The sequence below is a fragment of the Pedobacter montanisoli genome (assembly GCF_022809115.1).
In the GTDB taxonomy this organism is placed as follows: Bacteria; Bacteroidota; Bacteroidia; order Sphingobacteriales; family Sphingobacteriaceae; genus Pedobacter; species Pedobacter montanisoli.
This window is the reverse complement of sequence record NZ_JALGBH010000001.1, coordinates 1-115,343: the sequence shown is the minus strand read 5'-3', so window position 1 is coordinate 115,343 and position 115,343 is coordinate 1. Positions and strand designations below refer to the sequence as shown.

Annotated in this window: 106 protein-coding genes (1 of these 106 running past the window's edge); 47 read left to right on the top strand and 59 right to left on the bottom strand. The window is 37.5% G+C overall.

The genetic code is table 11. The features are described from left to right. From MMF97_RS00525 to MMF97_RS00485, 9 genes are all read right to left on the bottom strand, one after another. A protein-coding gene (locus MMF97_RS00525) for a sugar phosphate isomerase/epimerase family protein (RefSeq protein ID WP_243357536.1) crosses the window boundary here: on the bottom strand, positions 1-613 show its 5' portion. 269 nt of this gene lie to the left of the window's left edge; only the first 613 of its 882 coding nucleotides appear in the window; it begins with the start codon at positions 611-613; its stop codon lies beyond the left edge, outside the window. Between the two features lie 16 nt (positions 614-629). Beyond that, entirely contained in the window at positions 630-1,862 is a 1,233-nt protein-coding gene (locus MMF97_RS00520; protein WP_243357535.1) for a nucleoside permease, read from the bottom strand. Positions 1,863-1,921: 59 nt separating this feature from the next. Next, a complete protein-coding gene (locus MMF97_RS00515) occupies positions 1,922-2,611 on the bottom strand; it encodes a 3-keto-disaccharide hydrolase (protein WP_243357534.1) in 690 nt (229 codons plus the stop codon). A gap of 15 nt (positions 2,612-2,626) precedes the next feature. After that, positions 2,627-4,087, bottom strand: coding sequence for a Gfo/Idh/MocA family protein (locus MMF97_RS00510; RefSeq protein WP_243357533.1), 1,461 nt, complete (start codon positions 4,085-4,087; stop codon positions 2,627-2,629). 28 nt (positions 4,088-4,115) lie between these two features. After that, positions 4,116-4,499, bottom strand: coding sequence for a c-type cytochrome (locus MMF97_RS00505; RefSeq protein ID WP_243357532.1), 384 nt, complete (start codon positions 4,497-4,499; stop codon positions 4,116-4,118). A 43-nt stretch (positions 4,500-4,542) separates the two neighbouring features. Continuing rightward, positions 4,543-5,598, bottom strand: coding sequence for a sugar phosphate isomerase/epimerase family protein (locus MMF97_RS00500; protein ID WP_243357531.1), 1,056 nt, complete (start codon positions 5,596-5,598; stop codon positions 4,543-4,545). Between the two features lie 3 nt (positions 5,599-5,601). After that, on the bottom strand, positions 5,602-6,756 hold the full coding sequence (locus MMF97_RS00495; RefSeq protein ID WP_243357530.1) for a Gfo/Idh/MocA family protein: 1,155 nt from the start codon (positions 6,754-6,756) through the stop codon (positions 5,602-5,604). Between the two features lie 72 nt (positions 6,757-6,828). Further along, a complete protein-coding gene (locus tag MMF97_RS00490) occupies positions 6,829-8,529 on the bottom strand; it encodes a GMC oxidoreductase (RefSeq protein WP_243357529.1) in 1,701 nt (566 codons plus the stop codon). A 27-nt stretch (positions 8,530-8,556) separates the two neighbouring features. Then, entirely contained in the window at positions 8,557-9,141 is a 585-nt protein-coding gene (locus MMF97_RS00485) for a gluconate 2-dehydrogenase subunit 3 family protein (protein WP_243357528.1), read from the bottom strand. A 292-nt stretch (positions 9,142-9,433) separates the two neighbouring features. On the opposite strand from MMF97_RS00485, the gene MMF97_RS00480 reads away from it, so the two are divergent. Continuing rightward, entirely contained in the window at positions 9,434-10,378 is a 945-nt protein-coding gene (locus MMF97_RS00480) for an NAD-dependent epimerase/dehydratase family protein (protein ID WP_243357527.1), read from the top strand. Between the two features lie 57 nt (positions 10,379-10,435). Beyond that, positions 10,436-11,164, top strand: coding sequence for a YebC/PmpR family DNA-binding transcriptional regulator (locus MMF97_RS00475; RefSeq protein ID WP_243357526.1), 729 nt, complete (start codon positions 10,436-10,438; stop codon positions 11,162-11,164). A 134-nt stretch (positions 11,165-11,298) separates the two neighbouring features. On the opposite strand, the gene MMF97_RS00470 is transcribed toward MMF97_RS00475, so the two are convergent. The 4 genes from MMF97_RS00470 to MMF97_RS00455 all read right to left on the bottom strand — a co-directional run bounded on the left by MMF97_RS00470 (position 11,299) and on the right by MMF97_RS00455 (position 15,819). Next, positions 11,299-11,757, bottom strand: a complete 459-nt coding sequence (locus MMF97_RS00470; RefSeq protein ID WP_243357525.1) for a DUF1569 domain-containing protein — start codon at positions 11,755-11,757, stop codon at positions 11,299-11,301. A gap of 86 nt (positions 11,758-11,843) precedes the next feature. Next, positions 11,844-12,215, bottom strand: coding sequence for a DMT family protein (locus tag MMF97_RS00465; RefSeq protein ID WP_262916079.1), 372 nt, complete (start codon positions 12,213-12,215; stop codon positions 11,844-11,846). Continuing rightward, positions 12,216-13,145 (bottom strand): oxygen-dependent tRNA uridine(34) hydroxylase TrhO, encoded by a 930-nt coding sequence (gene trhO, locus MMF97_RS00460; RefSeq protein WP_243357523.1) that lies wholly within the window; start codon positions 13,143-13,145, stop codon positions 12,216-12,218. It lies immediately after the preceding gene. Between the two features lie 217 nt (positions 13,146-13,362). Then, entirely contained in the window at positions 13,363-15,819 is a 2,457-nt protein-coding gene (locus MMF97_RS00455) for a DUF5686 and carboxypeptidase regulatory-like domain-containing protein (RefSeq protein ID WP_243357522.1), read from the bottom strand. Positions 15,820-15,935: 116 nt separating this feature from the next. Between MMF97_RS00455 and kbl the strand changes: the two genes are divergently transcribed. The 4 genes from kbl to MMF97_RS00435 all read left to right on the top strand — a co-directional run bounded on the left by kbl (position 15,936) and on the right by MMF97_RS00435 (position 19,460). Next, positions 15,936-17,126 (top strand): glycine C-acetyltransferase, encoded by a 1,191-nt coding sequence (gene kbl, locus MMF97_RS00450; protein WP_243357521.1) that lies wholly within the window; start codon positions 15,936-15,938, stop codon positions 17,124-17,126. A gap of 312 nt (positions 17,127-17,438) precedes the next feature. Next, a complete protein-coding gene (pheS, locus tag MMF97_RS00445) occupies positions 17,439-18,479 on the top strand; it encodes a phenylalanine--tRNA ligase subunit alpha (RefSeq protein ID WP_243357520.1) in 1,041 nt (346 codons plus the stop codon). A 1-nt stretch (position 18,480) separates the two neighbouring features. Further along, the gene (locus MMF97_RS00440; RefSeq protein ID WP_243357519.1) at positions 18,481-18,885 is read left to right on the top strand and encodes a Rieske (2Fe-2S) protein; all 405 of its coding nucleotides are present in this window, start codon (positions 18,481-18,483) and stop codon (positions 18,883-18,885) included. Continuing rightward, on the top strand, positions 18,885-19,460 hold the full coding sequence (locus MMF97_RS00435; RefSeq protein WP_243357518.1) for a TetR/AcrR family transcriptional regulator: 576 nt from the start codon (positions 18,885-18,887) through the stop codon (positions 19,458-19,460). Before MMF97_RS00440 ends, MMF97_RS00435 begins: the two co-directional genes overlap by 1 nt. A gap of 32 nt (positions 19,461-19,492) precedes the next feature. Here the strand turns inward: MMF97_RS00435 and MMF97_RS00430 are convergent, their stop codons facing one another. Together MMF97_RS00430 and MMF97_RS00425 are read right to left on the bottom strand one after the other, a co-directional pair. After that, a complete protein-coding gene (locus tag MMF97_RS00430; protein WP_243357517.1) occupies positions 19,493-19,870 on the bottom strand; it encodes a DUF423 domain-containing protein in 378 nt (125 codons plus the stop codon). Positions 19,871-19,932: 62 nt separating this feature from the next. Continuing rightward, complete coding sequence (locus MMF97_RS00425) at positions 19,933-20,550, bottom strand: porin family protein (RefSeq protein ID WP_243357516.1); 618 nt, start codon at positions 20,548-20,550, stop codon at positions 19,933-19,935. A 193-nt stretch (positions 20,551-20,743) separates the two neighbouring features. On the opposite strand from MMF97_RS00425, the gene MMF97_RS00420 reads away from it, so the two are divergent. The 8 genes from MMF97_RS00420 to MMF97_RS00385 all read left to right on the top strand — a co-directional run bounded on the left by MMF97_RS00420 (position 20,744) and on the right by MMF97_RS00385 (position 32,355). Beyond that, the gene (locus MMF97_RS00420; RefSeq protein WP_243357515.1) at positions 20,744-22,702 is read left to right on the top strand and encodes a beta-N-acetylhexosaminidase; all 1,959 of its coding nucleotides are present in this window, start codon (positions 20,744-20,746) and stop codon (positions 22,700-22,702) included. Between the two features lie 61 nt (positions 22,703-22,763). Then, complete coding sequence (locus MMF97_RS00415; protein ID WP_243357514.1) at positions 22,764-24,281, top strand: glycosyltransferase family 39 protein; 1,518 nt, start codon at positions 22,764-22,766, stop codon at positions 24,279-24,281. A gap of 122 nt (positions 24,282-24,403) precedes the next feature. After that, positions 24,404-26,107 carry a M28 family peptidase gene (locus MMF97_RS00410; protein WP_243357513.1) on the top strand — a complete coding sequence of 568 codons (1,704 nt, stop codon included), beginning with the start codon at positions 24,404-24,406 and terminating at the stop codon, positions 26,105-26,107. A gap of 155 nt (positions 26,108-26,262) precedes the next feature. Beyond that, a complete protein-coding gene (locus MMF97_RS00405; RefSeq protein ID WP_243357512.1) occupies positions 26,263-26,898 on the top strand; it encodes a TetR/AcrR family transcriptional regulator in 636 nt (211 codons plus the stop codon). Next, a complete protein-coding gene (locus MMF97_RS00400; protein ID WP_243357511.1) occupies positions 26,885-28,201 on the top strand; it encodes a TolC family protein in 1,317 nt (438 codons plus the stop codon). Before MMF97_RS00405 ends, MMF97_RS00400 begins: the two co-directional genes overlap by 14 nt. Before the next feature lie 18 nt (positions 28,202-28,219). Further along, a complete protein-coding gene (locus MMF97_RS00395) occupies positions 28,220-29,257 on the top strand; it encodes an HlyD family secretion protein (RefSeq protein ID WP_243357510.1) in 1,038 nt (345 codons plus the stop codon). Positions 29,258-29,267: 10 nt separating this feature from the next. After that, positions 29,268-30,815: a DHA2 family efflux MFS transporter permease subunit gene (locus MMF97_RS00390; RefSeq protein WP_243357509.1), complete on the top strand. Its 1,548-nt coding sequence runs from the start codon at positions 29,268-29,270 to the stop codon at positions 30,813-30,815. 553 nt (positions 30,816-31,368) lie between these two features. Continuing rightward, the gene (locus MMF97_RS00385) at positions 31,369-32,355 is read left to right on the top strand and encodes a metallophosphoesterase family protein (protein ID WP_243357508.1); all 987 of its coding nucleotides are present in this window, start codon (positions 31,369-31,371) and stop codon (positions 32,353-32,355) included. Between the two features lie 2 nt (positions 32,356-32,357). Here the strand turns inward: MMF97_RS00385 and MMF97_RS00380 are convergent, their stop codons facing one another. The 6 genes from MMF97_RS00380 to MMF97_RS00355 are packed head-to-tail and all read right to left on the bottom strand — an operon-like array spanning position 32,358 to position 36,813. Beyond that, positions 32,358-32,858 carry a shikimate kinase gene (locus MMF97_RS00380; protein ID WP_243357507.1) on the bottom strand — a complete coding sequence of 167 codons (501 nt, stop codon included), beginning with the start codon at positions 32,856-32,858 and terminating at the stop codon, positions 32,358-32,360. Then, on the bottom strand, positions 32,855-33,298 hold the full coding sequence (locus tag MMF97_RS00375) for a DinB family protein (RefSeq protein ID WP_243357506.1): 444 nt from the start codon (positions 33,296-33,298) through the stop codon (positions 32,855-32,857). Before MMF97_RS00375 ends, MMF97_RS00380 begins: the two co-directional genes overlap by 4 nt. A 12-nt stretch (positions 33,299-33,310) precedes the next feature. Then, positions 33,311-34,366: an ABC transporter permease gene (locus tag MMF97_RS00370; protein ID WP_243357505.1), complete on the bottom strand. Its 1,056-nt coding sequence runs from the start codon at positions 34,364-34,366 to the stop codon at positions 33,311-33,313. After that, positions 34,367-35,518, bottom strand: coding sequence for a BT_3928 family protein (locus tag MMF97_RS00365; RefSeq protein ID WP_243357504.1), 1,152 nt, complete (start codon positions 35,516-35,518; stop codon positions 34,367-34,369). A 14-nt stretch (positions 35,519-35,532) separates the two neighbouring features. Continuing rightward, the gene (locus MMF97_RS00360) at positions 35,533-36,255 is read right to left on the bottom strand and encodes a phytanoyl-CoA dioxygenase family protein (protein WP_243357503.1); all 723 of its coding nucleotides are present in this window, start codon (positions 36,253-36,255) and stop codon (positions 35,533-35,535) included. 12 nt (positions 36,256-36,267) lie between these two features. Beyond that, positions 36,268-36,813 carry a DUF1599 domain-containing protein gene (locus tag MMF97_RS00355; RefSeq protein ID WP_243357502.1) on the bottom strand — a complete coding sequence of 182 codons (546 nt, stop codon included), beginning with the start codon at positions 36,811-36,813 and terminating at the stop codon, positions 36,268-36,270. Between the two features lie 46 nt (positions 36,814-36,859). Here MMF97_RS00355 and folP point away from each other — a divergent pair, with 46 nt between their 5' ends. The 7 genes from folP (at position 36,860) to MMF97_RS00320 (ending at position 41,567) form a co-directional block, all read left to right on the top strand. After that, complete coding sequence (gene folP, locus MMF97_RS00350) at positions 36,860-37,714, top strand: dihydropteroate synthase (protein ID WP_317228588.1); 855 nt, start codon at positions 36,860-36,862, stop codon at positions 37,712-37,714. Positions 37,715-37,924: 210 nt separating this feature from the next. Continuing rightward, positions 37,925-38,716 (top strand): diadenylate cyclase CdaA, encoded by a 792-nt coding sequence (cdaA, locus tag MMF97_RS00345; RefSeq protein WP_243357501.1) that lies wholly within the window; start codon positions 37,925-37,927, stop codon positions 38,714-38,716. 15 nt (positions 38,717-38,731) lie between these two features. Continuing rightward, on the top strand, positions 38,732-39,280 hold the full coding sequence (locus MMF97_RS00340) for a GNAT family N-acetyltransferase (RefSeq protein WP_243357500.1): 549 nt from the start codon (positions 38,732-38,734) through the stop codon (positions 39,278-39,280). Between the two features lie 82 nt (positions 39,281-39,362). Next, on the top strand, positions 39,363-39,734 hold the full coding sequence (locus MMF97_RS00335) for a DUF1801 domain-containing protein (protein ID WP_243357499.1): 372 nt from the start codon (positions 39,363-39,365) through the stop codon (positions 39,732-39,734). A 90-nt stretch (positions 39,735-39,824) separates the two neighbouring features. Then, positions 39,825-40,178, top strand: coding sequence for an ArsR/SmtB family transcription factor (locus MMF97_RS00330; protein WP_243357498.1), 354 nt, complete (start codon positions 39,825-39,827; stop codon positions 40,176-40,178). Between the two features lie 17 nt (positions 40,179-40,195). Then, complete coding sequence (locus tag MMF97_RS00325; protein WP_243357497.1) at positions 40,196-40,678, top strand: SRPBCC family protein; 483 nt, start codon at positions 40,196-40,198, stop codon at positions 40,676-40,678. Between the two features lie 10 nt (positions 40,679-40,688). Beyond that, positions 40,689-41,567 (top strand): alpha/beta fold hydrolase, encoded by an 879-nt coding sequence (locus MMF97_RS00320; RefSeq protein ID WP_243357496.1) that lies wholly within the window; start codon positions 40,689-40,691, stop codon positions 41,565-41,567. Between the two features lie 33 nt (positions 41,568-41,600). On the opposite strand, the gene MMF97_RS00315 is transcribed toward MMF97_RS00320, so the two are convergent. Then, the gene (locus MMF97_RS00315; RefSeq protein ID WP_243357495.1) at positions 41,601-42,119 is read right to left on the bottom strand and encodes a GNAT family N-acetyltransferase; all 519 of its coding nucleotides are present in this window, start codon (positions 42,117-42,119) and stop codon (positions 41,601-41,603) included. Positions 42,120-42,322: 203 nt separating this feature from the next. On the opposite strand from MMF97_RS00315, the gene MMF97_RS00310 reads away from it, so the two are divergent. Then, positions 42,323-43,300: a hypothetical protein gene (locus MMF97_RS00310; protein WP_243357494.1), complete on the top strand. Its 978-nt coding sequence runs from the start codon at positions 42,323-42,325 to the stop codon at positions 43,298-43,300. Between the two features lie 57 nt (positions 43,301-43,357). Here MMF97_RS00310 and MMF97_RS00305 read toward each other — a convergent pair whose 3' ends face one another. The 3 genes from MMF97_RS00305 to MMF97_RS00295 form a co-directional block, all read right to left on the bottom strand. Beyond that, positions 43,358-43,768 carry a BrxA/BrxB family bacilliredoxin gene (locus MMF97_RS00305; RefSeq protein ID WP_243357493.1) on the bottom strand — a complete coding sequence of 137 codons (411 nt, stop codon included), beginning with the start codon at positions 43,766-43,768 and terminating at the stop codon, positions 43,358-43,360. Positions 43,769-43,872: 104 nt separating this feature from the next. Continuing rightward, positions 43,873-44,316, bottom strand: a complete 444-nt coding sequence (locus tag MMF97_RS00300) for a CCC motif membrane protein (protein ID WP_243357492.1) — start codon at positions 44,314-44,316, stop codon at positions 43,873-43,875. 5 nt (positions 44,317-44,321) lie between these two features. Then, complete coding sequence (locus MMF97_RS00295; protein ID WP_243357491.1) at positions 44,322-44,648, bottom strand: DUF2752 domain-containing protein; 327 nt, start codon at positions 44,646-44,648, stop codon at positions 44,322-44,324. Positions 44,649-44,793: 145 nt separating this feature from the next. Between MMF97_RS00295 and MMF97_RS00290 the strand changes: the two genes are divergently transcribed. From MMF97_RS00290 to MMF97_RS00275, 4 genes are all read left to right on the top strand, one after another. Beyond that, positions 44,794-45,522 carry a 3-keto-disaccharide hydrolase gene (locus tag MMF97_RS00290; RefSeq protein WP_243357490.1) on the top strand — a complete coding sequence of 243 codons (729 nt, stop codon included), beginning with the start codon at positions 44,794-44,796 and terminating at the stop codon, positions 45,520-45,522. Between the two features lie 252 nt (positions 45,523-45,774). Continuing rightward, positions 45,775-47,409 (top strand): ABC-F family ATP-binding cassette domain-containing protein, encoded by a 1,635-nt coding sequence (locus tag MMF97_RS00285; RefSeq protein ID WP_243357489.1) that lies wholly within the window; start codon positions 45,775-45,777, stop codon positions 47,407-47,409. A gap of 169 nt (positions 47,410-47,578) precedes the next feature. Then, positions 47,579-48,895: an adenosylhomocysteinase gene (gene ahcY, locus MMF97_RS00280; protein WP_243357488.1), complete on the top strand. Its 1,317-nt coding sequence runs from the start codon at positions 47,579-47,581 to the stop codon at positions 48,893-48,895. A 119-nt stretch (positions 48,896-49,014) separates the two neighbouring features. Then, a complete protein-coding gene (locus tag MMF97_RS00275; RefSeq protein ID WP_243357487.1) occupies positions 49,015-49,350 on the top strand; it encodes a DUF6370 family protein in 336 nt (111 codons plus the stop codon). Between the two features lie 209 nt (positions 49,351-49,559). On the opposite strand, the gene MMF97_RS00270 is transcribed toward MMF97_RS00275, so the two are convergent. Then, positions 49,560-50,453 carry a polysaccharide deacetylase family protein gene (locus tag MMF97_RS00270; RefSeq protein WP_243357486.1) on the bottom strand — a complete coding sequence of 298 codons (894 nt, stop codon included), beginning with the start codon at positions 50,451-50,453 and terminating at the stop codon, positions 49,560-49,562. 213 nt (positions 50,454-50,666) lie between these two features. Between MMF97_RS00270 and MMF97_RS00265 the strand changes: the two genes are divergently transcribed. From MMF97_RS00265 to MMF97_RS00255, 3 genes are read left to right on the top strand one after another with little or no spacing between them, the layout of a single operon-like run. Further along, a complete protein-coding gene (locus tag MMF97_RS00265) occupies positions 50,667-51,383 on the top strand; it encodes a pyridoxine 5'-phosphate synthase (RefSeq protein ID WP_243357485.1) in 717 nt (238 codons plus the stop codon). 1 nt (position 51,384) lies between these two features. Beyond that, the gene (locus tag MMF97_RS00260; RefSeq protein WP_243357484.1) at positions 51,385-52,299 is read left to right on the top strand and encodes an EamA family transporter; all 915 of its coding nucleotides are present in this window, start codon (positions 51,385-51,387) and stop codon (positions 52,297-52,299) included. Then, complete coding sequence (locus MMF97_RS00255) at positions 52,296-52,853, top strand: hypothetical protein (RefSeq protein WP_243357483.1); 558 nt, start codon at positions 52,296-52,298, stop codon at positions 52,851-52,853. Before MMF97_RS00260 ends, MMF97_RS00255 begins: the two co-directional genes overlap by 4 nt. Positions 52,854-52,982: 129 nt before the next feature. On the opposite strand, the gene MMF97_RS00250 is transcribed toward MMF97_RS00255, so the two are convergent. Further along, the gene (locus MMF97_RS00250) at positions 52,983-53,552 is read right to left on the bottom strand and encodes a thioredoxin family protein (RefSeq protein ID WP_243357482.1); all 570 of its coding nucleotides are present in this window, start codon (positions 53,550-53,552) and stop codon (positions 52,983-52,985) included. Positions 53,553-53,781: 229 nt separating this feature from the next. Between MMF97_RS00250 and gcvP the strand changes: the two genes are divergently transcribed. Further along, positions 53,782-56,658: an aminomethyl-transferring glycine dehydrogenase gene (gene gcvP / locus MMF97_RS00245; protein ID WP_243357481.1), complete on the top strand. Its 2,877-nt coding sequence runs from the start codon at positions 53,782-53,784 to the stop codon at positions 56,656-56,658. Positions 56,659-57,141: 483 nt separating this feature from the next. Continuing rightward, on the top strand, positions 57,142-57,882 hold the full coding sequence (locus MMF97_RS00240) for a tetratricopeptide repeat protein (protein ID WP_243357480.1): 741 nt from the start codon (positions 57,142-57,144) through the stop codon (positions 57,880-57,882). Here MMF97_RS00240 and MMF97_RS00235 read toward each other — a convergent pair. The 3 genes from MMF97_RS00235 to MMF97_RS00225 form a co-directional block, all read right to left on the bottom strand. Next, the gene (locus tag MMF97_RS00235) at positions 57,871-60,534 is read right to left on the bottom strand and encodes a CHAT domain-containing protein (RefSeq protein ID WP_243357479.1); all 2,664 of its coding nucleotides are present in this window, start codon (positions 60,532-60,534) and stop codon (positions 57,871-57,873) included. The two genes, MMF97_RS00240 and MMF97_RS00235, sit on opposite strands and share 12 nt — an antisense overlap. Before the next feature lie 41 nt (positions 60,535-60,575). Continuing rightward, on the bottom strand, positions 60,576-62,576 hold the full coding sequence (locus MMF97_RS00230; protein ID WP_243357478.1) for a PKD domain-containing protein: 2,001 nt from the start codon (positions 62,574-62,576) through the stop codon (positions 60,576-60,578). Positions 62,577-62,694: 118 nt separating this feature from the next. Beyond that, positions 62,695-63,666 carry a hypothetical protein gene (locus MMF97_RS00225; protein ID WP_243357477.1) on the bottom strand — a complete coding sequence of 324 codons (972 nt, stop codon included), beginning with the start codon at positions 63,664-63,666 and terminating at the stop codon, positions 62,695-62,697. A gap of 168 nt (positions 63,667-63,834) precedes the next feature. On the opposite strand from MMF97_RS00225, the gene MMF97_RS00220 reads away from it, so the two are divergent. From MMF97_RS00220 to MMF97_RS00210, 3 genes are all read left to right on the top strand, one after another. Then, entirely contained in the window at positions 63,835-64,398 is a 564-nt protein-coding gene (locus MMF97_RS00220; RefSeq protein ID WP_243357476.1) for an RNA polymerase sigma factor, read from the top strand. Beyond that, the gene (locus tag MMF97_RS00215; protein WP_243357475.1) at positions 64,391-65,119 is read left to right on the top strand and encodes a hypothetical protein; all 729 of its coding nucleotides are present in this window, start codon (positions 64,391-64,393) and stop codon (positions 65,117-65,119) included. The genes MMF97_RS00220 and MMF97_RS00215 overlap by 8 nt, the downstream gene beginning before the upstream one ends. Before the next feature lie 103 nt (positions 65,120-65,222). Then, a complete protein-coding gene (locus tag MMF97_RS00210; RefSeq protein ID WP_243357474.1) occupies positions 65,223-67,667 on the top strand; it encodes a bifunctional YncE family protein/alkaline phosphatase family protein in 2,445 nt (814 codons plus the stop codon). Between the two features lie 112 nt (positions 67,668-67,779). Here the strand turns inward: MMF97_RS00210 and MMF97_RS00205 are convergent, their stop codons facing one another. The 10 genes from MMF97_RS00205 to MMF97_RS00160 all read right to left on the bottom strand — a co-directional run bounded on the left by MMF97_RS00205 (position 67,780) and on the right by MMF97_RS00160 (position 81,943). Further along, positions 67,780-68,922, bottom strand: coding sequence for a thioredoxin family protein (locus MMF97_RS00205; protein WP_243357473.1), 1,143 nt, complete (start codon positions 68,920-68,922; stop codon positions 67,780-67,782). A gap of 4 nt (positions 68,923-68,926) precedes the next feature. Beyond that, positions 68,927-70,096 (bottom strand): retropepsin-like aspartic protease, encoded by a 1,170-nt coding sequence (locus tag MMF97_RS00200; RefSeq protein ID WP_243357472.1) that lies wholly within the window; start codon positions 70,094-70,096, stop codon positions 68,927-68,929. A gap of 10 nt (positions 70,097-70,106) precedes the next feature. Further along, complete coding sequence (locus MMF97_RS00195) at positions 70,107-71,294, bottom strand: TlpA family protein disulfide reductase (protein WP_243357471.1); 1,188 nt, start codon at positions 71,292-71,294, stop codon at positions 70,107-70,109. Positions 71,295-71,357: 63 nt separating this feature from the next. After that, positions 71,358-72,740 carry a TlpA family protein disulfide reductase gene (locus MMF97_RS00190; RefSeq protein ID WP_243357470.1) on the bottom strand — a complete coding sequence of 461 codons (1,383 nt, stop codon included), beginning with the start codon at positions 72,738-72,740 and terminating at the stop codon, positions 71,358-71,360. A gap of 81 nt (positions 72,741-72,821) precedes the next feature. Then, complete coding sequence (locus MMF97_RS00185; protein ID WP_243357469.1) at positions 72,822-74,372, bottom strand: PKD-like family lipoprotein; 1,551 nt, start codon at positions 74,370-74,372, stop codon at positions 72,822-72,824. A gap of 17 nt (positions 74,373-74,389) precedes the next feature. After that, complete coding sequence (locus MMF97_RS00180; RefSeq protein ID WP_243357468.1) at positions 74,390-75,163, bottom strand: DUF4843 domain-containing protein; 774 nt, start codon at positions 75,161-75,163, stop codon at positions 74,390-74,392. Between the two features lie 17 nt (positions 75,164-75,180). Next, entirely contained in the window at positions 75,181-76,632 is a 1,452-nt protein-coding gene (locus MMF97_RS00175; protein WP_243357467.1) for a RagB/SusD family nutrient uptake outer membrane protein, read from the bottom strand. Between the two features lie 10 nt (positions 76,633-76,642). Beyond that, positions 76,643-80,026: a SusC/RagA family TonB-linked outer membrane protein gene (locus tag MMF97_RS00170; RefSeq protein WP_243357466.1), complete on the bottom strand. Its 3,384-nt coding sequence runs from the start codon at positions 80,024-80,026 to the stop codon at positions 76,643-76,645. Positions 80,027-80,162: 136 nt separating this feature from the next. Further along, positions 80,163-81,302 (bottom strand): FecR family protein, encoded by a 1,140-nt coding sequence (locus MMF97_RS00165; RefSeq protein ID WP_243357465.1) that lies wholly within the window; start codon positions 81,300-81,302, stop codon positions 80,163-80,165. 74 nt (positions 81,303-81,376) lie between these two features. Further along, positions 81,377-81,943 carry an RNA polymerase sigma-70 factor gene (locus MMF97_RS00160; protein WP_243357464.1) on the bottom strand — a complete coding sequence of 189 codons (567 nt, stop codon included), beginning with the start codon at positions 81,941-81,943 and terminating at the stop codon, positions 81,377-81,379. A gap of 231 nt (positions 81,944-82,174) precedes the next feature. Here MMF97_RS00160 and MMF97_RS00155 point away from each other — a divergent pair, with 231 nt between their 5' ends. After that, positions 82,175-84,553, top strand: a complete 2,379-nt coding sequence (locus tag MMF97_RS00155; protein WP_243357463.1) for a sensor histidine kinase — start codon at positions 82,175-82,177, stop codon at positions 84,551-84,553. A 263-nt stretch (positions 84,554-84,816) separates the two neighbouring features. Here MMF97_RS00155 and gap read toward each other — a convergent pair whose 3' ends face one another. From gap to pfkA, 3 genes are read right to left on the bottom strand one after another with little or no spacing between them, the layout of a single operon-like run. Continuing rightward, positions 84,817-85,818, bottom strand: coding sequence for a type I glyceraldehyde-3-phosphate dehydrogenase (gene gap / locus MMF97_RS00150; protein WP_243357462.1), 1,002 nt, complete (start codon positions 85,816-85,818; stop codon positions 84,817-84,819). A 6-nt stretch (positions 85,819-85,824) separates the two neighbouring features. Beyond that, the gene (locus MMF97_RS00145; protein ID WP_243357461.1) at positions 85,825-86,667 is read right to left on the bottom strand and encodes a hypothetical protein; all 843 of its coding nucleotides are present in this window, start codon (positions 86,665-86,667) and stop codon (positions 85,825-85,827) included. Positions 86,668-86,675: 8 nt separating this feature from the next. Further along, positions 86,676-87,662 (bottom strand): 6-phosphofructokinase, encoded by a 987-nt coding sequence (pfkA, locus tag MMF97_RS00140; RefSeq protein ID WP_243357460.1) that lies wholly within the window; start codon positions 87,660-87,662, stop codon positions 86,676-86,678. A 138-nt stretch (positions 87,663-87,800) separates the two neighbouring features. Between pfkA and MMF97_RS00135 the strand changes: the two genes are divergently transcribed. Further along, the gene (locus MMF97_RS00135) at positions 87,801-88,490 is read left to right on the top strand and encodes an NUDIX hydrolase (protein WP_243357459.1); all 690 of its coding nucleotides are present in this window, start codon (positions 87,801-87,803) and stop codon (positions 88,488-88,490) included. A gap of 69 nt (positions 88,491-88,559) precedes the next feature. On the opposite strand, the gene MMF97_RS00130 is transcribed toward MMF97_RS00135, so the two are convergent. Continuing rightward, entirely contained in the window at positions 88,560-89,408 is an 849-nt protein-coding gene (locus MMF97_RS00130; RefSeq protein ID WP_243357458.1) for an N-acetylglucosamine kinase, read from the bottom strand. 282 nt (positions 89,409-89,690) lie between these two features. Between MMF97_RS00130 and MMF97_RS00125 the strand changes: the two genes are divergently transcribed. From MMF97_RS00125 to MMF97_RS00110, 4 genes are all read left to right on the top strand, one after another. Continuing rightward, the gene (locus MMF97_RS00125; protein ID WP_243357457.1) at positions 89,691-90,719 is read left to right on the top strand and encodes a threonine aldolase family protein; all 1,029 of its coding nucleotides are present in this window, start codon (positions 89,691-89,693) and stop codon (positions 90,717-90,719) included. Between the two features lie 339 nt (positions 90,720-91,058). After that, entirely contained in the window at positions 91,059-92,543 is a 1,485-nt protein-coding gene (accC, locus tag MMF97_RS00120; RefSeq protein WP_243357456.1) for an acetyl-CoA carboxylase biotin carboxylase subunit, read from the top strand. Beyond that, positions 92,543-93,127 (top strand): riboflavin synthase, encoded by a 585-nt coding sequence (locus MMF97_RS00115; RefSeq protein ID WP_243357455.1) that lies wholly within the window; start codon positions 92,543-92,545, stop codon positions 93,125-93,127. Before accC ends, MMF97_RS00115 begins: the two co-directional genes overlap by 1 nt. Before the next feature lie 24 nt (positions 93,128-93,151). Further along, positions 93,152-93,616: a DUF4268 domain-containing protein gene (locus MMF97_RS00110; RefSeq protein ID WP_243357454.1), complete on the top strand. Its 465-nt coding sequence runs from the start codon at positions 93,152-93,154 to the stop codon at positions 93,614-93,616. A 6-nt stretch (positions 93,617-93,622) separates the two neighbouring features. On the opposite strand, the gene MMF97_RS00105 is transcribed toward MMF97_RS00110, so the two are convergent. Further along, positions 93,623-94,771 carry a tetratricopeptide repeat protein gene (locus tag MMF97_RS00105; protein WP_243357453.1) on the bottom strand — a complete coding sequence of 383 codons (1,149 nt, stop codon included), beginning with the start codon at positions 94,769-94,771 and terminating at the stop codon, positions 93,623-93,625. A 139-nt stretch (positions 94,772-94,910) separates the two neighbouring features. Here MMF97_RS00105 and MMF97_RS00100 point away from each other — a divergent pair, with 139 nt between their 5' ends. Both MMF97_RS00100 and MMF97_RS00095 read left to right on the top strand, forming a co-directional pair. After that, entirely contained in the window at positions 94,911-95,210 is a 300-nt protein-coding gene (locus tag MMF97_RS00100; protein ID WP_243357452.1) for a hypothetical protein, read from the top strand. A 415-nt stretch (positions 95,211-95,625) separates the two neighbouring features. Next, positions 95,626-95,904, top strand: coding sequence for a hypothetical protein (locus MMF97_RS00095; RefSeq protein WP_243357451.1), 279 nt, complete (start codon positions 95,626-95,628; stop codon positions 95,902-95,904). On the opposite strand, the gene MMF97_RS00090 is transcribed toward MMF97_RS00095, so the two are convergent. From MMF97_RS00090 to MMF97_RS00080, 3 genes are all read right to left on the bottom strand, one after another. Then, positions 95,901-96,830, bottom strand: a complete 930-nt coding sequence (locus tag MMF97_RS00090; protein ID WP_243357450.1) for a YihY/virulence factor BrkB family protein — start codon at positions 96,828-96,830, stop codon at positions 95,901-95,903. The genes MMF97_RS00095 and MMF97_RS00090 overlap by 4 nt on opposite strands. Positions 96,831-97,117: 287 nt before the next feature. After that, entirely contained in the window at positions 97,118-98,245 is a 1,128-nt protein-coding gene (hppD, locus tag MMF97_RS00085; protein WP_243357449.1) for a 4-hydroxyphenylpyruvate dioxygenase, read from the bottom strand. Between the two features lie 25 nt (positions 98,246-98,270). Next, the gene (locus tag MMF97_RS00080; protein WP_243357448.1) at positions 98,271-99,437 is read right to left on the bottom strand and encodes a homogentisate 1,2-dioxygenase; all 1,167 of its coding nucleotides are present in this window, start codon (positions 99,435-99,437) and stop codon (positions 98,271-98,273) included. Positions 99,438-99,751: 314 nt separating this feature from the next. Between MMF97_RS00080 and MMF97_RS00075 the strand changes: the two genes are divergently transcribed. Together MMF97_RS00075 and MMF97_RS00070 are read left to right on the top strand one after the other, a co-directional pair. Further along, positions 99,752-100,750 (top strand): fumarylacetoacetate hydrolase family protein, encoded by a 999-nt coding sequence (locus MMF97_RS00075; RefSeq protein WP_243357447.1) that lies wholly within the window; start codon positions 99,752-99,754, stop codon positions 100,748-100,750. 1 nt (position 100,751) lies between these two features. After that, a complete protein-coding gene (locus MMF97_RS00070; protein WP_243357446.1) occupies positions 100,752-101,639 on the top strand; it encodes a flavin reductase family protein in 888 nt (295 codons plus the stop codon). A gap of 78 nt (positions 101,640-101,717) precedes the next feature. Here the strand turns inward: MMF97_RS00070 and MMF97_RS00065 are convergent, their stop codons facing one another. Together MMF97_RS00065 and MMF97_RS00060 are read right to left on the bottom strand one after the other, a co-directional pair. Next, positions 101,718-102,284, bottom strand: coding sequence for a C40 family peptidase (locus MMF97_RS00065; RefSeq protein WP_243357445.1), 567 nt, complete (start codon positions 102,282-102,284; stop codon positions 101,718-101,720). 79 nt (positions 102,285-102,363) lie between these two features. Continuing rightward, positions 102,364-103,065, bottom strand: a complete 702-nt coding sequence (locus MMF97_RS00060; RefSeq protein WP_243357444.1) for an SDR family oxidoreductase — start codon at positions 103,063-103,065, stop codon at positions 102,364-102,366. Between the two features lie 166 nt (positions 103,066-103,231). On the opposite strand from MMF97_RS00060, the gene MMF97_RS00055 reads away from it, so the two are divergent. Further along, positions 103,232-103,786, top strand: coding sequence for a PhnA domain-containing protein (locus tag MMF97_RS00055; RefSeq protein WP_243357443.1), 555 nt, complete (start codon positions 103,232-103,234; stop codon positions 103,784-103,786). Positions 103,787-103,892: 106 nt separating this feature from the next. Here the strand turns inward: MMF97_RS00055 and MMF97_RS00050 are convergent, their stop codons facing one another. The 8 genes from MMF97_RS00050 to MMF97_RS00020 all read right to left on the bottom strand — a co-directional run bounded on the left by MMF97_RS00050 (position 103,893) and on the right by MMF97_RS00020 (position 110,002). After that, positions 103,893-105,677 (bottom strand): aromatic amino acid hydroxylase, encoded by a 1,785-nt coding sequence (locus MMF97_RS00050; protein WP_243357442.1) that lies wholly within the window; start codon positions 105,675-105,677, stop codon positions 103,893-103,895. Between the two features lie 188 nt (positions 105,678-105,865). Beyond that, entirely contained in the window at positions 105,866-106,246 is a 381-nt protein-coding gene (locus MMF97_RS00045; protein ID WP_243357441.1) for a nuclear transport factor 2 family protein, read from the bottom strand. Between the two features lie 188 nt (positions 106,247-106,434). Further along, complete coding sequence (locus tag MMF97_RS14650) at positions 106,435-106,506, bottom strand: helix-turn-helix domain-containing protein (RefSeq protein ID WP_394801156.1); 72 nt, start codon at positions 106,504-106,506, stop codon at positions 106,435-106,437. Between the two features lie 49 nt (positions 106,507-106,555). Next, entirely contained in the window at positions 106,556-107,365 is an 810-nt protein-coding gene (metQ, locus tag MMF97_RS00040) for a methionine ABC transporter substrate-binding lipoprotein MetQ (RefSeq protein ID WP_243357440.1), read from the bottom strand. A 15-nt stretch (positions 107,366-107,380) separates the two neighbouring features. After that, positions 107,381-108,037, bottom strand: coding sequence for a methionine ABC transporter permease MetI (gene metI / locus MMF97_RS00035; protein WP_243357439.1), 657 nt, complete (start codon positions 108,035-108,037; stop codon positions 107,381-107,383). Beyond that, complete coding sequence (locus MMF97_RS00030) at positions 108,030-109,058, bottom strand: methionine ABC transporter ATP-binding protein (RefSeq protein ID WP_243357438.1); 1,029 nt, start codon at positions 109,056-109,058, stop codon at positions 108,030-108,032. Before MMF97_RS00030 ends, metI begins: the two co-directional genes overlap by 8 nt. A gap of 264 nt (positions 109,059-109,322) precedes the next feature. Beyond that, complete coding sequence (locus tag MMF97_RS00025) at positions 109,323-109,472, bottom strand: hypothetical protein (RefSeq protein ID WP_243357437.1); 150 nt, start codon at positions 109,470-109,472, stop codon at positions 109,323-109,325. A gap of 59 nt (positions 109,473-109,531) precedes the next feature. Next, positions 109,532-110,002: a GNAT family N-acetyltransferase gene (locus MMF97_RS00020; protein ID WP_243357436.1), complete on the bottom strand. Its 471-nt coding sequence runs from the start codon at positions 110,000-110,002 to the stop codon at positions 109,532-109,534. A gap of 105 nt (positions 110,003-110,107) precedes the next feature. Between MMF97_RS00020 and MMF97_RS00015 the strand changes: the two genes are divergently transcribed. Next, the gene (locus tag MMF97_RS00015; protein WP_243357435.1) at positions 110,108-112,744 is read left to right on the top strand and encodes a valine--tRNA ligase; all 2,637 of its coding nucleotides are present in this window, start codon (positions 110,108-110,110) and stop codon (positions 112,742-112,744) included. 125 nt (positions 112,745-112,869) lie between these two features. Continuing rightward, on the top strand, positions 112,870-113,421 hold the full coding sequence (locus MMF97_RS00010; protein ID WP_243357434.1) for a hypothetical protein: 552 nt from the start codon (positions 112,870-112,872) through the stop codon (positions 113,419-113,421). Here MMF97_RS00010 and MMF97_RS00005 read toward each other — a convergent pair whose 3' ends face one another. Then, entirely contained in the window at positions 113,422-114,801 is a 1,380-nt protein-coding gene (locus tag MMF97_RS00005; protein ID WP_243357433.1) for an exonuclease domain-containing protein, read from the bottom strand. It abuts the gene before it with no gap. Between the last annotated feature and the right edge of the window lie 542 nt (positions 114,802-115,343).

Below are 115,343 nucleotides of genomic sequence, written 5' to 3'. Positions count from 1 at the left end.
AGTACAAATCCAGTTCAAAACTCACCAGTTTAGGGTCGGTCTGGTTCAGTAAAAGCTCCAGTCCTGTTTTACCATCAAAGGTTTTAAATTCAAAATCGTGGTTATGGTAAGCAATGGCCAATCCCGATTTTTTGGCCAGCTCGCCTGCAGTGTTTAATTTTTCTGCAATCGCTTTATAATCATCTGCATTTTTGCGCAATTTGGTTGCCAGCCAAGGCGCTGTAATGTATTTACTATCTAAAGTTTTGGCTACGTCAATGTAAGCCTTAATTGAATCGAGATTCCCTGTTTCAATGTAGTTTTCAAAATCATAGTGCCCACTTGGAGCTTTTAATCCATGTTGATCCAGTAAAGCTTTAAACTCTACAGGTGTAAGCCCCCAGAATTTACCTTTAGGTACATAACCATAAGATTCTACCTCACCATAACCGGCTTTTGCTACATTTTCAATAACTTCTTTAACGTTATTGTTGATTACATCTTTTAAGGTATATAATTGGATACCCACAGCTTTGCCTTTTTTTTCGGTAGCGTTTAGCCATTGTGGTAATACAGCCATGCCTGCAGCAGCAAATATGGCGTTTTTTAAAAAGTCTCTGCGAGAATTTGTCATACTTCTACAATATAAATCAGCTTTGCTGAGATGAAGTGCTGTTTTTATCTTTAAATAAGAGGATAAATAACAAGGCTACAAATGCAGCAATAACAGCCGGAATTGTCCATATCATTTTCCAGTCTTCAAGACCATTGGTCTTATAAGTTTCGGTTATTTGTCCAGCAACAATAAAGCCAATTAGCATACCTACGCCATAAGTTGCCAGGGTAATAAGTCCCTGAGCTGAACTTTTAAATTTCTCGCCTGCTTTAGAGTTGGTATAAATTTGTCCTGATACAAAGAAGAAATCATAGCATATGCCATGAAGAGCAATACCCAAAATAAGCATAAAGCTCAGCTCTCCGGCATTACCAAAAGCAAATAACAGGTATCTTACTGTCCATGCCAGCATACCTACTAAGATTGTTTTTTTGAAACCAAATTTTTTAAAGAACACCGGAATTGCCAATAAGAATAACACTTCTGAAGCTTGACCGATGGTCATTTTTCCTGTTGGATTATCTACACCTATCTTAGAAAGAAATAAATTGGCATTTTGGTAATAAAAAGCTAAAGGAATACAGATTAATACTGATGAGATAAAGAAGATCAAAAAGTTCTTGTCTTTGAGTAGTTTTAATGCATCTAAACCTAAAATTTCAGACACCTTTACTTTTTCTGTAGATTGGTTTTTAGGTGGCGTTTTTGGTAAAACAAAACTAAATAAGCCTAAGACAAGTGAAGCTATTGCTGACAATAAGAAAGTGTTTTTTAATGCGCCGTTTGCAGTTGATGCTTGTGAGTCCCAGTGAAAAAAGTAGCTGATAAGCACACCTGCGAAAATCCAACCAAGAGTTCCCCAAATTCTGATACTTGAAAACTCTTTTTCGGGATCGCCCATCTGGTTAAAAGAAACCGAGTTTACCAATGCTAAAGTAGGCATATACAGTACCATATAGCCAAATACATAAGGGTAAAACACCGAAATATTGGTTGCGTTGTACATCTGGTACATTAATATGGCACCTATGATATGTAAAATACCTAATATTCTTTCGGCATTAAAATACCTATCGGCTATTAAACCGATAATGAACGGAGCAATAATTGCACCCCATGACTGGGTAGAAAATACGGCACCGATCTCAGGCCCTGAAGCCGTAAGATTTTTATCCAGAAATGTACCAAGGGTTACAAACCATCCTCCCCAAATAAAAAATTCGAGGAACATCATAAATGACAGTTTAAAGCGTATAGTAGTATTCATGTTCGTTTAGGTTTTTAGTAAAAAAGTGTAAGGCTTTTGAGCAATACACTTTTAGGTTTTTATAGTTTTTTAATTCTGATGTTGCGGTACCATACCTCATCGCCGTGGTCCTGTAAAGCGATTTTTCCGGTTTTATAGGTTCCAAAACCTTCCCATTTTGCAAATTTGCTGCCAGCGATCAGATTTTTCCAGTTATCATCCCATAAAGTTGTTTTTACTACGGCAACGCCATTTAGGATCAAAGTAAGGTTTCCTTTGTCTGAAATAATCTCTGCCTCGTTCCATTCGCCAACAGGTTTTACGGGCTCGCTACTGCTTTTTACCATGTCATACAAATCGCCTGCACGGTGTTTGGTTATTTTACCATCAGGATGGCCTTCATTGTCCAAAACCTGCATTTCAGGCCCTGTAAGATAAGTTTGCTTGTATTTTGCAGGGTCTTCATGTACATAAAAAATGATACCGCTGTTTGATTTAGGAGCTACTTTCCATTCTAATTTTAAATGGAAATTGCTGTATTCATTGTCTGTAACCAGGTCGCCGCCATCGTTATTTTTGGCTTTAGGATCAAAGTGAATGGCACCGTCTTCTACGGTCCAGCCTTTGCCTGCAAAATCTTTTCCGTAAGTATGCCAGCCTTTTGTGGTTTTGCCATCAAAAATGGCTTTAAATCCTTTTTCAGCTTTTTGTGCAAATGTTGCTGAGCCTAAGGCTGTAAAAAGTATAAAAGTTGTGATATATTTTTTCATCTGTTTAATTTGATATTATTTTTCTCCTAAAGACCAGCCGTTTCTGTATTGTCTTTTTACAAACTGGTTTACATCGTCAAAGTTGGTTACCTTCATTTGGTTGTTATCCCATAATAATTTTTTATAACGACCAGGATAACTCACTTTACCTTTTGCATCAAGGTTTTGTATATCGGCAGCACGAATAGCTAAATTGGCCATCAGTAAACATTCTGTTAATGGACCGGCAATTTCAAATGGTGAGCTCAGTTCTTTTTTACCATAACCGGCAATACATCCTTCAACCCATTGTCCATAATGGCCTGAAGCCTGATTAGGTACACGGGCAAATTTTTGCGGAACATTCAGGTTTTCGTTTCTCGATAAAGGCAACAAACGGGCTTTGTCACCGTAAGTGTTGCTCATCATTTTTCCTTTTGTACCGATAAATAAGGTGCCATTACCACCATCTCCAAACATTTCGTCAGCACCTAATTCTTCAGGACGTGTAGGTTGTATTCCGCCGTCCATCCAGTGTACGGTCACATCTCCGGCTGTTTTATCTGTTTTAGGGAATTTTAAGGTAACATGGCTTGATGGCGGGCAGCTTTCAGGGAAATAACCGCGTTTAAATTCATCTACATATACTGAACCCACACTGGCTTCAACTTCTGTAGCATATTTAAGGTTAAGCACACTAAAAGGTGTTTCTAACAAATGGCAGCCCATATCGCCCAAGGCTCCAGTACCATAATCCCACCAGCCTCTCCAGTTAAAAGGTACTAATTTTTCAACGTAATCTTTGTAAGGCGCTGTACCCAGCCATAAGTCCCAGTCTAATTCTTTTGGTACTTCGGCACTGGTTTTAGACCATGCTATTCCTTGTGGCCAAACTGGGCGGTCTGTCCATGCGTAAACGGTATGTACATCACCAATTAAGCCAGCATCATACCATTCTCTCAATAAACGAGGACCATCATTACTAGCACCTTGATTACCCATTTGGGTTACTACCTTGTATTTTTTTGCAGCAGCCGTTAAAATACGGGCTTCGTAAATATCATGTGTAAGTGGTTTTTGCACGTACACGTGTTTACGGAGTTGCATAGCAGCAAGCGCCTGTATAGCGTGGTTATGATCTGGAGTTGAAACTGTAACGGCATCAAAGTTTTTATGTTCTTTGTCGAACATTTCACGCCAGTCTTTATAGAACTTGGCTTTAGGGAAACGTTTAACGCTGTTTGCGGCTCTTCGGGTATCTACATCACATAAATACGCAATGTCGGCTTTTCCGCTTTCACTGATCATGCGCAGATCAGAGTCGCCTTTTCCACCTACGCCAATCCCGGCAACAATAAGTCTGTCGCTTGGTGCTAAAAAGCCTTTACCTCCCAGAACGTGTCTTGGAACAATCATGAAAGCAGCTCCGGCAATGGCGCTGTTTTTCAAAAAACTTCTTCTGCTTTGAGCCAATTTTTGGTCAGTTTCTGTGCTCATACTTTAAATAGGTTTTGGTTGATTATGTTTATTTTTTTAATGACAAAATATATTTTGCCATCAGTTTTGCATCTGCATTAGTAATTTTTGCGTGAGGGGTCATCGGTATTTTTCCCCAAACACCTGAACCGCCTTTAATGATTTTATCGGCCAGATAACTGATGTTCTTTTCGTTGTTAGCATATTTTTTTGCCACATCGGTATAAGAAGGTCCAATTAGTTTATTTGTTTTATGGTGACAGCCAATGCAATCTGCTTTTGCAATTAGCAATTCTCCTCCTGTCATTTGTACTGGAGTAATATTAATAGCCGGGTTTGGGCTATCTGGTTCAGTTTTAGCCTTACTATCTGCTTTGGTAAAGGATACGGCAAATAAAACTACGGTTCCTACTATTAAAAATCTCTTTTTCATGTGTGTTAGTTTTGTTAGTTAAATATAGGAGCAAAAAATTAATTTATAATAAGCCTAATACTTTTTTGTTAAGGTTATCGTCGGCATTGGTTGCAGCAAAATCATCAAATGCTTTATGTGTTACATTGATGATATGCTTTTTAATAAACTCGGCACCTTCTCTGGCTCCGTCTTCCTGATTTTTAAGGCAACATTCCCATTCCATTACAGCCCAACCTTCAAAATCATATTGAGTTAGTTTGCTGAAAATGGTTTTGAAATCTACCTGTCCGTCGCCTGGTGAGCGGTACCTGCCCGCTCTGTTCAGCCAGCTTTGATAGCCCCCAAACGTACCTTGTTTACCTGTTGGATTAAATTCAGCATCTTTAACGTGGAAGGCTTTAATGCGTTCATGATAAAAATCGATGTATTGAATATAGTCTAACTGTTGAAGTACAAAATGAGAGGGATCATATAACAAGCAGGCACGAGGGTGCTGGTTCACTTTTTCTAAGAACATTTCATAAGTAATGCCATCAAAAAGATCTTCGCCAGGGTGGATTTCATAGCATACATCTACGCCACATTCATCAAACTCGTTCAATACTGGAAGCCAGCGTTTGGCCAGTTCAGTAAAAGCTTCGTCAACCAAACCTTCAGGGCGCTGCGGCCAAGGATGAAAAAACTGCCACAATAAAGAACCACTAAAAGTAGCATGTGCTTTTAACCCTAAATTTTGAGAAGCTTTAGCTGCATATTTAAGTTGTTGCACAGCCCACTCGGTGCGTGCTTTAGGATTATTTTTTACTTCTGGTGCAGCAAATGCATCAAAAAGCTCGTTGTAAGCTGGATGTACAGCAATAAGCTGTCCTTGTAAATGCGTAGATAACTCGGATATTTTTAATCCGTGAGCAGCAACCTTCCCGGTTAACTCATCAGCATAGGTTTTGCTTTCGGCTGCCAGTTTCAGATCTATAAAGCGCGGATCTAAAGTAGGCATCTGAATACCTTTAAAACCTAAATCGGCCGCCCACTTACAAATAGAGTCTAATGAATTAAAAGGAGCTTCGTCGCTAATGAACTGGGCTAAAAATACTGCGGGTCCTTGTATGGTTTTCATGTCTTATATCTCAAAATTGTGCCATTTTAAATCTGATTTGCCTGAAGCAACCACATTTTCAATAAAGGCCATTCCTCTTACGCCATCTTCTATATCTGGAAAATCTAAATGTTGAGGCAGAGGCTTTTCTTGGTTTTGTAAGGCGTTTAAGGTTAAAGCAAAGTTTTTATAAATGTTGGCGAAGGCTTCTAGGTAGCCTTCGGGATGGCCGGATGGTGTACGTGTGTTTTGCTTTGCGATATCCAATAGGTAGGCATTTCCTGTTCTATAGATTTGCATAGGTTGATCTAACCAACGTACCATTAAATTGTTAGGGTCCATCTGATGCCATTCTAAGCTTCCTTTTTCGCCATACACCGAAATTTTCAGCGCATTTTCTTCTCCGGCGGCAATTTGCGAAGCCATTAATATGCCGTTGGCACCATTGTCAAATTTTAGCAGGATGTTACCGTCGTCGTCTAACTTTCTTCCTTCAACTACAATGTTCAGGTCTGCACAGAGTTTGGTGATTTTTAAGCCAGATATGTATTCTGCTAAATGGGCAGCATGCGTACCTATATCGCCCATACAACCACTGATTCCACTTTTTGAAGGATCGGTGCGCCAGGCGGCTTGTTTGTTGTGATCATCTGTGCTTTCGCTTAACCAGCCCTGCGGATACAATACGCAGATTTTTCTGATTTTACCAAAATCGCCATTGGCTACCATCTGCTTTGCCTGTTTTACCATGGGGTAACCCGAGTAAGTGTGGGTAAGGCAGAGCTGTAAACCTGTTTCCTTCACTTTTTGCTGTAAAGCTTTTGCTTCTGCAAGGCTGAAGGCAACGGGTTTATCGATCAATACATGAAAGCCGTTTGATAAAGCCAGCATAGCTGGTTCAAAGTGTTTGTGGTTAGGGGTAACAATACTCACAAACTGCATTCTTTCATGTTCAGGCAGGTTACGTTCTTTTTCTATCATTTCTTCGTAACTGCCATATATCCTGTTTTCGGGAAGAAATAACGCTCTTCCCGATATTTTTGCGTTTTCAGGGTTAGAACTTAAAGCCCCGCAACATAATTCTATTAATCCATCTAAGTTAGCAGCCATGCGGTGAACAGCGCCTATAAAAGCATTTCTGCCACCACCAATCATGCCCATTCTTATTTTTTGTCTCATATTTAGCTTAAAGTCTAAAACGAAAAGCTTAAAGCCGGATAATACCCGCTTTAAGCCCTCTGCTTTTAGCTTTTACAGGTTACCTTTTTTAAGTTCTTTAACTGCATAGTCTGCAGCACGGGCAGTTAATGCCATAAATGTTAATGATGGGTTTTGACAACCAATAGAAGGCATACATGAGCCATCGGTAACAAATACGTTCTTAACCTCGTGCATTTGGTTCCATTCGTTAAGAACAGACTCTTTAGGATCTTTACCCATTCTTGCGGTACCCATTTCGTGGATAGCCATACCAGGATAACAACCATTATCATAGGTTTTGATATTTTTGATACCGGCTGCTTCAAGCATTTCGGCAGCATCGTTCATCATATCAATACGCATTTTCTTTTCGTTCTCTTTGTATTCGCAATCTATGGCCAATACCGGCTGACCCCATTTGTCTTTTTTAGAATGGTCAATATAAACCCTGTTCTCGTAATAAGGAAGCATTTCGCCAAATCCGCCTAAGCCCATGGTCCATTTGCCTGGTTTGGTCATTTTTTCTTTTAAGCCTGCGCCAAATGATAATTCGGCTACATCACGCTGCCAGTTTTGGCGGCTAGCGCCTCCCTGGTAACCAAATCCTCTTAAATAATCGCGTTTATCGTTTCCAAAATTCTGGTAACGCGGAACATAAATACCGTTTGCCCTGCGGCCATAGGTATATTTGTTGTCAAAGCCTTCGGCCTCGCCACTGGCACCACAACGGAAATGGTGATCCATTAAATTGTGGCCTAATTGACCGCTTGCATTACCCAAACCATTTGGATGCGCATCTGAAGTAGAGTTAAGCAAGATAAATGTAGTACCCAAAGTTGAGCCGTTTACAAAAACCAGTTTGGCATAGAATTCCATGCTTTTATTGGTTTCGGCATCAATAACCATTACACCTTTAGCTTTTTTAGTGTCTTTGTCGTAAATGATATGATTTACAATAGAGTAAGGTCTTAAAGTTAATCTGCCTGTATCCATTGCGGCTGGCAGTGTAGAAGACTGCGTACTAAAATAAGCACCAAACGGACAACCTCTACTGCATAGATTTCGGTATTGGCAGCTGCCTCTTCCTTTATGCGGAACCGTAAGGTTGGCCACACGACCAATGGTCATTATTCTTTGCTTGTTATAACGTTCTTCTATACGTGCTTTAACACTTTTTTCTACACAGTTTAACTGCATTGGAGGGAGAAACTGCCCATCGGGAAGGAGAGGCCAGTTTTCTGCCTGACCGCTAATGCCTGCAAAACGCTCGGCATAATCGTACCATTTTGCCAGGTCTTTATAGCGGATAGGCCAGTCTATTCCGTGACCATCTCTTGCATTATCTTCAAAATTATGATCACTCAAACGGTAACTCTGCCTGCCCCACATCAATGATTTACCACCAACGTGAAAACCGCGGTACCAATCAAATCTTTTTACTTCTGTATAAGGACATTCCAAATCGTTAACCCACCATTTTTCGGTAGCTTCATTATAAGGATAATCCCTCATTTGTACCGGGTGCGTACTTTTCATCTCTTCGGTAAGACGACCGGCATGTTTAATATCCCAAGGGTTTTTCATTGCAGCATCGTAATCTTTTACGTGCTCGATATTCATTCCCCTTTCTAAGAGTAATACTTTTAATCCCTTTTCTGTAAGTTCTTTTGCTGCCCAACCACCACTTATCCCTGAGCCTACAACAATGGCATCGTAAGTGTTTTCTGCTTTAAGGTTTGTATTTATGTTCATGTTGTTTTAGTCTGAGGTTTATGATGATTAAGTAGCCCACGATTTTTGTCCGGGTTTTAATGGCACATTGCCATCATAACGCCCGGGAATTGGTAAATAAGCCCTAGCCTGCGTGCAACCGATCTCTGAAGCGAAATAACCTAAAAGGGTAAGATCGCGGGTAATGGTAAAGAAGTAAGAAATATCGGCAGTTGCCGCATCTTTACTTTCTTTTTGGGCAATGGCTCCCAATCGAAGATCAATCAGCATTTTAGTACGCTCGGTATTGTTAAGCGCTAAGAAGTTTTTACCAAATTCGGTTTGGGCTCTTTCTTCAAATTCGCTCAATCCTTTTGCAAAACGTTGTTGTTGTTTGGCCGGATAACAATCGTTAACCATCATCGGGATAAACTTGCCTACTCCGGCAGCTTTGGCGCCCGGAGACGATTTGGTTGTAGGCATAATGATCTCTGCCATTTCCGTCAGAATTTTCTTTTGATCATCGGTAAATGCAACAGCATTTTTTTCATTTTCGGGAAGCGTGAAACTCTCAAAGAGTATGGTTGTGGTACTTGCCGAAATGGTGGTTCCTAATAAAATAGCAACATTTTTCAGTGCTTCTCTTCTGTTCATTTTTTTTAGGTTTATAGCGGTGTGTTTATAACACTATGTAATATTACTAAATTTTATTTCAAGCCGCACATAAATAATGGCAATTTCTTTTTATGTGTATTCCTATTAAAGACTGATGTAAATAAAAGCTGAATTTGTTTTATTTTGTATTTCACTTTGTTTCGTATTGTGGTTTTTGGTATTGAAGCGTAATAATAAGAAATTAAGTTGTTAAAAATATTAAGTTGATAATTTATTTTGATTAAGTGCATTAGGTGCATTTTTTTACCTTTGTGAAAAATCATTGCAATAAATGAAAGAAACGATTTTAGTGTTAGGTTCAAACGGACAGATTGGCACTGAGCTGGTAACGGCTTTGAGAGAAGCATATGGCAGTAATCAAGTGGTTGCGTGCGATATAAGAAGACCAGATTATGAAATAAAAAATGCCGGGCCTTTTGAATTTGTTAACGTTTTAGATAAAGATATCTTAAAAGCCACTTTTGAAAAATATAAACCTACACAGGTTTACTTATTGGCTGCATTACTATCGGCAACGGGCGAGCAAAACCCTAAATTGGCCTGGGACCTGAATATGAACGGTCTTTTGAACGTACTGGATTTTGCATTAGCTTACAGAACGGCTAAGGTTTACTGGCCAAGTTCTATTGCTGCATTTGGGCCAAATTCTCCAAAAAACAATACGCCTCAGTTCTGTACCATGGATCCTAATACGGTTTATGGAATTAGTAAACTGGCTGGCGAGCGCTGGTGTGAATATTATCACCAGAAATACAATTTGGATGTGCGCAGTATCCGTTATCCGGGATTGATCAGCTGGAAAGCCGCTCCGGGTGGGGGAACAACTGATTATGCAGTACATATTTTTCATGATGCATTGATGAAAAACAGTTACAATTCGTTTTTATCTGCAGAAACCGAATTGCCTATGTTGTATATGGATGATGCCATTAAGGGAACCATAGAATTAATGGATGCTCCTGCCGAAAATATCACGATCAGATCGAGCTATAACCTGGCAGGTGTAAGTTTTACGCCTGAACAGTTAGGTGCAGAGATACGTAAACATTTACCTGATTTTAAATTGGGTTATGTAGAGAATGATCCAAGACAAGCCATTGCCAATAGCTGGCCAGGTTCTATAGATGATTCTTATGCGGTAAAAGACTGGAACTGGAAGCCCCAGTTTGACTTGGCCAAAATGACCACTGAAATGCTGAATAATTTAAAAAAGTAAAAAACTAAATATAAAAACAGGTGTGATTTTTTGCACTCAGAATAAAATATAAACACAATGGGAAGAGCTTTTGAATTTAGAAAAGAAAGAAAATTTAAACGTTGGGCAAAAATGGCCGTTCAGTTTACCCGTATAGGTAAAGATATTGTAATTGCTGTTAAAGAAGGTGGCCCACATCCCGAAACCAATTCGCGCTTACGTACCGCCATACAGAATGCCAAAGCCGTAAACATGCCTAAAGATAGGGTAGATGCGGCAATTAAAAGAGCATCTGATAAATCGATGGCCAACTATGAGGAGATTGTTTATGAAGGATATGCACCACATGGTGTAGCTGTGTTGATAGAAACTGCTACTGATAATACCAACCGTACGGTTGCCAATGTGCGTAGTTATTTTAACAAAACCGGAGGTGCTTTAGGTAAAACGGGCTCTTTGGATTTTGTGTTTAACCGTAAATCTATTTTCAGATTTGCACCTACTGATGAGCTTGATCTAGAAGAATTAGAATTTGAACTGATTGATGCAGGTTTGGAAGAACTTTATGTTGAAGCTGATGAAGAGGGTAATGATATTGTAGTAGCGCAAGGTGCTTTTGAGAGTTTTGGTTCTTTACAAAAGGCACTTGAAGAAAAAGGTATCGAATTAAAAAGTTCTAAATTAGAGCGTATTGCTTTATCTCATCATCCGGTTTCTGAAGAGCAGGCTGCTGATGTATTGAAACTGATAGATAAGCTTGAAGAGGATGATGACGTTCAGGCTGTTTACCATAATATGGCCGAATAAGCTCCGATCATTAAAAATATTTGAGGCTGTTTGAAAAGCTGCTTATTCGTCATCCTGAACTCGTTTCAGGATCTGATTCACAAGATTCCGTATCAAGCACGGAATGACGATTACCTTCTCAAGCAGCCTCTTTTTTATGCTCCAAACTGATTAAGGTGGTGGTCTAAATGTTTGTAGAACATATTGTTCCATTCATTGGCATCCAGTTCTCCGAAAGAATGAGAAAGCTTACCATCAAAAGCATATTCACCTAATATTTGGGTTTGGCGGATATACTCAATCAAACGGTGTTTTTCACCTTCAAATTCTCTTTCATCACTGATGATAAAAACAGGAGCTGTTTTAGCGTTTTTTGGAAAGGGCTTATCGCTTACCACATATTTTTTAGCAAACTTCTTTAACATAAAGCCCATTAAAAAATTGGGTTTTGGATGTTTGTCTGTATAGATCATTTCATAAGTTACGCAGCAATGTGCCAGCATCTGCGCTACGTTCATTTTGCCCCATAAAGGTTGCGAACTGTTTTGCAACTGGTTTATACGATTGATAACTTGTTCTGATACCTCTTTGGTAAAAATATTAGGTAAATCCATAAAATAGTTTTTTAGCTAAGCTAAGCTATTTTTTGTGCGCAGACAATGGATTAAATGTTAATTTTTGTAAACTGCTTGGAAGAAGGTTACTTTTTGATGAAAGCAAAGAAAACAGCCAGGATGATGAGGCAAAATGCTACATAATGGTTCCAGGCTATTTTCTCTGTTTTAAATAGTAAAATAGAAAAGATGAGGAAAACACTTATTGAGATCGCTTCCTGCAATACCTTTAATTGCATTAAACTAAAAGGTCCTCCGTTCTCTTTAAAGCCATATTTGTTTGCGGGTACCTGAAAAATGTACTCGAACAGCGCGATACCCCAGCTTATTGCAATAATGCTGAGAAGACCTAAATTTTTACTCCATTCCATATCCTTGAACCGCAAATGACCATACCATGCCAGTGTCATGAAGGTATTTGAGATCATTAGGAAAACAATAGTAAAAATGGCCCGCATTTATTTGCTTGCTAAAGGTTGTGGTACTTTTACGTAATATCCGGTACCATCATATGGTCGGCGACGAGGATGTTCCATACAGGCAGCAGAACAACAACCCTGCATTTTTTCGCCACATTCATCGCATTGTGTAAAGTGCTCATTGCACTCAGGATTGGCGCAATTGATCATTTTTGGCGTAGTAATGCCGCAATTCAAACATTTACTGATTACCTGTGGGTTTACCGAGTTTACATCTACGGCAATACGGTTATCAAATACATAACATTTGCCTTCAAAATCTTTACCACCAGCTTCTTTACCATATTTGATGATACCGCCATGTAACTGGTAAACATCTGTAAAACCATGATGTAAAAGTAAGGCCGATGCTTTTTCACATTTGATACCACCTGTACAGTAGGTTAAAACCTTTTTGTCTTTATATTGAGCTAAAGCTTCAATCTGATCAGGAAAATCCCTGAAATTATCTATATCTAAGGTAACTGCGTTTTTAAATTTGCCTAAGTTATGTTCGTAATTAGATCTTACATCTAAAACAACCACATCTTCATCATGCATCATCTCGCTAAACTCTTTGGGCTCTAAATGCTTGCCGGTTTGTTTATTCGGATCGATAATAGAAGTGTCTCTTAAGCCTGAGTGTACAATTTCTTGCTTATAACGGCAGTGCATTTTAATGAACGAAGGTTCTTCAACCTCATCTATCTTAAATTCTGTTTTGGCAAAGCGTTCATCGGCATGTATATGTTCCATATAAGCTTTACAAGCTTCTGCTGTGCCCGAAACGGTACCGTTCAATCCTTCGTCTGCCACGATGATACGGCCAACTAAATTTAATGATTTACAAAATTTTAAATGATCTGCTGCAAATTGTTCAGCATCTGCTATAGGCGAATAGCAGTAATAAAGTAAGGTGTTATATTTCATAGCTTCATTGATACCGCTGTAAACGGCGTTTAATGTGCTGCAAAGATAAATAAAATGAATTAAAGTAAATACAATGTGATGCCAATCATTTTTAGAGGTTATTTAATTTTTCTTGCGATTTTATGCCGTTACCCTGAACTGGTTTCAGGGTCTACTGTAATAGATGCTGAAATAAATTCAGCAAGACGTACATTTTAAATAAAAATCTGAACAGTTTTTAAAACCCATAAGCTATACGGAAACCTTGCTGAACTTTCTTATTACCATCGTAAGCGTAGCCATAACTCACGCTAAATAATAAACGTTGCAGACCAAAGAAAAACTCGGTATAATTTCGCTTGTCGGGTTGGGTTAAAAAGTTTACACCAACATATTCTTCGAGCTTAAGCTTACGTAACAAAGGAATTTTATTGGTAATAAAACCAGCAAAATTATGTTCGTAATGCGCTTCAAAATAATGCTTAGACGTACTATATAGATAAAAATCAAGATACCTGAACTTTCTGAGGTTAGGAGGGAATACCAATGATTTGTTGCCTCTGAAATGTTTGAAATCAGGATAAAATACACTGTTGTTGTTTAAAAACGTACCTCCACCTATGGCAAATGAAGAATAGCCCCAAAGCCCCGAGCTGATATTATCTTTAGAAATCTCTGCCGAAATAAAATCATAATCTACATCACTGTTGAAAAGGTTTTTAATACCTTTTCGGTATTCTACAGTTATTCTTGGGTACTTAGATTCGGTATAAAACTTACCATCAGGACGGGTAATGTATTTTTGGCCAAAAGTATAACTTAACTGAGCTGTAATCTTTGCCGATCTGTAATCAGGAAACAGGTAAGTTTCTGTATCAGGTGTAAAAGGATTGTTAGAAGTATATTCCTTATCTGCTATATCCCTGATCTTTGTATTAGAATGGTTAATCAACGCATGATTATTGGCAAACGATAAACTTAAATAAGCTTGCAAACCATTGGCCAGCTCGCGAGTTGCATACACATCGCCAAATTCTTTCTTGTAAAATTTAGAAAGATTGGTTTCAAAAACCAAAGAGTTGATACTGTTTGATAAAAGATCCATGCTTCCATAATTGTTCAGGTCGCTAATGGATGAACCAAAACTTCCACCTATCTGAGCTCTTTTTACCGGATCATAATAAAAATTACCACTTAAACTGGCTGTAAAAGTTTTATTAGCAAAGCCATACCTTACATCAGGACGTATTGAATAATATTTCCTATCTTCCAGTCGTTTGGTAAAAGTTACGCCGTATTTTAGCGCAAATCCTTCTACGGTATTAAAAAGCACAGAACGTATAAGCGGATCAAAATCATAACGCGTTTTCTCATACCGGTTATTGTGACTGTAACTGGTAATCAGTATTTTGCCTAAGGTAAAGTTGTTATTGGCCTTTTCAACAGAATCCAGATAATGTTTCGATTCCTTTAAAACTGCAATACTGTCTTTTTTCTTATAGTCCAGTTTTTCCTCCTGTGTTAAAGGTATGGGACGGTTTTCTGCCCAATACAAAGAATCTTTCTTGTTAACGGCTTTGGTAATCTTTAAAATCTCTGAGCTAAAGAAATCTTTAGGAAATTTTTGGTTTACGGTATAATTGCTGAACATCCCTACATAATAGCCTTTAAATTTAAAGCCTAAAACATTGCCGTTAAAGCCAAATTGTATGGTAGAAGGCATATAGAATTGATCAACTTTTACAAATTGCTGGGTAATATTTAACGTATCGAGCAAGTTAATGCCCGCATCAGAAGTTAGGTTTACATTTACGCCTGTTAAACGCCACAGCTCATCGGCAATATATACGATTCCCCTAAAAGCAGGGTCATTCTTACGCTTAGGTTCAACCGCTATTTTATGAATGATTACATTGTTTTCATTACTGCTGCCCAATAACTTATAATTATAGTAGAACAAGGCATTATCAGCAATAGGTGATACAAAGCTTCTTGAGCTCAGTCCCGAACTTTCTAACAGAAGATTATCATAGAAATTAATTTGCAGATCTGAGGCTTTGTTGTAACTGAAAGCATTATTTCTGCCCGATACCTTAGAAGAAAACATCTCTTCCTTTATCTTATTGGGTTTTTCAAAATAATAATGCGATTGCGATTCTGAAAGATATAAAATACCACTGCGATTGGTATCTAAACTGAGCATTTTTTGAATATCTCTACCAAAGAATTTTTTAGGCGCACCAACCAGTTTTTGTAAGCCTTTAATATAAACATCTCTGCTGTATGAGTTTACCTCGTTCAGGTGATACTTGCGTTTTTTTATGGTCTCACGTATAATCCTGTAAGCAGGGTCTTCGCCTCCGGCTTTAATGGTAACACTGTTCAAAGTGTATTGCTCAGCTTCCAATACACAGTTAAGAGTTGTGGGTGCTGAGGTAAGCTGTAGCTGTTTTTCGTTGTTTTTATATCCAATGGCCTTAAATACCAATGTAATTTCGGTATGATCGGTTTTAATGCTGTAAATACCCTGCTCATTTGCCGAAACACCTTTGCTGGTATTTTTGATAATGACAGAGGCAAAGGGAATGGCAAGACCTTCTTTATCGGTAATTTTTCCTGTAATACTAAACTGTTGTGCAATACATAAATTAGCCCAAAAAAGAAGCGCAGCAAATAGCTTTAAGGTCTTTGTCATAAATAGTTTTATGAAACTAAATTAGGTAAAAGATCATAGAAACTGGTTGTTAAAGTTTGTTAATTGGCAAAATACTATATTTGTGCTGTGCCCTAAAGGCTAAAAATAAAAACATCATGTACAAAACATTACAACCCGTATTACAAAAAGAGCTCGAAGAAATTGAAAAGGCCGGGCTATACAAAAAAGAGAGAATAATCGTAACTCCGCAAGGTGCCGATATTAAAGTGAGCACAGGTGCAGAAGTCGTTAATTTTTGTGCCAATAATTACTTAGGCCTTTCATCGCATCCCAAAGTTTTGCAGGCTGCCAAAGAAGCGCTGGATAAACATGGCTATGGGATGTCTTCGGTACGTTTTATTTGTGGTACGCAGGATGTGCATAAAGAACTTGAAGCCAAGATTGCTGAATTTTTAGGTACAGAAGATACGATTTTATATGCGGCTGCTTTTGATGCCAATGGGGGTGTTTTTGAACCACTTTTAGGTGCGGAAGATGCCATTATCTCAGATGAACTGAACCACGCTTCTATTATAGACGGGGTGCGTTTATGTAAAGCGCAACGTTTTCGTTATAAAAACTGCGATATGGCAGATTTGGAGCAACAATTGATTGCGGCTAAGAACTGTCGCCATAGATTAATTGTTACTGATGGTGCTTTTTCTATGGATGGTGCCGTAGCTCCTTTAGATAAGATTTGTGATCTAGCAGATAAATATGAAGCATTGGTAATGATCGATGAATCGCACTGTTCTGGTTTTATTGGTAAAACCGGAAGAGGTACGCACGAGCATTTTAATGTAATGGGCCGCATAGATATCATTACAGGTACATTGGGTAAAGCGTTGGGCGGTGCTTCAGGTGGGTTTACTTCTGGTCGTAAAGAAATTATTGAGATGTTGCGTCAACGTTCACGTCCGTATCTATTTTCAAATACTTTAGCTCCGGCAATTGCAGGTGCTTCTGTTGCTGTTTTAGATATGCTGAGCGAAACCACTGAACTGAGAGATAAATTAGAATATAACACAAAATATTTCCGTGAAAAAATGACCGAAGCTGGTTTTGATATTAAATCTGGCTTTCACCCCATTGTTCCGGTAATGTTGTATGATGCCAAAGTAGCGCAGGAATTTGCAGCAAGAATGTTGGATGAGGGTATTTATGTAATCGGGTTCTTTTATCCGGTGGTGCCACAAGGTAAAGCCCGTATCAGGGTGCAACTTTCTGCTGCGCATGAGCAACATCATCTAGATAAAGCGATTGCTGCCTTTACCAAAGTGGGCAAAGAATTAGGTGTAATCAAATAATCCGGTATTTCAGATTCCGTAAGAGGGCATCTAAAGTTAGTCCCGTCATCCTGAATTTATTTCAGGATCTTAGAGAAAGGTTCCATCAGGTATGGAACGACGTAACGCTTTTTAGATGCCCTTTTTATTTCTTCTACACAAAGAACTCTCTTTGCCAATATATTTTTCTGATAAATAACGTTGAAAAACGATAATTACAAAAGCTATTTTTTATAACAGGTGGGTATGTTTTATTTGTTTAACTGGCTAATATGTAAGTTTTTGAACTCGGGCTGACAAAATAAAAAGATAAAATGATGTATATTTGGCCATATGTTACAACATAAAATAGACCAATATACTGCAGAAATAAACGCTTTTAATACTGATAAGGCCGACGAACTGGAGAAATTCCGTATTCGTTTTTTAGGAACCAAAGGTATTATCAAGGATGTTTTTGATGAATTTAAAGCTGTTTCTCCCGAAGAGAAAAGAACTTTGGGGAAAGTATTGAACCAATTCAAACAGCTTGCTGAGCAAAAATACCAGAGCCTTGCCGAAGTAACACAGGCATCTGCAGAAAAAAGTAACGCAGACCAGTTAGACCTGACCCTTCCGGGCGAAGGTTTTGAAATAGGAACAAGACATCCTTTGGCTCTGGTAAGAAGAGAAATCATTGAGATTTTTAATAAACTGGGTTTTAGCGTAGCCGAGGGTCCTGAAATTGAAGATGATTGGCACAATTTCTCTGCACTTAATTTTCCTGAAGAGCATCCGGCACGTGATATGCAGGATACTTTTTTCATTAAAAAAGGTGGAGAAAAAGGAGATATTGCCTTACGTACACATACTTCATCGGTTCAGGTGCGCATGATGGAGGCTGGTCAGCCGCCTTTTAGGGCTTTAATGCCTGGTCGTGTGTACCGTAATGAAGCCATTTCTGCAAGGGCACATTGCTTTTTCCATCAGGTAGAAGGTCTTTATGTTGATGAAAATGTATCATTTGCCGATTTAAAGCAGACTTTATATTATTTTGTACAGGAGTTGTACGGTGAAGGTACAAAAGTACGTTTCCGTCCTTCATATTTCCCGTTCACAGAACCATCTGCAGAGATGGATGTTTCATGTTCAATTTGTAAAGGAGCAGGTTGCCAAATGTGTAAGTACAGCGGATGGGTAGAAATTTTGGGCTGTGGTATGGTTGATCCTAATGTATTGGAGAACTGCGGTATAGACAGTAAGAAATACAGCGGTTTCGCATTTGGAATGGGGATAGAACGTATTGCAAATTTAAAATATGAGATCAAAGATCTGAGGTTGTTCTCAGAGAATGATGTACGTTTCTTGAAGCAATATAAATCTGCAATAATATAAAATGAAGAGGGTTTTAGGCATAATAATCATATTTTTCCTCTTCGCATCTTGCGGAAAAGAAGAGAATTTCGTGCCTGATTATCCAGTAAGATATGATGTAACATTACAAGAATTTGGAATTTATGCCAAAAACAATGTGTTATTGGTGCCAAACTATGGTGTTGCAGGTTTAATGATTGTTAGAACGCCTACAGGTGCTTATGTAGCATTTGATCGTTGCAGTACAGTAAATCCAGAAAAGGCTTGTGCCGTTATACCAGATGATAGTGGCATTACGGCTACAGATCCATGCTCTGACGGTAAATTTTTATTACTTGATGGTAGCCCTCAAAAATGGCCAGCAGAAAGGTCTTTAAAAAAGTATTCGGTTGTTATTGCAGGCGGTAACCTCTCAGTAAGAAATTAATGGAACCAGAAAAAATTAAAGAAAGTATTGTAAGATCGGCCAAAGAGCTATTCAGAAAATACGGTTACCATAAAACCAGTGTTAATGAAATTGCTAAAAAAGCAAGAGTAGCCAAAGCTACCATTTACAAATATTTTGAAAGTAAGGAACAGATTTTAGATGCCATCTTAATGGATTATCTAAATGTTAACCTTCGCGAAATTCTAAACAATAAAGCGCAGCACAGCAACGAGGTAGAACATCTTAAGGTACTTGTAATGAAAACTTGTAGATTAACGTTTACAGTTTGTAATGAGTTTATAGGGTGGGATTTTGTTCGCGAAAATGCAAACTCACAAGAATTTCTAAAACACTTATCAGATCAGTTGGAGGCTTTATTGCTTTCGGCGTATTTGGAATTGGATCATTTTAAAAATAACCCTTCACGCAGAGATGGACTGGCTTTCCTGTTAAAGGCAAGTAAGAGTATTGTTTTCTCTTTTGCATTCACATCTGTTAGTGATTCTGATGTAAGAAAGAACTTTGTAGCTTTTCAGAATGAGATTTTACCGTACTTGGTAAAAGCAGCTATTTAAATTTTTAAAAATCAATAAGTTATTTTTCCAGATTAATTAATCGCTGAAACAATCAAACAGACCCACCCGGCAATCATCATTAAACCACCTAAAGGCGTAACAGGACCTAAAAATCTCATATTGGTTTTGAGCGGCTGCGCCAATGATAACAGGTAAATGCTAACAGAAAATAGCAATGTACCTGTGCTTACCAGATAAAAGCTCCATTGTACAGCTTTAAGGCTAAAATCTGCATTAAAGCCTATAATCAGTAAAAACAAGGCGTTGTATAGCTGATATTTTACCCCTGTTTCAAAAGAAGCTAATTTATCTTCTGTTAACACTTTCTTTAAAGCATGTGCGCCAAATGCACCTAAAATTATAGCTAAAGCACCAAAAGCGGCCCCGGTTAAAATTGCCCAATTGTTCATGTCAACAAAATTAAAATAAAACCGCTTAAGGTTAAAAGTACTGTATCCTGTTAAAGTAAAAATTAGAAAGTATAGGCCAGCATAAAAGAAAAACCATGGTTTTTTGCGTTGGAAGAAGCAGCTTTTTCTAATTTGGTAAAATCATTAGAATATCTAGCTTCTAAGCTGATTTTATGGTTATTTGGTTGAGGGAAATCCCATCCAATTCCGTAAACTCCTGAAAAAGTATAACTATTCATCTGATCCTTTACATCATAAGTATGAGTTTCAAAATCTTTAGGTGTAGATCTATGTTTAGCGCTTAATAAGAAACCATTCTGGGGTCCCGCAAAAACATTAAGTGTTGTAGTAGGAATTTGGTATTTTATTAATATAGGGATGTTCAAATAATTAAAGCGATAAGAGTCTTCAAATTCAACATTTGCTATGTCGCCCATAAAACCAAGGTAATTATAGCGGCTGCCCTGCATCTGAAAATTTACTTCTGGTTGTATTACAAAAGATTTGGCTATAGAAACCTGCGCATGCACACCCCCGGTAAAACCTGCTAATGCATTATCGGCTATAAAATCTTTTACTTTGTAAACGCTTATACCTGCGTGTACACCATAAGAAACCTGGCTAAATGCATTTAAAACAAAAAGGATTGCGAAAGAAAGAGTAAGGAAAGTTTTTTTCATAATTACATTATCTAAAAGTAGTTTCAACAAAAAAACGCAATTAAATGAGCCCGAGCTAAAAAAGACTGTAAATTTTTTGTTTTTAAACGAATAAAGAGCCTTTCTGTAACGATTGTAGTATTTAAATCGGGAAATATTAATATTTTAGCCTTATTTAACAACAACCGATCACACGCCATAAAAGAACCCTGAAATGAAATTTATTTTGCCTTTCGTATTCTTAACACTTACCACATCAGCTTTTGCGCAAACAAAAGACGGAGAAAGAGAAAGCGTTAATGCAGCAGCTTCACACCTCAATACAGAAATAGCTATTATACCAGAACCGGTATCTATAGATAAAAAGGGAGGTCATTTTACACTACCCGAAAATGTGTTGATTTATGCAAATAAGCCTTTGGAGGTTAAGCAAAGTACCACATTTTTACAGGAGCGTATTGCCACGGCAACAGGATATTATGTAGGTACAACAACCGTATCTGCCCATAATGGCACAACCATTAAACTTTTACTAACAGAGAAAACAGATGCCCTTATTGGCAGTGAAGGTTATCGTTTATCAGTTACACCTTACCAGATCATTATTACGGCCAACCAACCTGCAGGTATTTTTTATGGTGTGCAAAGTTTATTGCAGTTATTGCCCAAAGAAATAGAAAGTAAAGAAACGGTAAAAGACATCAGTTGGAAAATACCTTGTGCAGATATTACAGATTATCCACGTTTAAAGTGGAGAGGAATGATGTTTGATGTGGTACGCCATTTCTTTACCAAAGACGAAGTGAAACAGTTTATCGATAACATGGTACGTTATAAATACAATTTGCTTCATTTCCACCTTACTGATGATGAAGGCTGGCGCATCGAGATAAAAGGCTATCCTAAATTAACAGAAGTGGGTGCCTGGAATGTAAAGAGAACAGGGTCGTTCGGTGCTTTTATTCCACCAAAACCAGACGAAGCCCGTGATTACGGAGGTTTTTATACACAGGAAGATATTAAAGAACTGATTGCGTATGCTAAAGAACGCTTTGTGGATATCATGCCTGAGGTGGATGTACCAGGGCATAGTCTGGCAGCGATTGCATCATATCCTGAGCTTTCATGTACGCCAGATGCGGTTAATTACAAAGTACGGAGTGGCGAACGTATAATGGACTGGAGCCGTGGCGCACCACCCATTGCATTGGTAGATAATACGCTGTGTCCGGCAAATGAAAAGGTTTATGTGTTCTTAGATACTGTAGTTTCGCAACTGGCACAATTATTTCCTTTCCAGTATATCCACATGGGAGGCGATGAAGCACCGCATAATTTCTGGGAAAAAAATCCGGCAATAACCGATTTGATGAAGCGTGAAGGACTGAAAACCATGCCCGAAGTACAAGGTTATTTTGAACGACGTTTAGAGAAAATCGTAAATAAATACGGCAAGAAAATGATGGCATGGGATGAGGTGTTGGAAGGCAAAATAGAGCAAAGTACAGCTATCATGAACTGGCGTAGCACCAAATATGGTAAACAAGCTGCTCAAACTAAGCACGAGGTGGTAATGTCGCCGGCAGAATTTGTATATCTAGATTATATGCAGGGCGATGCCATATCAGAGCCTAAAGTATATGCATCTTTACGTTTGAGCAAAGTGTATGAATTTGAGCCAGTACCCGAAGGCGTGGACCCTAAATACATTTTAGGTGGACAGGGAAACCTATGGACAGAGCAGATCTACAACATCAGGCAGGTAGAATATATGGTATGGCCACGAGCTTTTGCTATAGCAGAATCGGTATGGTCGCCAAAAGAGAAGAAAAATTGGAATAATTTTATAGCCCGTACAGAGCAGCACTTTAAACGTTTAGATGAAGCAGATACCAAATACTCTAAAGCAGTTTACGACCCTATTTTTAACGTAAGAAGATCTGGAGATAAGAACTTGTTGGTTACACTGAATACAGAGATTGAAGGTTTGGATATTTACTACAGTTTTGACAATTCTGAGCCTGACCGTTTCTATCCTAAATATAAAGAGCCCTTGGTTGTTCCAATTGATGCAAGTCTTTTAAAAGTGATCACTTACCGAGGAAAAGAGCCTGTAGGACGTATGCTGACTATGCCTGTTGACGAATTGAACAAAAGGGCTGGAAAGAAATAAACCGGAGCTTGTAACAATAAATACAGTAGGTTATCTTAAAAGAAAACCTATTTAACTATAGATGAAGAAAATCTACTGGTTATTATTTGTATTTCTGCTGATAAAAGTTGTCTTGCAATTTTTGGTGGTTAACCCTGTATATGAATTGCACCGTGATGAGTTTTTACATTTAGATCAGGCTAAACACCTAGCTTGGGGTTTTCATTCTGTTCCACCATTTACCTCTTGGGTGTCGTGGATCATTTTGCAATTAGGCAACAGCTTTTTCTGGATAAGGTTTTTTCCTGCGCTGTTTGGCGCATTAACCATATTTATAGTTTGGAAAACCATTGAAAGTCTTAAAGGCGGTACATATGCTTATATATTGGCAAGTACAGCCTTGTTGTTATCGGTTTTGCTGAGGATTAATATTTTATATCAACCCAATGCCTTTGATATACTTGCATGGACATTGATTTATTTTTGTGTAATCAGGTACGTTCAAACCGAAAAGAATAAATGGCTGTATTTTCTGGCTTTTAGTTTTGCTTTAGGATTTCTAAATAAATACAATATTGTTTTTTGTTTGGCAGGATTGCTGCCTGCAATTTTATTGAGCAAACATCGCAGGGTGTTCCTTAATAAGCATCTGTATTATGCCATTATGCTAGCCTTGGTATTGATCAGCCCAAATTTACTATGGCAATACCAAAATGATTTTCCGGTAATTAAACATATGAAAGAACTGGCAGATACACAATTGGTTCATGTTCAGCGAAGCACTTTTGTTAAAGAACAGATTTTGTATTTTATTGGGTCTATATTTATCATTATTGCAGCTTTTATTTCGTTTTTGAAATTCGAAACTTTTAAACCATATAGATTTTTGTTATTTACTTTTGTTCTAACAATTACCATATTCTTAGCTTTAAAAGCCAAGCCCTATTATGCCCTAGGTCTATATCCCATATTTTTTGCATTTGGTGCGGTTTACTTTAGCAAGATTTTAAATAGTGGGTGGAAATACTATGTTAGGTATGTAGCTTTTATCCCCATATTATTTTTTGGATATGCTTTGGTAGAAACTTCATTACCTATTTACACACCTGTGCAGTATGAAGAACTTGCACAACAAAAGAAACCATTTACTGAACATACTTGGGAGGATGGGAAAAAACATCCTATTTCACAAGATTTTGCTGATATGATAGGTTGGAAAGAATTAACGCATAAAGTTGATTCAGTATATAATCTGATACCGAATAAGAAGACCATTTTTATTCTTTGTGATAATTATGGACAGGCAGGAGCCATAAACTATTATACCCAACAAAAAGGGCTGGTAGCTAATGCATTTAACACAGACTATGATAAATGGCTTGACTTGGACCGAAAAATAGAAACTGTAATCAGGATTAAAAACGTAAATAATGTTGATTTTACGAGAGACCGTAGCCTGTTTCAGAATGTAGATGTTTTAACAAGATTAGAAACGCCATTGGCCAGAGAAAAGGGTACGCAGGTTATTCTTTTAAGCAAACCCGAAATTGATATTGCTGCACTTCTACGTAAAGAAAGAGCAGAAGGAAAACTAGATTAATTAACGTAAAAATTAAGTGTAAAAAGAAAATTAATCATATTAACTTCTAAATTAGCTACCACATTACAAGAACAAACGAACTGCTTCTTTACCTATATAAGCTTATAACCAAAATTACATTGATGAAAAAAATATTTTTAATGCTGTTAACTGCCTTGCCCGCTACATTATTTGCGCAAAGTCAGGTAGATAATTATTTTAAACTTACTAGAGAAGGGTTTAACGAAAAGAATGCTTTTCAAACTACAGCCTTTGTAGAGAAATATTTTCGTGTACCAGGTAATACAGGCTTTAATGCAAGTATTCATTATGTGGAAGATATTTTAAAGAAAGCTGGTTTTGTTGAAGAAAAGAGCAATGAATTTGAGGCTCCTTTAACCTATCGCATAGAGAAACGCCCCATGAAACGCAGTACCTGGGAACCTGTTGATGCGAGCGTTACCATAGTGGGAGAAAATGCACCACTTATCGCTTTCAAAACCAACCGTAACATGATTCCTATCAATTGTCCTTCTACGCCAGAAGGCGGAGTAACCGCCGAGGTGGTATTTGTAGGAAAAGGTACTCCAGACGATCTGAAAGATAAAGATTTGAAAGGTAAGATTGTATTTGGAGATGTTTCTGCTTCACGCTTAGCGAACATGGCGGCTAAAGCAGGTGCTATTGGCGTAATGGGTTACAGTATGCCAGCCTATACGCAGCCAGAAAAACACCAGACCTCTATCCAGTTTGGCAGCATAGCACCTAATTCGCCAATATGGGCACTTTTATTATCTTATGGCGTAAAAGAAAAACTAAAAGCAGCTTGCCTTAAAGGAGCGGTTTCATTAAAAGTAAACATCCAAACCAAAATATATCAGGCAGATGAGCTTACCATTGTAGCCAATGCCAAAGGCAGTGTTTTACCACAAGAACGTTTTGTGTTTAGTGCGCACGTTCAAGAACCTGGAGCAAATGACAATGCTTCTGGAGTAGGTACCCTTGCTGAAATGGCCCGTTTAACGGCTAACTTAATTAAACAAGGCAAATTTAAACCTCAGCGTACTTTAACATTTTTATGGGGCGATGAGATTGTATCTACCAGAAGATATATTGTTGAAGATAGCCTGCGTGCCAAAGGTATAAAATGGGGAATGAGCTTAGATATGGTAGGCGAAGATACCCAGAAAACCGGCGGAAGCTTTTTAATTGAGAAAATGCCCGATCCTTCGGCCATATGGACCCGTGGAAACGATAAGCACAGCGAATGGGGAGCAGGAGATGTGAAAGAGAAAGATTTATTCCCTCATTATTACAATGATTTTATTTTCGATATCTGTAAGGCACAGGGCAAACATGCCAACTGGGTGGTAAACTTTAACCCATTTGAAGGCGGAAGCGACCATACACCATTTTTACAAAATAAGATACCGGGATTATTGATGTGGCATTTTACCGATGTATTTTACCATACCGATAACGATAGGATTGATAAAGTTTCGCCAACAACTTTAAAAAATGTAGGTATAAGTGCCTTAACAGCTGCCTATACTTTGGTTACGGCCAATGAAAACACAGCCTTGACTACGGTATCTCAGGTAAAAAATGATGCTTTGGCACGTTTAAAAACAGAATTCGATCTGAGTAAAAAAGCTATTGCCGATGGTAAAGCAATTGCTGATGAAAAGCATATTATTGAAGTGTGGAGCAAATGGTACACTGATGCCTTAACTACCATCAACACAATGGCGGTTAAACCGCAAACCACCAGAATAGGCTCTGCAATTAAAGTTGCCGTTCTCGAAATAGAAAAGCAAAAAGAGACTTATCTTAAAAACTTAAACTAAAATTCATCAAAACTTCATATAAAAAAGGTCGCTTTGCAATAGGTGACCTTTTTTATTTTCTATGAAAACTAAAATATCATTCAATTGTAAAACCATAAAAATTTGTCTTGCAATTTAATCAATCGATTGATTAAATTTGTGCCCGCAAAAAAGATATGGAAAAAGCAGATAAACGAGCCGATATTTTAAAAGCTGCCGAACAGCTTTTTGCAGAATTTGGATATGAGGCCACATCTACCCGCCAAATAGCTAAAGAATCTGGAGCCAATATGGCTATGATCAATTATTATTTTGGGGGTAAAATGGGGGTTTTCGTAGAAATTATGGAAGAACGGGTATCCAGTTTTAAAACCCAGCTTAACCTTATACATGATGGTCAGGTATCGGCATTAGATAAACTGATGAAAGTTATTGAACAGTATGCCGATAGGATTGTTGGTAGTTATAGTTTTCATAGAATGATGCATAGAGAATTGTCATTCTCTTCGTTAAGACCAGAAATATTTGAAAAAATTAAGGAAGCTATGCGCCAAAATTTGTTAGTGATAGAGCGCATTATAGAACAAGGAATTAATGAAGGTGTTTTTAGGGAGGTAGATATCAGGATGACGATCATTACCATTATGGGAACCATTTCAATGGTAACCAATTCGCCCGGTAAAATTGCCCCGGATAATGATATTGATCTAAGCAAGAAACAGCACCGCGAAATTATAAAAAAGAGAGTAATTACGCATCTAAAAGATTTGATGCTTACCTATTTAATAAAACCAAAAAATGATACAATTTAAAATGAAAAGCTTTTTAGTAGCGATACTCTTTCCTGTACTGGGCTATGCGCAACAGGTAAAGAATTTAAGCCTTCAAGAAGCCATTGACCTAGGAATTACCAATAGCAAAAATTTAAAACTGTCTCAGCAAAAAATAGATGAGGCCGTTGCAAAGATTGCGGTAACTAAAGACAATGTACTGCCTGAAGCTTCGGTTGGATTTATGTATAACCATGCAGAAATACCAACCAATACCTTAAAAATAGGTAGTGGTAATCCTATACACCTGCCTAACCGTGCCGATGCATTTGTAGGAACTGCTTCTGTTCAGGAGTTGGTTTACGGAGGTGGTAAATTAAAATACGCACAAGAATCTACTAAACTGCTTAAAGAGATTGCACAATTAGATGCTTCAAAAAATAAAGAAGAAGTAACCTATGCAGTTATCAATGCTTACGTTTCTCTATACAAACTCAATCAAAGCAAAAGTGTGGTAGAGCAAAACTTAGCTGCAGTTGCCAGTCAGTTAAAACAGGCACAACGCTTTTTTGAACAAGGGCTGGTTACCAAAAATGATGTGTTGAGGTTTCAATTACAACAAGCAAACGTGTCTTTAACAGATTTAGAGATTGATAACAACAGAAAAATCATTAACTATAATCTGGATGTTTTATTAGGCCTGCCTGAAGATACTCAGATTAAGATTGCAGATGCAGATGTGCCATTAAATGCTGTTGAGCCCTTAAGTACTTATTTGAGTTTGGCAGCTGGTAACAGACAAGAATTGCAACAGGCAGATTTGCACCAGAAAGTGGCCGATTTTAATATCAGAACGATAAAAGCCAATACCAGACCTACATTGGGCGTAGGTGCAAATCTGTACTATATCAATCCAAGCGGTTCATTTATTCCACCAAGCCAGCAGTTTATTGTACCGGTAACTTTAGGTGCAAATCTATCATGGAACATTGGTAGCCTATGGAGCAATAAAAACAAGGTAGCCGAAGCTAAAATCCAACAACAGGAAATAGCCACGCAAAAAGATATTCTAAACGATCAGATCAAAACAGAGATCAATAAGAATTACCAGAATTATAAGCTGACTATGCAAAAGATCAATGTATTGCAAACAGCAGTGGAGCAGGCTGTAGAAAACGACAGATTGCTAGAATCGAAATACAAAAACAATATCGCCTCTGCAACAGACAGAATTGATGCAGAAACGCTTTTATACCAAGCTAAAATTAACCTTGAGTTGGCCAAAGCCGATGCAAGATTAGCTTATTATACTTTATTAAAATCAACAGGAAAAATTTCAAACTAAAAAATAACAATACGCTATATGACAAAGCCAGCAAAAAAGAAAAATAAACTTATTCCAATTATACTTGGTGTACTTCTCCTTATAGGCGCCATATTTGGTTTTACAGAATACAGCTATTACAGCAAGCACGTTGATACAGACGATGCGCAGATAGATGGCGATATCAGTCCGGTAATAGCCCGCGTGAGTGGTTATGTAAAAGGAATTAATTTTGAGGAGAATACCAGAGTTAAGGAAGGCGATGTTCTGGTAACTTTAGATGATGCAGATTATAAGATCAAGTTAGAGCAAGCTCAGGCCGGTCAGGTAGCTGCAAATGCAGGGGTAGGTGTATCGCAAGCGCAAATTGTGGCAACTTCTGCCAATACCAGCACTGCTAAAGCTAATATAGAAGCTGCTAAAGTTAAATTAGAGCTTGCACAGAAAGATTATGACCGTTATGCCAATCTGATCAAAGACGGCTCAATAACCAAACAAGCATTTGACCAAGCTAAAGCCCAAAAGGAAACTGCTGAGGCTGCTTATCAGGCTGCTTTAGATCAGTATCAGGCTGCGGTAAAACAAGTAGGTACCACTCAATCGCAATTAGGTGTAAGTACTTCAGGCGTAACACAACGTCAGGCTGATGTTGACTTTGCTAAACTTCAGTTATCTTATACAGAAATTAAAGCACCTGCAACAGGTATTGTTTCTAAGAAAAATGTACAAAAAGGTCAGTTGATCCAAGCAGGTCAGTCCCTGTTCTCTATCGTTAACGAGAACAGCATTTATGTAACTGCTAACTTCAAAGAAACCCAGCTTGAAAAAATAAAAACAGGCCAGAAAGTTAAAATAGATGTAGATGCTTTTCCTAATGAAAGTGTTGAAGGAGAAGTGTACAATTTTGCACCGATTACCGGAGCGAAAGGTGCTTTATTACCTCCTGATAATGCTACAGGTAACTTTGTTAAAGTTGTACAACGTGTACCTGTTAAGATCAGAATATCGAGCAAAGACAAAGCATTATTAGAGAAATTACGTCCAGGCATGAGCGTAAAAGTATCTGTATCTATTTAAAAAAATTAAAATGGCCGAAGTAGGTTTAAAAAAATGGGTAATTACATTTACGGTGATCACGGCATCATTACTTGAGCTGATTGATACCACCATTGTAAATGTTGCATTACCACAGATACAAGGTAACCTTGGCGCCACTTTAGAAGATGTGGCCTGGTTATCTACCGGCTACGCAGTAGCCAACGTTATTATATTGCCCATGTCGGGCTGGTTAGGGAGTAGGTTTGGCCGTAAAAACTACTTTTTAACATCAATCATTGTTTTTACCATTGCCTCATTTTTATGTGGTAATGCTACATCATTATGGGAACTGGTGGGTTTTCGTATTTTACAGGGTATTGCAGGTGGGGGATTGATTTCTACCGCACAGGCTATTCTGATAGAAACCTGGCCACGTGAAGATGTGGGGATCGCTACGGCATTATTTGGTTTAGGGGCTGTAGTTGGTCCTACTGTGGGTCCAACAATAGGGGGTTATATTTTAGAGATTGCCAACTGGCCGTGGATTTTCTACGTGAATATTCCGGTAGGTATTCTGGCGGCCTATTGTACGTATATGTTCGTCAAGGAAACGCCAAAAGATGGTAAAGGACGACCCATTGACTGGTGGGGGATTGGTTTGCTGGCTGTTGCGGTGGGTAGTTTGCAAACCTTATTGGAGAAAGGCGAGAGCGAAGACTGGTTTGCTACCGGTTATATTATCGTTTTAGCTGTGGCATCAGTATTGGGAACATTGCTCTTTATATGGCGAGAACTCAGTACAGATCACCCTATTGTGAATTTTAAAATCATGCGACACCGCAGTTTCTCTATAGGGATGTTTACTTCGTTTGTACTGGGTTTTGGTTTATATGGTTCGGTTTTCGTATTCCCTATATTCTGTCAGAACCTGTTAGGCTTTACACCGCTGCAAACGGGTGAGCTATTTATTGCCGGTGGTTTGTGTACCATTGCCATGATGCCTTTTATAGGTATTATGCTTAAAAAAGGCGTGCCGGCACAATTTATGGCAACAGGAGGGATGTTGATGTTCTTCATCTTCTGTAGCATGTTGAGCAAATCAACACTTTCATCGGGCCCGGATCAGTTTTTCTGGCCTTTGGTTATACGAGGTTTTGGTATGTCGTTGTTATTTGTACCTTTAACTACACTAGCTATACAGGATTTAAAAGGCCCCGAAATTGGACAGGGTTCAGGACTGAACAACATGAGCCGTCAGTTAGGAGGTTCTTTTGGGATAGCGGCCCTTACTACTTTAATTCACGTACGCCAGGGTGTGCATCGTAGCAATCTGATTACCAACATTAATGAATATAATCCTGCATTTACCGAGCGTTTAAATGCATACATACATGGTTTTATGGCTAAAGGCGCTTCTTATTTAGATGCAAAATTAATGGCTATGAAAGCAATAGAAGGAAGCCTGATTAAACAAACATTGTTACTTACTTATAGCGATGCCTATTGGGTAGCAGGTTTAATTATGTTATGTTCTATACCATTGTTGTATTTACAGAAATTTAAAAAGAATACCAATGTGCCTGTAGATGCACATTAATAAATACCTGTATGATTAAAACCGGCCTCGTGCCGGTTTTTTTATTTCCTTTATGTTATCCTGAACTTGTTTCAGAGCCTATCTTTCAGCTTGAATTTCCTCCTAAAGATGCTGAAACGAGTTCAGCATGACGGTTATGGTGATGTGCTGTTTCTATTGAATGTTATCCTTAACTCGTTTTGGGGCTATTATCTTAAGGATAGTAATGTCAGGCTGAGCCCGTCGAGGCCTATTCCTTTTTTGTATTATTTCTCGTCACCCTAAACTCATTTCAGGGTCTACTGTTCTTTTCTAAAGATGCTGAACTAAAATTCAGCATGACGGTTATGGGTGATATAGTGCTGTTCCTATTTGAATGTTATCCTTAACTCGTTTTGGGGTTATTATCTTAAGGATAGTAATGTCAGGCTGAGCCCGTCAAAGCCTATATCCCTTTTTTGTATTATTCTCTCGTCATCCTGAACTTGTTTCAGGATCTATATTTAGTATTCATGACACACATTTTTTACTGCAGTCTTTAATAAAAAAGTATCTTAGCCTAAACTTACATGATATGAAATCAAAGATTTTATTTCTGCTATTGCTTACAGGTTCGGTAATTCTTCTTTCTTTTATCCGTGAGGGCAAAACATTGCCTGTCTTATCTAAAAAAGATTTTAATATAGCCGTAATCAGCGATCTCAACTCAGGATATGGTTCAATACTTTATCACGATGATGTATATGTAGCTTTAAAAGAACTGAAAACCCTTAAACCTGATATGATCTTGTGTGGCGGAGATATGGTTGCCGGACAGAAGGCCTCTTTAACAGAAGAAAACCTACAGGCTATGTGGAACAGCTTTGATGTTAATGTATTTGCTAAAATCAAAGCCATGAAAGTTCCTTTTGCTTTTACGGTAGGAAACCACGATGCATCACCAAATTTTACCAAAGACCGTGAGGCGGCAAGTCGTTACTGGCTGAGCAAAAAAGATAGCCTGGGCTTAGATTTTATAAGTGATGAAAATTATCCTTTCTATTTTAGCTATACCAATAACAAGGTGTTTTTTATCAGCTGGGATGCTTCAGGAGCACAAATTAAACCCGAAGTTTTGAACTGGATGCAGGAGCAGCTCAATAGTAAAGCCGCAAGAACCGCAAAACTGCGTATTGTATTAGGCCACTTGCCACTTTATGCCATTGTAAGCAGTAAAAATAAAGCAGGCGAAGTTCTGGCTTCAGCAACTATGCTCGAAGAAATGTTTGAACAGCATCATGTAGACCTGTACATTAGCGGGCATCAGCATGCTTATTATCCTTCCAAAAGAAAAACATTACGGCTTTTAAATGCAGGTTGCATAGGCGACGGGCCAAGACCTTTCATCAATCATCCCGAACCGGCAAAAAGAGCTTATACCATTATCAGCGTACCCCAAAATCAAGCTAAGAAATTTACTTATCAGACTTTTATCCCTGCTAAAAACTCAACCATAGAAATAAAAAACTTACCTGATTCAATAACAGGATTTAATGGTGTTTCTAGGTTGGATAAGTATTGATTTTAGATCGCTTTTATTTTTTTAAGCAAATCCTCGGTTTTTAAATCAAAAGCATCTACAGTAAGCTTTGCCTTATGGTAAAAAGGATTTCTTTCCTCTAATTTGTTGATGATAAAGTCCAGTAACTGCTCATCATCCATCCCCTTTAAAAGAGGTCTTTTTTCGCGATTGTGTAATCTCGAAACCAATTGTGGAGGTGTCATTTCCAGAAAAACAGTTACGCCATTGGCATTCATCCAGTCCATGTTGTCAAAGTAGCAGGGTAACCCGCCACCAGTAGCAACAACGCAGGTTTCGGGGTAAGCATAAGATTTTAGCGTTTGGTTTTCCAATTGCCTGAAGGCATCTTCACCATGAGCAGAGAAATAGTCGGCTATACTCATTTTTTGCTCTGCAACAATCACAGCATCTAAGTCTATAAGCTCGCAGTTTAAAAGATTGGCCAATTGTTTGGCTTTGGTACTTTTGCCACAGCCCATAAAGCCTACTAAAAAGATTTTCATAACAGATTTTGGCGCTTAAAAAAAATGTAATCGGTTGTGGGCGGTTGCACCTGATTTTCTTTGAGCATGCTAGCAATCTGTGCCCTGTGGTACGTGCAATGATTACATACATGCAGTAAAATATCGCTAACTCTATTGCTAAAACTTTGGCCCGATGAATTGGTATAATCAATAACCTTGTCTAAAGAAACATGGGTTATAATCTCATTCAGCATCTTAAAATTTTCTTCACTGTACTTGGCAAAATCTGTAGGTTCAAGCATTTCCCATACGCCTAAGGTAGGTGTTTGAAATAGTATGCGTTTTGCCCAGATATGCTGGGATGTGAGCACATGGCTAAACAATCGATTGGCTTTTTCTATAGAAAAATTAGCTTCAGCTAAAGCTTTGATCATCACCTGATCGGCTAAATAGGTATATTTAATAAACTCCGCTAACATATCGTTTAGGGATTAGGCCAACTTTATACGCGGATCTACCCATGCATATAAAATATCTACCAGTATATTTACAATCACAAACACAAAGGCAATAAACAGGATAGAGCCCATTACTACCGGAAAATCAGACATTTCTAATGCATTTACTGTTGTACGACCCAAACCGTTATAGCCAAAAATATATTCTACAAAGAAAGAACCTGCTAATAGTGATGCAAACCAACCGGAAATGGCTGTAATAACCGGGTTTAAAGCATTTTTTAAAGCATGTTTATAGATAATGGCATTTCTTCCCAAGCCTTTCGCTTTGGCTGTTCTGATGTAATCTTGAGATAAAACATCGAGCATGGCACTACGTGTAAGCTGAACAATAATGGCCAGAGGACGAAGTCCCAACGTAATCATGGGTAACCATAAATTTTTCCAGGTCATGATCTCGCCGCGAAAAGGATCGTAGCTGTATAAACTGCCACTCATGTTGAGCCCCGTATAGTCAGATAATACGAAACCGAATAGCCAGGCAATGATAATCCCCGCAAAGAATGATGGAGCAGAAATTCCTAAAATAGCAAAACTGTTAGCTAAGTTATCTATCCAGCTACCTTTGTAAATAGCAGATAAAACACCTAAAAATACTCCGATAATGGTCGCAAAAATCATGGCTGTTAATGCCAGTATAAAGGTATTGGGTACAGTTTCTGCCAATATGGTGGTTACATCTCTTTTGGTTTGGTACGAACGACGCAGGTAAGGTTTTTTCAGCACCAGGGCATCATCGCCTATTTTAATCAGTTTAATGTAATGGTATTTTTCCTGAGTTTCGGCATTATAAGGATGTATGCTAAGCGGGAGCAGATCATTTACATACAATAAAAACTGTACAGGCTTAGATTTATCCAGTCCAAATTCTTTACGTACCGCATCTAATGACTGCACATCAGCACGCTGACCCATAGTCATACGGGCAGGATCGCCTGGTAAGATGTTAAAAAGAATAAAGACAATACAAACTACTCCGGCTAAAACAGCCAGGCCATAAAGCAATTTTTTTAATGCGTAGTTGATCATTTATTTACTGAAATATTTTTGAGTTAACTGGTCAAAAGATGGCAAACTATTGTAATGCCACTTATTTACAATAATACCGTTTTTTAGCAATAATACACCAGGATTTGCTCTTACCATACTTTTAAGTGGTACGGCATCGGCATAAAAGATTTCCATAAACAATTTGTTCCTTTTACTGAAAGCATCGGCATCCTGTGCCGATGAAGAAGTAAGCAGAACCGTTCTGATATTAAATTGCTCGGCAGCATTTAAAGCTAATGCGTTAACATTACCAATGGCTTTCTCGTTGGCATCGCTCAAATTATACGCAACTACCACCAGATTATAGTAAGGGTTCTCAATCAATTCTTTGGTATAATCGGTACCCGATGTATCGCTGATGTGCAGGTCTTTAATTTTAACCTTGTAGCCTTCTTTAATCAGTTTTCTCTCTGGTGTTCCCACCACTTCCCAGTTTTCATCTTTCCACACTTCCTGCGCTAAATACTCCTTATCGCTCATTTTTTTGGTTTCTCCTGTTTTTTTGTTTTTCAATTCGTACATGATGAGATATTCATCAACAGGAGCTCCTTGTGGCATTCGCATAGATTCTGGAATGCTCGAACCTTTTTTATAAGGTAGAAAATCAATAAAAGGTAGAAAATTATACGTGTAAAGTCCTATAAGTAAAGCAACCAGAGCAATGCCTATGCTTGCTTTTTGCTGTACTTTAAGATTTTCGGTTACAGGTTGGATCAGTTGTCTGTTTTTATAAATGATAACAATAAGTACAAGGAGAATGAGGTCTTTTATGAACGATTGCCAAGGACTAAGCGGAATAGCGTCGCCAAAGCAACCACATGAAGTAACAACCTTAAAAGCAGCCGAAACAAAAGTTAAGAATGTGAAAAAGATAATTAAAGCCAAAAGACCTTTTGATACAAAATTTCTAAAGAAGCCCAGCAAAAGCATAGCGCCTAACAGAATTTCGAGCACACAGAGCAAAATGGCAATACCTGTAGCCCAATTGTTTAGGAAACTAATATGGAAAACTTCGAAATATTCCTGCAGTTTATAACCAAAACCCAAAGGATCATTGATTTTTACCAGACCTGAGAAAATAAATAGCAGACCGGTAATCCATTTTGAAATCTGAAAAAGCGTTTTTTGCATAACTACTCCTAATGTTATTGGTAAAATTTCTCAGCCCAGTTTATTCCCTTGGGTAAATCTGAATTTGAAAATTCAATATGTATTACTCTTCTTCTTTGCTGATTAACGGTTCTATTTGAACTGTGAAGAATTAAAGGCTTCATAATCATTACACCACCCTTATTTATAGAACAAATAACCTCGTTCTCTATTGTCCAGTCAATATTCTCAGGTCGATATATTTTTTTTAAATGAGACTTTGGAATAACTTTTAAAGCACCATTCAATTCATTGGTATCATCAAGATGAATCCTTATGGTGAAATTACGCTCTAAAATATGTAAAGGAGGTTGTACAGCATATTGATTTTGTTTTTTAGTCCATGGTCCAAAATCCTGATGGTCGGTTTTGTGGTCAACAGAAATTGTCAGATCCTGATGGTATGAAACGTACCAGTTTGATTTACCAGGCTTATCAAAATAAATGCTTTTGACTACAAAGTATTCATTACCAAAAAGATCTGATATTAAATGATTAAGTTTCTGATTAAAGATCAGGCTTGTTATTTCTGGAATTTCTTTTAAAAATTGTCTTATAGCAAATAAATCATCTGATTTCCTGAAGGTTTCTTTTGAAGAATCGGTTGTATCTATGATTTTTAGAATATCAGCTATTTCTTCCTCCGAATAGATTTTATCGATGGTGGTAAAACCCGTTTCTTCGATTTCTTGTTTGTATCTGCTAACGGAACCTGTCATTACAACAATGAATTAAGAACCTACATCTAATTTAATCAAAGCAAATACCGAATAATTGAGCATATCCTGATAATTGGCCTTAATACCTTCAGAAGCCAGGGTTTTACCCTCATTATCCTCTATTTGCTTTACGCGTAAGATTTTCATTAAGATCAGGTCAGTTAAAGAACTGATACGCATATCACGCCAAGCTTCACCATAATCGTGGTTTTTGGCAAACATTAGATCTTTGGTTTCGTTAACCTTGTCATCGTAATATTGCTCAGCAATATTTACAGGCAGATCGGTCGGATCATTTTCACTTAATTCGAGCTGTAAGATGGCCATGATACAATAATTCACAATACCGATATATTCAGAACCGATATCTTCACCCACTTTCGAAACCTTTTTCTCTTCTAAAGTTCTGATACGTTGCGCTTTAATAAAAATCTGGTCGGTAATAGAAGCCGGACGTAAAATGCGCCAGGCAGTACCATAATCTTTGGTCTTTTTTAAAAACAGCGATTTACATACCGCAATAACCTTATCGAATTCTAATGATGTATTTGATGCCAAAATGCTAAAATTTTAACGAGTAACTTTAACTTTGTTTTTTTATTTAATGATGGCTAAAGATACATTTTTAAACCGAAAATTAACACTTAACTGCAAAGGTAGGCTCGTTGATCTGAGTCAGCCACAGGTAATGGCAATTATCAATTTAACGCCCGATTCGTTTTATGGCAGCAGTAGGGTTAATGTAAAAGATGAACTCCTTTTAAAGGTAGAAAACTTTATCAAAGAAGGCGCTGCATTTATCGATTTGGGCGCTTATTCTTCCAGACCGGGCGCATTAAATATCAGCAGCCAGGAAGAAACGGATCGTTTGCTGCCTGCGGTAGAAGAAATAAACAAGCAATTCCCTAATGCACTTATTTCTATAGATACTTTCAGAGCAGATGTTGCCGAAAAAGCCATCAATGCAGGAGCGCACATCATTAATGATATTGCTGCCGGTAATCTGGATGATCAAATGTTTGCCACTGTAGCTAAGCTGGGCGTACCTTATATCATGATGCACATGAAAGGCACACCACAAAACATGCAGCAAGATCCGGTTTACAACAATCTTACAGAAGAAGTGTTGAGTTACTTTTTAGAAAAGGTCGATGTTTTGAAAAAGCAGGGTGTAAAAGACATGATCATAGATCCGGGTTTTGGTTTCGCTAAAACGCTGGAACACAATTATGAATTGTTAAAAAACATGGAAGCTTTATCAGTACTTGAGTTACCTATATTGGTGGGCGTATCCAGAAAATCCATGATCTGTAAACTATTGAATATAAAACCTGAAGAAGCCCTGAACGGAACATCCGTATTGAATACAGTAGCTTTACTAAAAGGAGCGAATATATTAAGAGTGCACGATGTAAAAGAGGCGGTAGAGTGTGTGAGATTGATAGAATACTGTAAATAAAGTTTAATTGCTCAAGACATTAATTCTAGTTGTATCTTGAACTCGTCGTCACCCTGAATTTATTTCAGGGTCTATTGTAATCAATGTTTAGAAAGCTATCCTACAGTTAACCAGTTAACCAGTTAACCAATTAACTAATTAACCAACCAACTAACTAACCAATTAAACACTACCTACAGTTAACCTAATTTTCCCTATCTTGTAAAACAAATGAAAGGCCTTGATTTCGATTTCTTAAAATTCAACTGGCTCGATGCCATTGATATTGTGCTGGTGGCTATTCTGGTATACTACATTTACAGCCTTGTGCGCAACACGCTGGCTGTAAACCTGATACTGGGAATGTTCATCATTCTCATAGCTTATTACGTAGTTAGTAGCCTGCATATGAACCTGCTCACAGCTATTATCAGCAAGTTTATGAGTGTGGGTATTATTGCGCTGGTGATTATATTTCAACCCGAAATAAGGCGGTTTTTGCTCCATATAGGTAAAAGCACTTTCTTGCAGAAGAATAAAGCCTGGTGGGGCCGCTTATTTGGAAGTAAAGATATAGAACGTGACAACCTGTTAAGGATTAAGCCGATCATTGATGCCTGTAAAACCATGAAAAAGACCCGTACAGGAGCTTTGATTGTGTTTGTGAAATATTATGATGAAGAGTTTTTTACCAATAGCTGCGAGGTCATAGACGGTAAGATTTCTAAGCGATTGTTAGAAAGTATATTTCAAAAACATAGCCCGCTGCACGATGGAGCAGTAGTTATTTCGGAGAACAAGATCAAAAGTGCAAGCTGTATTTTACCACTTACCGATAACGATAAACTGCCGCCACAATTTGGTTTAAGACACAGGGCAGGTATAGGTGTATCAGAATTGAGCGATGCGGTAGCTGTGATTGTTTCTGAAGAAACCGGCGAAATCGCTTATGCCAAACAAGGACGCGTACGCATGAACGTTTCATTTGGTGAGCTCGAAAAATTGCTCAATAAAGATTTCTAGTCGATTAGCATACACATGAAAATTTTTGCAGAAACAGAAAGGTGCATCTTAAGAGAAATAATTCCCGAAGATCTTGAAGGAATGTATGACTTGGATTCAGATCCCGAAGTACACAAATATTTGGGAAATAAACCTGTAACAGATAAAAAGCAGGCTGCTGAGATGATCAGTTTTATCAGGCAGCAATATACAGATAATGGAATAGGCCGTTGGGCTGTTATTGATAAAAGCACCCATGAATTTATAGGTTGGACTGGATTGAAATACATTAAAGACGAAATCAATCATCACATCAATTTTTACGATCTGGGTTACCGGTTGAGAAAGAAACATTGGGGGCAAGGTATTGCAACAGAAACAGCATTGGCATCACTGAAATATGCTTTTGATGAGCTGGGGCTTAATGAAGTTTATGCACTGGCTGATGTTGCTAATGAAGGCTCAAATAAAATCTTAAAGAAAGTAGGCTTACACTTTATTGAGGAATTTGATTTTGAAGGAACTCCACATAATTGGTACAAAATATTAAAGACGGAGTTTGAACAAAAGAGAGCAAAAAAATAATTTGATTGACAAAATAATAGTATAAAAAACGGCCTTTAAGGAAGGGAAGCTTGTTCGAGCCTCCTACTAAATTTGTTCGAAGATGAATGCATTAGAAAACTTTTATGAACAACATGAAGAGCCCATAAAAAGCTGTCTGCTGGCACTTCGTAGTATTATACTCAATCAAGATCAAAACATTTCAGCATCCTTGAAATACGGAATGCCTTTTTTCAGCTATAAAGGAAAAATGTTCTGCTACTTGTGGGTACATAAAAAATATCGTCAACCTTATATTGGCATAGTTGAAGGAAAGCATTTTGAAGAAATATTCTTGGTTCAAGAAAAGCGTTCACGAATGAAAATATGGTTGTTTGATCCCAATGAGGATTTACCTTTAACTAGCATTCAGGCCATTATACAAAAAGCCATCAATTTATACCAGACAGGAGTAATAGAATTGAAAGCGAACTAGCCTGCTAAAACTTCTTTCAGAAAAAAAATTAAAAAATAATTGCGCAAGTAAATACTTGCTTTTATATTTGCAAGCAAATACTTGCATAATATGGAAGCACGCAGAGATGTTTTTCAGGCCATAGCCGATCCTACCAGAAGGGCAATTATAGGAATGATTGCCAAAGAACCCGTTAATGTTAATACTATTGCAGAGCAATTTGAGGTAAGCCGTCAGGCTGTTTCTCTGCACCTTAAAATTCTTTCAGAATGTGGTTTGCTCAATATTAAACAATCAGGTAGAGAGCGTTTATGCGAAGCTAAACTTGAAAAACTGAACGAAGTGCATGAGTGGGTTGAGCAGTATCACAAATTATGGAAAGGAAGATTAAATGCCCTGAAACAATTTGTAGAACAGGAAGAAATACAAGCGAAGCACATGAATAGTGATAAAAAAGAATATTAACAGATAAAAAGAATAAAATGGAAAATGGTGTAAATAAAAAAGAGGTTTTTATAGAAGAAACCTTTAATGCAAGCCCTGAAAGAGTTTTCAGCGCATGGACCAATCCTGAAAAATTAATACAATGGTATGCGCCCGATGGTTGCAGTATTCATTTTAAAAAAATTGAAGTTAAAACAGGTGGACAATTTCATTCCTGCATTTCCAATCCGCAGTTTGGCGATTGCTGGTGCATAGGCGAATATAAAGAGGTAGCACCTTATACAAAACTTGTATTTACTTTGGTTAATGCCGATGAGAATGGTGAGCCTATTGATCCTGCCACTATAGGAATGGATCCGAACTGGCCGGGTGCAACCTTGGTTACGGTAACTTTTACAGAAGAAAATGGAAAAACGAAATTGCAGTTAAGACAGACGGTTTCGCAGGAACTGGCTCAAAGAACGGGCGCATATCCAAGCTGGTTGCAAATGCTCAATCATATGAGAACAATTTTGGATTAAAACTAGGCATATGAAAAAAATAGTTGTTTGCACTATGGCAATATTGTTGTGGTGTATGGCTACAGTTAGATCACAAGTTAAGCACGATCAGATGAAAGCAAAAACAAATCGGATCCTTAGTCCCCGCAAAGGTTATTCGGAAGTTAATGGCATTAAAATGTATTATGAGATTTATGGAAAGGGGCATCCGCTTGTGCTCCTTCATGGCGGAGGTTCTACAATACAAACTACATTTGGCAGGGTAATGCCCATGCTTGCTTTACACAGGCAGCTTATTTGTGTTGAGCTCCAAGCTCACGGACGTACAGGCGACAGAAATACTCCGATCTCTTTTGAGCAGGATGCAGATGATGTTGCAGTACTGATGAAAAATCTGGGTATTGCTAAAGGAGATATATTTGGTTTTAGCAATGGCGGAATGACGGCGATACAAATGGCTATAAGACACCCAGAAATATCAGGTAAGATCATTGCTGCATCCGTATTATTGAAGCGAGATGGAACTTTTCCGCAGTTTTGGGAGTTCATGAAAAATGCAACATTTGCGCAAATGCCGCAACCTTATAAAGATGCCTTTATGGCGGTAAATCCTGACAGCAGCAAGCTTATGAACATGAATTTGAAATGTGAAGCAAGGATGAACAATTTCAAAGATTTTCCAGATGAGCAATTAAAAGCCATTAAATCGCAGGTCATGTTTATTAATGGTAATGAAGATGTGGCTTTACCAGAACATATTGTCGCTATGTCGAGATTGGTACCCCAAAGCAAATTGGTTATTGTACCGGGTGGACATGGCGAATACATAGGTGAGATTACCACGCTAAAGCCTGGTTATAAAAACACCGATTTTATAGTGCCGATTATCGAGAATTTTCTGGATAAATAATCTGTAGCAGAAGCAATGAAATGCTACAGTCAATTACATCACTTTTTTCATCATAAGATCTGTCTGCTTTTCATTGCCTAACCTAAAAATATGCTTGTCAAATTCAACAAAACCATTTTTCATGTAAAACTTAAGCGCTCTCAGATTTTGTTCCCACACCCCAAGCCACACATAAGAAGCATTGATCTGGCTCGCAACTTCCATCGCTTTATCATAAAGTAATTGCCCCACTTTTTTGCCATGAAACTCTTGTAAAACATAAATGCGTTCAATTTCGAGTGCTTTATCGACTTGGGCTTCGGTTTGCGATTGTCCGGTATTGAGTTTTAAATATCCGATAACCCTGTGGTCAAATACAGCAAAATAGAAATATGAATCCTTATTGTTCAGTTCAGCACCTAGTTTGTTAGCTGCAAAGCTTTCTTCTAAATATTTAGTCATATTCTCTGCAGAGTTTTCTGCCGAAAAAGTTTCAGAAAAAGTCTGTCTGCCAATTTCCTGCAATAATTCCAGGTCATTTATACTTGCCTGCCTAATCGTTATTTGCTCCATGCCGTTCATCTATTTTACAGTTCAAAAATACCTTTATGACAGCTTAAAAATGTAATCAGATTTTAATAAATCGAAATGGCAAGCCATACTATCTCTGCAGAACAGCAATAAAATAGTTTGATCTCATCTATAATTAATCAGATTGTTTGTAATAAATGTACCAGTTTGAAATCCAATACTTAATAAACCTAACATACATGAAAATGAAACAGATTAACGTACTTCTTGTGCTGTTGTTGCCTCTCTTTGCAAGCGCACAGGAACAATTGAAAAACAGCATATTTCGTAAAGACAGCTTGGTTATTGTTGAGGCCAATCCGAAAAAAGGATTTAATAATGCTTATATACTTTTTGTACCCAAAGGCTTAAATAAAGAAAAACTGAATTGTCTTTTAGTAGAACCCAACAATACAGGCAAACTAAGCGATAACATAGAAGATCATCGTAAAAGTGCTATAGCTCAGGCTGCAATAAGCTCTATAGGTAATAACATTTCAACAGAAATTAAAGTGCCCTTATTGGTGCCTGTATTTCCGCGATTGGAATCAAAACCTCTGGTTTACAGTCATGCTTTAGATAGGGATGTAATGCTGGAAAAAGCAACAGATTTGAAACGCCTCGACTTACAGCTGGTAGCCATGATAGCTGATGCTAAAGAAAGATTAAAACAGATGGATATTCAGGTAGAAGATAAAGTATTTATGAATGGCTTTTCGGCATCGGGCACATTTACCAACCGCTTTTTGTATTTGCATCCGCAACTGATCAAAGCTGCTGCCATGGGTGGATTTAACGGAGAACTGATGCTCCCTTTAAAAACTTATAAGGGTCAGAAGTTTGCCTATCCTTTAGGACTAGCTGATTTTAAGAAAATAGCCGGCTATGATTTTGATGAGAAAACCTATAAAGCTATTTCTCAGTTCATTTATATGGGCGCATTAGATGATAATGATGCTGTTAAATATGACGATGCTTACAATAAGAAAGAGCAAGATCTGATCAATATCTTTTTAGGTAGTGATGTGCAAAGTAGGTACAAAAACTGCCAAAGCATTTACGAACAGGAAGGCGTAGGCGCAAAATTTAAGACCTATGAAAAAGTAGGGCATTGGACTACTTCAGAAATTAATCTCGAAGTAATCAGGTTCTTTCTAGCACATCTGAGTAAAGCCAAACCATAATCCATAAAAAAAGGGGCAAAGATTAATCTTTGCCCCTTTTTTTGTTTTCTTTATCTGTTAACAATGTTGATCAAAAGCATCAATCAGGCTGTCGGCAATCATCTGTGCCGGACGACCTTCAATCTGGTGACGTTCTATCATATGAACCAATTTACCATCTTTGAACAAAGCCATAGAAGGCGATGAAGGTGGAAAAGGCATCATATAAGATCTAGCTCTGTCAACTGCATCTTTTTCCATTCCGGCAAATACAGTTACCAATTTGTTGGGATGTTTGGTATTAGCTGCGGCTAATTTTGCTGCCGGACGTGCATTTGCTGCCGCACAACCACAAACAGAATTTACCACAACAAATACAGTACCTTCACTTTTAATTGCAGAGTCTACCTCTTCAACAGTTTTTAATTCTTCAAAGCCAACATTGGTTAGCTCGGCACGCATTGGTGCAACTAAATATTCTGGATACATGCTTGTATTAATTTTTTATCAGTCTGCAAAGATAACTAAACAAAATAGAGTGCAAAAGAATAGTCTGTAAATTAACAAATACCTGACGGTCTGCTATTTTAAGATCAAATGTCAAATGAATTTAAAAGATCCTGCACATCATCAGGGTTATTAATTGCCCTAAACCCAAATAATACGATAAACAATATGTAAAATAATAAATACAAGATGCTTAATGATAAACCTATAATAGCACACACCCTGCCCGCATTTAAATTCTTGAAAGAACTTTGGCTGTACCACATGGGATTAACAGCAAAAAGCTGTTTGTCTTTTTTGGCTAAAACCAAAGCAATAACGGCAAAAATAATTCCCGGAACTCCGTAACAACAGCAACTTACAATAGATAAAATACCTAATATAAGTCCAGCGGTAGCATTAGGTAATGCCGGCTGGTAATGGTAACCAAATGGCTGTTGCTGAAAATTAGGAGGGTAAGGATTTTGTCCTTGAGATTGCCCTTGTGGGTTAGATTCAGGGTTAGAGGGCGTTTGCGTTTCTTCTGACATAGGTTTTAATGAAGCTGGTGAGTTTTTATTTTGTAAATGTAATTAATTACAATAATCATACTGATGAAAATGTAAAGAATTTTAATAAAAAATGCGCCGTTTTTAAAATTGAATTTAAGATGTAGAAAGACAAATACGATTAAAGCAAAAAAAGGTATAGTAGCCGGATAGAATTTAAAACTTTCTATAAAATTGCCCTTTAAAATACTCAATACCGAACGCTGAAAACCACAACCCGGGCAATCAAGACTGGTTAGCCGCTTAAAAGGACAGCTTAACAGATGACTTTCGAGCCATTGCAATAACTGATGGTTACTTGATAATAAAAGCATGTTTCAACGTAAAAAGCTAAGAATAATAATCTCTTGAGAGCATAAACATAATTTCAAATCTTTAAATTGCATTAAAATTTTTGAAAATTTAAATATCCGGTCGATTTATATGAAACGAATTTTTATACCCTGCATAACTTTGATTATGGCTTTTAATATAGCCAAAGCTCAGAAACCACAAGATACAGAAGTTTACCAACCTGTACCACTAAAAGTAAATCCGGCAAAAACACAGGGAGAAGCTCCCTCTGATGCAATTATCTTATTTGGTGGTAAAAACCTGGATGAATGGGTTTCGGTAAAAGATAAAACCAAACCAGCTATGTGGACAGTAGCTGATGGTATTTTTACAGTTAAGAAAGGAACCGGAAATATTGAGACAAAGCGTTCTTTTGGCAACTACCAGTTACACCTTGAATGGAGGATACCTGAAAATATTACAGGAAAAGGGCAGGGACGTGGTAACAGCGGATTGTTCCTAGCTTCTACGGGTGGTGGCGATGATGGCTATGAATTGCAGATATTAGACAGTTACAATAATGATACTTATACCAACGGACAGGCGGGCAGTATCTATAAGCAGTTTGTGCCTTTGGCCAATCCGGCCAGAAAACCGGGCGAGTGGCAAGTGTATGATGTAATTTGGACAGCTCCCGTTTTTAATGCAGATGGTAGCCTGAAATCGGCAGCGAGAGTTACCGTATTTTTTAATGGCGTTCTGGTACAGAATAATGTAGAGCTTACCGGGCCAACACAATACATTGGTAAACCTTCTTACCAGAAAGTACATGGGCCATTACCCATCAAATTGCAGGATCATGGCGATCCAAGCGAGCCGATCAGTTTCAGAAATATCTGGATCAGGGAGCTGTAGAAATTTAATGTAAATGTCCTTTCATGCCGATACTGTTCTATTGCAAAGTGAAGAGTACAGATGTCATGTTGAGCTTGTCGAAACATTTTTCAATAGAGGTCTTCGACAAGCTCAGACCGACAAAGCTCAGATTGACAAGCAAAAAAGAACGAAATTTAAGTAGTTTGTAATTCATACCACATCATTAGATATTATTTCTTGTTAGCTCACAGATACGCTTATCTTTGCGCCGATATTTAATAAGTACAACTCGTGATCAACGTAAATAATGTTTCTGTCTCTTTTGGAGGGACAACTCTTTTCAGTGATGTTTCTTTCTCAATCAATGAAAACGATAAAATAGCCCTGATGGGCAAAAATGGTGCAGGAAAATCAACGCTATTGAAAATTATAGCTGGTGTAGGGCAACCTACCAGTGGCAATGTTACTGGACCAAAAGATGCAGTAATAGCCTACTTACCTCAGCATTTATTAACACAAGACCATTTAACGGTATTCGAAGAAACTTCTAAAGCCTTTGAAGAAGTGTATCAGATGCGTGATGAGCTAGAAGACCTTAACAAGCAGTTAGAAACCCGTACCGATTATGAAACCGACGATTACATGAAAGTAATCGAACGTGTATCAGAACTCAGCGAGAAATTCTATTCTATAGAAGAAACCAATTATGATGCTGAAGTAGAGAAGGTACTCAAAGGTTTAGGCTTTTTACGTAGCGATTTTACCCGTCCAACATCAGAGTTTTCTGGTGGATGGCGTATGCGTATAGAGCTGGCTAAAATCCTCTTAAAAAAACCTGATTTAATTTTACTGGATGAGCCTACCAACCATATGGATATTGAAAGTATTCAGTGGCTGGAAGATTTCCTGGTTACATCGGCCAAAGCAGTTATCGTGATTTCCCACGACCGTGCTTTTGTAGATAACATTACCAACCGTACCATTGAGGTAACCATGGGACGTATTTACGATTACAAAGCGAAGTACTCACATTATTTACAATTGCGTCAAGAGCGTCGTCAGCACCAATTAAAAGCTTATGAAGAGCAACAACGTTTCATAGCCGACAACCAAGAGTTCATTGATAGATTTAGAGGTACTTACTCTAAAACATTGCAGGTGCAATCTCGGGTTAAAATGCTGGAGAAGCTCGAAGTGATAGAAATAGACGAAGTAGATACTTCAGCTTTGCGATTGAAATTCCCGCCTTCGCCACGTTCTGGCCAGTATCCGGTAATTGTTGAAGAGTTGACTAAAGCATACGGTGACCATGTGGTGTTCGAAAAAGCATCGATGGTGATTGAGAGAGGAGAAAAAGTAGCTTTTGTTGGTAAAAATGGCGAAGGTAAATCGACCATGATTAAAGCCATTATGGGCGAGATTGACTTTGAGGGTTCGTTAAAAGTTGGGCATAATGCCAAAATCGGCTACTTTGCTCAAAATCAAGCTTCTCTTTTAGATGAAAGCTTAACGGTTTTCGATACGATTGATCAAATTGCAGTTGGTGATGTAAGGGTAAAAATCAAAGATCTGCTAGGTGCATTCATGTTCAGTGGAGATGATACAACCAAAAAAGTAAAAGTATTATCTGGTGGAGAAAAAACACGTTTAGCCATGATTAAACTTCTATTAGAACCGGTAAACGTGCTCATCCTGGATGAGCCTACCAACCACTTGGATATGAAGACCAAAGACATTATCAAAGAAGCATTGCAAGATTTTGATGGTACTTTAATCTTAGTTTCTCACGATAGAGATTTCTTAGATGGGTTAGCTAATAAAGTATTTGAATTTGGTAATAAGCGTGTTCGCGAACACTTTGAAGACATCAAAGGTTTCTTAGAATACAAAAAAATGAGTAGCCTGAAGGAGATTGAGAAGTCATAAAACTTTAATTAACATGTAGATACATAGATAGTACATTAGTTTTGGCCTACAGTTTTTTAGAACGAATACTTGTCAATTTTTTGTATAAAAAGCTAAGTGCCTATGTGTTTATAATTGGTATTCACAAAGCTATACCGTAAATTTGTAGCCTAATTAAAAAATAAAAAATATGTCATCAGTAGAGACTACTTACATTCCTTATAAAGTTAAGGATATTTCACTGGCGGAATGGGGCCGCAAAGAGATCGAATTGGCGGAAGCCGAAATGCCGGGTTTAATGGCGTTGAGAGCAGAATTTGGTCAATCTAAACCCCTTAAAGGTGCACGTATTGCAGGATGTTTGCACATGACTATCCAAACAGCTGTTCTAATTGAGACTTTGGTTGAATTAGGCGCAGAAGTAACCTGGTCATCATGTAATATCTTCTCAACACAAGATCATGCTGCTGCGGCAATTGCTGCTGCGGGTATTCAGGTATATGCCTGGAAAGGTTTAACAGCCGAAGAATTTGACTGGTGTATTGAGCAGACCCTTCATTTTGGTGAAGAGCGTCAACCGTTGAATATGATCTTAGATGATGGTGGAGATTTAACCAATATGGTTTTTGATAAATACCCTGAGCTGATTGCTGGAATTAAAGGTTTATCAGAAGAAACCACTACAGGAGTACACCGTTTATATGAGCGCATGAAAAACGGAACCTTGCATTTACCAGCTATTAACGTAAATGATTCGGTTACCAAATCTAAATTCGATAACAAATACGGATGTCGTGAATCTCTTGTTGATGCAATTCGTAGAGCAACAGATTTAATGCTTGCAGGTAAAGTAGCGGTTGTTGCTGGTTATGGCGATGTGGGTAAAGGTTCTGCAGCTTCATTAAGTTCACAAGGTGTACGTGTAATCGTTACCGAGATTGATCCAATTTGTGCATTACAAGCTGCAATGGAAGGCTATGAAGTGAAGAAATTTGCTAACGCTGTAAAAGAAGCAGATATCATTGTAACTACTACAGGTAACTGTGATATTGTTCGTGGCGAGCACTTTAAAGCCATGAAAGATAAAGCTGTAGTATGTAACATCGGTCACTTCGACAACGAGATTGATATGGCTTGGTTAAATCAAAATTACGGACATACCAAAGTTGAGATCAAACCTCAGGTAGATAAATATACCATAGATGGTAAAGATGTAATTGTATTGGCAGAAGGTCGTTTGGTAAACTTAGGTTGTGCAACTGGTCACCCAAGTTTTGTAATGAGTAACTCATTTACCAACCAAACTTTAGCGCAGTTAGAGCTTTGGACAAATTCTGGTCAGTATGAGAACAAAGTTTATGTGTTACCTAAGCATTTAGATGAAAAGGTAGCACGTTTACATTTGGCTAAAATTGGTGTTGAGCTAGATACTTTGGATCAGCATCAGGCCGATTATATAGGTGTTAAAGTAGAAGGCCCTTACAAGCCAGAAGCTTACAGATATTAATTCCAGTTTAACTACTGATAAAGGGATATACTGAGTATGTCCCTTTTTTGTTATATAATTTTTAAACTTTTGGTGTGTTCTGTGATTAAGATTACCTTGCGTTATAAAAACAAAGAGCAATGAAAAAACTTATATTTTTGCTGTTTTTGGGCTTAGGTTTAGGCGCAAATGCACAAACTAAAACCAAGAAAACAGTTTCTAAAACCATTACCAATCAAGTGGTTGAAATTGCCTGCGGAGAGTGCCAGTTTAAAATGAAAGGCAAAAGCTGTGATTTGGCCGTACGTATCGATGGAAAACCTTATTTTGTGGATGGCAGAAAAATAGATGATTTTGGAGATGCACACGGTGATGAGGGTTTTTGCAATGCAGTAAGTAAAGCCAACGTAACAGGTAAAATTATCAATGGCAGGTTCAAGGCTGATAAGATAGAATTAATAAAAGAGGATAAATAGGTGTTAGTATTTAGATATTAGTATTTAGATAGGAGATGTGAGACTTTTCATTTCCACCTCTCGTTGATCGTCTTTCGTTTTTGGCTTCTGCTTTTCGCTTTAGACTTTTAACTTACAACTTTTCATTTCCCCCTCTCGTTGATCGTCTTTGGCTTTCTGCTTTCCGCTTTAGACTTTTAACTTACAACTTTCTACTTTCAACTCAAATATCATTTAAACGAAGACAAAATACCCTGCGTAAGATCAAACAAAGACCATTGCCTGCCAACAATATCACTCTTTTTGTTTTGCAGCAAAGCAATAAAATCTTTTACGCCAGGCTCTTCATTGCCATTGCCGTGGATCAATACAATACTTCCGTTTTTTGCTTTTTCACCTTTAGCTAGCCAAGCGTCAGAACCAACGGGTATCAAACCAAAGTGCATGATTTTTTCAACCAGTTTCTGATTAGAAATCAATCCCGGAAAGCGGAAAAAAACTGAAGGTACAATGCCATTTTTTAAAAGCAATTGTTCGTTTTCCAGTACTTCGGCCTGCACATCTGTATCTTTTGCCAGCATGAAATTTTGAGAAAGGGGAAGCTCATTTACCTTGTGGTTATAGGAATGATTGATCCATGTAATAGCCAGTTGTTTTTTATCCTGAAGTTGTTTGAGCCAGTCAAAATCAGCTTGATGTTTCAATAGCCATTTGCCCGATATGGAAAAAGAAATAGGAATAGGCTGTGCATTTTTAAAACTCGACAGCAGATCGCTTACAATTACCCGGTCCATTTCTTTGTGCGAAGGGCACAGATCAACGGTTAAAGTAATTCCGTTTTTGCCACTTAAAGGCATATTCAATCCTGAGTTTTGTATGGCCTTATCGTTAGAAAGAATGCTTTCCATCACCTTTACATAAGGCGAATTTTTGAACATAGCTCTAATGTTGCTAAAATCTACATTGCTTAACTGATAAAGTTCTACAGTTTCTATCTTGGTTTTCAGGTTTTGCAGATCTACCAGCAACAAGTATTTCTTTTGGTTCGATTTAAAACTTCTAATGGCAATATATTTCTCGCTATTGTTAACAGCTAAGGCATAAATGGCTTTATATGCACTCAAATCTTCAGCATATTGGGCATTACTCTTTAAGAAAAAGCAGCAACAGAGCACAATTAACTTAAGTCTTAAAGACAGACTTTGGTAAAACAGCTTTAATAACATACAATAGATGAAACAAGTATAAGATTGATTCCGTATAACTTAAATGCATTAAGTTAGGGTATTTTTCATAGAAATTACAATAGTGTTCTAACATTAAGCTAACTTTGCAACATGACAAAACTATCAGTCAATATCAATAAAATAGCTACTTTACGTAACAGTAGGGGTGGAAATAACCCAGATCTGGTTAAGGTAGCTTTAGATTGCGAGCGCTTTGGTGCGCAGGGCATAACTGTACATCCACGCCCAGACGAGCGCCATATCCGTTACCAGGACGTATTTGATCTTAAAGAAGTAATTGCTACTGAATTTAATATAGAAGGCAATTGTCGTGAGCAAAAGTTTGTTGACCTGGTTTTGGCGAACAAACCAGCACAGGTTACCTTGGTTCCCGATGCTTTAGGCCAGATTACATCAAATCATGGTTGGGATACCATTAAACATCAGACCTATTTACAGGAAATGGTAGCACTCTTTAAATCGGAAGGTATAAGAGTTTCTATTTTTGTTGATCCGGTTGTAGAAATGGTAGAAGGCGCTTTGGCTACCGGAACAGATCGTATTGAACTTTATACGGAAGATTACGCTAAACACTATCATACAGATCGCGAAAAAGCTATAGCACCTTATATGGCCGCTGCATATAAAGCTAAAGAATTAGGTTTGGGTTTAAACGCAGGACATGATCTGGATTTACATAATCTAAAATACTTTGCACAACAGATCCCCAATTTGCTAGAAGTGTCTATAGGTCATGCATTGGTTTGCGATGCTTTGTATTATGGTTTAGAAAATACAGTTCAGTTATACTTAAAACAACTCGCCTAATATGCTAAGAGGGATTTTATTGGTGCTGTTGGGCGCATGTAGTTTTGGTATTCTTTCCACGTTTGTTAAACTGGCTTATGCCGAAGGTTATACCTTAGGAGATGTAACGGGTACGCAGGCGCTATTTGGTGCAGTTTTATTATGGACAATTTATGCCATACAACAAAAAGCACAGCCAAAAGATAAGCCTAAGCCTGTAATCGTAACACATTGGTTTAAGCTGATGTTGGCAGGTACCTTTACTGGTTTGGTAAGTCTTACTTATTATCAATGTGTAAAATATATTCCTGCATCTGTTGCCATTATTTTATTGATGCAGTTTGTATGGATAAGCGTATTGCTGGAATTGGTTATTTATAAGAAAAAGCCCAATACATTACAGGTAATGGCTATTTTTCTTATTTTGGCTGGTACGGTTGCCGCAAGTGGCTATTTTGAAACCAGTCATGTTAAGCTAAATCCTGTGGGGATTGGTTTTGGTATGCTGGCCGCATTTTTCTATGCTATATTTTTAATGCTGAATGGTAAATTGGGGAATGAGTATCCGCCGCTAAAGAAAAGTGCATTGATGATTACCGGGGCCTGTATTTTGATTTTTTGTGTTTTACCCCCTCACTTTTTAACAAATGGAGCTTTGGGCGGAAGTCTTTTAAAATGGGGATTGATCCTGGCTGTGTTTGGCACGGTGATACCTCCTTTATGTTTTGCAAGCGGTATTCCTAAAATAGGCTTAACCTTAAGTTCTATTTTAAGTTCGGCCGAATTGCCTGTAGCCGTAAGCATGTCGGCTTTGGTATTGCATGAAAATGTGAGCTTATTAAGATGGTTAGGTGTAGCAGTTATTCTGGGTTCGATGATTTTGCCTAATTTGGAAAATTTAAAAAAGGCTGATAAATTTAAAATAAAAAGCCCATGAAAAAGATTGTATTTCTTGCGCTGATAACCCTGATTGCGGTTTCATGTAAAGATAAGACCAGTATCAATGCCGATGAGGCGGGTAAAGAAGTTACCAAATACCTGCAAAGCAATCCTGAATATAAAACAGGAAAGGTTTCGGTGGGAGAACTAAAATTTAATTCAGAGAAAGAATACAAAGAACTGGAAGTTTATCAGAAGCTGGAACAGGAGGGGTATATTGGTTTAACAAGAGTTAATGCTAAAAAGAAATTCCTATCAAAAGACAGCAGTTTCGTGTATATGGTTAAGCTTACAGATAAAGCCAGCGCATTTGTGCTGAAACAGCAAAAAGATAATGCAACGGTAAAAGCGGTAGTTTACGAGCTGTCTGATGAGAAACCCGTTGATTTTTCGATGGTGAACAGTAGCAGTGCAAAAATTACGGTAACGTTAAAAAAGGTCAATACACCATTCTCTTTCTTTGAGAAAAACCCTGATGACAGTGCAGATTTTATCAATAAAACCTACCGTTTAAAATACAAGAAGGAAACGGGTTGGAGCGTAACCCGCTAAGGGTAAGAAGCTGTGTTTAATTTTTCGTCATTCCGTACTCGATACGGAATCTTTTAATTACAAGATCCTGAAACAAGTTCAGGATGACGTTTTAGTAGAGTAAACAGCTTCTTACAATATATCTAATGATTACCCCTTATACTGAGGGTCATTTTTTCTAAAAACCCCGTAAATTTTCTTAAGCTCTGCCTCTTTTAGTTTGGTAGTCGATTTTAGAATGTCAATAAACAAAGCCACTTCTGGTTCAGAAGCCGGGCAGCCAATAATAGAAGTACCTTTGGTTTCAAAACCAGTTCCTTCAGGACGGATATGAGAATCGGCCAGTAGTTTTCCGTTCTCATCAAAGATGAACCATAAAGGAATACCAAAGCCCTCACTATTGTATTTCTTTATCATATCCTCAGCACCAGGCGTTTCTAAATCTTTTTTGTCTTTGTTCTCCATCACAATTAGTTGGCGCATCACAAAGTTGTTATCGAAATAAGCTTTAATGCTAGGATCTTTCATGCTATCGTCCATTTTATGGCACCAGCCGCACCACGAAGCGCTGAACTTGATGAAAACCTTTTTATGAGTGGCCTTGGCCTCTTTCATGGCTTCATTTAAAATATCGCCGGCTGTTAATTTAGTTTGAGCCATTGTGTTAAAGCTGTAAGTGAGCAGAATGACAATGGAAAGGAATAGACTTTTTGCTTTCATTTTTATGAGATTTATAGATCTAAATTACATAAAATCTGAAAATATAAGTTGCTGAAAAGAAACCTGATATTGAAAATATATTCTTTTTAAGAATGTTGTGAGTGCATTGCATAAGCAGTTGTAATACATGAGCGCTGTAGCTGTGTAATTATTGCTTTATAATATTTGCAAAGCTTTATTTATCTCTTTTAAATCCGTACCTTTGCGGCATTAAAAATGCGATTATTCCATGAGCTTAAATATCCATTACCAGGAAAATTTTAAAGATCGCCACATTGCTCCAAATGAGGCTGATACAGCGGAAATGCTAAAAACCGTTGGTGTAAAATCAATAGACGAATTAATTGAACAGACTGTACCGGCGGCCATCAGGTTAAAACAGCCTTTAAATTTACCTAAAGCTAAATCGGAGGTAGATTACCTGGCAGCTTTGAAACAAACTGCTTCATTAAATAAGGTCTTCAAATCTTACATTGGTCAGGGTTATTATGATACCATTACACCGGGCGTTATTTTGCGTAACGTTTTTGAAAACCCGGGATGGTACACGCAGTACACGCCTTATCAGGCAGAAATTGCCCAAGGTCGTTTACAGGCTTTGCTGAATTTTCAAACGATGGTAATTGACCTTACAGGTATGGAGATTGCCAACGCATCTTTACTGGATGAAGGTACTGCGGCAGCCGAAGCCATGTTTATGCAATACAGTTTACGTAAAAACGGGCAAGGCAATAAATATTTTGTTTCTGATGCTATTTTTGCTCAAACCATTGATATTTTAAAAACCCGTGCCAATCCTTTTGGTATAGAACTGGTAATCGGTAGCCATGAAGAATTTGTGCCAAATGCCGATTTCTTTGGTGCTATAGTACAATATCCTGCTGCAAACGGTGAGGTTTATGATTACAGAGATTTTGCATCTGCTTTACATGAGCAAAGTATCAAGCTTACCGTAATTGCCGATCTTTTAAGTTTAACGTTGTTAACTCCTCCGGGAGAGTGGGGCGCAGATGTGGTTGTGGGTATTACACAGCGTTTTGGTGTTCCAATGGGATTTGGAGGTCCGCATGCGGCTTATTTTGCAACTAAAGAAGAATATAAACGTTCAATTCCGGGACGTATAATAGGGGTAACGATTGATAGCAATAACAATTATGCCCTGCGTATGGCTCTGCAAACCCGCGAGCAGCATATCCGCAGAGATAAAGCTACTTCTAATATCTGTACAGCCCAGGCTTTATTGGCTATTATGGCTGGATTTTACGCAGCTTATCACGGGCCGAAAGGCTTAAAAGCCATTGCTGAACGGGTACACGGTTTAACTGTAAGCTTAGCCGAATCATTAAAGCTAATTGGTTATAAAGTTTCGAATACAGCTTATTTTGATACCATTCAGGTAGAATTAAATGACCTAAGTGGTGCAATACATAAAGACTGCTTAGACAACAATATTAACTTAAATTATCAAGGGACTTTGGTGAACATCTCATTAGATGAAACCACCAATTTTGAAGATGTGGCACTTTTGGTACGCATTTTCTCTAAAGTTAAAGCGATTGCTACAGACAGCGTAAATGTTGTTGAAAACGTAGAGACAACTATTCCTGCACAATTACAACGTAGCAGTGCTTATTTAACGCATCCGGTGTTTAATTCGCATCATTCGGAACATGAAATGTTGCGCTATATCAAATCATTAGAGGCCAAAGATCTTTCTTTGTGCCATTCAATGATTGCTTTGGGTTCATGTACAATGAAACTGAACGCAACTACAGAAATGATTCCTGTAACCTGGCCTGAGTTTGGCAAGATACATCCATTTGCACCTGCAGATCAGGTATTAGGTTATTACAGGGTATTTGATGAGTTAGATAAATGGTTAAGCGAGATTACAGGTTTTGCAGCAATGAGCTTTCAGCCAAATGCAGGTGCTCAGGGCGAATATGCAGGCTTAATGGTTATCAGAGCTTACCATCAGGATCGTGGCGATCATCATCGTAACATTGCTTTAATTCCTGCTTCTGCACACGGTACTAATCCTGCTTCTGCAGCAATGGCCGGAATGAAGATTGTAGTGGTTAAATCTTTGGAGAATGGTAATATCGATGTAGAAGATTTAAGGGCAAAAGCTCAGGAACATGCAGCAAATCTTTCATGCTTAATGGTAACTTACCCTTCTACACACGGTGTTTTTGAAGAAAGTATAGTAGAAATCTGTAATATCATCCATGAAAATGGCGGACAGGTTTATATGGATGGTGCTAATATGAATGCTCAGGTAGGTTTAACCAGCCCGGCAAACATCGGTGCAGACGTGTGTCACTTAAATTTACATAAAACATTCTGTATTCCTCATGGTGGCGGTGGCCCAGGTATGGGACCAATTGGGGTTGCTGCGCATCTGGTTAAATATTTGCCGGGACATGCTGTGGTAAACATTGGTAAAGAGAAATCAATTCATGCGGTATCTGCTGCGCCTTGGGGTTCGGCTTCTATCTTGTTGATTTCTCATGCTTATATTGCTATGATGGGAGGTGAAGGGCTTACAAATGCTACGCAATATGCCATATTAAATGCCAATTACATGAAAGCACGCTTAGAGCAACATTATCCTGTATTGTACGCTGGCGCTAATGGTCGTTGTGCACATGAGATGATTTTAGATTGCCGTGCATTTAAGAATTTTGGTATTGAGGTGGTTGATATTGCTAAACGTTTAATGGATTACGGTTTCCATGCACCAACAGTTTCTTTCCCTGTGGCTGGAACTTTAATGGTTGAGCCAACAGAAAGTGAGCCTAAACATGAGCTTGATCGTTTCTGCGATGCGTTAATTGCAATCAGAAAAGAGATTGGTGAAGTAGAGAGCGGAGCATTAGATAAAACAGATAATCCTTTAAAAAATGCACCACACACTGCTGCGGTAGTAACCGGAAATGATTGGGAGCATACTTACAGTCGTCAAACTGCAGCTTTTCCACTTCCTTATGTAGCGGCTTATAAATTTTGGCCATCTGTTGGAAGGGTTAATGATAGCTATGGCGACCGTTCATTGGTATGTGCTTGTCCTCCAATAGAAAGCTATATGGAAGAAGCATTTGCATAATTGAAATTCAATATAAAGAATAATAAAAGGTCTGTGTGAAAACACAGGCCTTTTTTGTTGCTTAATGTAATAAAGGTTCTGAGCATTTGTCTTAAAAATAGATAGAAACACTGAGCTCCTAAAGTGATGCGAGTCTGATTACGGACACTTACTATATTTTTTTGCTGCTGGGATTGTTGGATTGGGGTTGGTTGGGGAATTTTTTACTCTATTTAAAGAAATTTCCTCAAATCTTTTGATTATTATCTTTAAAATTTGATTAAATAGTTTCTAACAATTAAATTGTGTAAAAAAATACACTATTCGAGATTTGTTGTAGAAATATTTACCTATTATACCCCCGTTAGTGTTTAAACCCATAAGGTTTATAAAAATTGGCTCTCTCAAAAATTAAAACAAACACATTGCTTTAAGGCTAAAAAGTAATGTGCTTGTTTTTTTATAACAAATTGTTTTTTAGTGTTTTATCTAAATTATTGGCGCATGGATAAGGTTTTGTTGGCTGCACGTTACGTAGAGGGAGATCTAACTGATGTGGAATTTAATGAATTTGAGAGCATTTTACCTTATGATAAAGAATTGCAGCAGCTTTTGCAATATTATAAACAGATCAATCTCACATTTAGTTCAAAAATATTCAATAATGAGTTTGGCTCGACTATTGGAGATAAGAACGTAAACAACGTATTATCTCACGAGCAAAGCTATGTTATGGAAGAAGCTGTAAAAGTATCGAAGAAAATTAATTTTAAGCTTTTTTTAGGCCTTACCGCCTTAGTACTGGTGGTTGTATTTTTATGGGTTGCCTGGAAACCGGGTACCTATCCTAAGTACCAGTTCAGTAATGAAGCTATTGTTAAATCGTTAGAACTTGCTCCATATCCTGATTTTAAAGAAGCAGCTATAGCCTTTGATGATGGACAATACTATGAGGCTAAACAAATTGTTGCCAAAGCATACAGGCAAAATCCTGATGATATCAGATTGGCTAACTATTATGCGATGACCCTACTTGCTACTGATTGTAATGAAACCGTAAAGGACGTACTGGCTCCTGTATATAACCAGTCGTCTAAATACGCCAGTTTATCTGCTTATATTATGGGGCTTACCTACGTTAAAGAAGGTAATCATAAAACTGCTATGGAATGGTTAGGTCGTGTTAAAAAAGCAGCTCCTGAATATAATTCATCTCAAGAATTGATGTCGGTACTATCTAATTAAATTTTTCCATTTAAATATAAGGATAGCACTTAATACAATAAGTACACTTAGGCATCCGATCCACATTATAACAGGATCGGATGCCTTTTTTATTTTGATGTGCTGGTCTTTGCCACTATAGATCAGACTGTCCCAGTAATAGGGAAGATAATAAGCATCATTGGGCTGTGTCTGATTTAACCATGCCAGTTTAGCCAGATGCAATGCTTCTGCCCCACTTTTATCTTGTGACAGATACTGGTAGAAATTTTTACTGATCTGAGCTGCAGCCTTATCATTAACATTCCATAAACCTGCAATAACCGAAGGTGTGCCCATAGCATTAAACCCACGGGAAAAGCTGATGACGCCCTCTCCGTTAGCTAAAAAACCATCTGCAGTTTTACATGCTGTAAGTATAATGAGAGCAGGTGCATTTTTTTTGCCAGCCAGTTCAAAGAGGTAAAGTTTTTCAGTACCTAAATCTAAGGTAGGTTCTAAATGTGCTCCACTCAAATAAGCATGTGTACCAATATGTAATATACCACTGCGTTCAAAGACATCATTAAAGTTTTTACGGTTTATAGCTGCATCTGTAATAAATTTTCCACTTAAAACTTGTTTTAAACTCGTAGCTTCTTCTTTTACAGATTCTAGTATAGTTTGGTTACCTTGTTCATGTGTAATAAATAATCCTGTAAATTTTATAGAGCCGCTTTCTTTGTATTTCGCTAAAAGAGTATGGAGAGAGAAAGCGTATTTAAGTGTACTATTTTTAATTAGAAAAGGCCATTGGCTAATCCGATAACCAAAATTACTGTCGGTGATCAGGCCATCAAAAGAAAGGTAATTTAAGGTTTCATCGGGTATAATGGTAAGCATTTCATCAGGCTTAATGGTTACTTTTCCTAAAAAAACCTGATAGATTTGATGTGAATCTTTAAAAAAACTTTCAGGATTGTTTAAGGCCTTTTGCGGACCATTCTTATAATAATCCTGGATAAATTGCTCAAGCAGTATTTGTTTTTGAGGAGCTTCTTCAACGCGGATGAGATTTGTCAATTGTTGGTGATCAATTTCTATCAGGTAAATGTTTTTATTTCCCCAGAAATAGCTTAATATTTTAGCATCGGTTAAAGCAGACAGATTAACAGTTTGATTATAGGTTACAGCCGAGGCATTAAGTTGTTTATACTTTTGTCTGAGTTGCTTTTCTACCTGAGCCAGCTCAAATTTTAATTTATTCAATGAAGCAGAACGATCTGTTCGTCCTGTTTCCAAATTTTCTTTTTCCTGATAAACAATGGCCCTTTCAATGCTTTTCTTTTGATTAAAAAGCGGATCTTTTGTATGCTCAGATAATTTATAGGCTGTATTTTGGATATGATCGAGCAGAGTTCTGCTTTTCGTCTGCTCCATAAAATCTAATACAGGTTTCAGGTATTTTTTGTCCTTAGTTTGTGCATACCTTTCGTAACAGTAATCTATTCCCTGTTCAGCAATGTTTTTGAATGATGCCTGCAAGCGCTGTTTGGTCAGATCATCGGTAAATTCATTTCTAATCTTATTAGCAGAGAGCAGAGAAAGCTTAATTAAATCCAATCCTTTATCATACTGCTCTAAGTGTACATAAGCTTTGGCCATCAGGGTAAATACTTCAACCAGTTTATTGTCGCCGTAAATACGATCATGGAAAAGTTTTCCTGTTTGATCAGCAACTTTAAGGGTAGTTAAAGTCCGGTTAAAAAAAGCAAGAGCTTTTGAGTAGTTGCTATCAATTAATTCTATGTTTCCTAATTGCGTATAGATATTGGCCCTTTCTCTTAAACGGGTATTGGAATAAAAACGATCTAAAAGCGCTAAAGCTCTATTGAAATAAGTTTTTGCTTTGGCAGTTTGCCTGAGTGCCAGATAAATGTTGCCTGCTGTAGCAAAAGTACCCATTGTTGTATAGGCATTCTGGGCGGTAATCTGACCTATCCTTTGAATATTCTGGTCTATAATACGGGCAGCCTCAATAAGCTCATGTTTTTCAAATAGAATATCTGCCTGTATATTTTTTAGCATTAAAAGCGCATCCTGATCATTTTTAACAAGCTGAAGTCCATTGCTCGTCATTTGCTGAGCTAAAGCTAAATTACCCATTGAACGGTAACAGATGGCTATATTCCCATACAAACCTGCCCTGATATTGGCTGATGCCGGATCTTGTTTTAAATAATCGATAGAGATTTGCAGAAGGTAGAGCGCTTTATCGTAATCACCTAAACGTGTATAATTATTGGTTAAAGGTTTGAGCACATATTCAAAGATATCGTAAGTGAGAATTTGATGGTCACGATAATATTTAAGCGCTTTTTCGTAGGCAGAAATGGAACCTAAAATATCCGCATTTAATAAATGGATATAACCTTCGGTACTTAAAAGGTTAAGCCAGGCATAATACTCGTCATCGTTTTTAGCTTGTCGCCATACCTGCTGATGGGTTTGATTTAAAAAAACAATTCTATTTATTGGATCTTCATTTACATAAGCTAATCTTTCATAAATCCATTCGGTAAGGTTATCTGCTGTTTTAAATGTTTTAAGTTTTTGCGTAACCTGGCCAGACTGTGCAAATGTTGTTGAACAGTATAAGAGAACCAGCAAGCTAATTAACTTTATGATACGCATTAATGCTAAAATAAAGAATTAGACCGTAATCTCAGCAATGATCAGAATTTCCAGGCCAGATAGGTAGTAAGGTTGTTTTTGCGGTTTGCCGGGTCATAAATGTAACGGCAGCCCAAAGCAGGTCCTACTCTTACAAGGCCAAATTGTACATCTGCAAATACAGAAGCTCTCATATCTGAGAAACTTTTGTTTACAGGATCTGTGTTCCTGTTTAGGTTTATTTCGGTAATTGTTCCTTGCGCATTGATGGTTCTTAGTTGATAGCGCAGTTCGTTGGTTGTTTTATGATACAAATCTAAAGTTACAAATGCACCTGCGCCAACTGCAACATATTTATTAAGGTTATAACGCAATTGAATCGGAACAGCATTAAGGGTTAATATTTTACTGGTTTTGAAAAGCTGTTTGTCTGCAATAACATAGCCTACATTGTTTACAACCGTATCTTTTCTGCTGTTTTCAACGGTGGCAGGATAAGTGTTTTTCTGATAAGAGGTTAAAAAAGCTTCTGCTTGCCAATAGTAACGATGCGAAGCATAAGGAGATAAGGTAGCGCCGATGGTTATATTTTTTACATTAAGATCATCTGATCCTTGGGTACCCAAAGGAAAACCATAGCCTATGATCAAGCCCGGCGATAGACCCATTTTAAAACGGGCTACAGCTCTGTTGGTATAAATAGGTTCGTTTTTATCAAATACAATAGCGGCCCCACTTTTTATAGGCAGCTTTTCAGGTTTTTCTTTGAACCTGATCTTATATTCTACAAAGCCCATGGTAGAATCGGCATCTTTAACACCCTTTTGCTGCATACCGGGCAGGTAAATGTTGTTGAATACAAAATGTACACTGTCTGCTTTAAAAAGCGTTTGCATACAACTCTGATTGGCATAAGCAGAGTCGCAATTAATTACCTCTGGTTTTGTTTTGGTAACTTTTAAGGTTGAAGGATCAAAAACAGGAGAAACGCTCACGCCCACATCAATTTTTTTAGCCGGACCTTTGCCCGTATTTTGAAATCTTACTTTATAAGTAAGTTCCCGGTTCTTGCTGGTAAAACGATAATTTAACCTGCTTTTGCGAAGTACCATTTTATTGGGATCATGCGAAGCCACAATTTGCAATTCTATGGTAAAGAATTCTGTTTCGAGTAGAGGATGATCGGGTATAAAAGCCCCTGATAGTCGTACTACTGCGTTGGTATCTTTCAGCATCTCTGGGGTGGTTTTAAACTGCAAAAAGACAAAACGTTCTTCATTTGTCTTAAGGTTCTCGAAGCGCCAGCCTTGTATATCTTTAAAATCCTTTAATTTCTCTTTAAGTAAGATCTTTTCAACTTTATCTGAGGGAAGGTAAGGCTGAGTTGAGGCATAGTAAACTGGCTCGCGTTTGTTTTTTTGAACAGGCACAAAAGCTGTATTGATCAATGGATTGAGATCTGATTTCTTTTCCTGATTATAAGTCCTGGTGTCTTCCAGAACAAAATTATTGTTGCTAAATTCTTTATCGTTATAGAGGATGGCCAGAGTACCGTTCAGGTTTTGAATACCATTTTCGGCCTTATTGCGGTAACCTAAAACCAGAATCATTTCATCACCGGGTTTAGGCATGCAGTTACTTTTTAATTCGGTACTGCCCCCCATTTTAAAGAAACCGGATGGTGCGTTTGATGCCATGAGCGGTTTATTGCCAGCAGGTTTTATCGGTTTTGGACGGGTAGGAGGACGTTTGCCATCATCGTAATTATTGGTGGCAAATAGGCGTACCTTAACAGAATCTAAACTTTTAAAAATATGAGAAGGATTTTCTTCAAAACTAAACCCACCATCGCCAAACTCCCAGAAATAAGTATAAAAAGGAGCAGGAGCACCTGCTATAGGACGTAAGGGTCTTAATTCTGCACTAAACTTTGTAATTCCGTTTTCTGTCAGGATATTAATTTTAGGTGGAATGGTATCTGTTGCAGGAATAGCTGTAGGTGTTTGAGCTCTAGCTTTTGCTAAGATCAGACAAGTAAATAAAGTAAATAATACCGTTCTCATACTTTAATAAAAATAAGATAAATTAACAATAACAAGTGCTAAACCTCATATTTTTCCAGCCAAAAAAAGACGAAGCCCGTTAAGGCTCCATCTTTATCGCTGAATTTTTGGGAGATTTCTAATAATTATTCAAAGAAGTAATCACATCTTGTATTTGCTGCTCGCTCACTTCGGTTAGGTTAAGCGTAACTACTTGATTAGCCGTGATTGTGCTTTCTTGCACAGCCATATAATACTTTCCACCTTTTATAGAAAATGAAATGTATTTACCTTGAGCACCAACCGGCATCATATCATCATAACTTTTAACTGCGTTAGGGCCTTCGGGTGTATAGAGCTGAGCGACTACGTTACTGCCTTTTGCACAGAAGTACACAAAAGTTTCGCCATCTAAGCCCATGAAAGATGCTAACTTACCAGGATTATTTACCAGATTAACTTTTACGGTAGTTTTAGGATTTGTGTAAGAGTAAAACACATCACAGTTAATCCAGCCCAAATTACCCATATCAAAATTGTAAAATCCTTGAATGGCATTCGATTCCATGCGGATACCATTAGCGCCATTAGGATTTTTAAGAGGTGCCTGCCATGCAAACTGGTTATCATTGTTTACATTTTCAGCCCCTTCCCATATCTGTGTAATGCCTGTTCTTTTTGCAGGTATGGAAACCGAAATGAATTGATCGAGCTTTTTATCTACACTTACTCCATTAACACTGGCATTTAAGTAAATGAACCCGTCTGAGTGTAAGGGTGCTCCGCTAATGTGGTTGGTGTTGGCTCCGCCAAATAAAATAGAACTGCGGTCTAAAAACTCGCGGGCACTAATGGTAACGGTACCTGTAACTGTAACTCCGTTTTTTCTGAAAATTCCGCCAGGTATAGTAATCTTTGTTCCTCCTTTTAGGGTAAAGGTATTGCTGGTACTTGCATCAATCTGCATGGTTTGTACTTTAGGGCCAAATAGAGTAGTAAATTCTTTAGCATCGTGAGCCGAATTGTTGCTATTACCCTTATCTTTTTTACAGGCCGCAGAAAATAAAATTAATATAATTACGAGCGCATAGGTCAGGTTTAACTTTTTCATGATTTCTAAATTTAATGCTGCTTACTCTTTTCAGGCTTTTCAGCGGTCGCCTTTTGCTTTTGCAGATATATCAATGATGTTTGGAAAATGTTACCTCTGAATTTTTAATTTTTTTTGAAAGGGTAAAAAACTAATTTAGAAGGAGCTTATTGAGTTTAGCTGACAGGTATGGCAAAAAAAATACACGAAGACCAAAAGTATATTACCGCATTGCTCCATAATGATACATTGGTTGTGAATGAGATTTATAAGAAATGCGCCGTAAAGGTGAAGTCGTTCGTTACCTTTAACAATGGCAGTGCCGATGATGCTGCGGATATTTTACAGGAGGCTTTGGTAGATATATACAATCAGGCTAAATACAAAAATCTGGAACTCACTTGTCCGTTTGAACCCTTTCTTTTACTGGTGTGTAAGCGTAAATGGTTAAATGAATTGAAAAAAAGAGCTGTTTTACCGGTAACAAAAACGGATGATGATTTATTACATGTTGGCGAGGATACATTTGAACAGGCAGAGCAACTGGCCTTACAACAAGAACAGGCTAATATGTTCTTAAAAGCATTTGCTCAATTGGGCGAACGTTGTAAAGATATCTTAAAATGGAGTATGAAAGGTGAAGCTCAGGAAAAGGTAGCGGAAATTTTAGGCGTTACTTATGGGTATTTGAGAAAAAAGAAATCGGAATGTATGGCTGGTCTTATAAAGTTAATAGGTAAAAATCATGACTGAGGACAAAATTTTATTAGCGGCACGATATATTGGCGGTGATTTAGATCGGGCCGAAAGCGAACAGTTTAAGCAAAAACTGCTTACAGATACCGAGTTGCAACAATATGTGGCAGATTATAAGCGTGCAGAAGAAAACCTGAAAATGCATTTTGCTGATGATCAGCAACGCGACCAACTTCAAGCTACCTTACAAAAGCTCAATCAGCAATATTTTGCTGAAGATAAGACAGAACATAAGGTTGTTTCTTTAAAACCTTATATCAAATGGATATCTGTGGCAGCTGTATTGGTTATAGGCTTGTTTATATGGTCACCTTGGAATAATGATCTGTATAAACAATATGCGAATGATAACAAGATGCTGGTTACCGAACGTGGACAAACTTCTGAATTGGATAAAGCTGCGGCTTTTTATAACCATCAAGAATTTGACAAGGCTGCTGTTATTTTAGCAGAACTGTATAAAAAAGATAGCGAGAATGCTTTAACCGCATTTTATTACGGCTCTTCATTAACAGAACTTAATCAGTTGACAAAAGCTCATAATATACTGGAAAAACTGGCAGCTGGTAATTCTGTTTACAAATTTGATGCTGCTTATACAATAGCTTTAAGTTACCTTAAAAACAATGATAAAGTAAATTGCAAACTCTGGTTGGAAAAAATACCTGCAGGAACTGCTAAATATGAAAAAGCACAGGAATTGTTAAAGAAATTATAAGGTAAGAGAGCAGAATAAGTAAAGATGTAATCTCAGGATTAAATTTTTATTAATTCTAAAAGCGGAGCTTCTGTCTTTTTGCATAATTTTATAATTATGTATTATGAAAAAGATCAAAGTTTTATTACCCGTTATATGCTTTTTAGGATTACCTTCTCTACTTTTTGGACAGCATAAAATTGTTCAGGAATTAGAAAGCCATAAAGTAGGTTTACCCAATGGCTGGACGTTAACACCCACAGGAACGCAACTTCAATTGGGCGACCTGCCCTTAAACTTAATAATTAGTCACCATAAAAAGCTGGCTGCCGTTACCAATAACGGGCAAAGTACGCAAACAATTGAGTTGATTGATATTGCGCAAAAAAAGAAAACAGACAGTATCGTTATCGCTAAATCCTGGTATGGTATGGCTTTTTCTTCAAAAGATGATCTATTATATGTATCGGGCGGACATGATAATATGGTGAAAACCTATGCAGTTAATCAGGGTAAATTAAGCTTACAAGATTCCATCGTATTGGGTAAACCCTGGCCAAACAAGATTGGCATAGCAGGTTTGGATGTGGATGACAAAGTTCGTAAGGAACTTTATGTGGTAACCAGAGAAGATAAAAAGCTTTATGTAATCGATTTGCAAAGTAAAGCTGTAAAGTCAAAGATCGAATTAGGGGCAGAAGGCTATACCTGTAAATTATCTCCTGACCTTAAATATTTATATATCAGCGTTTGGGGAGCAAAGAAGCTTTTAGTATGGGATACGGCCGCAAAAAAAATAGTGAAGGAAATTCATGTAGGTAGTCACCCTAATGAAATTACATTGAGTAAAAATGGGAAATGGCTATATGTTGCCAATGCAAATGATAATTCGGTTTCTGTAATCAATACGAGAGATGGGAAGGTAATAGAAACTTTAAATGCTGCTTTATATCCTAACTCACCAAGTGGTTCTACAAGTAATGGTGTGGCACTTTCTGAAGATGGAAAAAACCTGTACATTGCTAATGCAGATAATAATTGCCTGGCTGTTTTTGATGTCAGTAATCCGGGTAAATCATTTTCTAAAGGTTTTATTCCTGTTGGCTGGTATCCAACAAATGTGAAAGTGGTAAATAAAGAAATTCTGGTAACCAATGGTAAAGGACTTTCGTCCAGGGCAAATCCTCAGGGGCCAAACCCTACTGATAAGAAAGAGAAAGTTGACCGCCATTTAGGCGATATGAATAAGCCTAAAGAAATACAATATATTGCAGGTCTGTTTAAAGGAACGTTGAGCTTTATCGGTATTCCGGATCAGGCCAGACTGGCTGTTTATTCGCATGCGGTGTATCAGAATACTCCTTATTCAAAAGATAAAGAACTCCATGCAGAGGGGGAATCTGGTAATCCTATTCCAATGAAAGTTGGCGATCCTTCGCCGATCAAATATGTTTTTTATGTGGTTAAAGAAAATCGTACGTACGATCAGGTTTTAGGCGATCTTCCGCAAGGAAACGGAGATCCAAATCTATGTCTGTTCGGAGAAAAAATAACCCCTAACCAACATAAAATTGTAAAGGATTTTGTGCTTTTAGATAATTTCTATGTAGATGCAGAAGTTAGCGCCGATGGGCACAACTGGAGCATGGGAGCTTATGCCACAGATTATCTGGAAAAAACCTGGCCATCGAGTTATGGAGGCAGGGGAGGCAGTTATGGCGGAGAAGGAGAAAGAGAGATTGCCAATAACAGAGATGGTTTTATCTGGGATAATGCAAAACGCCATCAGGTAACCTACAGAACTTATGGAGAGTTTGCAGATAAAGGAAAGCCAACCGTAAAATCGTTAGAAGGCCATGTAGCCAAAGATTATACGGGTTATGATCTGAGCGTTGCCGATACCACACGTGTAAGGCAATGGAAAGCCGATTTTGATCAGCTAATTAAAGAAGGTAAATTACCCCAGCTTACCACCATTCGTTTTGGTAACGACCATACTGAAGGGATGAGGGCAGGTAAAAAAACACCTTATGCCCATGTTGCCGATAACGACTTGGCTGTAGGTATGTTTGTAGATTATATCAGTAAAAGCCCAATCTGGAAAGAATGCGCCATTTTCATTCTTGAAGATGATGCCCAGAACGGACCGGATCATGTGGATGCACATAGAAGTACTGCTTACCTCATTAGTCCTTTTGTGAAAAGAAAATATGTAGATCATACCATGTATTCTACTTCGGGAATGCTTAGAACCATAGAGCTGATTTTAGGGATGAAACCAATGACACAATTTGATGCTGCTGCAATACCAATGTGGAGATCATTTACCAGCAAAGCAGATTATACTTCGTTTAACCATGTGCCTGCCAATATTGATCTGAATGAAAGAAACCCTACAAGTGGAAAATTGGCAGAGTTGAGCAGCAAATTTGACTGGTCTAAAGAAGATGCGGTTCCCGATTTGGTTTTTAATGAAATTCTTTGGCAGGGTTTAAAAGGAGAAAGTGCGCCAACTCCAACAAGAGCAGCATTTTTAAAAATAAGCGCCAAGAAAGATAAAGATGATTAAATCTTAGGAATAGATAGAAATTGAAAGAGCCGGTAAACGCCGGCTCTCTTTTTTGGGAGCTATTAACTATCCTAAATTAAACAGCAGCATCCACCGCTGAATTTCTTTTGTATTATTTAGCTGTTGTTAGCATGTCTTCCAGGTCTTTGAATGGGATCTGATATTTTTTAGATTTCTCTATAGCCATTTGTATAAATTTTTTAAACCCTACCATGTTTCCGGCCTTTTTATTCGCAGAAACTGCGGTTTTAATGAGTTCCAGACTTGATTCAGGTGTAATAATGGCATCAGCCCATTTGCAAAATAAACTAGCTACCTGAGGATTAAAACCTTTTTTTCCGTTAATACTGCTATATAAAGCACTGAAATGGAAAGTATAGAGCACAGGATTAGCAATCGCAAAATTTAAATAACCTACAGTATCTTTTTTCTGTCTCAAGAAATAAGATTCACCTAAGGTTTGCAGGTTAATTTTCCAGCTGTTTGCCGGGAAATATTTTTTATGCTGGCTAAGGAAATTATTAAAAGCCTGTTCTGAATTATCGTTTTTCATCGATTTGTCCAAGGCAGTAAGCAGGGCTTTATCAACTACCGGTTGCAACACATCAGTACCATACAGGTTAGCATAAGTCTGGTAATCCTTGATCACAAGATCAGCTACTTTCTCATTGGCTGTTCTGGCAATCAGAAAAGGCATTAAAGCATTTTTTGCTTTAAAATCAGTAACACTGTTTGCATAATCATCCAATGCCTGAGCATTTAACCCTTTACGTGTAAGTGCAAAATTTACATAGAAGGCAGGGTAATCGCTTTCTTTATAGTTAGCAGAATAACCATCTAAGTATTTATGGTTAAGGGCACTTTCTTTAGCCGTTTTTAGCAGATTTATTAAATCTCCCGGATCTTTAAAACCTGATGTATTTAAAATCAGGCGACCTTCAGGATTGAGCACTAGAAAAGTAGGAAAGCCATTAAGAATATGCTGTACTTTAAGTGTATCGCCCAGTTTATCTTTAAAAATGTTTACTTTCAGTAAGATGAAATCTTTATCAATGACTTTACTTACCACAGGGTTAGGAAATACATCCCTGTCCATTTCTTCGCAGGGAATACAACCTGTAAAATAACAGTCTATAAAAACAAGCTTATTGGTTTTTTTAGCTTGCTCAAGCACATCTTTTAAGTTCTCCTGTGCAAAAGATGCATTGCCAATGAACAGCAATAACGCAGATATTAAAAATTTAATGCGATTCATAATGTTAATGGTTTAAGGTTAAGGTTTGGGTTTTTCCGTCTTTTACATACTCGGCCTTAATTCCGTTTCCTTTGGGTAATTGTAAGATTTGCTCTAATTTTTTAGGATCTTTAACCAGTTGTTTAGTGCTAACATTATTCAAACTGGTAATTACGGTACCATCAGGCAGACCATTCTCATAAGTTGCCGGACTTGTTTTTCCAGAAATCTGTAGCTCGCCAAAAAGATTAAAACCTAACATATAGCCACCCAGAATAAAATCATGAGGGTAGGTGTATGAATGATTTGGTGTTAAATAAATTTCGTTCTTTTTACGGTTAATGGTAAAATTATAACGGGTAATAATGCGCATACCAATAGAGCCATCAAAACCAGGTGACCAGTTTTCATTTTGTCCGCCACCTGCCATTAAAGTAATGGGGATATTTTTTAAAGAAGGTACATTGGTAAAAGAGAAAGCTGAGGCGCGTCCGCCAAAAGTAGGAGAGGCTATACCCATACTAACCGTGCTAGACTGGTATTCAGATTTAAAACCGCTAACCAACAGTTTATTTTGTTTAACAAAAGGTCTGAAACAGATTAAGCTGTAGCTGGCACCGGTATCAAATACAAATTTACCTGTATAAGTTTTGCCGGGTAGCAACTCAACATTACCGTCTATGATAAAAATACCGCTTGAGCTTGAAACAGGAACAATAGTGGCTGTTTTTTCAGGCTGATAATCGTCAAAATTGTAAAGAGAAAGCTGATAAGTATTGAAATCAATTTTGGTGATATAACGAAAGGTCATAGCATTACCGATGATACCGTCGAGGCCTTTAGATAACTCATTAAAAATAGCGATGCTCTGGCCTTTTAACACAAAGCCATTGTCAAAAGTAATATCGTTACCGGCAGAAACAGATATATCCATACTGCCACCCACTACAGATGCTTTTTGTGTGCGGGTAACCTTTAAGCCAATTGTATCGGCTAAGGCTTTGCTTACTGCCATTCCATCGGCTCCGGTATCAAATAACAAACGCAAGGTACGCGAACTGTTGTTAATCTTAACTTTGAGTACAATGGAGCCATTTACCATCTCAAAAGGAATACTAGTTACCGCTTGTTGGGCGCTGCTGCTTAAAAATAAGCAGAGCGCTACAAGGGTGAAAACTAATTTATATAGTTTCATTGTGTGTGGTTTAAAATCCGTAAATTTTTTCGAGGGCACGATCAATATCATCCGTGGCACTGGCCGATATACGCAATAATATTTTGCCTTCTTTATCTATCAGTATTTTGGTAGGAAAAGCCATAACGTTATAGTCTTTAACAATATCCTGCTTTTCAATACCGTCTTTATTTAAAATGTGTGTCCAATTGATACCATCTTCGGCGATGGCATTTAGCCATGATTTTTTGGCTTCCTCAACAGTGTTTCCGCGTTCATGTGCTACTGCAATAATTTCAAAGCCTTTTGAATGGTATTTTTTGTACAGTTCTTTTAGGTGGGGGTGGCTTGCTCTGCAGGGACCGCACCAACTGCCCCAGAAATCAAGCAGTACCACCCGCCCTTTGTAATTGGCCAGATTAACCAGATTACCATCTTTATCTTTTCTTTCAAAATTTATAGCGGGAGAACCTGCTGGTGTACTGCTTACCTTTTTTAAGTAACTTTTAATGCCTGTTGCCAGTGGATGATTTTTATATTTCTCTGAAACCTTATTCCATATATCTTGGTAATCTTGTGCAGTATAATAATTCTGCATACGACTTAATAAATATACCGTAGCGAGTACATCAGGATTTTTGCGTACAAAATCTTTTTGAATATCTCTTATTTTGCTGCTTCCTACACTTAATTCTTTTTCTAACTGCGCTTCGCTTTCTTTAAGCTGTTTTTCATGATACTTTGCTTCAAATAAATCGCGATAAATGATATAATTTCTTACCTCATACGGGTTAACTAGTTTTCTGTAAGCAGTTAAAGCATTGTTTTCTACATCTCCGTTTACTTCTGCAAACTGTAATAACCAGATATCTCCATTGATGTTAAGATCTTTGTTATAGATGAACAAGTCAAGATTAGGTGCGGGGGCGCCATAATTGTTTTCGCCTACTTTTGCGTTTAAGCTACGGTTTAATGAAGTGTATAAACTTGCCACAACCGGAATGTCCTGCTTAGGCATCTTTAGTGAAAAACTACCCTGATTGGCTACAGTTTTAGCACTTATTGTTTGACCTTGCTCATTTCTGAGTACAATACCTACGGTTTGGTTATCCATATTTTTTAGATGACCTTTAATGGTAATGCTATCTGTTTGGGCATGTACCGATAAGGAAAAAATGGACAAAACAATAGCTGTACACAATTTTTGCAGTGTTTTCATTGGATATTTTTAGGTTTTTAAGAAAGAACTGTAAAGAGGGTATCGTAATACCCTCTTTCAGATTTATTTTGCTGCTTCAGCCAATAACAATTGTTTTAATTTAGGGTCTGAAGGACGTGGTGAATCAACACTTACAATTTTTCCGTTTTTATCAAATACCAGGAAACGTGGAATAGTGTTCACTTTATAATATTTAGAGAATTCGTTGCTTACTCCTGCAAATAATTGCATGCCTCCCAAACCTTCGTCCTTAATCATTTGTAGCCATTTTTCTTTATCCTTATCCGCATCGGTAGAGATACTTATGATTTGTACCGGATGACCTTCCATATCTTTCTCTAACTGTTTAAGGAATGGAAATTCTGCACGACAAGGCCCACACCAAGTTGCCCATACATCAACCAATACCACTTTACCTTTTAAGCTGGCAAATGATACTTGTTTGCCAGTTTTATCAGGATAAGTAAATTGTAGTCCATCGGTACCTGGTTTATAGGTTAACAAAGGAGAGATTAAAGCATTGTCTTTTTCTTTCTGTGCTTTGGTAATGATATATTTTCCAAATTGGCTTGTAATGCCTTTATAATCATCATAGTTTTTATAACGACCTAAATTATCAAGAACAAGATCTCCTTTTAACGTATCATTGGGTACATATGAAAGGGTAGTCAACAAACCTTCTGCTCCTGGTTTATAAGGTTTGTTATCCTGACGCATATTTACACTAATCAAAGCAGATAATACACGTTGTCCCCAAGGATAGTTATATACTTTTGAAGTTGTTTTTGAAATATCCTGAGTTTTTAAAGTGCTATAAAAAGGACTGTACTCTTCAACACTTGGATGTGCAGAACGTGGTGTGTTCAGGAAGTTGGTTGCATAGCTAACCAAATCCATTTGCATGATGTTTTTGATTTCTTTATCAAATTTTGGATTGCCAGATGCTTTACCATTCAAAAAGGTTTTGGTTTTGGCTACAATTTCTTCCTGCTGAGGGAAATAATCAACAAATGTACTTTGTACTCTGCTAAAGTTAACGGCTTTTTGGTACAACGGTAAAGTAAGCGCCCGCCATTGTGCTAAAATGGTATTCTCCTTAGAGTTTAATTTGCCGTTAAGAACAGCAGTAGAATCGTTGATGGTAACATCTAACTGATCGCCTGGTTTAAAGTAAAATGCATGGTTATCACCAGGGCCAAATTCATTTCCTGTACCGATAACATATAATCCTTCATATTCAGGATAAAATAAGAAACCAAATTTTTTATCCGGAGATAATGTGCTGGTGCTCATTTCAATGGTACGACCATTGCTTACTTTATATAATTTTACAGGGCTTGGGTATTTTTTATCAAGCTGTCCTTTAATTTGAACGGGTTGCTGGGCTAGGCTAAATGTAGCTGTTGCGGCCAGTAATAATGCGGTGGTTAAGGTTTTTTTAATCATTTTCAAAGTTTACTTATGTGTTTTGGTTAATTATAAAGGTTACTTTCCGGGCTGAAATAAACCCGGAAAGTTTTTGTTTTTTTACCATTGTGTGGTATATGTACCTTCACCAACAGAAGGGGTAATGTACAATACATCTTTTGCTATACCAGTACCTTCAAGTGTTACCATAGGACCTCCGGTGATACTGCCAGATGCCTTGTTAAACATGCGTATTTTATAATTGCCTCCTGTTTGAGAAGCAATCATAATGAAGTTATACGTATAAGGGGCTTCAGAACTATAAGCTTTATGACGGATAAAAGTCACTTCCTCGCCAGCAGGTAGGGTATATTCTAACTTTTCGAAATTATTGCTCAGGTTTCTGCTCCATATCTGGTTACCATTAACAGAGAAATACAGGATGTTTTCCTGTGCGTAAGGCACAGTGAAATTAGTACCATTATATGCCTGTTCGGTAGCATTGATAGGAGTATTGGTAAACTTCATCCTGAATTCATCGGCATATATTTCTGAAATGGTTTTTACTGCAGGATTGTTTTTATCCTGGAAAATAGCACAACCCATGAGGGCATAACGATATGCCGGTGCTGGTAAATAGGTCGTATTTTTAATGCCCATATATATCAGTTTTTTGTTTGTATTGGCGGCAGGCATAGCAGTACCTGCATCATCAGTTACTGATGTTAGCGAAGTACCATAGCCTTGACTTAGAGCCACAAAAGAACTGCTGGTTTCATCATACATATAAGCATTGGTAAGCCAATTGGCCATAAAGTATTTAGAAAGACTGTAAGGTGAGTTATTGGCATCTCTTAAAAAACGTCCACCAAAAATACCTACGTTAAGAGAAGAGTTTGAAATAGCATGTACCTGACCTCCATTTATTAAATAATAAGCACTACTACCTAAAAATGCATAACAAGGGCCTCTTGTAGCAGGAGTTTCGAAAAATGCATTATCTAAAGTGCGTATTTTCTTTAAGGTATTGATATAAATAGTAGACACATCTTTACTGGTTGATAATACCAATGTTTTGGTATTACCTAAAACTCCGGTAACATCTGATTTATAACCGGTATAATAACTGAGCAATTGTGCTTGTCCAGCTAATTTTGCTCCGTTAACAGCACTGTAGATATTCTCTTTTTTACTTTCGGGTATAATGTTGGTAGGCGTTAAGAACAAATCTAGATCTGCTTGTGCGCCATCATCTTTTGCAACATACCATCCTCTGGTAAATTCGGTTACAATGTTAATGCTCGAAGTAAAATACTGCGAGTATTTGGTGTTCTTATTGGTAACCCTATATACCAGAACCCATCCTTTTGCAGGTTTTTTAACTGCATAATTCAGATTTTTGGTTTTAGCCAAGGTATCTAATACCGGAACAGCACCTTGCACATTGGTTTCATAAATGCCCCACAAGTATTCAAACTGTGCGCTGGCATCTGTAGAGCTTACCTCAGGATTAATTACCAGATTGTCTTTTTCTGATATAACCGTATAAGAAGTCTCCATTCCTTTTACCGTAATATTTTCTTTTGGACGGTAATCATAATTGCTATGATCTTTAGCGCATGAACTTAACAATGCAACTAAAGCGATAAGGGATATATAAATTCTTTTCATTGTTTTCATGTTTAGCATTAAGGGAAAACTATCAACTCACCAGCCTCATCTTTAAGTGGATTGCCGGGATGGGCATTGTTATAATCTATCAATGCAGTTTTAACCATCATCTGATAGTAAGAAATCAAGCCGCCGGTAGCATATAAATTGTTGATGAAATCATCATCCCATTTTTGTCCGGTTGCATCAATCAAGAAGGCATGTTTGGTTACACTGTATTTACCAAAATAATACTGAGAGAATGATGCGGTCCATTGAGAAGGTTGACTTAGCCTATCTGTAAATTCTACTTTTCGCCATATTAGATTAGGTTCTCCCAATTGAAAATTGGCATCAGATATAACCTTGAATTTTAGCTTCGGTGTATTTGTTTTTAAGCTAGGATCACGTAAAAGTACAACCGGCACTCTGGTATGAACACTGCCAGCCTTAATTACATAAAATTTAGTAACCTTAGGGTCGTTAAAAGCTACATAATGTTTTCCTGGTTCTGCATTTAAAACATTAGGCAATTGCTCCTGAGCCAAGGTAAATGAGCGATCCGTATTTTTAGTGCCTCCAATGGCATATATATCAAAAAAGACAGTATCCTGTGTTACTGTAGCATCTTTGTAATAGAAGGTATAAGTCTTAAGCGTATCGGCCAGATTATAAGTAGTTCTGTAGATAAGGTCAGGATTAGGTCCAAACTGTAATCTGCCTATATCGTTATACAGGTAGTACTGGTCTTGTTTACACGCTGTGAAAGCCGCTACTATAGCTAACACAAATACATATTTTAAATTTTTCATTTTAATAAATCTTTATGTTAAATAGCTTCAGTTTTAGGCACCGGTACCACATAATTTACAGTAGCCGCCGATGGTGCAAATAAGAAACTTGCTTTAGGAACATTTAACCTCTTGTAATTAAAGAAACCTTGTCCTTCTGCATAAAACTCTTTGCGATACTCTTTTATAATTTCTGTTTGTAAAGCTGCAGGATTAGCAGGTACTGCCATGTTACCAATATTGCGTGCAGTTCTGAAAGTTTTCAGGTATTCTACTCCTTCTGCATAAGGTGCAGCTTCTGCAGCAATTAGGTACATTTCGCTTAACCTAAGCATAGGAATCTGCTTAAAGTCTGTAGTTGAGGTTACTAGGCTGTTAGCAATGGCTTGATATTTTTTAATCACATAGCATTTTGTGCCATTGCCTAAGGTAATTAGTTCCCATAAACTACTTTCTCTCATATCAGTACCGGTGTTCCCATATAATTGCGTTTTAATGGTGCTTTCTGAAGAACCTTTCTTTAGCAGACCCGAACTGTAGTTCGTAACATATTTATTGTACATATCGAAGTCATATAAACCAAATAAATGCTCGCTGGTTAATACAAAATCTTTTCCCGTATAATCGTTTATTGTTCCTAAACGAAATTTACTGGTACCGTCTGTATTTTTGGCGTCAATTACCAATTTAGCGCATTCATATGCTTTAGAACTATCGTTAAACCACAGGTAAACCCTAGCTTGTAAACCTTTAACAGCATAATAATTCATTCGCAGATAACGAAAGGCAAAAAAGTTATCATTTGGGTTAAATCCCGAGCTTATACCAGGATTTTTCAATTGAGAAATGCTGTATTTTGTTATCGGATCTACACTTTTGATCAGATTTTCGGCATCATTCAGATCTTTATATAACGCATTTTGAAACTCTGTATAAGATACTTTGGCATTAGGTGTATTAGATAATACTGTAACATAAGGTAACATAGCACTGGCTGTATTTCCGGGAATTGGTCCAAATAATCTAAGCATATCAAAATGCAGATAAGCTCTTAAAGCTAAGCACTCGCCTTTAATCATTTCATACAAGCCTGGAGTGGTAAATACACTTTGCTTAGCATCTATTTGGCCAAGAATAGCATTTACACTGGCAATGGTAGCATATTGCTGTCCCCATATTTTTTCAAAACTGGTTTGTACGCCCGCATCGCCATAATTGAACAAACCTAGGCGTTGCTCATTGCTGTTAGAAGTAACATCCCAGCTTGATGTAAGCGATTCTATGGTGGTTTGCGTTAATGCAGCACCATACGTGTTATTATTTTTCATTTGAATGTAAACCCCTGTTAAAGCATCCTTAAAGCCACCTTCAGTACTGAATATCACATCCTGTGGCATCTGGGTTTTAGGGTTTACAGTTAAGTACTTTTTGCATGAAAAAAACATTCCGGCAAAAAATAGCACAATTAATATTGAATTAAATTTCTTCATTGCTTTAGTTTTAGAATGTTGCATTAACACTTAATGAGAATTGTCTTGAGAAAGGATACAGGGTACCTCTTTCTTGCTTAATCGTTGACAGATAAAAAGGCTCTGCTGCATTAAGTGTAACATTTAAACTCTCCATCTTTACTTTTTTAAGCCATTGCTTGTTGGCTATGTTGTACTGGAAATTAACGTTTTGTAATACCAGTGTTTTTTCATCCTGAACAAATCTTGATGATTTGTAGGTAGGTGAGGTAACCAGTAAGCCTTTAAACGCCGCAATATCTCCAGGTTGCTGCCAACGGCTGTAATACACACGAGAATCAACATTATATTTATAGCTGGTTAATTCTACTCTATCCACCAAAGTGCTATTGTATTGTTGTCCGCCTGTACTGTATCTAAATGAAGCATTTAAAGAAAAATCTTTATAACGCAGCATTGAACTGAAGTTACCGTATAATTTAGGATCTCTTGAACCTACTGCTACAATATCAGATGCTTTCCAGGTGTAGGTTGGTAAACCATCCTTACCCAGATAGAGCTCTTTACCTGTACTTGGATCTATACCCAAAGACGGAACTACCCAGATGGCATTACTTGAATAACCTTCTATGTATAAAGTACCCGGGCTGCTGGTTCCGTTAAGGGTAGCTGCCTGTGCATCTTTTAATGCTTTAGAAGTGCTGATAATCTTGTTTTTGTTATGTAACGCTGCGGCAGAAACACTCCAGGTAAAGCCATTTACATTGTTAATGATAAAGCCGGTAGCTTTTAATTCGAAACCATTGTTTCTTAAGCTACCTATATTATCTACATAACTGCTAAAACCATTAGAAGCTGGTAGGTTAACAGATGATACAAGGTCTTTTGTGGTTTCTGTATAATAATCTGCGGTAAATCTTAATCTGCGGTTTAAAAATTCCGCATCAACACCAATGTTATATTTAACAGTTTGTTGCCATTGTAGGTTACTGTTACCTAAACCTAACAGATAAGCACCCATCCAGTTGTAATAACGTTCATTGGTGTAGTACTGGTAAGTTGAAAGTGCCTGATAAGCATTAAAATTCTGTGCACCTGTAGTACCTACAGAACCACGTAATTTTAAACGGTTAATGTATTTGTTGTCTTTTAAGAAACTTTCATTGTGCAAGTTGTAGCCCGCACCAACAGACCAGAATGGAGCATAACGTTTATTTGAACCAAATTGAGATGAGCCATCCATACGGAATGAAGCATCTACAAAATATTTGTTGTTATAGCTATAGTTTACGTTTCCTGTAATACCTATAGATCTTACTAAGGATTCGTTACCTGTTGGTTTACCGTCTTTGGCATATTGTAAAGCCATAGTTATAAAATCGAAGTTGGCATTAGGAAAACCTTCTGCTAAGAAATTATAAGTAGAAGCCTTGTTTTGACGAATATTATAGTCGGCACCAAAGGTAAGCAAGTGGCTGCGGCCAAATAGTTTGTTATACTGAAGGTTTAATGAACCATCGTATCCAAAATAGTTGTTAACGCTATAGTTATAATCACCTTTTCTAAAAAGGTCGTCAACTCCGTAATTTGCAAAGGCGGTATGTTCTGCAGGTCTGAATTTATCGTATTGTACGTTGCCTTTGGTTAAACCGAATTGTGCCCTTAGGGTCATATCAGGAATAACATTCCATTCTACCGAGGTATTGTTAATTAATTCATTAGTGGCTGTTTTATCAAATGTTTTTAGCGTAGCATTGTACAAAGGGTTGGTTGGAAGAGGATTCCAAAAACCTAGATAATCAGTATTGCCCGGATCACCTAAAAACTTCAGTACATTGCCTTTATCATCATAAGGTGCCCAGTAAGGGTTTTGTTTTACATAATCACTAAATGTTCCATATGGAGATTCTTGTGTTGCACCCTGCTGCACCTGTAAATTGTTTCTGAATTTAAGGGTTTTATAGGTATAAGCCAGGGTAATGTTGCCATTAAAAGTGTGTCTGAAAGAACCTTTCATTACACCTTCAATATTATTTACCTGACCTGATGCTGAATACCTGAAAGCATTTTCACCACCTTCTATTTTAAGAAAATGTCTTTGTCCGATACCGTTTCTTAAAGGAAGTGCCATCCAATCGGTTTCTACACCGCGGTTAACTTCATTTAATAAATAGTTATAATATCTTTTTAATGGCAGATCTGCTTCTGCACGTGGATTGTTATAATATCCTGCTTTCCATTCTAAATCTAATTTATCTGCAGCTTTTAAAAGGCTGTAGTCTGTAAGATCAGGCAATTCAAAATTTACATCAGATTTGATACTAAGACGCAATTTACCTGGCCTTGGGGCTTTAGTGGTAATTACAATAACGCCATTAGAACCACGCGAACCGTACATTGCAGTAGCCGAGGCATCTTTTAAAATCGTAATCGATTCTACCTCGTTCTCATTCATATCATATAACTTCTGTAAAGTAGATTGAAAGCCATCTAATATGATCAATGGCGTATTTAATTCGGCACGGGCCTGATCCTGAAACTGCCCTACGTTAGGAATACTTGAATTACCACGAATCTGGATTTCAGGTAAGCGGTTAGGATTAGATCCGAAAGCATTGCTTTCAATAATGTTAAAAGAAGGATCTATGTTACGTAATGATGTAACTAAGTTACGGTTACCAAATTCTGCTAACTCTTTGGCAGTTACAGTTGTAGATGCCCCTGTAAAACTTTGGTCTGCTTTTTTAAATAAACCGGTATTAATTACAACCTGGTTTAATTGCGCTGCTTCAGATGCAAGCTTTATAGTTAATGGGAATTTTTTGTCTTTTAAGCTGATCTCCTGTTTTTCGTAACCAATAAAAGTTACCACTAAAGTAGCTTCGGCATTTGGAGCTACAATTCTGAAAATACCGTTCTGATCACTCACGGCTACAGGATTTACAAGTCCTTTTATTCTTACTGATGCTCCTGATACTGGTTTATTGTCTTCATCTACAACTTTACCGACAACTACAAGCTGTTGTTTTACAACAACCTCTTCGATAACTTGAGGAGCTCTGAATTTAAGGATAATAGTTTTTTGGTTAATCGTATAAGTTAAGGGTTGCTCTTTAAAAGCAATATTTAATACATCCTCTACGCTTGCGTTTTTTACATCAATAGTAACAGGCTTTGCTACTTTAAGCATTGAGCTGCTGTAAAAAAAGTCATAACCACCTTGCTTTCTGATTTTTTGAAGCACATTTTCTAAGGTGGTAGCATTCTCTTTAATGGTAATCTGGGCAAAACTTTTAGCGCCAACCTGCAAGAAAGAAAATAGGATTAAAAAGAGGGTTAGCTTTAGATGTAGTAAAATTTTGACATGGGCACGGCGCAATAGCCCGTACGCAAATGTCGGGTAAAAATCATACATTTGTTAGTGTTTAGGTTTTAGTTTTAGTTGAGATTTGATTAATTAATAACGAACCTGAGCGATACTTATTAAAGTATTTTACCGGGGGTGTTGCAGCATCTCCGGTTTTAACAGATCCGTAAAATTGTTGTAGAAATTATGGCATTACTGTAATCCTCCTTTCTTCAATTTTAAAATTTACCGATCCTGTTAGCTCCATTATATTTAGTACCTGCTGTATATTTTTTGATCTTGATATTTTTCCTGAAAATTTCATATTAGATAATTCAGCAGGGCAGTCTATTTCTACATTATACCATCTCGAAATCTTTCTCAATATGCTGCACAGATCACTGTTGTTAAAAATGAAATCATTGTTAACCCAGTCAATCTCATCTTCTACATTGCTATGCTGAATACTTAACGCATTATCAGCCAAAATAGCTTTCTCGCCAGGAGATAAAACTTTAGCTGGTATATCCTGTGCCCAAATTTTGATACTACCTTGCAGTAATGAAGTATTGATACTGTTTTCATCGCCATAGGCATTGATGTTAAAGCGTGTACCTAAAACCTCAATAACCTGCCCTTTGGTTTTAACCTTAAACGGCTGGTTGGCATTATGTGCCACCTCAAAATAACCTTCACCGGTTAGTTCAACCCTTCTTTCATTACCCACAAAACAGGTAGGGTATTTTAAAGAAGATTTGGAATTAAGCCATACTTTGGTTCCGTCAGATAAAGTAAGCGTATAAAAACCCCCGGCCGGAACGCTTAACAGGTTAATGGTCTCCACTGATGAAGTGTTGTTTTCTCGTTGATAAGACAAGTTTTCGCCATTGGTTTTAATTACACTGGCACCGTTTTGCCCGGCAATAACCCCGTTATTGGCATTGTCTAAAACAATAGTCTTACCATTGGCAAGAGTTAATGTGGCTTTGGCGCTTCCGGGTTTAATATGCGCTGCGGCAAATTTGTTATTTACCTTAAGCATGAAATCGTTGTGATTAATCAAATAGATAGACACAGACAGAATAATCAGCGCAACAGCAGCAACCCAGTATTTGAACGGTGTTGAGAGCTTTATTTTTTTAACGGGTATAGTTTCGGCTTCGTTGTGTACGGGCAGGGTATTCCATATGTCATTTTTAACTGCAATAAGATCATGCTCGCTAATCAAATCAATATCAGCAGACTGAGAATCTACATACCATGATTCAAGCAAAGCCAATTCTTCTTCACTACATATACCTGCTCTATACTTATCTAAAATTAACTTTGCCTTATGCGTATCCATATACATCGGAATATTTAATCCTTTTACTAAAGACGATTAACAATAGGTTAGGGGGTAGAAAAAAATAAAAAAAATTAAAGACTCAGAAACAACATGGTGCCAAGTTTGGTGCGCAATACCTTTAAAGCGTTTTTAACCTGGGTTTTTACTGTTTGTTCGGAGATGTTCAATTTCACAGCAATTTCTCGATGAGTAAGATTTTGTTTTCTGCTCATCTCAAAGATCTCACGCATTTTGTTAGGCAATTGCTGTATACCATTATCGATAAGTTCGGTCAATTGTTTTTCTCTTATTTTATGATCAGTTATACATATGCCCTGATCAATAAAACTTTGCAGTGAGTTGATGTATTTATTCTCTACCTGTTGATGAGCGATAAAATCTAAAATTTTGTTTTTAACCGCAGTATATAAATAAGCTTTAAGTCCTCCGGTAATTTCTATTTCGGTTCTTTTTTTCCAGATTTGGGTAAATAATTCGTGAATGATATCCTTAGCCTCTTCTCTGTCGTTTAGTTTTTGAAGAGCATGGATATATAAGGTTTCGAAATACCGGTTGTAAATAATAGTGTAGGCCAACGCACTACCATTTTTTAACATTTGTAGTAACTCTATATCCGAAAATCTTACATCTTTATCCATTTACGCAAATGAAAAAAATAGTACTCTAATAATAAATCGTGTGGTGTTGATGGTTTGCAAATCAAAAGTACAACAAAAGTGTTACGATACAAAAAGCTTACCTTAAGATATTTAATGTTTTGTACAACAAAATAATAAACTTCGGAAATTGGCAGGCTGATATTGATAAGTAAAGGTTAATTTATAATTTAGCTTATTCTGCATTAAACGCTGAAATTTTATACGCTTTACATGGAAATTGAAACCAAACGATCAAAATTAATAGCCTGGGTACTACAAAACGCCAAACTTGCAAGTTCATTTTTTTTCGTGATTGTTTTTGCTATTGTCATCATTATTGTAAGGCAGCGTTATCAGATTGTGCAGGAATCTAAGCGTATATATATCAACAGCATCTTAGAGAACGTAAAGCAGCGATTTGAGCAGCTCAACAAAACCAACCAAAATGTAGCTTTAACAATGGCTTTAACCATAGGTAGTGATGGTAAGCCCAAAGATTTTGAAGAAATTGCAGAGAGAGTGATCAAATCTAACCCTTATCTGCAAGCTGTTCAGCTAGTTCCAGATGGTGTTATAAAATATATATATCCTTTAAAAGGCAATGAAAAGGCACTTAATCATGATTTGTTTAAAGATGGCGGCTTAAACCTGATAGAGGCCAAAAAATCAGAAAACCTGAAACAGCTTTATTATCAAGGACCCGTAAAATTGATGCAGGGCAGAATAGGCGTAGTAGGCAGATTGCCCATTTTTGTAAAAAATAAATTCTGGGGATTTTCTGCCGTAGTGGTTACCCTAGATAGCCTTTCTTCAATGATAGGTTTAAATGTTAAGGCTAAGAACTACCAGTTTCAGTTGGCAAAAAATAATCCTGTAACGGGTAAAGAAGAATTCTTTTTGTCTTACAATAAAGAGTTTAAACTCAGACATACAACGTCTATTACAATTCCGGAGGGCGACTGGAAGGTGTATGCCATAGATGAAGATGCCAGTGATAATCTCATCAACACCTTGCCTATCCTCTTACTAGGCATTTCAATGACTTTGATCTGTAGTGTGTTTTTCTATAAATTTCTACGTAAGCAAGCAGAAATTACCACCATTCTGGATAAAAGAACACATGAATTGCTGCTGGCCGAAAATAAATACAAAACCATATTCGATCATGCCGGTGTAGGCATTGGCAGGGTAAATTCTGCTACAGGAGAGTTTTTAGAAGTCAATGCGCAGTTATGTAGCTTGCTGGGTTATTCAGCTTCAGAATTGCAGCAAACTAAAATTAAAAGCTTAATTCATCCCGATGACTTGAAAGAAGATCGCACCCAGTTTAAAAGTATGATCAATGGGCAGATCAAGAATTATACGGCAGAAAGACGTTATATCTGTAAAGATGGTCAGGCTAAATGGGCACAGGTTTTTGTAACGCTGTTATGGAGCGAGGGCGAGGCACTCAATAACCATATCATTATTGTAGAAGATATTACTTCAAGAAAAGATTACGAGCAGGAGCTAATTGCATCCAAACAGCACATCGCTAACCTCATCAACTCTATAGATGGCATTGTATGGGAGAAAGAAATTCATGAGAATGGTTACGAAAGCTCATTTATCAGCAACAAGGTTTATGATATTTTAGGCTATACACCAGAAGAATGGCTGTCTGATCCTGATTTTCATGCCAAGCATCTTCATGAAGATGATCATGAAGATCTTTTCAATTATGTTAATGAATTTTTACTTAAACAGCAAAACCATGAAAGAGAATACCGTATAAGAGCAAAAGATGGTTCTATAGTTTGGGTAAAAGATATTGTAAGCGTGACACCCTCAGTGCAACATCCAGAAAAGCTGCGGGGCATTATGATTGATATTACGGCTCAAAAAGAAGCTCAGGACTCTTTATCCAAATCTTTTGCGCTGGTAAGAGAACAGAATGAACGCCTGTTAAACTTTTCTCATATTGTTTCCCACAATTTACGATCGCATGCAGGCAATATACATGGTATTGTAGCACTTATAGAAGAAGCACAGACCGATCAGGAGAAAAAAGAACTGATGCATTTGCTTAAAAAAGTGGTCGATACGCTAAACGAAACCCTAAGCAATCTGAGCAATATTGTAAATATCAATACCCGTTTTGATATTTTAAAAGAACCTTTAAACCTGAAACAATATATCGAAGCAGCTATCAGCACCTTAAATGGGCAGATCATTAGTCAGCAGGCAACAATCAATAATCATGTGGCTAAAGATGCGGAAGCTATGTTTAACAAGTCGTATTTGGAAAGCGTTTTATTAAACCTTTTATCAAATGCTTTGCGTTATACCCACCCTGATCGCAAGCCTGTGATCAATATTGAAACCAGCATGCAGGATGATTGCGTTACGCTGATTATAGCTGATAACGGATTGGGCATTGATCTGCAGAAAAATAAAGGAAAAATCTTTGGGCTTTACCAAACCTTTAACGGCAATAACGATGCCCGCGGATTAGGTCTGTTTATTACCCGTAACCAGATTGAAGCAATGGGCGGCAAAATAGAGGTAGAAAGTGTTTTAGATGAAGGTACAACCTTTAAAATTGTGTTTGCACCAAATAAAGTGGGGTAAAAAATAAAAGAGATGCTCCATCCAGACGCATCTCTTTTTTCTAACCAAATATAAACCTGTGTATGAACGGGTATGTCTTTATCTTATTAATTAAATGATTTCTCTTTTTGAGACTACAAAAGTAAGAACAAATTTCTTAGTGTAAGTAATACACTAAGATTAAATTTATACTTAGCAATTCCTTGTGACATATCTGTGACATTTTGTAAAACCAAAAAAGCACCTTTAAGGTGCTTTCCTGTTCAAAGATGAATGAACATCACTTATATTTTTCCGTAGTACTCTACAAATTTTGCTAAAGCGCAAGAATAGCCCCATTCATTATCGTACCATGATACCACTTTAACAAAGTTATCGTTTAGGGAAATTCCGGCTCCGGCATCAAAGATAGAAGCATGGTCATTACCAATAAAATCAGAAGAAACAACTTCGTCTTCAGTATAGCCTAAAACACCTTTTAAAGGACCTTCTAAAGAAGCCGCTTTCATGGCATCTTTAATTTGCTCGTAAGTAGCTGGTTTTTCTAATCTTGCAGTTAAATCAACTACAGAAACATCTGCTACAGGTACACGAAACGACATACCGGTTAATTTGCCTTTTAATGAAGGAATTACCTTGGTAACCGCTTTGGCAGCGCCTGTAGATGAAGGGATAATGTTTGAAAAACCACCACGTCCGCCTCTCCAGTCTTTAGCCGAAGGACCGTCAACCGTTTTTTGTGTGGCTGTTACAGCGTGTACGGTACTCATTAAGCCTTCTACTATACCAAAGTTATCATGCAAAACTTTAACAACAGGTGCTAAACAGTTGGTGGTACATGATGCATTTGATACGATAGTCTGATCTGCGGTAAGATCCTGATGGTTTACACCCATTACATAGGTAGGTACATCATCATCTTTGGCCGGGGCAGAAAAAACGACTTTTTTTGCGCCTGCATCAATGTGTTTCTGCGCATCAGCTTTGGTTAAGAAAAGACCTGTAGATTCGATTACGATATCAACACCTACTTCGTTCCATTTTAAGTTGGCCGGGTCTTTTTCGGCGGTGATCCTGATTTCTTTACCGTTAACAACCAGATGACCGTTTTTCACTTCAATAGTGCCGTCAAACTGACCGTGAACTGTATCATATTTTAACATGTAAGCCATGTAATTAGGATCAATCAGGTCATTAATAGCAACAATATCTATATTTCTTTTTAAAGCCGCTCTGAAAACAAGCCTTCCGATACGGCCAAATCCGTTTATTCCTACTTTAGTCATTGTGAATTAGTTTGTGTAATAATGTAATATGTTGTGTATGGGTTCTTTGGTTATAGATGTGATATCTATATTGTGTTTTTGTGCAACCAGACGTAACCTGTCCTGAAAAGTTCCGGCTACAGAGCCTACAAAGTGGATTTCTTCGTTCTGGTGTTTGGCACGGGTAGGTTTAATATAAGTTTCCAGGAATTTCTCAAAACCCTGGTCAATAATCTGCTCTATGAATTTATGCTTGCGGTTTTCTACAAAAAAATCGAAGAATGAACTTAAATAGCTTTGTACATTGGGACGTTTATAGATACGTTCCAGTATAGAAGGGCGATCTAAGCTGTATTTGCTTTCTAGTTTTGCCTTTAGGTCATCGGGAATTTTTTCCTCTAAAAAGTTCTTTAATAAGATTTTTCCCAGATAGTTGGAAGAACCCTCATCGGCTAAAATATAACCTAAACCAAAATTGTTTTCCTGTGGCGATTTTCCGTTAAAATAAGCGCAGTTGGCGCCACTGCCTAAAATGCCTACAATACCGCTTTTATGATGACAGGCCGCAATAGATGCACCATACAAATCGTCCTTAATCTTTATTTTGCTATGGACAAAGAATTTTTCTAAGATTTCTCTTAAATTATTCTGGGCAGATCTGGTACGGGCACCAGCAACAAAGGCGTAAATTTTCTTGATCTTTTCGGCGTTGTTAATCAACGTAGTATTTTTATTTAAAAAAGCGAAGATCTGTTTCTCTTCATTAAAATAAGGATTAAGTCCCTGGGTTGAAGTTTCCGCAACAATCTTATCGTCTGCGTATAATTTCCAGAAAGCCGTTTTAGATCCGCTATAAATTACTGCAATCATGTTAACAATTAAATAGATAAAACATGTGTCATTTCAAGAAGGTCGTCTTCCAGTTTGTAGTTGTTCTTATTTAAGGCGTCTGCAAGGTTCGTCAGTTTAATTTCGTTGCCATGCAATCCGGCCATTTTTAAAGTTTCGCCCTTAATTAAAGCTTTGGTGGCTGCAAAACCTAATCTGCTGCCCAGTATGCGGTCAAAACCACTCGGACTTCCGCCACGTTGTAAATGCCCCAAAATGGTAACTTTGGTGTCGTAATGTTTAAATTTACGTTTAACAGCGTGTGCTATATCATAGGCGCCGCCATATTTATTTCCTTCAGAAACAATCACAATACTCGATGATTTCTTGGTAGAAGCACCTTCTTTAAGTTTAGTGATCAGTTCTTTGAGAGAAGTTTCGCGTTCGGGAAGCAATACAGCTTCTGCACCACTGGCAATAGCACTTCTTAAAGCAATGCAACCCGAATCCCTTCCCATAACTTCAATAAAGAATAATCTGTCATGAGAATCGGCCGTATCTCTGATCTTGTCAATAGCTTCAATTACGGTATTAATGGCCGTATCATAACCTAAGGTAAAATCACTGCCATAAAGGTCATTGTCTATGGTACCGGGTACACCAATTACTTTGATGTCATATTTTTCTGCAAATCTTTTTGCTCCGGTAAAAGTTCCGTCGCCACCAATAACCACTAAACCATCAATACCTTTAGCTTTAAGATTTTGATAAGCGAGTTCCATGCCGGCATCTTCTTTAAACTTTAGGCAACGGGCAGTTTTTAAAATGGTGCCGCCAAGATGAATAATATTGCTTACAGAGCGGGCGTTCATGGCTTCAATATTGTTGTTGATGAGACCCTGATAACCCTGTATTACGCCAAACATGTTTTTGCCATAATATACGCCGGTGCGTACAACAGCCCTTATGCAGGCATTCATGCCCGGGGCATCTCCGCCTGAGGTTAGTACAGCGATATTTTTAATATTTGGTTCCATGCTTATATTACGAATATAGCGTGTATTTTTTACACTAAGTAATTTTTTTTCAAAATTTTTAATTTTTAACAATTTACTGGCATTATTTTGTTTCTTTGTTTTTTAACTAACTTAAACTTAATTAAAACGTTTTTTGCTTTGAAAAATATACAACAAGGTTTTAATTTCGCTTTGTCTATTGATTGCGTGGTCTTTGGTTTTGATGGGAGCGCGTTAAAAATTCTATTGATAGAAAGAAACGAAGATCCGTTTAAAGACTGGTGGGCTTTGCCGGGAAACCGGGTTAATGTGGATGAAAGCGTGGACCAGTCTGCTTCCAGAATTTTAAAGGAACTTACTGGCCTGAGCGATGTGTACATGGAGCAATTTTATACTTTTGGCGAATTAAAAAGGCATCCGCAGGGTAGGGTTGTATCTGTGGCTTACTATGCCATGTTACGTCTTTCTGGCGAAAAACCTTTGAAACCATTGACCAGTTTTGCCCGTAATGCGCAGTGGGTAAATGTAAATCAGGTACCTGAGCTGGCCTTTGACCATCAGTATATTTTAGAGAAAGGGCTCGAAAAAATAAAAAGAAGAGTGAGACATTTGCCTTTGGTATTTGAACTGCTTCCAGAGAAATTTACCTTAACGCAAGTACAGAATGTTTATGAGCTGATCTTAAATAAAAAGCTGGATAAACGTAATTTTAGGAAAAAGATCTTGAGCTTTAAGGTGTTGAAAGAGCTGGACGAAAAACAAAGAGGCGTTTCTTTCAGAGCAGCAACACTCTATAAATTTGATAAACGAAAGTACAATAAGCTGTACGGTAAAGAGATTTCTTTTTAAATAGCAACAGCTTTATATGAAACAGCCCGTTTTCTAATTAGAAAACGGGCTGTTTTTTTAGGGAATAATTTATTTCTTTAAATGGTAATCAACCAGATCATCTATAGGTGAACGGATGATCTTGCCTACACCCATTTCATACCTGTCGGCAGTATAGCTTAAAATGTCTCTGAAATTGTAACCCACAGAGCCTACACAGTTCAGCAGATAATCTTTATAATTAGGGTAATGAATAACCAGATTTTCAAAGAAAGCCACAAAAGCGGTTTCTACCACATTGCGGGTATAATCAGGAAATTCTGCTTTGTAATCGTATAAAAATTTACTGAAGCTGGCACAAAAACGGTTAGGAAGCGGTTTGTTGTAAATGGCATCAAAAATATCTTCGTTGGTTAAACCAAATACATTGAAGAAATGCTTACTTAAATTTTTTGGCATGAAACCTTTCATGTAATCGGCTAGCACACGTTTGCCAATGTAACTGCCACTACCTTCATCACCTAAAAAGTAACCTAAAGAATCGATGTTCAGGGTAATTTCTTTACCGTCATAAAAACAGGTATTGGTACCTGTACCCAATATGGCTGCAAAACCAGGCTCATCGCCCAATAAAGCACGACAAGAAGCCAGCAGATCATGGTCAATGCTTACTTTGGCATTTACAAAAACACTTTGCATGGCATCAGCCACTATTTTCTTGTTCACATCGGTAGAACAACCTGCTCCATAATAATAAACCTCGTTTAGTTTTTCAGGCTCTACGTGGCTGGGTAAATTTTTTCTGAGCGATTTTTCGATATATTCTGTACTGGCAAAATATGGATTATAGCCTTCTGTATTAAAATGAATTTTTCTCCCGGCTTCATTGATCAAACACCAGTTGGTCTTTGTAGATCCACCATCTGCAATAACTATCATGTTTAGGTTTTTATAAAATTGATGAAAAACTGAGCCAATATAAAGGGCTTTTTCCTAAAAATAAAATTAATAATTAGTTTTTTAGCAGCCTTTAATAATTGATTTTAAAACGTTTGCTTTTTGGCTTTGGCAAGATGATTTATTTAAAGTGTATTTTTTACACTAATGTCCTTGTTTTTTCAGCATTACTTTAAGCGGTCTTTTTCATTTTGTAATTTTTTTAATTCTAAAATCGATATACTTTATATAAATAGGCATATTTGTTTTATAGATTAAAAGCACATGGATAAAATAATCGATTTTAGAAGTGATACCGTAACTAAACCTACAGCTCAGATGCTTGAGGCCATGATGGCTGCAAAAGTGGGCGATGATGTTTTTGGTGAAGATGAAACAGTGGTAAAACTGGAAGAGAAACTGGCCGATTTATTTAATATGGAAGCCGGTTTGTTTTGTCCTTCGGGTACAATGAGCAACCAGATTGCCATCAAATGTTTTACGCAGCCTTTAGATGAAGTGATTTGCGATCAGACTGCACATGTTTACAGATATGAGGGCGGAGGTATAGCTTTTAACTCGCAGGCTTCGGTACGTTTGTTAAATGGAAACAGAGGTATTTTAACACCTGAGCTTATAGAACCCGAAATTAATGAGGAAAATATCCATTATCCGGTATCGAGTTTGGTAGTGCTGGAAAATACCGTAAATAAGGGTGGTGGAAAATGCTACCGCTTAAAAGATATAGAGCCTATTCATAACCTGTGTACCATAAAAGGTTTGAAATTACATTTAGATGGTGCCCGTATTTTTAATGCTTTGGTAGCCACGGGCGATAAAGCGGCAGATTACGGTAAATATTTTGATGGCATATCTGTATGTTTATCTAAAGGATTGGGCGCTCCCATAGGTTCGGTATTATTGGCTTCTAAAGAAACCATTAAACAGGCCAAACGCATTAGAAAAGTGATGGGCGGCGGTATGCGACAGGCGGGTTACCTGGCAGCAGCAGGTATTTATGCTCTAGATCATCATGTAGAGCGTTTGTCTATTGACCACGAACATGCAAAGACTTTGCAGAAAGCTTTAAAAGAAGCTTCATTTGTGCAGTCGGTAATGCCGGTAGAAACCAATATCATTTTATTTGATGTGAACGAAAAAGTAACTGCACAACAGGTTGTGGCTGCGCTGAAAAAACAAGGTATTTTATGCAATACTACTTCATCAAGAACCATAAGATGGGTAACGCATTTAGAAATTACTCCGGCTGATGTAGACAGAGCCATATCTGTGCTAAAAAGCATAAAAATATAATTTAACCTAAGTTGGATTTAAGTATTTCTGTTTGAAACGATAGTTGTAAAATCCCTCCGTTAAGCTTTAAAACCGACCTTGGCTAGTGCGGTTTGCAATCATTAGCCAAAGCAGATACTTTGTAGCGCTAGACGCAGTCGGAATTTTTGGTCCTTTTTTAAAAAAAGGACTAGGCCTCGCCGGCCAATGAGGCGAAAACATAGCAAGACCTAATTTTAGGTTTAATTATTTTATCTAATTTACGTTAATTCAACAAAGAGAACCTGACAGATCAGGAAAGTATAACAAGGTTTTAAATATTTTTTAACATCTTGCACCACCAAAAAGCCGTATTGATAAATGGATAAAATATTGATTGCCAATCGTGGCGAAATTGCTTTGCGCATTATGCGTTCCGCTAAAGAAATGGGGATTAAAACAGTAGCAGTTTTTTCTGAAGCAGATAGAAATGCACTGCACGTACGTTACGCAGATGAAGCAGTTTGTATTGGGCCGCCACCTTCAAATCAGTCTTATCTCTTAGGAGAAAAGATCATAGAAGCGTGTAAAACAACCGGAGCACAGGGCATCCACCCCGGATATGGCTTTTTATCAGAAAATCCGGCTTTTGCTAAAATGGTGGCTGCTGCCGGTTTAACCTTAATTGGCCCCACTCCGGAAGCAATGGAAATCATGGGCAATAAATTATCGGCTAAGGCTGCGGCTTTAAAATACGATATCCCAATGGTTCCGGGAACCGAAGAAGCCATTACCAATGTAGAAGAAGCCAGACAGAGAGCGTTGGAAGTAGGTTTCCCCATTCTGATCAAAGCTGCTGCCGGTGGTGGTGGTAAAGGAATGCGTGTAGTAGAAAATGTAAGTGATTTTGAAGAGCAGATGAACCTGGCCGTAAGTGAAGCAACTTCGGCATTTGGCGATGGCTCTGTTTTTATAGAACGTTATGTAACTTCTCCCCGCCATATAGAAATACAGGTTTTAGGGGATACGCATGGAAACATTGTACATTTATTTGAACGCGAATGTTCGGTGCAAAGACGTCACCAGAAAGTGGTAGAAGAAGCACCTTCTTCAGTGCTTACTCCCGAAATCAGGGAGAAGATGGGTAAATGTGCGGTAGATGTGGCCAGATCGGTAAATTATGTGGGTGCCGGAACGGTAGAATTTATCTTAGATGAAAACTTAGATTTCTTTTTCCTTGAAATGAATACCCGCCTGCAGGTAGAGCATCCCGTTACTGAACTGATTACCGGCCTTGATCTGGTAAAAGAGCAGATTAAGATTGCCAGAGGCGAAAAACTAAGTTTTACCCAGGATGAAGTGAAAATGAACGGACATGCCATTGAACTGCGTGTGTATGCTGAAGATCCTAAAAATAATTTCTTGCCTGATATAGGTCGTTTGCAAACCTATAAAACCCCTCAGGGAAATGGGGTGCGTGTAGATGATGGTTTTGAGCAAGGTATGGAGATTCCTATTTATTACGATCCGATGATTGCTAAGCTGATTACCTATGGAAAAGACAGGGAAGAAGCGATAGAACGTATGGTAAGAGCAATAGATGAATATGACATTACGGGAATACAAACTACTTTGGCTTTTGGTAAATTTGTAATGCAGCATGAGGCTTTTGTATCAGGTAAGTTTGATACACATTTCGTTAACAAATACTTTAATTCGCAAAGTCTGGTTAGTGAACAGTCTGATGAAGCCCTGATTGCAGCTATCGCTGCGGTGATGGCGTTGGATAAAAAAGGAACAAATTCAAGTGAAAACCTGGTTAGTGCAGAAAACAGTAACTGGGTTCGTAACAGAAAGCAATACTAATGTTTACAGGAATAATAGAGACTACGGGTACCGTAAAACACATCGAAAGAGAAGGAGATAACCTGCATTTTACTATTCAATCTGCTATCTCCCAAGAGTTAAAAATAGATCAGAGTGTATCTCATAATGGGGTGTGCTTAACAGTAGTGCGTTTAAATGATGATACCCACACGGTAACCGCAATTGCAGAAACTCTGGAGAAATCAAATCTGGCTACGCTTAAAGTAAACAGCATGGTTAATTTAGAGCGTTGTATGCAACTAAACGCACGTTTAGATGGACATATTGTGCAAGGGCATGTTGATCAGATTGCAGAATGTTTGTATGTTAAACCTTTGGATGGCAGTTGGGAATACCGTTTCAAATATGACCGTACAAAAGGTAATGTAACGGTTGAAAAAGGTTCTGTGTGTGTAAATGGTATCAGCTTAACGGTTGTAAACTCTACCGAAGATGAATTCTCGGTTTTCATTATTCCCTATACTTATGAACATACTAACCTCAAAGAGATCAGCCAAGGGCAAACTGTAAATCTGGAATTTGATATCATAGGTAAATACGTGGCGAGATTAATGCAACGGTAGTTTTTCTTAAGTGCGCTAATTAAGATGTATAGCAAAGAAGAAGCCGCTCGCCTTCGTCAGCAGTTCTGGATTACCTTTGGTAAATACATGAAACCGATTGCAGGAGCAGAAGGTATGCCTGTAAACTGGGTAAATTATAAGACCGGCATCAAGCATATTTTCTTTCGTACCGATGCAGATCAGAAAAAAGTAAGCATTTCAATAGAAATCACCCATCCCGATGCAGGTGTAAGAGCCTTATTTTACGAGCAACTTTTGATGTTTAAAAATATGTTGCACGATACTTTAGGCGAAGAATGGGAGTGGTTGCCCGATACGGTAAATACGCAGTATATACCCATCGCTAAAATTTTTGCAGAAAGAGCAGGTCTGAGTATTTACAACCAGCAGCAATGGCCCGAAATGATTTCTTTTCTTAAACCCAGGATCATTGCTTTAGATGAATTCTGGATAAACGTCAAACCTGTTTTTGAAGATCTTTCTGCGTAATTGGTATCATTGTTTATGTGGTGCGCTTAGCAATTCTACCCTTTGTTTAGCATAATCCACCTGTGCTTTGTCAATTTCTTTCAGTTCTTTATTTTTAAGGTATTGCTTATAATAATTTAAAGCATTGGCAGGTTGATTAAGCTTGGTATCATAAAGTACAGCCATGCTGTATAAAATATCTTTCTCATTGCTAAAAGTTAAACCTCTTTTAAATGAGGTCATGGCATTGGTAAGTTGGTTTTTGTTTTCATAAATATTTCCCAACGTGTTATAGTAAAATGCGGTATTAGGAGAAATGGCTTCATCAATGGTTTTCTTGGCATAAGTAATGGCGAGATCATATTTTTTCAGCTCACGGTAACTAAGTGCCATAAAATACAGGATATTTTCATTCTGTGCATTAAATTTTTTCAATACATTATAGTAGAAAATACATTTTTCATAATCTTTTAGAAAGAAATAAGCTTTTCCTACATCACGTATTACATTAGGACTGGCTTCATTGCTCAACAGCTTTTCGCCTATAGAAATCACCTCTTTGTATTTTTTTAGCTGTATAGCCAGTGGTAATAACGCTTCCTGCAAAATGAAATTCCCTGTATCGGCACTAATGGCTTTCTGCAAAACATTATAGCCCTTTTCATATGCTTTTTCAGTTTTATAAAGATCAGCCAGATCATAGGCCACATCACCTTCGGCAGGATTTATGCTATTGGCTTTTTCAAGGCATTTTAGCTTGAGCGGTAGGCTGTCCAGATAATTGGCAAGCTGTTTATAAGCATTAAAATTATTGCTATCTATGGTTAATATCTGTTGGAGGTAAGCTACAGTTTTGGTTCTTACGCCTCTTCTCATATTAATGTTTGCCAAATTAAAAAGGGTACCTATCGTGTTAGGTTGCAATTGGTTTATTTGCTCATAGGTTTTTTCAGCATCAGGCAGGTTGCTAGACATCATATAACTGTAAGCTATCTGTGATAATATTTTAACATCACTGATATCGCCGGGATATAATGATTTTAAATAAGAAGCTGCTTCGGCATAACGCTGGTTCTGGTAAAAATCGAATAATTTCTCTCTATCCAATTCTCCTGTTTGGGCTTTTGAAAAGAAAGCAAGAAAATAGAAGAGACCGGCTAAAATGACTTTTTTCATGATATTAAAATTTTTAACTAAAATATTAGTTGTTTTTGTAAAATCAAAATTTTAACCGAAAAGCTTTATAAAAATAAAAACTATTCAGGCCTGTAGAGGTTATTATAAAAGAATACATGTTTAATTAACTCAGCATTTTATGGATACGCTAAAGAAATTTGAACTGATGGAAAAAATTGTGAGAGAGCTTGAAGATTTGCAGCATTCGCAACAGGCTATCATCCAGAAAATTGGTAAAATAGAAGTAGATAATATTGAGCTAGGTGATCAGCGCCTGGAAAAAGATCTTCCCGATATGCACCAAAGAGTATCAGATAATCTTGATAACATCAAAGAACTGTTAGATGCTTTTGCCAATAAAACAGAAAAATTTGGGGATAAGAATAAAGTAGATGCGCTAAAAGAACAGCAGGCTTTAAACAATGCCAACCGTAAATAATTATTGGGCTTGTTTTATAATATTTAGCTTGGCGTTGTCACATTGAGCTTCCCGAAGTATCGGGACAAGTTGTTGAAATGTGAACGTTCCCACAAGTTTGGCTTCGACAGGCTCAGCCGGACAATATTAGTCTAGTCTTATTTCTTTCTGTAGGTCATGTTCCACTCTTCTTGTGCGTCATGCCGAACTTCTTCCTGTGTCGTCATCCTGAATTTAGTTCAGCATCTTTCTAACTATAATCGTCATCCTGAACTTCTTCCTGTATCGTCATGCTGAATTTAGTTCAGCATCTTTCTAAGTAGACCCTGAAACGAGTTCAGGGTGACGTGGTAGAGAAGCTGGTTGATCTTTATTTTTCAACATTCGCAAACTTTTTTGACTCTAAAATGGTTATCCTTTCTCCAAATTTTGTGTTATGAAAATTAAAGAAATGTTGCTTAAGGGTAAAGTGTTTGCCGACCTGCTCAAAGACTTCGCGATTGAAATCCCAACAATAGAGATCCAGAATGAAGATATGATCCTCAATGAGGCCGAGTCTGCACCAAATGGAATGCTCAAAGAAATGATTTGTATCACCGCCAAAAACGGTCAGTATCTATTTGATTTTTTTGGTACTTTATACTTCAACGTAGTAGAAAGACTCGCAGTATTTGAATTGCAGGGATTTGAAAAACTCAGCTTAAATAAAAGCTAAAAATGAGTTTTAATTTCTTTTAATTCATAATTAAAAGCGCCTCTTAATGGCCTTATTTCAACATGTTTTTTATCGCTGATTACTTTAATGTAACAGGCAGCAAAATAAAAAATAAGTGAAGTATAAAATATAAAAAGCATAACCAGCACAATAGAGCCCGAAGCGCCATATATATTTTCAATATTACTGAGGGGTAATAAAATTCGTAACACATAGCGGCCAAAAGTAAATAAAACACCCATAAGCAGGCCGCCCTGTATGGCTATTTTAAAATGAGGACGGGCATTGGTGAGGTACCTGAAAAGTATGGTAAACCAGATACTGATGGTAAAGGCAAAGATCAATTGGTTTAAAAAAATTAATAGCCATTTACCAAAGGTAGGAGAGGAATCATTCAGGTAAGCGCCTATAATGGCTTGTATGCTATCAAAAACAACTCCTACAAAAAACAAAATACCGGCAAGTAAGATAATACCTAATGAGCGGCCGCGGTTTTTTAAAGTTGGTAAGAACTTACCTTGGGCATTAAAACCGATATGCCATATCTGCTCAACAGAATTCTTGATTACATTAAATAAGGTAGTGGCTACAAAAATGAAAAAAAGAAAGCTTAGTATAGTAGCCCACCAACCATGGTCTATAGCTCTAATATTTCTTAAAACCTGCCTTATTTCATTTGCACTACTGGGAATAAGCACCTGCGAAATGCGCTCAAATATTTGGGAGGCCAAAGTTTTTCTATCTACAAAAAAGCCAAATAACCTAATGAGTATAAGGAGGATAGGTGGAATAGCAAAATTGGCAAAAAACGCAGTTGCTCCGGCTAATCTTAAAGGATCATTTTTTTTAAGTAACAGGAAACTGTTTTTAAGATTAGTATATAAACCTAAAAATGATGCTTTACTTTGATAAACCGGTTTTTCCATGAGCAAGCCCAAAATTAACAAATTAAATAACCTTTTATAACCTGTGGTGATATTAATACCAAATAGAAAACAAATTGAAGGGAAAGCAGGTTTGTTCTATTAAAAGAATCTGTTTATGAATAATTTTTGGAGAACCGTTATTGCCGGCTACAGCGCCAAGAAACTGGGTGGTGGATGCTTATCTACCATTGTTATTTTTGTAATTATTTATTACGCTTTAGGACATTGTTAAAAAAGACAATAAAAAACCCGACTTGTAAAAGTCGGGTTAGATATTAATGCAAGACTTAAAGATTTCCTCTGCGGGCCTGTTCTCTTTCTATCGATTCGAACAAGGCTTTAAAATTACCTGCTCCAAAAGATTGGGCACCCTTTCTTTGGATAATTTCAAAGAACAAAGTAGGGCGATCTTCAACGGGTTTGGTAAAGATTTGTAACAAATAACCTTCCTCGTCACAGTCAACCAAGATTCCTAACGCTTTTAAAGGTTCAATATCTTCATCAATTTCTCCTACACGTCCTGGCATCATTTCATAATAAGCTTCAGGCGGAGCACTTAAAAATTCAACGCCACGAGCTTTTAATTCGGTTACTGTTTTTACGATATCTTTAGTAGCTACGGCAATGTGCTGTACACCTTCGCCTTCATAAAACTCTAAATACTCTTCAATCTGCGATTTTTTCTTGCCTTCTGCCGGCTCGTTAATCGGGAATTTAGAAAAACCGTTACCATTGCTCATTACCTTACTCATTAAAGCTGAGTATTCTGTATTGATTTGCTTATCGTCAAACGATAAGATGTTTACAAAACCCATTACATCTTCATACCATTTTACGGTTTCGTTCATGCGGTTCCAACCCACATTGCCCACACAATGGTCTATATAAAGTAAACCCGCATCAGAAGGATTGTAATCGCTGTTCCAGGCTTCATAACCCGGCATAAATGTACCTGTATAGTTTTTGCGCTCAATAAACATATGTACGGTTTCACCATAAGTGTAAATACCGCTCATTTTTATTTCACCAAACTCATCGGTTAAAGTTTGAGGTGCTAAAAAAGGTTTACCACCACGTTTGGTTGTTTCTTCAAAAGCGCTGTACGCATCGTCAACCCAAAGTGCTAAAACTTTAACACCATCTCCGTGTTTTTTAACGTGTTCTGATATAGGATGATCTGATTTTAATGCGGTAGTAAAAATCAGTCTGATCTTACCTTGTTGTACAACATAAGAAGCTCTGTCTTTAACACCGGTTTCAGGTCCGGCATATGCCAGTGATTGAAAGCCAAAGGCAGTTTTATAGAAATGAGCAGCCTGTTTGGCATTACCCACATAAAACTCGATATAATCTGTTCCGTTGATAGGAAGAAAATCCTGTGCCTTGGCAATTTTCTCTGCAAATGTCTGTGTCATTTTGTGTGAATATTAAGTATTTAAGTTATTCAATATTAATTTGCCAGCTTTTGTGATAGCTTTCATCTTCAATAGCAATGGCATCTTCGGTTAACATTAATGGTCTGAAAGGATCTATCATTACAGCCAGTTCTTCTGTTTTTTCCTGTCCTATAGATTTTTCTACCGTTCCCGGATGTGGTCCGTGAGGTATGCCGCCCGGGTGTAAAGTGATCTGTCCTTTAACCACACTTTTTCTGCTCATAAAATCGCCGTCAACATAGTACAGCACTTCATCACTGTCAACATTGCTGTGATTGTATGGAGCAGGTATAGATAGAGGGTGATAATCGTATTTACGAGGTACAAAAGAACACACTACAAAGTTATGCGCTTCAAAAGTCTGGTGTACCGGAGGTGGCTGATGTAAGCGGCCTGTTATTGGCTCAAAATTATGGATTGAGAAAGCCCAGGGATAATGAAAACCATCCCAGCCTATGTAATCAAAAGGGTGGGTGCCGTAAACATAAGGATAGATCAATCCTTGTTTTTTAATTAAAATTTTGAAATCGCCGGTTTCATCAAAAGTTTGAAGATTTTCAGGACGTTTGATATCGCGCTCACAGAAAGGAGAATGCTCTTCTAACTGTCCGAAAGCATTGCGGTAACGTTTAGGCGTGCGTAAAGGGCTAAAACTCTCTACAATAAACAATCTGTTGTTTTCTGTGTCAAATTCCATCTGATAAATCGTTCCGCGAGGTACGATCACATAATCTCCGTATTCGAATTTGATTTCACCAAAACCCGTCTTTAATTTGCCTGAACCTTCGTGTATGAAAATCATTTCATCGGCCTGACTGTTCTTGTAAAAGTAATCGGTCATTGATTTACGCGGAGCTGCCAGTGAAATATGCAGATCGTCGTTTACCAAAACAGGTTTTCTACTTTCCAGATAATCATCTACAGGTTTAATATTAAAACCGATCAAACTGGTATGGCGCAGGTGTTTTGCACGGGCAATTTTAGGTTCTACTGAATAAGGTTCGCCCAATGCCTTTACAAGGGTTGGCGGATGACAGTGGTAAACCAAAGAATATAAGCTTGAAAACCCTTCTGTAGAAACGAGTTCTTCGGCGTAAAGATTTCCATCGGGTTTACGAAAAACCGTATGTCTTTTGGGTGGGATTTGCCCTAATGTATGATATATAGGCATAACTTTAGGTAATTGGTTAAGGTTTAATGTGTATATAAAAACAAAAACGCGAAAGCGCTTAATGCAGACGTATAAAGAAAACGACTAAAAAGAATACTGCGCAAATATGATTTTAGAAAGCATCGCGTATTTGAAGGCAGCAAGTACAGAAGCTGCATCATGGTTACGGTATGTTAGAACTAAACTCATATCTGGTGTTTCACAAATTTAACTCTTTTTATCGGTACAATCCAAATATAATATTTTGAACATCATTTTACAGGGCTTAATTAATTTTTCATAGCTTTGAAACGGAAAAAATCAAATATTAGATTATGAAACTGGTATCTTATAAAACCGATGATAAAGAACTTTTAGGAATTTATGCAAACGGACATATCTATAATTTAAACTCATGCAATAAGCTTATTCCAAATGATATGAATGCTTTTTTGCAAGGTGGTGAACCCTTAATGGAAATAGCTAAGCAGGTAAATGAAGATATTCTTTCGGGAAAGATCAGTCCAAAAGAAGAGATATTTTATGAGATACTGGCCCCTGTGCCACATCCAACATCATGCAGAGATGGTTATGCCTTTCGTCAGCATGTAGCAGCAGCCCGCCGTAACCGCAAAGTTGATATGATTGCTGAGTTTGATCAGTATCCTATTTTCTATTTTACCAATCATAATGCCATACAAGGACCGGGAGAAATTCTGTGTATGCCCGATCATTTTCAGAAACTGGATTTTGAACTGGAAGTAGCGGTGGTGATAGGTAAAAAAGGCAGGAACATTAAAGCTGCAGAAGCAGACGATTATATTGCTGGTTACATGATCATGAACGATATGAGCGCTCGTACCCTGCAAATGGAAGAAATGTTGCTTAATCTCGGCCCTGCCAAAGGCAAGGATTTTAGTACCGTAATAGGCCCATGGCTGGTTACGCCTGATGAACTGGAGCCTTATAAAGTAGCAGCTAAAGAAGGTCACACAGGTAATAACTATAACCTGAAAATGATTTGTCGTGTTAATGGTATAGAAGTTTCGGCAGGTAATATGGCCGATATGGACTGGACATTTGCAGAAATTATAGAGCGTTGTGCTTATGGAGCAGATATTTTACCGGGCGATGTAATTGGTTCGGGTACCGTAGGAACGGGTTGCTTTTTAGAATTGAACGGTACAGGCTTGTTAAATAATCCTGAGTATAAAGTGCAATGGTTACAACCGGGCGATAACGTGGAAATGGAAATTACCGGTCTGGGTTGTTTAACCAATGTAATTACCAAAGAAGAAACAGATTTCTCTATCCTGGCGCTTAAAAAGAAATAAAATGCTAAGTCTAGATTGCAAAGATCTGAACCCTATACAATTGCAGAACTATTTGCAATATGCCATTGCACCAAGGCCAATTTGTTTTGCCAGTACCATAGATGCAGAAGGAAATGTAAATCTGAGCCCTTTCAGTTTTTTTAATTTAATGGGTTCAAACCCACCGGTATGTGTTTTTTCGCCAGCACGAAGGGTTAGAGATAATACAACAAAGCATACGCTCGAAAATGTTTTAGCGGTTAAGGAGTGTGTAATTAATATTGTTAATTACGCGATGGTACAACAAACCAGTTTGGCCAGTACCGAATATGCAAAAGGTGTAAACGAATTTGAGAAAGCTGGTTTTACCATGCTAAAATCAGATCTGGTTAAACCACCGCGAGTGGCAGAAGCCCCCGTTCAGTTAGAATGCGTAATTAATGATGTAATTGCTTTAGGTGAAAAGAATGGCGCAGGTAATCTGGTTATAGCAGAAATCAAGCGTATTCATATCAAAGAAGAAATCTTAGATGCTGATGGTAGAATAGATCAGCAGAAAATAGATTTGGTAGCCCGTTTAGGTGGCGACTGGTATTGCCGTGTTACGGCAGAAAATCTGTTCAAAGTGGCTAAACCTTTAGCTACTTTAGGGATAGGTGTAGATAGACTGCCTCATAACGTACGCAACTCAAAAGTACTTAGCGGAAATGACTTAGGGATGTTGGGTAATGTTGAGCACTTACCAACAACAGAAGAAATAGAAGCGATCCGTTACCAGGTTAATGTGAAAGACATTTTAGATGCAACCATTGGTGATGAGAACAATAGAGAAAGAGAACTGCATGAGCTGGCTAAATTATTCTTAAAAGAAGGCAATGTAGCTGATGCATTAAAAATAGTTTTGTTGTAAAGCTAATCGCAATAAAATAAAAGCCCGGTGATTTGTTTAAAATACCGGGCTTTTTTATGATCTATTTTTAATGTTCGTTTATTCTACCACTGTTACCGCTTTCATTAAACGGGTTTTATAATAACCTTCTAAATCTGTAATGGTTACCCCTTTTGCTTTACCTGATGAAGAATGTATAAATTTAATATTACCATCCTGATCAATGGAATAAATAATTCCTACGTGTCCCGGTCTTCTGATCTTGGCATTGCTACCTGTAAATACCAGTACATCGCCAACTTTGGCATCTGCTAATTTTACGGTTTTACCTTTTGATGCATAATCCACTGATGAACGTGCGCCACTAAAACCAAACTGCTTTAATACATAAGTCACAAAGCCTGAGCAATCAAAACCTCTTTCAGGATTGCTTGATGCATACCTGTAACGGGTACCTAACAGCGACTTGGCAAAATCCATCATCTGGTTTACTTTAGAAGATGCGGCATCAGGTATTTTACTTAAAATGCCGGTTACGATTTCGTGGTACTGTTGTGGTAAAGAAACTTCTTTCTCTTTTTCTAATTTTTCTGTCTTTTGCTGCTGTGCAAAACTGCTTAAGCTTACAGTCATTAAAAAGAAGAGAACTATAAGGGTGTTCTTCATGTTCGCAAATTAAATAAACAAATCAAAAAAAGCTTAATTTGTTGAAAACTATTGGTTTAGTTTGGGTTTTTTAAGGTTTTTAGGGGGTAGTAACGGCCACGGGCAATATTTTACCATTGAAAAATTTATGACCTGTTTTGGCAAAATCGGCAATGTATTTTCCCATTTCAAAAGCCATAACCGGACTTTCGTATCCCGGAAAAGCTGCTTCTAACATTTCTGTTTGTGCAGAACCCAAGGCCAGGCAATTGATTTTTATACCTGTATCCACCAGTTCTTGTGCTAAGCATTCTGTTAAAGTATGCAATGCACCTTTGCTGGCAGAATAGGCAGATAGACCTGTAAATTTAACACTGCCCTGAAAACCGCCCATGCTGCCAATATTTACAATATGGCTTCCTTTTTCCATAAAAGGTAAGGTGTATTTGATCATTTTAAAATGGCTCATTACATTGGTTTCGAGCATATCGGCCAAATCATTTTCAGTTGTTTCTAAAAATGGTTTGTTGATCAAAGCCCCTGCATTGTTGATCAGAATATCAATTTTGCCTAATTTCTCTTTAATAAAAGGGATCAAAGCATTGTAATCGTCTCTTACGGTATCAAAAGCAACAGGTAATAATTTACACTCAGGTGTAATCCCTGTAGCTATTTCATGCAGCTTTCTTAATTTATCGGCCGAGCGGGCAATACACAAAACAGTATTTTTTGGATCTAAAGTAAATTCAAGTGCAGCTTCAAAGCCAATGCCGCTGCTGGCTCCCGTAATAATAATATTCATGTTAAATAACTTAAAGGAAAAGAACAGAGCGAAATTTTATCCAATTTGTTCTTAAAATATCAGTATGGCTGCAAAGATAAGATAAATATGGTACTCCCATATTTTGACAGGCTGTTTTGAAAGCATGGCGGTAAAACTTACCTTTGCGCAAAATCAAATTTAGAACATGGTAAGCAAATTACAAGAGCGTAGCGGAGGGTTATGTGAGGTATGTAGTAAAAATGAAGCCACAATTGCTTATACGGTAAGCCCTAAAAAGGATGATAGTATAGAAAATCAGGTGGCAGTATGTGATGAGTGTGTAGCCAATATGGAAGGGAGCGATAAAGGTTATTACTGGCGTTGTTTAGAGGGGAGCATTTGGAATCCTGAACCAAGTGTACAGGCTTTAAGCTATCGTTTGTTACAGACTTATAAAGGCGAAGACTGGGCTGAAAATGTATTGAGTATGGTAGATTTAGATGAAGATGTTGTACAGTGGGCATTGAATGGTTTGGAAACTGCAGAAATACATAAAGATGCATTTGGTAATGTGCTTGAAACCGGAGATACCGTTGTTTTAACCCAAGCTTTGGATGTAAAAGGAACCAATTTCAGTGCACCTAAAGGAACTGTGGTTAAACGCATAAGACTGGTACAGGATAATGTTGAGCAGGTTGAAGGCAAGATAAACGATCAGATGATTGTTATTTTAACCAAATATGTGAAGAAGAATAATTAAACATTTATAAAAATAAAAAGGGGCGAAATATGAATTTCGCCCCTTTTTATTTGATGTCTGCATTTTAGAGTAACGTCGCTTTCTCTATTGAAATAGAGTTATTTCATTAATCTTCAACTGTAATTAACTGCGTAACCGGATTTTCGATAACATGAAAACCATCATTAATCAATTTGGTTAGTTCTTTTTCGGTTACAGCTTTCATTTCCAGGTAAATCCTCACTTCTTTTTCTAATGAAGGATCTGATTTTCTGTCATGTAAGATTTCTAATATCTGCATGGCACATAACCAATCGTGTCTGTATGCAGTTTTCAATTCGTTAAAAATACTGCTCAGATTTTCATTGCCATTTCCGCTTTCACGAATGTCTCTTACCTGTTGGTACAGTAAGTGTAAACATTTAGTGGCTTCATCATAAGTAATTTTATGTGTAAACTGGTTGCTGATGTGTGTAATCTCCTCGTAAGCACCTTTATCGGCAGCGCCATTAAATACAGATACGATTTTTTCGCCAACGGCCATATCATAAACACCCCATTCTGGTTGAAACAGGATATTGCCATTCTCTTCTTTTACCTCACAGTTTTCAAAAGTGAGGAGAATCAACTTATCTTCTTTAAAAAGCATTGCACTCAGTGTACCCTTAACCTTAATGCCGCTTTCAAAAACAAGTTCACAAACCTGATCTTTAACAATACCCAATTCAGCTAGCTCATTTACATGATGATCTTCTAAAGCTTTTTGTACACCTTTCAGTTTACCTACAGGCGAAGAAAAACCATCACGATGGTAAGTTTTTCCATGACCAGGAAGTTCTTTACCACCAAACGCAAGCGCAGAAGGACCGGTTGTTTTAATAAAAGTCAACTCATTTTGAGCATCTAATCCTAAATCGGTAAATATACCCGTAACCTGTAAGCCCGAACTGTAAACGGCCGTACCTGGGTTTTTACATTCAATGGCTTTTAAAATGCTTTCACTGCCCCCACGTCTAAATGCCATAGTATCGGCAAATTGTTCAAGCACATCAATCAGGTTCTGAAAAGTAGGGGTTACAAACAATTGCGGCTGCTCTTTGGTAATATCGTAAGCATAATTTATGGTATGCATATCATACCAGATCTTTTTAACTTTCGGGTCCATGCAGCTTGCACTTTCGCCTATAGAAGAAAGCAATCCGGCACCGTAAATTTTAGGATCTTCAAGCGTGCCAATCAGCCCGTATTCTACTGTCCACCAGTGTAAGCGACTTAATAAAGCCATTTCAGAAGGTTCGCCCATATTTTCAGAAATGAACTTCAGTTCTTTTTCTGTTTTGGCAATTTCGGCTTCATCGGCATCAGGCGCTTCTTTTAAGATAGATAACTTCCTAATGGTTTCATAAAGTTCAAAATCTTTGCTTGAAAACATGGCTTTGGCGCCGATAGAACCAAAATAACTTAGATAGTTATTGTAGTCGGTATCAGCAATAATAGGTGCATGTCCTGCACTTTCATGTATAATATCTGGAGCTGGTGTATATTCGATATGATTGATCTGGCGAATATCTGCAGCAATTACCAGTACCCTGTAGGCCTGATATTCCATAAATGCTGCGGGAGGGATGAAACCATCAACTGTAACTGCACCCCAGCCAATTTTACCTAAATTGTCATTCATGGTTTGCAGATCAGGAATATATTCTATACTTAATCCTGCACGCTGTAAGCCTTTGATGTACGGATAATAGGCAACATGCTTTAAATAACTGTAGTTTTGACGCATTACATAACGCCAAACCGCTTGGTCAATTGGCGTATACTTTTCGTAATTCTGATCTACAATAAACTGCCTTAAATGCTTAGGCAATTTAGCTACTTGCTGATTATTAAAATCATTAAAATCGCTCATTTCTGCATGTTCTTTTAAAGAGTCTAAATTAGATGGTTTTACCTACGAATCAAAGAAAACAGGCGTGTTTTGATTTTTTTTAACGTTTTATTTACAGGTTATAGACCAAAATACCGTTTAAGAGGATATCAGTTTAGACTATATGGATTCTTAGTTTCAGAATCCAAGTTTGCAAATGCTTGTTAACGTTAACTGATATCTGTCAGTTTGATAATTTTATCATTCGCAGAAAACTCAAAAATGGATTTTCCTTTAAGCCGAAGCTGATCTCCTTTTTTCATTCCATTAGGCAGGTCAATTGCCAGTGTTGCCTGGTAATCGATCTCTATTTCAGTCTGTTTATCCTGATGATGGTATGAGGTGATGATCTGTTGCCTTTCAGAAAAATAAGTACAAGCTTGCTCTGCCTGTTGTTTAAATTCTTCTATCCCTTCCAAGCTAAGGGTAATTTCCCCGTTTTGAACATTCTGAAAAACAATATCATTCTCAAAATCCCTGATCATTTTTTCGATGTCAAACTGATTATAGCCTTCAATGTAATTTTGGATAATTAATAATCTGTTGTTCATAAATGTGTACTGAGTTTTAGGCCCATCCGTTTTTCTTCTTTTGATTTTAAAACATTCATGTTAAATTACCGGTAATGATTAGACCTGGCCTAAGATATGAATTCTTATATTAACAGGTTGAACTCATCATTACCTAAGTGCATTTATGAATTTTGTAAGATATGTGGAGATTAAGAACGGGTTATTTTTTAATCATCCACATATTCCAGTATAGCGCCAGGTTGACAGTTTAAAGCCTTACAAATAATTTTTAGATAAATGTTCGTTTTTCTATCTGTAAGACTTTACAGGTTCATCTCAATTCATGAATTACCAGCCCTTTACAGCACCACCTTTAAATATTCTTTCGGCAGTTTTTGCAACTTCGTCAGATTGGTAAGCTTTTACAAAGTTTTTAACTTTTTCAGTGTCTTTGTTATCTTGTCTTGCAGCAATTACATTTACATAAGGAGAATTTTTATCTTCTTTAAGAATGCCATATTGTGCTGCATCTAATCCGGCCTGAGTTGCAAAGTTGTTGTTGATAATGGCAAGAGTAACTTCTTTATCATCCAATACACGTGGCAATTGTGGCGCTTCTATCTCTAAAATTTTTAAATGCTTGGGATTTGCCGTGATGTCTGTTACTTTGGGCAATAAACCTACACCATCCTTTAAAGTTAAAAGACCATTTTTTTGTAATAAGAGCAGAGATCTTCCGCCATTTGTAGGGTCATTTGGAATAACAATGGTACTGCCATCTTTTAGTTCAGCAATGCTTTTGATCTTTTTTGAATAAGCAACAATCGGATAAACAAAGGTATTCCCGATTACAGCCAGTTTGTAGCCCCTTTGTTTGGACTGCTGTTCTAAATAAGGGACGTGCTGAAAAGCATTTGCATCTATATCGCCATTGTTCAGCGCTTCATTTGGAACTACATAGTCGTTAAAATCTACCAGTTCAATTTCTAAATTGTATTTTTCTTTGGCAACTTTTTTTGCCGTTTCTGCCAGTTCTTTTTCAGGTCCTGAAGTTATACCAACCTTAATGTAATTGGGATTATCTTTTGTTGAAGTATTTCTGCATGAAATTAGCCCACCTACAAGGGCTATGATTAAAATTGATTTAATGGTTTTCATTGTTCTATATATTTTTTATTTGTGATCGAATTTTTTTGAAAGTTTATCGCCCAAAAACTGGATGATAAATACCAGCATTATCAGCAGGATCAATACCGAGTTCATAATAGCTGCATCATAACCGATGTAGCCGTATTGATAGCCTATTTGTCCCAAACCACCGGCACCCACAGCACCACCCATTGCAGAATAACCTACAAGTGTAATTAAGGTAATGGCGGCATTGTTAATGAGCGAAGGCAGTGCTTCGGGAAGCAATATTTTTCTAATAATCTGCAATGGGCTAGCGCCTAAGGCCCTTGCGGCTTCGGTTAACCCGCCCGGAACTTCCAGTAAACTGTTTTCTACCAGCCTTGCAATAAAAGGAGCGGCTCCTATACTTAAAGGCACCAAAGCTGCACTTACACCTATAGAAGTACCTACCAGCGTTCGTGTAAAAGGGATCATCCATACAATTAAAATAATAAATGGAATGGAGCGGAATACATTTACCAATAAAGCCAGAATTCGATTATAGAACCTGTGCTCAAGCAATTGCCCCTTTCTGGTAAGAAACAAAATAATGCCTGTGGGCAGACCGAGTAAAAAGCCAAAAAACCCTGAAGCAAAAGTCATAAAAATAGTTTCTCCAAGACCTTTTAACAAAAGAGAAAGAGTGGTTTCGTTAAGCATATCCTTTTATGATGTTTTGAATGTTTTTTTGATTTAAGAATTGAAAGATGCCTTTGTTTTCTTCTGTACTGCCTTGTAAATGCAAGAGTACTTTGCCAAAGTTGGCACCGCCAAAATATTCTACTTCTGCTTTTAGCAACCTGTATGAAATATTGTAGTCTTGCTGTACTACTGTTAACAGCTTCTCAAATGAGATGTTGCCGTTAAGTTCAACTTCAATGATGGGAAACAAACCCTCTTCGGGTTCATTTTGCAGCCTGCTGCTTAATCCACTAGGTATAGTCATGGTTCCTGATGTAATAAATTGTTTAATGACCGGATGTTCTTTGTTTGAAATGATATCGTCTAAGGTGCCTTTTAAAACTAATTTGCCTTTGTCTATAACGGCAACGTGATTACAGATTGCTTTGAGTACTTCCATTTCATGGGTAATCAATAAAATGGTAATGCCTAAACGCTGATTAATATCTCTAAGCAATTGTAAAATGGCTTGTGTTGTGCTGGGGTCTAAAGCACTGGTGGCTTCATCACACAGCAATAAATGGGGATCGTTAGCCAATGCCCGGGCAATAGCTACCCGTTGTTTCTGACCTCCTGAAAGATTTTTTGGGTATTCATGGGCCTTCTCTTGCAGACCTACGATTTCTAAAAGTCGGTTAACTTTTTCCCGGATTTCACTTTTAGAAACGTGATCCAGTTCTAAAGGCAAAGCGATATTGTCAAAAACTGTTCTAGATGAAAGCAGGTTGAAATGCTGAAAAATCATTCCAATTCTTTTTCTTTCTTTGGCCAGTTGTTTAGCACTTAAAGCTGTTAAGTTGGTGCCGTTAACAATAATCTGCCCTTCATCGGGTTTTTCTAAGAGATTTACACTACGTATCAATGTACTTTTACCGGCTCCGGATAAACCGATGATTCCGACAATATCTGCCTGTTGTACATTTAAGCTCACATTTTCCAGCGCTTTAAAAGCCTGTTTCTTGTGGTAAAATGTTTTGGATATGTTCTTTATTTCAATCATGATATGCTAATAATTTTTTGGATAGGGATAAAAACAAAAAAGGCTTTACGATTTACCGTAAAGCCTTTGACAATTTCATCAGACGGGGTTACATACGGCGACATCGAATTTTAGACATATAGCGGCACATCATCATTTTATTGATCATGTAGCAATGTTTAATATTCATGTTTCTTAATGTCTGTTCCATCTTCATTCGTTTTATTTCATAAAAAAAGCCACCGAAGGTATCGGTGGCTTAAACTATATTTTTTATGTTTTACTTTACCCGATACATTGATATGCCAATGGCATCATCATACAGCAATAAGCCATCATCTTTGATGTTTTATGCATGTTATATGTGGTAAAGTTTGTAATCATTTCTAATCTTGTAATCCAGCTTTTTTCTGGATGCGCTGCAAAACTAATCATTATTTTATTGTGCAAGAAAAAATATGCTGTTTATTTTCAACAGCTTCTCTGTTTAATAATTAGTTTCGGCGTTGCCATTTTATTTTCACAGCAGATAAAGTTTCGAGTTCGAGCCTTATTGCCGAAATAATTTCGAACCCGTTTTTCTCATAAAATGCAAGAGGAGATCTGTAAGCGTCACCGTTTAATTTTTTGTCGTCATCATGGTCAATTACCCAACCGTTCAATTCGCTTTCATTTTCTTTTAGTTGGTTCAGTATTTGGGTGCCGGTTCCCTTGCCCTGAAGTTCTCCGGAAATCATGATTGCAAACCATTTTTCATCCGCTCTTTTAAAAGTAAAAGCCCAGCCCTGTATATTTTCTGTTTCGTCTTTTAATAAATAATGATGCTGTTCGGTTAAATGATTCAGATATTCCTCAAATTCTTCTGCATTTTTGTAAGCCAGTTTTTCGGGATATTCATTGTTCCATAAGTTTAAAACCTGTTGTTTTTCTGCTTTATTTAACTGGCTCTGGCTAACTATTCTCATTAAGCTGATTGTTTACAACTGTAAAGGTAAACTTTTCTCGGTTTCATACCCTTTAAAATATGTGCCTAAAAACGTACTTTTGCAACAGATTTGAATACCTTTTACATGAGTATAGCTACAAAATACAATCCTAAAGAAACCGAAGAGAAATGGTATAGCTACTGGCTGGAGCATAAATTTTTTCACTCTGAGCCCGATGAGCGTGAACCTTATACTATTGTAATACCTCCACCAAATGTTACGGGTGTATTGCACATGGGGCATATGCTTAACAATACCATACAGGATGTATTGATCAGGAAAGCCCGTATGCAGGGTAAAAATGCCTGCTGGGTACCGGGTACAGACCATGCTTCTATTGCAACAGAAGCTAAAGTGGTAACCATGCTTAAAGAACAAGGTATTAACAAAGCCGATTTAAGTCGTGAGAAGTTTTTGGAGCATGCCTGGGAGTGGAAAGAAAAGTACGGGGGTATTATCCTTGAGCAGTTGAAAAAGCTGGGAGCTAGTTGTGATTGGGATCGTACACGCTTTACCATGGAAGAGGATCTTTCTGAAGCGGTTATAGATTGTTTTATCCATTTATACAAAAAAGGCTGGATTTACCGCGGATACCGTATGGTAAACTGGGATCCACTTGGAAAGACCTCTATCTCTGATGAAGAGGTAATTCGTAAAGAAGTTAACCAGAAACTATACTACATTAAATATTTTGTAACAGGCAGTACCGATAAATATGTAACCATTGCCACTACAAGACCTGAAACCATCATGGCCGATGCAGCCGTTTTTGTAAACCCTGCCGATGAGCGTTTCAAAGATCTGTTAGGTAAAAAAGTAAGCATTCCTTTAATTGGTCGTGAAATTGAGATCATGGCCGATGAATATGTAGATATGGAATTTGGTACAGGCTGTTTAAAAGTTACGCCGGCTCATGATATTAACGATTATGAACTGGGTATTAAATATGATCTTACCCCGTTTTTAGATATTTTAGATGATGATGGTAAATTGAATGAGAAAGCCGAAATTTTAATAGGTGAAGATCGTTTTATTGCCCGTAAAAAAATTGCCAAGATGCTGGAAGAAGCCGGTAATCTTGAAAAAGTAGAAGACTATAAATCGCAGGTAGGTTTTTCTGAACGTACGGATGCGGTTATAGAACCTAAAGTTTCCTTACAATGGTTCGTAAAGATGAAAGAGCTGGCCCAACCAGCTTTAGATTCGGTAGTAGATGGCGAGGTAAAGCTTATTCCTGATAAGTTTATCAATACTTACCGCCATTGGATGGAAAATGTAAGAGACTGGAATATTTCACGTCAGTTATGGTGGGGACAGCGTATTCCGGCCTGGTACAATCCCAAAGATGAGTGGGTGGTAGCCAAAACCAGAGAAGAAGCTTATGAAGAATTTAAAAAACAGGCCAATGGTACTGAATTAAGTTTTTCAGCTAACGACATCCGTCAGGACGATGATGTAATGGATACCTGGTTCTCCTCATGGTTATGGCCTATCTCGGTATTTGATGGATTTAAAAACCCTGATAATCCGGATATCAATTATTATTATCCTACCAATGATTTGGTTACTGCTCCTGAAATCTTGTTTTTCTGGGTAGCACGTATGATCATGGCAGGACATGAGTTTAGGGGTGAAAAACCATTTAGCAATGTATATCTAACCGGTATTGTAAGAGATAAGATAGGACGTAAGATGTCTAAATCATTAGGTAACTCACCAGATCCTATTGGTTTAATTGAGCAATACGGAGCAGATGGGGTGCGGGTAGGGATGTTAATGTCATCACCTGCGGGTAACGACCTGATGTTTGATGAAGCCTATTGCGAACAGGGAAGAAACTTTGCCAATAAAGTTTGGAACGCTTTCCGTTTGGTTAAAGGTTGGGAAGTTGATAGCAATCTAGAAAACCCTAATGCACAAACCATCGCTTGGTTTGAGAGCCGTTTTAATGAAGCCTTAACTGAAATTGAGCATAACTTTAAGCAATATCGTTTATCAGAAGCCTTAACGGCCAGCTATAAACTGGTATGGGATGATTTCTGCTCATGGTATCTTGAAATGGTAAAACCTGCATACCAGCAACCTGTTGATGCAGAAACCAAAAAAGCCACTATTCAATTCTTTGAACAGATTTTACGTTTGCTGCATCCGTTCATGCCTTTTCTTACAGAAGAATTGTACCATGATGAATTGTTTGGTGCACGTACCGAAAAAGAATGCTGCATTGTAGCGCAGTATCCGGTTATTGGTTCTGTTAATGAAGAATTGCTTAAAGAAGCCGAACTGATAAAAACATTGGTGTCTGAAATCAGGAATGTAAGAAACACACGTCAGATTTCGCCAAAAGAAGCACTTAATTTAAATATCAATGTACAATCTGGTACCGATTACAGTAAATGGTTAAATGTAATCAGTAAACTGGCTAATATAAGTGAAGTTGTTTTTGTTACCGAAAAAGTAGCGGGAGCAGCTAACTTTTTGGTAGGTAAAGATGAATTCTTTATTCCTTTAGCGCAGAATATAGATGTTGACGCCGAAAAAGAACGTTTAACTAAAGAGCTTGAATATCTGGAAGGTTTCTTAAAATCTGTAGATGCTAAATTAAGTAACGAAAGATTTGTTCAAAATGCGAAAGCAGATATTGTAGCGAATGAGCGCAATAAGAAAGCAGAAGCGGTATCGAAAATAGCTACGATAAAAGAAAGCTTAGCAGCTTTATAAAATAATTTAATTGAAAACGAGAAAGCCATTCTGATTAAATCGGGATGGCTTTTTTTATGCTGCTAAGAACAAGATATTCTGAAATAAATCTTACTTTAGTCCGTATAACCTTTATTACAATAATTATGAGAGTTTCTTTTGGACTAATTTTATTAATGTTTTTATTTTCTTGCAGTGGCGATCAGAAGCAGACCGAAGAATTAAAATCAAATGTTGTAATAGAACAAAAACTGAGCGATTTTATCAACCAGCATAAAAATTGGGTAGAGAATAATGAGTCTAATCCCGAAACTACCGATAAATTTCAACGTGAAGTTATCCACTGGAGTAATGAACCTGATTTTTTACAGAATATGCCTTTACAGGTAGAAACCGTAAAAGATACAGTAGAAAGTGGTCAGCCAGTTAAAGTAGCTGTTTTTACAGGTTACAGCGATACCACAAGGCCATTGAAAAGCTTGCTCAATTATATCCAGATTACTGTGAATGGTATTATTTCAGACAATCAAGCTAAACAATTAGAAAAAGGGCAGCACTATACTATACAAGCTAGTTTGCAACGTCAGGGGAAAAGAGCCGATGTAAAATATATTCAGGTAGCCGATTTTAGAGGATATGATCTGGGAAAATACACTTTTGTGATCAATTCAATCAAACCTATAAAACTAAATAAGTGATTAACCAGAAATATCCTTCACTTTATAAGGAAATTTCAGCGCATAATTTTTTACAAGATTACACATGTAATAATTACTGTGGCATAGATCTTCGTTTTTAACCAGATCCTCGGTACAGCTAAAAGAATTATCCTTTTCTGTAAACCCCAAAGCATATACACTGTTGTGCCTATAATATATATAACTGTATTCTTCCGGGTTTCGTCCGTTATCTATAAGTACAAAACTTTCGGTGTCGTTTTTAATAAAATCTACCGCATTGGTTGCCTTTTCATTGTAGCTATCAAAATCAATCTCTGCCAAGGCTTTTTGCTGATCTTGCCGGGCCGGACTTTCAGCATAAAAACTACATAGCGAAAAACTCAGGTCAAACTCTTGAATAAGTTTAAGTAAATAAGCTGTGCTTTCATATACGTTCTGAAAATACCTGAGTGCTGTTAAGCCTTTTTTCATTTTGATAATGCAAAGCCTCAATAAGCCTCTGTTGTCTATATAATCAATAAGGCCAAACTTAGGCTCATATTTTTTTAAAGCATTATTGTAAGTAGGCCAATTATGTTTAATATAATGACATTCTTTAAGCAAGGCCATTAATTCAGTACCGGTTTCTTCAAAATCGATATGAAATATCTCGTCAATAAATTTTTGACGACGAGCAGAGAGGTTCTCTCCAATAAAATGACTGTTAACCCTTTTTCTGATATTGGTTGCTTTGCCTACATAGATAAGTTTACCCGCTTTATCCCTGAAAAAATAAACACCAGGTTTGCTAGGCAGGTTTTCAAGGTCTTTACTGTGAACGTGCGATGGAAAGCGTTGTTCTTTTGCCTTGAGCTTGCCAGAATGGAAGAGTTCATCAAGGCCACTCTTCTGTATAATATGCTCAAATAAAGTTACAGTTGCTCTGGCATCGCCGGCAGCACGGTGGCGGCTTGTAATATTAATACCTAAATGATCACACAATTTGCCCAAACTATAAGAAGCAAATCCGGGCAGGTATTTCCGGGCTAACCTTACGGTACACAATTTAGGTGCTTTAAAATCGAATCCCGCATTTTTGAGTTGATGAGAAACAAAGTTGTAGTCAAAGTTTACATTATGCGCTACAAACACCTTATCTTTTAATTTCTCATATATAATATAAGCTACATCTTCAAAAACTGGAGCATCCTTTACCATATCATTATGGATACCGGTTAAGGTTTCTATATAATAAGGAATAGGTTGCTGCGGGTTAATCAAGGTCTGATACTCATCTACAATTTGATTACCATCATATATATAAATGGCAATTTCAGTAATACCGTTTCCAGAAGCATAGCCTCCGGTAGTTTCAATATCTACAATGGCGAATAAAGAGGACTGTTGTTTTGGGCTCATCACATGCAAATATAATGCTAATTTATTTAGTAAAATAGATTCTGCATGTATCTTCACCTTAAAAAATGAATGAGAAAAGGTTAAAATAATAGGGTTTTATGTTCTTCAATAGCTTTATCAGGCATTTTTGTTAGCAGCTTTTGGTGTTAAAATGGAAACTTTTAACCTGGAATAAGTCTCATAGATGTGGTTTTTCAATAGAGAATTAAGTTTGTGATAAGGGAATATGAATAAATTTCCAATTTTTTCTCGTTGATAGCTATGTAGTTATGATTTTGTTATGGGGAAATGTTTGGTTCTGGTTTGGAAACTGGGAAAAGATTTCTACTTTTGCACTCCGCTTACGGAGGTAAGGGACGCAGGTTGAAGAGCTAATAGAGATACTTAAGGGGAGTTTTGGAGAGGGATGTAGATGGGAGTGGCAGAGAAAAAAAACTTCAAAATATTTTCAGAAATATTTTGCGGAAGCCGAAAAGATTTCTACCTTTGCACTCCGCTTACGGAGGTAAGGACAGAGGGCAGGCGATGGAGAAGGGAGGTTG

Coding starts and splice junctions, on each gene's coding strand:
- MMF97_RS00520 (WP_243357535.1), bottom strand. CDS start 1,862: ATGAATACTACTATACGCTTTAAACTGTCATTTATGATGTTCCTCGAA.
- MMF97_RS00515 (WP_243357534.1), bottom strand. CDS start 2,611: ATGAAAAAATATATCACAACTTTTATACTTTTTACAGCCTTAGGCTCA.
- MMF97_RS00510 (WP_243357533.1), bottom strand. CDS start 4,087: ATGAGCACAGAAACTGACCAAAAATTGGCTCAAAGCAGAAGAAGTTTT.
- MMF97_RS00505 (WP_243357532.1), bottom strand. CDS start 4,499: ATGAAAAAGAGATTTTTAATAGTAGGAACCGTAGTTTTATTTGCCGTA.
- MMF97_RS00500 (WP_243357531.1), bottom strand. CDS start 5,598: ATGAAAACCATACAAGGACCCGCAGTATTTTTAGCCCAGTTCATTAGC.
- MMF97_RS00495 (WP_243357530.1), bottom strand. CDS start 6,756: ATGAGACAAAAAATAAGAATGGGCATGATTGGTGGTGGCAGAAATGCT.
- MMF97_RS00490 (WP_243357529.1), bottom strand. CDS start 8,529: ATGAACATAAATACAAACCTTAAAGCAGAAAACACTTACGATGCCATT.
- MMF97_RS00485 (WP_243357528.1), bottom strand. CDS start 9,141: ATGAACAGAAGAGAAGCACTGAAAAATGTTGCTATTTTATTAGGAACC.
- MMF97_RS00480 (WP_243357527.1), top strand. CDS start 9,434: ATGAAAGAAACGATTTTAGTGTTAGGTTCAAACGGACAGATTGGCACT.
- MMF97_RS00475 (WP_243357526.1), top strand. CDS start 10,436: ATGGGAAGAGCTTTTGAATTTAGAAAAGAAAGAAAATTTAAACGTTGG.
- MMF97_RS00470 (WP_243357525.1), bottom strand. CDS start 11,757: ATGGATTTACCTAATATTTTTACCAAAGAGGTATCAGAACAAGTTATC.
- MMF97_RS00465 (WP_262916079.1), bottom strand. CDS start 12,215: ATGCGGGCCATTTTTACTATTGTTTTCCTAATGATCTCAAATACCTTC.
- trhO (WP_243357523.1), bottom strand. CDS start 13,145: ATGAAATATAACACCTTACTTTATTACTGCTATTCGCCTATAGCAGAT.
- MMF97_RS00455 (WP_243357522.1), bottom strand. CDS start 15,819: ATGACAAAGACCTTAAAGCTATTTGCTGCGCTTCTTTTTTGGGCTAAT.
- kbl (WP_243357521.1), top strand. CDS start 15,936: ATGTACAAAACATTACAACCCGTATTACAAAAAGAGCTCGAAGAAATT.
- pheS (WP_243357520.1), top strand. CDS start 17,439: ATGTTACAACATAAAATAGACCAATATACTGCAGAAATAAACGCTTTT.
- MMF97_RS00440 (WP_243357519.1), top strand. CDS start 18,481: ATGAAGAGGGTTTTAGGCATAATAATCATATTTTTCCTCTTCGCATCT.
- MMF97_RS00435 (WP_243357518.1), top strand. CDS start 18,885: ATGGAACCAGAAAAAATTAAAGAAAGTATTGTAAGATCGGCCAAAGAG.
- MMF97_RS00430 (WP_243357517.1), bottom strand. CDS start 19,870: ATGAACAATTGGGCAATTTTAACCGGGGCCGCTTTTGGTGCTTTAGCT.
- MMF97_RS00425 (WP_243357516.1), bottom strand. CDS start 20,550: ATGAAAAAAACTTTCCTTACTCTTTCTTTCGCAATCCTTTTTGTTTTA.
- MMF97_RS00420 (WP_243357515.1), top strand. CDS start 20,744: ATGAAATTTATTTTGCCTTTCGTATTCTTAACACTTACCACATCAGCT.
- MMF97_RS00415 (WP_243357514.1), top strand. CDS start 22,764: ATGAAGAAAATCTACTGGTTATTATTTGTATTTCTGCTGATAAAAGTT.
- MMF97_RS00410 (WP_243357513.1), top strand. CDS start 24,404: ATGAAAAAAATATTTTTAATGCTGTTAACTGCCTTGCCCGCTACATTA.
- MMF97_RS00405 (WP_243357512.1), top strand. CDS start 26,263: ATGGAAAAAGCAGATAAACGAGCCGATATTTTAAAAGCTGCCGAACAG.
- MMF97_RS00400 (WP_243357511.1), top strand. CDS start 26,885: ATGATACAATTTAAAATGAAAAGCTTTTTAGTAGCGATACTCTTTCCT.
- MMF97_RS00395 (WP_243357510.1), top strand. CDS start 28,220: ATGACAAAGCCAGCAAAAAAGAAAAATAAACTTATTCCAATTATACTT.
- MMF97_RS00390 (WP_243357509.1), top strand. CDS start 29,268: ATGGCCGAAGTAGGTTTAAAAAAATGGGTAATTACATTTACGGTGATC.
- MMF97_RS00385 (WP_243357508.1), top strand. CDS start 31,369: ATGAAATCAAAGATTTTATTTCTGCTATTGCTTACAGGTTCGGTAATT.
- MMF97_RS00380 (WP_243357507.1), bottom strand. CDS start 32,858: ATGAAAATCTTTTTAGTAGGCTTTATGGGCTGTGGCAAAAGTACCAAA.
- MMF97_RS00375 (WP_243357506.1), bottom strand. CDS start 33,298: ATGTTAGCGGAGTTTATTAAATATACCTATTTAGCCGATCAGGTGATG.
- MMF97_RS00370 (WP_243357505.1), bottom strand. CDS start 34,366: ATGATCAACTACGCATTAAAAAAATTGCTTTATGGCCTGGCTGTTTTA.
- MMF97_RS00365 (WP_243357504.1), bottom strand. CDS start 35,518: ATGCAAAAAACGCTTTTTCAGATTTCAAAATGGATTACCGGTCTGCTA.
- MMF97_RS00360 (WP_243357503.1), bottom strand. CDS start 36,255: ATGACAGGTTCCGTTAGCAGATACAAACAAGAAATCGAAGAAACGGGT.
- folP (WP_317228588.1), top strand. CDS start 36,860: ATGATGGCTAAAGATACATTTTTAAACCGAAAATTAACACTTAACTGC.
- cdaA (WP_243357501.1), top strand. CDS start 37,925: ATGAAAGGCCTTGATTTCGATTTCTTAAAATTCAACTGGCTCGATGCC.
- MMF97_RS00340 (WP_243357500.1), top strand. CDS start 38,732: ATGAAAATTTTTGCAGAAACAGAAAGGTGCATCTTAAGAGAAATAATT.
- MMF97_RS00335 (WP_243357499.1), top strand. CDS start 39,363: ATGAATGCATTAGAAAACTTTTATGAACAACATGAAGAGCCCATAAAA.
- MMF97_RS00330 (WP_243357498.1), top strand. CDS start 39,825: ATGGAAGCACGCAGAGATGTTTTTCAGGCCATAGCCGATCCTACCAGA.
- MMF97_RS00325 (WP_243357497.1), top strand. CDS start 40,196: ATGGAAAATGGTGTAAATAAAAAAGAGGTTTTTATAGAAGAAACCTTT.
- MMF97_RS00320 (WP_243357496.1), top strand. CDS start 40,689: ATGAAAAAAATAGTTGTTTGCACTATGGCAATATTGTTGTGGTGTATG.
- MMF97_RS00315 (WP_243357495.1), bottom strand. CDS start 42,119: ATGGAGCAAATAACGATTAGGCAGGCAAGTATAAATGACCTGGAATTA.
- MMF97_RS00310 (WP_243357494.1), top strand. CDS start 42,323: ATGAAACAGATTAACGTACTTCTTGTGCTGTTGTTGCCTCTCTTTGCA.
- MMF97_RS00305 (WP_243357493.1), bottom strand. CDS start 43,768: ATGTATCCAGAATATTTAGTTGCACCAATGCGTGCCGAGCTAACCAAT.
- MMF97_RS00300 (WP_243357492.1), bottom strand. CDS start 44,316: ATGTCAGAAGAAACGCAAACGCCCTCTAACCCTGAATCTAACCCACAA.
- MMF97_RS00295 (WP_243357491.1), bottom strand. CDS start 44,648: ATGCTTTTATTATCAAGTAACCATCAGTTATTGCAATGGCTCGAAAGT.
- MMF97_RS00290 (WP_243357490.1), top strand. CDS start 44,794: ATGGCTTTTAATATAGCCAAAGCTCAGAAACCACAAGATACAGAAGTT.
- ahcY (WP_243357488.1), top strand. CDS start 47,579: ATGTCATCAGTAGAGACTACTTACATTCCTTATAAAGTTAAGGATATT.
- MMF97_RS00275 (WP_243357487.1), top strand. CDS start 49,015: ATGAAAAAACTTATATTTTTGCTGTTTTTGGGCTTAGGTTTAGGCGCA.
- MMF97_RS00265 (WP_243357485.1), top strand. CDS start 50,667: ATGACAAAACTATCAGTCAATATCAATAAAATAGCTACTTTACGTAAC.
- MMF97_RS00260 (WP_243357484.1), top strand. CDS start 51,385: ATGCTAAGAGGGATTTTATTGGTGCTGTTGGGCGCATGTAGTTTTGGT.
- MMF97_RS00255 (WP_243357483.1), top strand. CDS start 52,296: ATGAAAAAGATTGTATTTCTTGCGCTGATAACCCTGATTGCGGTTTCA.
- MMF97_RS00250 (WP_243357482.1), bottom strand. CDS start 53,552: ATGAAAGCAAAAAGTCTATTCCTTTCCATTGTCATTCTGCTCACTTAC.
- gcvP (WP_243357481.1), top strand. CDS start 53,782: ATGAGCTTAAATATCCATTACCAGGAAAATTTTAAAGATCGCCACATT.
- MMF97_RS00240 (WP_243357480.1), top strand. CDS start 57,142: ATGGATAAGGTTTTGTTGGCTGCACGTTACGTAGAGGGAGATCTAACT.
- MMF97_RS00235 (WP_243357479.1), bottom strand. CDS start 60,534: ATGCGTATCATAAAGTTAATTAGCTTGCTGGTTCTCTTATACTGTTCA.
- MMF97_RS00230 (WP_243357478.1), bottom strand. CDS start 62,576: ATGAGAACGGTATTATTTACTTTATTTACTTGTCTGATCTTAGCAAAA.
- MMF97_RS00225 (WP_243357477.1), bottom strand. CDS start 63,666: ATGAAAAAGTTAAACCTGACCTATGCGCTCGTAATTATATTAATTTTA.
- MMF97_RS00220 (WP_243357476.1), top strand. CDS start 63,835: ATGGCAAAAAAAATACACGAAGACCAAAAGTATATTACCGCATTGCTC.
- MMF97_RS00215 (WP_243357475.1), top strand. CDS start 64,391: ATGACTGAGGACAAAATTTTATTAGCGGCACGATATATTGGCGGTGAT.
- MMF97_RS00210 (WP_243357474.1), top strand. CDS start 65,223: ATGAAAAAGATCAAAGTTTTATTACCCGTTATATGCTTTTTAGGATTA.
- MMF97_RS00205 (WP_243357473.1), bottom strand. CDS start 68,922: ATGAATCGCATTAAATTTTTAATATCTGCGTTATTGCTGTTCATTGGC.
- MMF97_RS00200 (WP_243357472.1), bottom strand. CDS start 70,096: ATGAAACTATATAAATTAGTTTTCACCCTTGTAGCGCTCTGCTTATTT.
- MMF97_RS00195 (WP_243357471.1), bottom strand. CDS start 71,294: ATGAAAACACTGCAAAAATTGTGTACAGCTATTGTTTTGTCCATTTTT.
- MMF97_RS00190 (WP_243357470.1), bottom strand. CDS start 72,740: ATGATTAAAAAAACCTTAACCACCGCATTATTACTGGCCGCAACAGCT.
- MMF97_RS00185 (WP_243357469.1), bottom strand. CDS start 74,372: ATGAAAAGAATTTATATATCCCTTATCGCTTTAGTTGCATTGTTAAGT.
- MMF97_RS00180 (WP_243357468.1), bottom strand. CDS start 75,163: ATGAAAAATTTAAAATATGTATTTGTGTTAGCTATAGTAGCGGCTTTC.
- MMF97_RS00175 (WP_243357467.1), bottom strand. CDS start 76,632: ATGAAGAAATTTAATTCAATATTAATTGTGCTATTTTTTGCCGGAATG.
- MMF97_RS00170 (WP_243357466.1), bottom strand. CDS start 80,026: ATGTATGATTTTTACCCGACATTTGCGTACGGGCTATTGCGCCGTGCC.
- MMF97_RS00165 (WP_243357465.1), bottom strand. CDS start 81,302: ATGGATACGCATAAGGCAAAGTTAATTTTAGATAAGTATAGAGCAGGT.
- MMF97_RS00160 (WP_243357464.1), bottom strand. CDS start 81,943: ATGGATAAAGATGTAAGATTTTCGGATATAGAGTTACTACAAATGTTA.
- MMF97_RS00155 (WP_243357463.1), top strand. CDS start 82,175: ATGGAAATTGAAACCAAACGATCAAAATTAATAGCCTGGGTACTACAA.
- gap (WP_243357462.1), bottom strand. CDS start 85,818: ATGACTAAAGTAGGAATAAACGGATTTGGCCGTATCGGAAGGCTTGTT.
- MMF97_RS00145 (WP_243357461.1), bottom strand. CDS start 86,667: ATGATTGCAGTAATTTATAGCGGATCTAAAACGGCTTTCTGGAAATTA.
- pfkA (WP_243357460.1), bottom strand. CDS start 87,662: ATGGAACCAAATATTAAAAATATCGCTGTACTAACCTCAGGCGGAGAT.
- MMF97_RS00130 (WP_243357458.1), bottom strand. CDS start 89,408: ATGATAGTTATTGCAGATGGTGGATCTACAAAGACCAACTGGTGTTTG.
- MMF97_RS00125 (WP_243357457.1), top strand. CDS start 89,691: ATGGATAAAATAATCGATTTTAGAAGTGATACCGTAACTAAACCTACA.
- accC (WP_243357456.1), top strand. CDS start 91,059: ATGGATAAAATATTGATTGCCAATCGTGGCGAAATTGCTTTGCGCATT.
- MMF97_RS00115 (WP_243357455.1), top strand. CDS start 92,543: ATGTTTACAGGAATAATAGAGACTACGGGTACCGTAAAACACATCGAA.
- MMF97_RS00110 (WP_243357454.1), top strand. CDS start 93,152: ATGTATAGCAAAGAAGAAGCCGCTCGCCTTCGTCAGCAGTTCTGGATT.
- MMF97_RS00105 (WP_243357453.1), bottom strand. CDS start 94,771: ATGAAAAAAGTCATTTTAGCCGGTCTCTTCTATTTTCTTGCTTTCTTT.
- MMF97_RS00100 (WP_243357452.1), top strand. CDS start 94,911: ATGGATACGCTAAAGAAATTTGAACTGATGGAAAAAATTGTGAGAGAG.
- MMF97_RS00095 (WP_243357451.1), top strand. CDS start 95,626: ATGAAAATTAAAGAAATGTTGCTTAAGGGTAAAGTGTTTGCCGACCTG.
- MMF97_RS00090 (WP_243357450.1), bottom strand. CDS start 96,830: ATGGAAAAACCGGTTTATCAAAGTAAAGCATCATTTTTAGGTTTATAT.
- hppD (WP_243357449.1), bottom strand. CDS start 98,245: ATGACACAGACATTTGCAGAGAAAATTGCCAAGGCACAGGATTTTCTT.
- MMF97_RS00080 (WP_243357448.1), bottom strand. CDS start 99,437: ATGCCTATATATCATACATTAGGGCAAATCCCACCCAAAAGACATACG.
- MMF97_RS00075 (WP_243357447.1), top strand. CDS start 99,752: ATGAAACTGGTATCTTATAAAACCGATGATAAAGAACTTTTAGGAATT.
- MMF97_RS00070 (WP_243357446.1), top strand. CDS start 100,752: ATGCTAAGTCTAGATTGCAAAGATCTGAACCCTATACAATTGCAGAAC.
- MMF97_RS00065 (WP_243357445.1), bottom strand. CDS start 102,284: ATGAAGAACACCCTTATAGTTCTCTTCTTTTTAATGACTGTAAGCTTA.
- MMF97_RS00060 (WP_243357444.1), bottom strand. CDS start 103,065: ATGAATATTATTATTACGGGAGCCAGCAGCGGCATTGGCTTTGAAGCT.
- MMF97_RS00055 (WP_243357443.1), top strand. CDS start 103,232: ATGGTAAGCAAATTACAAGAGCGTAGCGGAGGGTTATGTGAGGTATGT.
- MMF97_RS00050 (WP_243357442.1), bottom strand. CDS start 105,677: ATGAGCGATTTTAATGATTTTAATAATCAGCAAGTAGCTAAATTGCCT.
- MMF97_RS00045 (WP_243357441.1), bottom strand. CDS start 106,246: ATGAACAACAGATTATTAATTATCCAAAATTACATTGAAGGCTATAAT.
- metQ (WP_243357440.1), bottom strand. CDS start 107,365: ATGAAAACCATTAAATCAATTTTAATCATAGCCCTTGTAGGTGGGCTA.
- metI (WP_243357439.1), bottom strand. CDS start 108,037: ATGCTTAACGAAACCACTCTTTCTCTTTTGTTAAAAGGTCTTGGAGAA.
- MMF97_RS00030 (WP_243357438.1), bottom strand. CDS start 109,058: ATGATTGAAATAAAGAACATATCCAAAACATTTTACCACAAGAAACAG.
- MMF97_RS00025 (WP_243357437.1), bottom strand. CDS start 109,472: ATGATTAGTTTTGCAGCGCATCCAGAAAAAAGCTGGATTACAAGATTA.
- MMF97_RS00020 (WP_243357436.1), bottom strand. CDS start 110,002: ATGAGAATAGTTAGCCAGAGCCAGTTAAATAAAGCAGAAAAACAACAG.
- MMF97_RS00015 (WP_243357435.1), top strand. CDS start 110,108: ATGAGTATAGCTACAAAATACAATCCTAAAGAAACCGAAGAGAAATGG.
- MMF97_RS00010 (WP_243357434.1), top strand. CDS start 112,870: ATGAGAGTTTCTTTTGGACTAATTTTATTAATGTTTTTATTTTCTTGC.
- MMF97_RS00005 (WP_243357433.1), bottom strand. CDS start 114,801: ATGAGCCCAAAACAACAGTCCTCTTTATTCGCCATTGTAGATATTGAA.